The organism is Polynucleobacter necessarius, from assembly GCF_900095195.1.
Lineage (GTDB): Bacteria > Pseudomonadota > Gammaproteobacteria > Burkholderiales > Burkholderiaceae > Polynucleobacter > Polynucleobacter necessarius_G.
The window spans coordinates 1,191,148-1,306,490 of record NZ_LT606950.1; the positions used below are offsets into that span (position 1 = coordinate 1,191,148).

The 115,343-nt window shown below is 46.1% G+C and carries 105 protein-coding genes, 1 tRNA gene and 18 pseudogenes (2 of these 124 only partly in view); 63 read left to right on the top strand and 61 right to left on the bottom strand.

Annotated features, from left to right (window positions below):
• From BQ1619_RS06680 to BQ1619_RS06705, 6 genes and pseudogenes are all read right to left on the bottom strand, one after another.
• Positions 1-406, bottom strand: the 5' portion of a protein-coding gene (locus BQ1619_RS06680; RefSeq protein WP_114662978.1) for an ABC transporter ATP-binding protein. 311 nt of this gene lie to the left of the window's left edge; 406 of the gene's 717 nt are visible here — the first part of the coding sequence; the start codon lies at positions 404-406; the stop codon falls past the left edge of the window.
• Positions 403-1,175, bottom strand: a pseudogene (locus BQ1619_RS06685) (ABC transporter ATP-binding protein). The gene BQ1619_RS06680 and the pseudogene BQ1619_RS06685 overlap by 4 nt, the downstream one beginning before the upstream one ends.
• A gap of 1 nt (position 1,176) precedes the next feature.
• Positions 1,177-1,562: pseudogene (locus BQ1619_RS06690) on the bottom strand (branched-chain amino acid ABC transporter permease); the annotation flags it as partial.
• Between the two features lie 16 nt (positions 1,563-1,578).
• Positions 1,579-2,683: pseudogene (locus BQ1619_RS06695) on the bottom strand (branched-chain amino acid ABC transporter substrate-binding protein).
• A 97-nt stretch (positions 2,684-2,780) separates the two neighbouring features.
• Entirely contained in the window at positions 2,781-3,722 is a 942-nt protein-coding gene (gene ispH, locus BQ1619_RS06700; protein WP_114662981.1) for a 4-hydroxy-3-methylbut-2-enyl diphosphate reductase, read from the bottom strand.
• Between the two features lie 3 nt (positions 3,723-3,725).
• On the bottom strand, positions 3,726-4,172 hold the full coding sequence (locus BQ1619_RS06705) for an FKBP-type peptidyl-prolyl cis-trans isomerase (protein ID WP_197711906.1): 447 nt from the start codon (positions 4,170-4,172) through the stop codon (positions 3,726-3,728).
• Between the two features lie 87 nt (positions 4,173-4,259).
• Between BQ1619_RS06705 and BQ1619_RS10730 the strand changes: the two genes are divergently transcribed.
• From BQ1619_RS10730 to rpmG, 4 genes are all read left to right on the top strand, one after another.
• Positions 4,260-4,478: a hypothetical protein gene (locus BQ1619_RS10730; protein ID WP_415066130.1), complete on the top strand. Its 219-nt coding sequence runs from the start codon at positions 4,260-4,262 to the stop codon at positions 4,476-4,478.
• Positions 4,378-4,887 (top strand): JAB domain-containing protein, encoded by a 510-nt coding sequence (locus BQ1619_RS06710; protein ID WP_415066132.1) that lies wholly within the window; start codon positions 4,378-4,380, stop codon positions 4,885-4,887. Before BQ1619_RS10730 ends, BQ1619_RS06710 begins: the two co-directional genes overlap by 101 nt.
• A 155-nt stretch (positions 4,888-5,042) precedes the next feature.
• Positions 5,043-5,276, top strand: coding sequence for a 50S ribosomal protein L28 (gene rpmB / locus BQ1619_RS06715; protein ID WP_076023792.1), 234 nt, complete (start codon positions 5,043-5,045; stop codon positions 5,274-5,276).
• 11 nt (positions 5,277-5,287) lie between these two features.
• Entirely contained in the window at positions 5,288-5,455 is a 168-nt protein-coding gene (gene rpmG / locus BQ1619_RS06720) for a 50S ribosomal protein L33 (protein ID WP_015421876.1), read from the top strand.
• Positions 5,456-5,517: 62 nt separating this feature from the next.
• Here the strand turns inward: rpmG and BQ1619_RS06725 are convergent, their stop codons facing one another.
• The 3 genes from BQ1619_RS06725 to purN all read right to left on the bottom strand — a co-directional run bounded on the left by BQ1619_RS06725 (position 5,518) and on the right by purN (position 8,931).
• Entirely contained in the window at positions 5,518-6,717 is a 1,200-nt protein-coding gene (locus BQ1619_RS06725; RefSeq protein WP_114662983.1) for a DesA family fatty acid desaturase, read from the bottom strand.
• A gap of 91 nt (positions 6,718-6,808) precedes the next feature.
• On the bottom strand, positions 6,809-8,305 hold the full coding sequence (locus BQ1619_RS06730; RefSeq protein WP_114662985.1) for an RsmB/NOP family class I SAM-dependent RNA methyltransferase: 1,497 nt from the start codon (positions 8,303-8,305) through the stop codon (positions 6,809-6,811).
• A complete protein-coding gene (gene purN, locus BQ1619_RS06735) occupies positions 8,302-8,931 on the bottom strand; it encodes a phosphoribosylglycinamide formyltransferase (protein WP_114662987.1) in 630 nt (209 codons plus the stop codon). The genes BQ1619_RS06730 and purN overlap by 4 nt, the downstream gene beginning before the upstream one ends.
• A gap of 39 nt (positions 8,932-8,970) precedes the next feature.
• On the opposite strand from purN, the gene ileS reads away from it, so the two are divergent.
• The 4 genes and pseudogenes from ileS (at position 8,971) to dut (ending at position 14,976) form a co-directional block, all read left to right on the top strand.
• On the top strand, positions 8,971-12,774 hold the full coding sequence (ileS, locus tag BQ1619_RS06740; protein ID WP_114662989.1) for an isoleucine--tRNA ligase: 3,804 nt from the start codon (positions 8,971-8,973) through the stop codon (positions 12,772-12,774).
• Between the two features lie 23 nt (positions 12,775-12,797).
• Positions 12,798-13,274, top strand: a complete 477-nt coding sequence (gene lspA, locus BQ1619_RS06745) for a signal peptidase II (protein ID WP_114662995.1) — start codon at positions 12,798-12,800, stop codon at positions 13,272-13,274.
• Between the two features lie 9 nt (positions 13,275-13,283).
• Positions 13,284-14,495, top strand: a complete 1,212-nt coding sequence (gene coaBC, locus BQ1619_RS06750; RefSeq protein WP_114662997.1) for a bifunctional phosphopantothenoylcysteine decarboxylase/phosphopantothenate--cysteine ligase CoaBC — start codon at positions 13,284-13,286, stop codon at positions 14,493-14,495.
• A gap of 41 nt (positions 14,496-14,536) precedes the next feature.
• Positions 14,537-14,976, top strand: a pseudogene (gene dut / locus BQ1619_RS06755) (dUTP diphosphatase).
• A 6-nt stretch (positions 14,977-14,982) separates the two neighbouring features.
• Here dut and BQ1619_RS08745 read toward each other — a convergent pair.
• The 6 genes from BQ1619_RS08745 to clpS form a co-directional block, all read right to left on the bottom strand.
• Positions 14,983-15,129, bottom strand: a complete 147-nt coding sequence (locus BQ1619_RS08745) for a hypothetical protein (protein ID WP_162784619.1) — start codon at positions 15,127-15,129, stop codon at positions 14,983-14,985.
• Positions 15,130-15,321: 192 nt separating this feature from the next.
• A complete protein-coding gene (locus BQ1619_RS06765) occupies positions 15,322-15,570 on the bottom strand; it encodes a hypothetical protein (RefSeq protein WP_114663001.1) in 249 nt (82 codons plus the stop codon).
• A 41-nt stretch (positions 15,571-15,611) separates the two neighbouring features.
• Complete coding sequence (locus BQ1619_RS06770) at positions 15,612-16,214, bottom strand: TAXI family TRAP transporter solute-binding subunit (protein WP_162784620.1); 603 nt, start codon at positions 16,212-16,214, stop codon at positions 15,612-15,614.
• A 189-nt stretch (positions 16,215-16,403) separates the two neighbouring features.
• A complete protein-coding gene (locus tag BQ1619_RS06775; protein ID WP_114663005.1) occupies positions 16,404-16,655 on the bottom strand; it encodes a hypothetical protein in 252 nt (83 codons plus the stop codon).
• A 39-nt stretch (positions 16,656-16,694) separates the two neighbouring features.
• Positions 16,695-19,001, bottom strand: coding sequence for an ATP-dependent Clp protease ATP-binding subunit ClpA (gene clpA / locus BQ1619_RS06780; protein ID WP_114663571.1), 2,307 nt, complete (start codon positions 18,999-19,001; stop codon positions 16,695-16,697).
• A complete protein-coding gene (gene clpS / locus BQ1619_RS06785) occupies positions 18,998-19,354 on the bottom strand; it encodes an ATP-dependent Clp protease adapter ClpS (protein WP_114663007.1) in 357 nt (118 codons plus the stop codon). The genes clpA and clpS overlap by 4 nt, the downstream gene beginning before the upstream one ends.
• Positions 19,355-19,628: 274 nt before the next feature.
• Here clpS and BQ1619_RS06790 point away from each other — a divergent pair, with 274 nt between their 5' ends.
• Together BQ1619_RS06790 and BQ1619_RS06795 are read left to right on the top strand one after the other, a co-directional pair.
• On the top strand, positions 19,629-19,832 hold the full coding sequence (locus BQ1619_RS06790) for a cold-shock protein (RefSeq protein ID WP_114663009.1): 204 nt from the start codon (positions 19,629-19,631) through the stop codon (positions 19,830-19,832).
• Between the two features lie 84 nt (positions 19,833-19,916).
• Entirely contained in the window at positions 19,917-20,372 is a 456-nt protein-coding gene (locus tag BQ1619_RS06795) for a DUF192 domain-containing protein (protein ID WP_114663011.1), read from the top strand.
• Between the two features lie 58 nt (positions 20,373-20,430).
• Here the strand turns inward: BQ1619_RS06795 and ppnP are convergent.
• The 3 genes and pseudogenes from ppnP to argF form a co-directional block, all read right to left on the bottom strand.
• Positions 20,431-20,737: pseudogene (gene ppnP, locus BQ1619_RS10735) on the bottom strand (pyrimidine/purine nucleoside phosphorylase).
• Between the two features lie 35 nt (positions 20,738-20,772).
• Positions 20,773-22,005, bottom strand: a complete 1,233-nt coding sequence (locus BQ1619_RS06805; protein WP_114663013.1) for an argininosuccinate synthase — start codon at positions 22,003-22,005, stop codon at positions 20,773-20,775.
• A 44-nt stretch (positions 22,006-22,049) separates the two neighbouring features.
• A complete protein-coding gene (argF, locus tag BQ1619_RS06810; protein WP_174222119.1) occupies positions 22,050-22,997 on the bottom strand; it encodes an ornithine carbamoyltransferase in 948 nt (315 codons plus the stop codon).
• A 151-nt stretch (positions 22,998-23,148) separates the two neighbouring features.
• Here argF and BQ1619_RS06815 point away from each other — a divergent pair.
• Positions 23,149-23,462 (top strand): annotated as a pseudogene (locus tag BQ1619_RS06815) (DUF3579 domain-containing protein).
• Between the two features lie 74 nt (positions 23,463-23,536).
• Here BQ1619_RS06815 and rpsT read toward each other — a convergent pair.
• Entirely contained in the window at positions 23,537-23,803 is a 267-nt protein-coding gene (gene rpsT, locus BQ1619_RS06820) for a 30S ribosomal protein S20 (protein WP_114663015.1), read from the bottom strand.
• 151 nt (positions 23,804-23,954) lie between these two features.
• Between rpsT and murJ the strand changes: the two genes are divergently transcribed.
• Both murJ and BQ1619_RS06830 read left to right on the top strand, forming a co-directional pair.
• A complete protein-coding gene (gene murJ / locus BQ1619_RS06825; RefSeq protein ID WP_114663017.1) occupies positions 23,955-25,508 on the top strand; it encodes a murein biosynthesis integral membrane protein MurJ in 1,554 nt (517 codons plus the stop codon).
• A gap of 5 nt (positions 25,509-25,513) precedes the next feature.
• Positions 25,514-26,317: pseudogene (locus BQ1619_RS06830) on the top strand (SirB1 family protein).
• 32 nt (positions 26,318-26,349) lie between these two features.
• Here the strand turns inward: BQ1619_RS06830 and BQ1619_RS06835 are convergent.
• Positions 26,350-26,997 (bottom strand): DedA family protein, encoded by a 648-nt coding sequence (locus BQ1619_RS06835; protein ID WP_114663574.1) that lies wholly within the window; start codon positions 26,995-26,997, stop codon positions 26,350-26,352.
• A gap of 58 nt (positions 26,998-27,055) precedes the next feature.
• Here BQ1619_RS06835 and miaA point away from each other — a divergent pair, with 58 nt between their 5' ends.
• Positions 27,056-28,063 carry a tRNA (adenosine(37)-N6)-dimethylallyltransferase MiaA gene (gene miaA / locus BQ1619_RS06840; protein WP_114663019.1) on the top strand — a complete coding sequence of 336 codons (1,008 nt, stop codon included), beginning with the start codon at positions 27,056-27,058 and terminating at the stop codon, positions 28,061-28,063.
• Here miaA and purM read toward each other — a convergent pair.
• On the bottom strand, positions 28,060-29,112 hold the full coding sequence (gene purM, locus BQ1619_RS06845; RefSeq protein ID WP_114663021.1) for a phosphoribosylformylglycinamidine cyclo-ligase: 1,053 nt from the start codon (positions 29,110-29,112) through the stop codon (positions 28,060-28,062). The two genes, miaA and purM, sit on opposite strands and share 4 nt — an antisense overlap.
• Positions 29,113-29,184: 72 nt before the next feature.
• Between purM and BQ1619_RS06850 the strand changes: the two genes are divergently transcribed.
• The 6 genes and pseudogenes from BQ1619_RS06850 to BQ1619_RS06875 all read left to right on the top strand — a co-directional run.
• Positions 29,185-30,174 carry an AI-2E family transporter gene (locus tag BQ1619_RS06850; protein ID WP_114663023.1) on the top strand — a complete coding sequence of 330 codons (990 nt, stop codon included), beginning with the start codon at positions 29,185-29,187 and terminating at the stop codon, positions 30,172-30,174.
• 9 nt (positions 30,175-30,183) lie between these two features.
• Positions 30,184-30,939, top strand: a complete 756-nt coding sequence (hda, locus tag BQ1619_RS06855) for a DnaA regulatory inactivator Hda (protein ID WP_114663025.1) — start codon at positions 30,184-30,186, stop codon at positions 30,937-30,939.
• An 18-nt stretch (positions 30,940-30,957) separates the two neighbouring features.
• On the top strand, positions 30,958-31,638 hold the full coding sequence (locus tag BQ1619_RS06860) for a histidinol-phosphatase (protein ID WP_114663027.1): 681 nt from the start codon (positions 30,958-30,960) through the stop codon (positions 31,636-31,638).
• Positions 31,635-33,035, top strand: a pseudogene (pcnB, locus tag BQ1619_RS06865) (polynucleotide adenylyltransferase PcnB). Before BQ1619_RS06860 ends, pcnB begins: the two are co-directional and overlap by 4 nt.
• A 52-nt stretch (positions 33,036-33,087) precedes the next feature.
• A complete protein-coding gene (gene folK / locus BQ1619_RS06870; RefSeq protein WP_114663029.1) occupies positions 33,088-33,615 on the top strand; it encodes a 2-amino-4-hydroxy-6-hydroxymethyldihydropteridine diphosphokinase in 528 nt (175 codons plus the stop codon).
• Between the two features lie 107 nt (positions 33,616-33,722).
• Positions 33,723-33,932, top strand: a pseudogene (locus BQ1619_RS06875) (3-methyl-2-oxobutanoate hydroxymethyltransferase); the annotation flags it as partial.
• Positions 33,933-33,944: 12 nt separating this feature from the next.
• Here BQ1619_RS06875 and dnaJ read toward each other — a convergent pair.
• From dnaJ to hrcA, 5 genes and pseudogenes are all read right to left on the bottom strand, one after another.
• Positions 33,945-35,075: a molecular chaperone DnaJ gene (gene dnaJ, locus BQ1619_RS06880; RefSeq protein ID WP_114663031.1), complete on the bottom strand. Its 1,131-nt coding sequence runs from the start codon at positions 35,073-35,075 to the stop codon at positions 33,945-33,947.
• A gap of 101 nt (positions 35,076-35,176) precedes the next feature.
• Positions 35,177-37,108: a molecular chaperone DnaK gene (gene dnaK, locus BQ1619_RS06885; protein ID WP_114663033.1), complete on the bottom strand. Its 1,932-nt coding sequence runs from the start codon at positions 37,106-37,108 to the stop codon at positions 35,177-35,179.
• A 158-nt stretch (positions 37,109-37,266) separates the two neighbouring features.
• Positions 37,267-37,815, bottom strand: coding sequence for a nucleotide exchange factor GrpE (gene grpE / locus BQ1619_RS06890; protein ID WP_114663035.1), 549 nt, complete (start codon positions 37,813-37,815; stop codon positions 37,267-37,269).
• A 66-nt stretch (positions 37,816-37,881) separates the two neighbouring features.
• Positions 37,882-38,973, bottom strand: a complete 1,092-nt coding sequence (gene hemH / locus BQ1619_RS06895) for a ferrochelatase (RefSeq protein WP_114663037.1) — start codon at positions 38,971-38,973, stop codon at positions 37,882-37,884.
• A 23-nt stretch (positions 38,974-38,996) separates the two neighbouring features.
• Positions 38,997-40,010, bottom strand: a pseudogene (gene hrcA, locus BQ1619_RS06900) (heat-inducible transcriptional repressor HrcA).
• A gap of 37 nt (positions 40,011-40,047) precedes the next feature.
• Between hrcA and BQ1619_RS06905 the strand changes: the two are divergent.
• Together BQ1619_RS06905 and recN are read left to right on the top strand one after the other, a co-directional pair.
• The gene (locus BQ1619_RS06905) at positions 40,048-40,953 is read left to right on the top strand and encodes an NAD kinase (protein WP_114663039.1); all 906 of its coding nucleotides are present in this window, start codon (positions 40,048-40,050) and stop codon (positions 40,951-40,953) included.
• 26 nt (positions 40,954-40,979) lie between these two features.
• Entirely contained in the window at positions 40,980-42,647 is a 1,668-nt protein-coding gene (gene recN, locus BQ1619_RS06910; protein WP_114663041.1) for a DNA repair protein RecN, read from the top strand.
• An 8-nt stretch (positions 42,648-42,655) separates the two neighbouring features.
• On the opposite strand, the gene glnE is transcribed toward recN, so the two are convergent.
• A complete protein-coding gene (glnE, locus tag BQ1619_RS06915; RefSeq protein ID WP_231968580.1) occupies positions 42,656-45,538 on the bottom strand; it encodes a bifunctional [glutamate--ammonia ligase]-adenylyl-L-tyrosine phosphorylase/[glutamate--ammonia-ligase] adenylyltransferase in 2,883 nt (960 codons plus the stop codon).
• Here glnE and BQ1619_RS06920 point away from each other — a divergent pair.
• The 4 genes and pseudogenes from BQ1619_RS06920 to BQ1619_RS06935 all read left to right on the top strand — a co-directional run bounded on the left by BQ1619_RS06920 (position 45,537) and on the right by BQ1619_RS06935 (position 53,119).
• Complete coding sequence (locus BQ1619_RS06920; RefSeq protein ID WP_114663043.1) at positions 45,537-49,649, top strand: YhdP family protein; 4,113 nt, start codon at positions 45,537-45,539, stop codon at positions 49,647-49,649. The genes glnE and BQ1619_RS06920 overlap by 2 nt on opposite strands.
• Positions 49,650-49,655: 6 nt before the next feature.
• Positions 49,656-50,470, top strand: a pseudogene (locus BQ1619_RS06925) (carbon-nitrogen hydrolase family protein).
• Positions 50,471-50,475: 5 nt separating this feature from the next.
• Positions 50,476-51,964: pseudogene (tldD, locus tag BQ1619_RS06930) on the top strand (metalloprotease TldD).
• A gap of 30 nt (positions 51,965-51,994) precedes the next feature.
• On the top strand, positions 51,995-53,119 hold the full coding sequence (locus BQ1619_RS06935) for a 3-deoxy-7-phosphoheptulonate synthase (RefSeq protein ID WP_114663045.1): 1,125 nt from the start codon (positions 51,995-51,997) through the stop codon (positions 53,117-53,119).
• A gap of 36 nt (positions 53,120-53,155) precedes the next feature.
• Here BQ1619_RS06935 and BQ1619_RS06940 read toward each other — a convergent pair.
• Positions 53,156-53,715: pseudogene (locus BQ1619_RS06940) on the bottom strand (cob(I)yrinic acid a,c-diamide adenosyltransferase); the annotation flags it as partial.
• A gap of 42 nt (positions 53,716-53,757) precedes the next feature.
• Between BQ1619_RS06940 and BQ1619_RS06945 the strand changes: the two are divergent.
• From BQ1619_RS06945 to proC, 6 genes are read left to right on the top strand one after another with little or no spacing between them, the layout of a single operon-like run.
• The gene (locus BQ1619_RS06945) at positions 53,758-55,251 is read left to right on the top strand and encodes an FAD-linked oxidase C-terminal domain-containing protein (RefSeq protein ID WP_114663576.1); all 1,494 of its coding nucleotides are present in this window, start codon (positions 53,758-53,760) and stop codon (positions 55,249-55,251) included.
• Complete coding sequence (glcE, locus tag BQ1619_RS06950; RefSeq protein WP_231968581.1) at positions 55,251-56,168, top strand: glycolate oxidase subunit GlcE; 918 nt, start codon at positions 55,251-55,253, stop codon at positions 56,166-56,168. Before BQ1619_RS06945 ends, glcE begins: the two co-directional genes overlap by 1 nt.
• 26 nt (positions 56,169-56,194) lie before the next feature.
• A complete protein-coding gene (locus BQ1619_RS10050; RefSeq protein ID WP_231968582.1) occupies positions 56,195-56,746 on the top strand; it encodes a heterodisulfide reductase-related iron-sulfur binding cluster in 552 nt (183 codons plus the stop codon).
• A complete protein-coding gene (locus BQ1619_RS10055) occupies positions 56,743-56,907 on the top strand; it encodes a hypothetical protein (RefSeq protein ID WP_231968583.1) in 165 nt (54 codons plus the stop codon). Before BQ1619_RS10050 ends, BQ1619_RS10055 begins: the two co-directional genes overlap by 4 nt.
• Complete coding sequence (locus BQ1619_RS06960; RefSeq protein ID WP_114663047.1) at positions 56,907-57,632, top strand: YggS family pyridoxal phosphate-dependent enzyme; 726 nt, start codon at positions 56,907-56,909, stop codon at positions 57,630-57,632. The genes BQ1619_RS10055 and BQ1619_RS06960 overlap by 1 nt, the downstream gene beginning before the upstream one ends.
• Positions 57,629-58,498 carry a pyrroline-5-carboxylate reductase gene (proC, locus tag BQ1619_RS06965; protein WP_114663049.1) on the top strand — a complete coding sequence of 290 codons (870 nt, stop codon included), beginning with the start codon at positions 57,629-57,631 and terminating at the stop codon, positions 58,496-58,498. Before BQ1619_RS06960 ends, proC begins: the two co-directional genes overlap by 4 nt.
• Positions 58,499-58,523: 25 nt before the next feature.
• Here proC and ubiA read toward each other — a convergent pair whose 3' ends face one another.
• Both ubiA and recG read right to left on the bottom strand, forming a co-directional pair.
• Positions 58,524-59,387, bottom strand: coding sequence for a 4-hydroxybenzoate octaprenyltransferase (gene ubiA / locus BQ1619_RS06970; protein ID WP_114663050.1), 864 nt, complete (start codon positions 59,385-59,387; stop codon positions 58,524-58,526).
• Between the two features lie 7 nt (positions 59,388-59,394).
• A complete protein-coding gene (gene recG, locus BQ1619_RS06975; RefSeq protein ID WP_114663051.1) occupies positions 59,395-61,461 on the bottom strand; it encodes an ATP-dependent DNA helicase RecG in 2,067 nt (688 codons plus the stop codon).
• Positions 61,462-61,491: 30 nt separating this feature from the next.
• Here recG and queA point away from each other — a divergent pair, with 30 nt between their 5' ends.
• The 5 genes from queA (at position 61,492) to secF (ending at position 66,974) form a co-directional block, all read left to right on the top strand.
• Complete coding sequence (gene queA / locus BQ1619_RS06980) at positions 61,492-62,529, top strand: tRNA preQ1(34) S-adenosylmethionine ribosyltransferase-isomerase QueA (RefSeq protein ID WP_114663052.1); 1,038 nt, start codon at positions 61,492-61,494, stop codon at positions 62,527-62,529.
• 5 nt (positions 62,530-62,534) lie between these two features.
• Positions 62,535-63,692 (top strand): tRNA guanosine(34) transglycosylase Tgt, encoded by a 1,158-nt coding sequence (tgt, locus tag BQ1619_RS06985; RefSeq protein WP_114663577.1) that lies wholly within the window; start codon positions 62,535-62,537, stop codon positions 63,690-63,692.
• 133 nt (positions 63,693-63,825) lie between these two features.
• A complete protein-coding gene (gene yajC, locus BQ1619_RS06990; protein WP_114663053.1) occupies positions 63,826-64,152 on the top strand; it encodes a preprotein translocase subunit YajC in 327 nt (108 codons plus the stop codon).
• A 38-nt stretch (positions 64,153-64,190) separates the two neighbouring features.
• A complete protein-coding gene (secD, locus tag BQ1619_RS06995) occupies positions 64,191-66,050 on the top strand; it encodes a protein translocase subunit SecD (RefSeq protein WP_114663054.1) in 1,860 nt (619 codons plus the stop codon).
• 3 nt (positions 66,051-66,053) lie between these two features.
• On the top strand, positions 66,054-66,974 hold the full coding sequence (secF, locus tag BQ1619_RS07000) for a protein translocase subunit SecF (protein ID WP_114663055.1): 921 nt from the start codon (positions 66,054-66,056) through the stop codon (positions 66,972-66,974).
• Between the two features lie 54 nt (positions 66,975-67,028).
• Here secF and BQ1619_RS07005 read toward each other — a convergent pair whose 3' ends face one another.
• Together BQ1619_RS07005 and purB are read right to left on the bottom strand one after the other, a co-directional pair.
• Complete coding sequence (locus BQ1619_RS07005) at positions 67,029-68,384, bottom strand: 3-deoxy-D-manno-octulosonic acid transferase (protein ID WP_114663056.1); 1,356 nt, start codon at positions 68,382-68,384, stop codon at positions 67,029-67,031.
• Positions 68,381-69,760 (bottom strand): adenylosuccinate lyase, encoded by a 1,380-nt coding sequence (gene purB, locus BQ1619_RS07010; protein WP_114663058.1) that lies wholly within the window; start codon positions 69,758-69,760, stop codon positions 68,381-68,383. The genes BQ1619_RS07005 and purB overlap by 4 nt, the downstream gene beginning before the upstream one ends.
• Positions 69,761-69,860: 100 nt before the next feature.
• Here purB and BQ1619_RS07015 point away from each other — a divergent pair.
• A pseudogene (locus BQ1619_RS07015) lies at positions 69,861-70,479 on the top strand (glutathione S-transferase N-terminal domain-containing protein).
• Between the two features lie 5 nt (positions 70,480-70,484).
• Here BQ1619_RS07015 and mnmA read toward each other — a convergent pair.
• Positions 70,485-71,597 carry a tRNA 2-thiouridine(34) synthase MnmA gene (gene mnmA / locus BQ1619_RS07020; protein WP_114663060.1) on the bottom strand — a complete coding sequence of 371 codons (1,113 nt, stop codon included), beginning with the start codon at positions 71,595-71,597 and terminating at the stop codon, positions 70,485-70,487.
• 174 nt (positions 71,598-71,771) lie between these two features.
• Here mnmA and BQ1619_RS07025 point away from each other — a divergent pair, with 174 nt between their 5' ends.
• From BQ1619_RS07025 to BQ1619_RS07035, 3 genes are read left to right on the top strand one after another with little or no spacing between them, the layout of a single operon-like run.
• Positions 71,772-72,902, top strand: a complete 1,131-nt coding sequence (locus BQ1619_RS07025; protein ID WP_114663063.1) for a Re/Si-specific NAD(P)(+) transhydrogenase subunit alpha — start codon at positions 71,772-71,774, stop codon at positions 72,900-72,902.
• 33 nt (positions 72,903-72,935) lie between these two features.
• Entirely contained in the window at positions 72,936-73,274 is a 339-nt protein-coding gene (locus tag BQ1619_RS07030; protein ID WP_114663065.1) for a proton-translocating transhydrogenase family protein, read from the top strand.
• 41 nt (positions 73,275-73,315) lie between these two features.
• On the top strand, positions 73,316-74,683 hold the full coding sequence (locus BQ1619_RS07035) for an NAD(P)(+) transhydrogenase (Re/Si-specific) subunit beta (protein WP_114663067.1): 1,368 nt from the start codon (positions 73,316-73,318) through the stop codon (positions 74,681-74,683).
• Between the two features lie 60 nt (positions 74,684-74,743).
• On the opposite strand, the gene BQ1619_RS07040 is transcribed toward BQ1619_RS07035, so the two are convergent.
• Together BQ1619_RS07040 and BQ1619_RS07045 are read right to left on the bottom strand one after the other, a co-directional pair.
• Entirely contained in the window at positions 74,744-75,388 is a 645-nt protein-coding gene (locus tag BQ1619_RS07040) for an O-linked N-acetylglucosamine transferase family protein (protein WP_114663069.1), read from the bottom strand.
• A 51-nt stretch (positions 75,389-75,439) separates the two neighbouring features.
• The gene (locus BQ1619_RS07045; protein WP_114663071.1) at positions 75,440-76,165 is read right to left on the bottom strand and encodes an O-linked N-acetylglucosamine transferase family protein; all 726 of its coding nucleotides are present in this window, start codon (positions 76,163-76,165) and stop codon (positions 75,440-75,442) included.
• Positions 76,166-76,441: 276 nt separating this feature from the next.
• On the opposite strand from BQ1619_RS07045, the gene BQ1619_RS07050 reads away from it, so the two are divergent.
• Positions 76,442-78,691 carry a tetratricopeptide repeat protein gene (locus BQ1619_RS07050; RefSeq protein ID WP_114663073.1) on the top strand — a complete coding sequence of 750 codons (2,250 nt, stop codon included), beginning with the start codon at positions 76,442-76,444 and terminating at the stop codon, positions 78,689-78,691.
• A gap of 163 nt (positions 78,692-78,854) precedes the next feature.
• Positions 78,855-79,547 (top strand): Bug family tripartite tricarboxylate transporter substrate binding protein, encoded by a 693-nt coding sequence (locus tag BQ1619_RS07055; RefSeq protein WP_162784622.1) that lies wholly within the window; start codon positions 78,855-78,857, stop codon positions 79,545-79,547.
• 268 nt (positions 79,548-79,815) lie between these two features.
• On the opposite strand, the gene groL is transcribed toward BQ1619_RS07055, so the two are convergent.
• Together groL and BQ1619_RS07070 are read right to left on the bottom strand one after the other, a co-directional pair.
• Positions 79,816-81,459 carry a chaperonin GroEL gene (gene groL / locus BQ1619_RS07065; RefSeq protein ID WP_114663097.1) on the bottom strand — a complete coding sequence of 548 codons (1,644 nt, stop codon included), beginning with the start codon at positions 81,457-81,459 and terminating at the stop codon, positions 79,816-79,818.
• A 28-nt stretch (positions 81,460-81,487) separates the two neighbouring features.
• Complete coding sequence (locus BQ1619_RS07070; protein ID WP_114663099.1) at positions 81,488-81,778, bottom strand: co-chaperone GroES; 291 nt, start codon at positions 81,776-81,778, stop codon at positions 81,488-81,490.
• A 628-nt stretch (positions 81,779-82,406) separates the two neighbouring features.
• Between BQ1619_RS07070 and BQ1619_RS09320 the strand changes: the two genes are divergently transcribed.
• The 4 genes from BQ1619_RS09320 (at position 82,407) to BQ1619_RS07085 (ending at position 85,365) form a co-directional block, all read left to right on the top strand.
• Positions 82,407-82,940, top strand: coding sequence for a hypothetical protein (locus BQ1619_RS09320; RefSeq protein WP_197711908.1), 534 nt, complete (start codon positions 82,407-82,409; stop codon positions 82,938-82,940).
• On the top strand, positions 82,940-83,563 hold the full coding sequence (locus tag BQ1619_RS07080) for a response regulator transcription factor (RefSeq protein WP_114663101.1): 624 nt from the start codon (positions 82,940-82,942) through the stop codon (positions 83,561-83,563). The genes BQ1619_RS09320 and BQ1619_RS07080 overlap by 1 nt, the downstream gene beginning before the upstream one ends.
• Before the next feature lie 519 nt (positions 83,564-84,082).
• Positions 84,083-84,247 (top strand): hypothetical protein, encoded by a 165-nt coding sequence (locus BQ1619_RS08750; RefSeq protein ID WP_162784624.1) that lies wholly within the window; start codon positions 84,083-84,085, stop codon positions 84,245-84,247.
• Between the two features lie 203 nt (positions 84,248-84,450).
• The gene (locus BQ1619_RS07085) at positions 84,451-85,365 is read left to right on the top strand and encodes a D-alanyl-D-alanine carboxypeptidase/D-alanyl-D-alanine-endopeptidase (RefSeq protein ID WP_231968584.1); all 915 of its coding nucleotides are present in this window, start codon (positions 84,451-84,453) and stop codon (positions 85,363-85,365) included.
• A gap of 30 nt (positions 85,366-85,395) precedes the next feature.
• Here the strand turns inward: BQ1619_RS07085 and BQ1619_RS09325 are convergent, their stop codons facing one another.
• From BQ1619_RS09325 to BQ1619_RS07120, 8 genes are all read right to left on the bottom strand, one after another.
• Entirely contained in the window at positions 85,396-85,890 is a 495-nt protein-coding gene (locus BQ1619_RS09325; RefSeq protein WP_197711909.1) for an L-threonylcarbamoyladenylate synthase, read from the bottom strand.
• A 38-nt stretch (positions 85,891-85,928) separates the two neighbouring features.
• Positions 85,929-86,186 carry an L-threonylcarbamoyladenylate synthase gene (locus BQ1619_RS09330; protein ID WP_197711910.1) on the bottom strand — a complete coding sequence of 86 codons (258 nt, stop codon included), beginning with the start codon at positions 86,184-86,186 and terminating at the stop codon, positions 85,929-85,931.
• The gene (locus tag BQ1619_RS07095; protein WP_462803988.1) at positions 86,187-87,359 is read right to left on the bottom strand and encodes a 5-(carboxyamino)imidazole ribonucleotide synthase; all 1,173 of its coding nucleotides are present in this window, start codon (positions 87,357-87,359) and stop codon (positions 86,187-86,189) included.
• A gap of 16 nt (positions 87,360-87,375) precedes the next feature.
• Positions 87,376-87,840, bottom strand: a complete 465-nt coding sequence (purE, locus tag BQ1619_RS07100) for a 5-(carboxyamino)imidazole ribonucleotide mutase (protein ID WP_174222102.1) — start codon at positions 87,838-87,840, stop codon at positions 87,376-87,378.
• A 90-nt stretch (positions 87,841-87,930) separates the two neighbouring features.
• Positions 87,931-88,830, bottom strand: coding sequence for a phosphoribosylaminoimidazolesuccinocarboxamide synthase (locus BQ1619_RS07105; protein WP_114663107.1), 900 nt, complete (start codon positions 88,828-88,830; stop codon positions 87,931-87,933).
• Between the two features lie 7 nt (positions 88,831-88,837).
• Positions 88,838-89,902 (bottom strand): class II fructose-bisphosphate aldolase, encoded by a 1,065-nt coding sequence (gene fba, locus BQ1619_RS07110; protein ID WP_114663110.1) that lies wholly within the window; start codon positions 89,900-89,902, stop codon positions 88,838-88,840.
• Between the two features lie 40 nt (positions 89,903-89,942).
• Entirely contained in the window at positions 89,943-91,379 is a 1,437-nt protein-coding gene (pyk, locus tag BQ1619_RS07115) for a pyruvate kinase (protein ID WP_114663112.1), read from the bottom strand.
• Between the two features lie 2 nt (positions 91,380-91,381).
• Entirely contained in the window at positions 91,382-92,581 is a 1,200-nt protein-coding gene (locus tag BQ1619_RS07120; RefSeq protein WP_269460088.1) for a phosphoglycerate kinase, read from the bottom strand.
• 221 nt (positions 92,582-92,802) lie between these two features.
• On the opposite strand from BQ1619_RS07120, the gene BQ1619_RS07125 reads away from it, so the two are divergent.
• From BQ1619_RS07125 to BQ1619_RS07145, 6 genes are read left to right on the top strand one after another with little or no spacing between them, the layout of a single operon-like run.
• The gene (locus BQ1619_RS07125) at positions 92,803-93,726 is read left to right on the top strand and encodes a branched-chain amino acid transaminase (RefSeq protein ID WP_114663116.1); all 924 of its coding nucleotides are present in this window, start codon (positions 92,803-92,805) and stop codon (positions 93,724-93,726) included.
• Positions 93,727-93,750: 24 nt separating this feature from the next.
• Positions 93,751-93,939, top strand: a complete 189-nt coding sequence (locus BQ1619_RS07130) for a zinc-finger domain-containing protein (protein WP_114663118.1) — start codon at positions 93,751-93,753, stop codon at positions 93,937-93,939.
• A gap of 48 nt (positions 93,940-93,987) precedes the next feature.
• On the top strand, positions 93,988-95,022 hold the full coding sequence (gene waaF, locus BQ1619_RS07135) for a lipopolysaccharide heptosyltransferase II (protein ID WP_114663120.1): 1,035 nt from the start codon (positions 93,988-93,990) through the stop codon (positions 95,020-95,022).
• A 20-nt stretch (positions 95,023-95,042) separates the two neighbouring features.
• On the top strand, positions 95,043-95,372 hold the full coding sequence (locus BQ1619_RS07140) for a nuclear transport factor 2 family protein (protein WP_231968663.1): 330 nt from the start codon (positions 95,043-95,045) through the stop codon (positions 95,370-95,372).
• A complete protein-coding gene (locus tag BQ1619_RS10060; protein ID WP_231968650.1) occupies positions 95,324-95,476 on the top strand; it encodes a nuclear transport factor 2 family protein in 153 nt (50 codons plus the stop codon). Before BQ1619_RS07140 ends, BQ1619_RS10060 begins: the two co-directional genes overlap by 49 nt.
• Before the next feature lie 5 nt (positions 95,477-95,481).
• Positions 95,482-96,099 (top strand): DUF2946 family protein, encoded by a 618-nt coding sequence (locus BQ1619_RS07145; protein ID WP_114663122.1) that lies wholly within the window; start codon positions 95,482-95,484, stop codon positions 96,097-96,099.
• On the opposite strand, the gene BQ1619_RS07150 is transcribed toward BQ1619_RS07145, so the two are convergent.
• Positions 96,096-97,730, bottom strand: a complete 1,635-nt coding sequence (locus BQ1619_RS07150; protein ID WP_231968585.1) for a M48 family metalloprotease — start codon at positions 97,728-97,730, stop codon at positions 96,096-96,098. The genes BQ1619_RS07145 and BQ1619_RS07150 overlap by 4 nt on opposite strands.
• A gap of 89 nt (positions 97,731-97,819) precedes the next feature.
• Here BQ1619_RS07150 and moaC point away from each other — a divergent pair.
• Positions 97,820-98,297 (top strand): annotated as a pseudogene (gene moaC, locus BQ1619_RS07155) (cyclic pyranopterin monophosphate synthase MoaC).
• A 169-nt stretch (positions 98,298-98,466) separates the two neighbouring features.
• Here the strand turns inward: moaC and BQ1619_RS07160 are convergent.
• The 9 genes from BQ1619_RS07160 to BQ1619_RS07195 form a co-directional block, all read right to left on the bottom strand.
• On the bottom strand, positions 98,467-98,805 hold the full coding sequence (locus BQ1619_RS07160; RefSeq protein ID WP_174222103.1) for a pilin: 339 nt from the start codon (positions 98,803-98,805) through the stop codon (positions 98,467-98,469).
• Between the two features lie 210 nt (positions 98,806-99,015).
• A complete protein-coding gene (locus BQ1619_RS07165; protein ID WP_114663126.1) occupies positions 99,016-99,720 on the bottom strand; it encodes a TerC family protein in 705 nt (234 codons plus the stop codon).
• A 95-nt stretch (positions 99,721-99,815) separates the two neighbouring features.
• Positions 99,816-100,709 carry a succinate--CoA ligase subunit alpha gene (gene sucD / locus BQ1619_RS07170; protein ID WP_114663128.1) on the bottom strand — a complete coding sequence of 298 codons (894 nt, stop codon included), beginning with the start codon at positions 100,707-100,709 and terminating at the stop codon, positions 99,816-99,818.
• 15 nt (positions 100,710-100,724) lie between these two features.
• Entirely contained in the window at positions 100,725-101,894 is a 1,170-nt protein-coding gene (sucC, locus tag BQ1619_RS07175) for an ADP-forming succinate--CoA ligase subunit beta (protein WP_114663130.1), read from the bottom strand.
• Positions 101,895-102,081: 187 nt separating this feature from the next.
• On the bottom strand, positions 102,082-102,462 hold the full coding sequence (locus BQ1619_RS07180; protein WP_231968586.1) for a regulatory protein RecX: 381 nt from the start codon (positions 102,460-102,462) through the stop codon (positions 102,082-102,084).
• Positions 102,463-102,616: 154 nt separating this feature from the next.
• Entirely contained in the window at positions 102,617-103,708 is a 1,092-nt protein-coding gene (recA, locus tag BQ1619_RS07185; RefSeq protein WP_114663132.1) for a recombinase RecA, read from the bottom strand.
• A gap of 220 nt (positions 103,709-103,928) precedes the next feature.
• Entirely contained in the window at positions 103,929-104,156 is a 228-nt protein-coding gene (locus tag BQ1619_RS10740; RefSeq protein ID WP_415066157.1) for a DUF2878 family protein, read from the bottom strand.
• A gap of 14 nt (positions 104,157-104,170) precedes the next feature.
• Entirely contained in the window at positions 104,171-104,308 is a 138-nt protein-coding gene (locus tag BQ1619_RS10745; protein WP_415066159.1) for a hypothetical protein, read from the bottom strand.
• Positions 104,309-104,421: 113 nt separating this feature from the next.
• Positions 104,422-104,498, bottom strand: a tRNA-Met gene (locus BQ1619_RS07195).
• A gap of 67 nt (positions 104,499-104,565) precedes the next feature.
• Between BQ1619_RS07195 and BQ1619_RS07200 the strand changes: the two genes are divergently transcribed.
• On the top strand, positions 104,566-104,886 hold the full coding sequence (locus BQ1619_RS07200; protein WP_114663134.1) for a 7(1) septoil knot domain-containing protein: 321 nt from the start codon (positions 104,566-104,568) through the stop codon (positions 104,884-104,886).
• Positions 104,887-104,900: 14 nt separating this feature from the next.
• Positions 104,901-105,479: an MOSC domain-containing protein gene (locus BQ1619_RS07205; RefSeq protein WP_197711912.1), complete on the top strand. Its 579-nt coding sequence runs from the start codon at positions 104,901-104,903 to the stop codon at positions 105,477-105,479.
• A gap of 84 nt (positions 105,480-105,563) precedes the next feature.
• On the opposite strand, the pseudogene BQ1619_RS07210 reads toward BQ1619_RS07205, so the two are convergent.
• A pseudogene (locus tag BQ1619_RS07210) lies at positions 105,564-107,224 on the bottom strand (MFS transporter).
• Positions 107,225-107,470: 246 nt separating this feature from the next.
• On the opposite strand from BQ1619_RS07210, the gene BQ1619_RS10750 reads away from it, so the two are divergent.
• Genes BQ1619_RS10750 through BQ1619_RS10755 form a run of 3 tightly spaced genes read left to right on the top strand, consistent with a single transcriptional unit; the run spans position 107,471 to position 109,017 of the window.
• A complete protein-coding gene (locus tag BQ1619_RS10750) occupies positions 107,471-107,689 on the top strand; it encodes a gamma-glutamyltransferase (protein ID WP_415066162.1) in 219 nt (72 codons plus the stop codon).
• A gap of 10 nt (positions 107,690-107,699) precedes the next feature.
• Complete coding sequence (locus BQ1619_RS07215) at positions 107,700-108,854, top strand: gamma-glutamyltransferase family protein (protein ID WP_415066164.1); 1,155 nt, start codon at positions 107,700-107,702, stop codon at positions 108,852-108,854.
• Positions 108,838-109,017: a hypothetical protein gene (locus tag BQ1619_RS10755; RefSeq protein ID WP_231968587.1), complete on the top strand. Its 180-nt coding sequence runs from the start codon at positions 108,838-108,840 to the stop codon at positions 109,015-109,017. The genes BQ1619_RS07215 and BQ1619_RS10755 overlap by 17 nt, the downstream gene beginning before the upstream one ends.
• On the opposite strand, the gene BQ1619_RS07220 is transcribed toward BQ1619_RS10755, so the two are convergent.
• Positions 109,004-109,633 (bottom strand): trimeric intracellular cation channel family protein, encoded by a 630-nt coding sequence (locus tag BQ1619_RS07220; RefSeq protein ID WP_114663136.1) that lies wholly within the window; start codon positions 109,631-109,633, stop codon positions 109,004-109,006. The two genes, BQ1619_RS10755 and BQ1619_RS07220, sit on opposite strands and share 14 nt — an antisense overlap.
• A gap of 86 nt (positions 109,634-109,719) precedes the next feature.
• Here BQ1619_RS07220 and maiA point away from each other — a divergent pair, with 86 nt between their 5' ends.
• Positions 109,720-110,397: a maleylacetoacetate isomerase gene (maiA, locus tag BQ1619_RS07225; RefSeq protein WP_114663138.1), complete on the top strand. Its 678-nt coding sequence runs from the start codon at positions 109,720-109,722 to the stop codon at positions 110,395-110,397.
• 44 nt (positions 110,398-110,441) lie between these two features.
• On the opposite strand, the pseudogene BQ1619_RS07230 reads toward maiA, so the two are convergent.
• Positions 110,442-110,964: pseudogene (locus BQ1619_RS07230) on the bottom strand (gamma carbonic anhydrase family protein).
• Positions 110,965-111,000: 36 nt separating this feature from the next.
• Entirely contained in the window at positions 111,001-112,230 is a 1,230-nt protein-coding gene (locus BQ1619_RS07235; protein WP_415066277.1) for an ammonium transporter, read from the bottom strand.
• Positions 112,231-112,438: 208 nt separating this feature from the next.
• Between BQ1619_RS07235 and BQ1619_RS07240 the strand changes: the two genes are divergently transcribed.
• Positions 112,439-112,708 (top strand): Rap1a/Tai family immunity protein, encoded by a 270-nt coding sequence (locus tag BQ1619_RS07240; protein WP_269460089.1) that lies wholly within the window; start codon positions 112,439-112,441, stop codon positions 112,706-112,708.
• A 326-nt stretch (positions 112,709-113,034) separates the two neighbouring features.
• Here the strand turns inward: BQ1619_RS07240 and BQ1619_RS07250 are convergent, their stop codons facing one another.
• Positions 113,035-113,424: an OsmC family protein gene (locus BQ1619_RS07250; protein ID WP_114663143.1), complete on the bottom strand. Its 390-nt coding sequence runs from the start codon at positions 113,422-113,424 to the stop codon at positions 113,035-113,037.
• A gap of 83 nt (positions 113,425-113,507) precedes the next feature.
• Positions 113,508-113,851: pseudogene (locus BQ1619_RS07255) on the bottom strand (rhodanese-like domain-containing protein).
• A gap of 58 nt (positions 113,852-113,909) precedes the next feature.
• Here BQ1619_RS07255 and BQ1619_RS07260 point away from each other — a divergent pair.
• The gene (locus BQ1619_RS07260; RefSeq protein ID WP_114663145.1) at positions 113,910-115,172 is read left to right on the top strand and encodes a putative Na+/H+ antiporter; all 1,263 of its coding nucleotides are present in this window, start codon (positions 113,910-113,912) and stop codon (positions 115,170-115,172) included.
• Positions 115,173-115,238: 66 nt separating this feature from the next.
• Positions 115,239-115,343, top strand: partial view of a tRNA (N6-isopentenyl adenosine(37)-C2)-methylthiotransferase MiaB gene (gene miaB, locus BQ1619_RS07265; protein ID WP_114663147.1) — the 5' end (the start) only. It continues 1,242 nt past the right edge of the window; 105 of the gene's 1,347 nt are visible here — the first part of the coding sequence; the start codon lies at positions 115,239-115,241; its stop codon lies off the right edge, out of view.

Sequence of the window (115,343 nt, forward strand, 5' to 3'; positions counted from 1 at the left end):
CAAGCTGCGAGAGACGCTCTTTTAATCTGGGGAAATACGCAAAAACCTCATCAAGCTTTTGATGAATAGCCTTAGCGTCCGTTTTTAGAAATGCGCCCATCTGCAAATTTTCCAGAATGGTCATCCGCTTAAATACACCGCGACCCTCGGGAACTAGGCCCAGACCCAACTTAACCAACTCATACGCGGGCAACGAATTTGTTTGATGATTTAAGAAATCAATCACACCAGATGCTGGCTTCAATAAACCCGCAATGGCTTTTAAGCTAGAACTTTTGCCAGCACCGTTAGCGCCAATCAAGGCCACCAACTCACCAGAATTCACATGGAGATCAATGCCTTTGACAGCATTAATACCGCCATAAGAGACTTTCAGATCTTGTACCTGCAGGATAGCGCTCATCAAACAGCTCCCTGACCAAGATAAGCCTTAATGACTTCAGGATGTTTGCGAACGTCGGTAGGATTACCTGCCGCAATCACTTTGCCATAGTCGAGCACCGTGAGGTTGTTACAAATTCCCATCACCAAACTGACATCGTGCTCAATCAACAGAATCGTTTTACCGTCGGCGCGGATACGCAATAGCAACTCACGTAATTCCAACTTCTCAGTCGCATTTATACCGGCAGCAGGCTCATCCAACGCCGACAACTTAGGCTCGGTAGCTAATGCTCTAGCAATTTCTAAACGACGTTGATGACCGTAGGACAAATTGCGCGCCCGCATATTGGCAAAGTCACTTAATCCAACATATGCCAACAATCTGAGTGATTTCTCGCGTATCGATTTTTCCTCAAGCTTGGTTGCAGGCAAACGCAAGATGGCGCCTAGCAGCCCAGACTTAGATCGGCAGTGACATCCCACCATGACATTTTCCAAAACAGACATTTCACCAAAGAGGCGAATGTTTTGAAATGTCCTGGCCAGACCAGATTTAGTCACCTCGGATACGGATTCCGGAAAATAGGGCTTTCCATCAAACAAAAAACTCCAGAGTCTGCTAGATATCAGCCAGTGATAACGTTAAAAAACGTCGTTTTACCAGCACAATTCGGGCCAATCAACCCAACAATCGAATCATGGGGAACTTCCAACCCAACAGAATCTAGGGCCTGCACTTCACCAAACCGTTTTGATACATCGGTGACGTCAAGCAAGGGTTTTGAGGGCATCTTAATCACCCCTCCTTTGCCAAATACCCCCAGGGCGATACAGCATATCAGAATTAGGGCTAAGCCATAAATTAATTGGCGAATCACTTCAACATCCACAATCACATGCCCAAAGAGTGCACGCTGAATCGGTTCAGCAACGCTACGTAAAATCTCTGGAAATACTGCTAAAACTACTGCGCCTAAAATCACACTTGGAATATGGCCAATACCGCCAAGTACTACCATTGCCAAAACAACAATGGATTCCCAGAGGGTGAACGATTCTGGTGACACAAATCCTTGAAACGCAGAAAATAGCACCCCAGAAACACCCGCAAAGGATGCGCCAATTGCAAAGGCCAGTAACTTCATATTTCGGGTATTAATTCCCATCGCTTTTGCGGCGCCCCTTTGATGTTATTTACATATTGATAACGTCTAGAACCGTTTTTTCTTGTCCTTGAAGTCGTATAAAGTAATAACGCCCTATTTCATATCACCCTTGCTATCAAAAGCAATATTGCCAATCAAACCATTCATTTTGGTTTCCGGCATTACTACCAAAACCTTTGTTGGATCGGTAGAGTTGGCACGTTTCATAGCATCAACTAAAACGTAAACAGCGTCGTATGTAAATGGCGCATAAATTTGTACATCCGCATTAAAACGCTCTTTGTAACGCTTCTGAAATTCAGCCCCTTAATAAGCCATCTTAGAGAGTGCTTTACCAGCCTCAGAGCAAGTGACATTCACTACAAGCATCATCCGCGAGTTCGGCCAACTTTTCGGTGCACATTCCGTCGCCACCGACAATCTTAGACTTAATACCCAACTCAGCTGCTTGTTTAGTTAGCGGGCCACCAGTAGCATCCATACCGCCATACATGATGACATCCGGCTTGTGCTACCTTTGATCTTCGTCAGAATAGCTTTGAAATCCGTTGCTTTGTTGTTACTTGCTTCGCGTGTCACCACTTTAACGCCAGCAGCCTTGACGGTCTTTTCAAATTCATCCGCTAAACCTTTACCGTACTGAGTCGAGTCATCAATAACGGCCACCGTTTTGGCTTTCAATGTCTTGGCAACATAATCGCCCAATGCTGGGCCTTGTTGCGCATCGGTTGCCACTAAACGATAGGTCGTTTTAAAACCTTGCTTGGTGTAATCTGGATTAGTAGCAGATGGAGAAATCTGGGTAATGCCTGCGTCACTATAAATTTTTGAGGCAGGGATACCGGTACCAGAGTTCAAGTGGCCAACAACGCCTACCACCTTTGCATCCACTAATTTTTGAGCGACTTGTGTTGTCGTTTTAGGATCTTCGGCATCATCTTCTGGAACCAAGGTAAGAACCACTTTTTTACCATCAATCGTTAAACCTGCTTTATTAATCTCTTCGAGTGCTAATTTTCATTAGCCTTACCTAAGTGAGCGATTGGACCTGTCAATGGGGCGACGTGCCCAATTTTGACTTCGACGCCATCTGCCGAAGCGGCATTATCGCCACCTTTACCGCAACCAGTCATGATTAACGCCACTGCGGACATAGCGATAGCACTCTTCACAACCTTCATTTTTGACGCCCTTGCATGAATCGTCTGCAGCTCCTTTGTTATGAATATTTCAGTCAACTAAATTTTTAGGTAGCGAGAAAGTAACATCCTCCACTACACCCGATAAGGTGCGCACACTGCGCGGCCCAAACTCTTGAATCTTCTTCACAATCGATTGCGCCAAACTCTCAGGGGCAGAAGCGCCAGCCGTTAAACCTCCCCGTTTTTTACCAACGAACCATTCTGGCTTGAGCTGCTCGGGCGCATCCACCATGTAAGACGGAACGCCCAACTTTTCCGATAATTCACGCAAACGATTCGAGTTCGAGCTAGTCGCACTTCCCACCACAATAACGACTTCTACTTGTGGCGCCATGAATTTCACCGCATCTTGACGATTTTGAGTGGCGTAACAAATATCTTGTTTGCGCGGTTGAACAATTTTGGGAAATTTTTTAGTGAGCGCCTCTACGATTTCTTTTGTTTCATCAACGGATAACGTAGTTTGCGTCACAAAAGCAATTTTTTCATCGGCAGAAAAAGGAAGGTCTGCAATATCGTTGACATTTTCGATTAAGAAAATGCCTTCTTTAACCTGGCCCATGGTTCCCTCGACTTCGGGATGCCCAGCATGCCCGATCATCAGTACTGTAAAACCCTCTTTACACATCTTGACAACCTCAAGATGTACCTTGGTTACCAACGGACAAGTTGCGTCATACACCTGTAAGCCACGTTGTTCGGCATCTTTGCGCACCTCTTGAGAAACGCCATGAGCACTAAATACAACAATTCCACCTTTGGGAACCTCATCAAGCTCCTCTACAAATATGGCGCCTTTATTACGCAATTCATTAACAACATAAGCGTTATGCACAATTTCATGACGCACATAAATTGGTGCTCCGAAGCGCGACAAAGCTTCATTCACAATATTGATCGCTCGATCAACCCCCGCACAAAAGCCGCGGGGCTGCGCCATCAAAATTTCAGGGGTATCTGTAATACTCATGCTTTAGAGAATGGCAACAATTTGCGCTTCAAACGTCACTTCACGACCGGCCAGCGGATGATTGAAATCGAACCATGCGCCCTCTTCATTAATCGATTGCAACACTCCAGCATATTGCGCGCCACCAGGCGCATTAAATTCAATCACATTGCCGGGATTAAATTCCACGTCATCATCGCGACGTTCTTTGAGCACCTTCAGTGAAACCCACTGAACAAAATCTTCCTTGCGCTCACCAAAACTTTCTTCGGGTTTTAAGAGGGCAGTTTTTTTATCACCTACACCCAGACCTAACAATACTTTTTCAAAGCAAGGTGCAAATTGTCCAGACCCCATCAAAACCGTCGCAGGCCGATCAACAAACGTATTGATGTAATCATCCCCGTTCGGGAGGGTGAGTCGATAGTTCAGGGTCAAATAAGAGTTTGGCAAAACAGTAAGCTTAGTCACAAAGTAATTGTATCTAACCCTGCGCCTCAAGAGGATTCGCCGATACCCTTTTGGCCAAAAAGTGATCGGCCTAGAGAAAAACTTCGCTTGCATGGCGCAAGATGCCCGACCGATGCCGAACTGGTCGCAATTTTTTTACGGGTTGGCAAGTGCAGTAGCGCTAGCGAAGGATTTACTCCACCACTACGGGAGCCTTCCTCGTCTTATGGCAAGCAGCCCTGCGGAATTTACCCGAATTCACGGCATGGGCCTCTCAAAATGGTCACAAATTCAGACGGCATATGGGCTCGTCAAACGCAGTCTTGAGGACACTCTGTCGCAAAACTCGATTTTTTCGTCCTCCGGACACGTAAAAGAGTTTTTGCAAGCCAAAATTGGTGGCTTACCCCATGAGGTATTTGTATGCCTACACCTGGATTCCAACTTACATCTCATTGAGTGCCAGGAGCTGTTTAGGGGGTCCATTACGCAGACAGCAGTCTATCCACGGGAGGTGCTTAAGGAAGCGCTCTCCCGAAATGCGAGTGCGATCATCGTTGCTCACAATCACCCCAGCGGCAACCCTCTACCCAGCAAGACCGACCAAACATTGAATAAAACTCTGGCAAAAGCCCTGCAATTAGTGGACATCCCCCTTTTGGACCACTGCATCGTCAGTAGCAGAGGATTCTTCTCGTTTTCTGAGTCGGGGATTATGAATGTTGAAGAAAATTGATAGTAGTTACTAACTTATAGAGAAAATTGGGTCAGGATTGCCTAAATATTAGGCATTTTATTGGGCTCCTCACTGACCAAAAATCCAATAAGGACTAGCCCAAAATAAGCTTTGACTGATACAATTTTCTTTTTTCACAATTAATGGAGTTAGTCATGGCGAAAGTTTGCCAAGTCACTGGGAAGAAGCCGATGGTTGGCAACAACGTTTCCCATGCAAACAATAAAACCAAGCGTCGCTTTTTGCCGAATCTGCAAAATCGTCGTTTTTGGGTTGAATCTGAAAACCGTTGGGTTAGCCTGCGCTTAACCAACGCTGGTTTGCGCGTTATCGACAAAAATGGCATCGATGCTGTTTTGTCTGATCTCCGTGCTCGTGGCGAAATTTAAGGAGCGCACGAATGGCTAAAGGCGGCAGAGAAAAAATTAAATTAGAGTCATCAGCTGGTACTGGTCACTTCTACACAACTTCAAAAAATAAGCGCACTAAACCTGAAAAAATGGAGATCATGAAATTTGATCCAACCATTCGTAAGCACGTTGCTTATAAAGAAACTAAGCTGAAGTAAATACTTCTAGCAAATAAAAAACCCGCTAATTAGCGGGTTTTTTATTTGCCCATATTTTCGAATCAAGCGTATCGACGCAATCTCAATGAGAATTCACGCAAGCTAGCTAAGCCACTATCTTCTGCGCGTTGACACCAAGCATGCAGTTGAGAAACCAACTGCTCTCTTGTAGCGCTGGAGCGTCCCCAGATTGCCTGCAGATCACGGCGCATCTCAATCATCTTATGCAACTGCGCATTACTGGCCATTAGCTCTTCCAGCTTTGCTCTCTCGCCTTCTGTCAAACGCGACTCATCTTTGGATAACCAAGTACGGGCGTCGCTTAAATGGGCCGCCAGTACTTGCATATGCTGTACTTCGTTGTTGAAGAAATTGCGCAATGTTTTGCTATAGCGCGCCATGATTTCATAACGATTCGCAATGATGGCCTCCAATGTATTTTGATCTGCAGGGCGCAGATCATTCAATACAGGTTTTGGCGAAGTCTTTTTCACGGTTGCTAAACCTACAGCACTCATCATCTGAATGTAGAGCCAACCAATATCAAACTCGTACCATTTATTGGAGAGTTTCGCGCTGGTTGCAAAGGTGTGGTGATTGTTGTGCAACTCTTCACCGCCAATCAAAATACCCCAAGGCAGAATATTGGTGGAAGCATCCTCGCAATCAAAATTGCGATAGCCCCAAAAGTGTCCAATCCCATTGATGACGCCAGCAGCGGTAATCGGAATCCACAACATTTGCACAGCCCAAACCGTCAAACCAATCGCACCAAATAAAAATACATCGATGATGAGCATGATGGCCACACCCTGCCAAGAAAACTTAGAGTAAATATTGCGCTCAAGCCAATCATCCGGCGTGCCGTGACCATACTTCTCTAACGTTTCTTGATTCTTCGCTTCCTTTTTGTAAAGCTCGGCGCCTCGGGACAGAACAGTGCTAATCCCTAGAATCTGTGGGCTATGTGGATCCTCAACAGTTTCGCACTTAGCGTGATGCTTGCGGTGAATCGACGCCCATTCTTTAGTAACCATGCCAGTGGTTAGCCAGAGCCATAAACGGAAGAAATGGGAGGCAATAGGATGGAGATCGAGAGCGCGATGGGCTTGGCAACGATGTAGAAAAATTGTCACGGAAGCGATGGTGATGTGTGTCGCACCGAGGGTGAATAAGGTGATCTGCCACCATGACCAATCTAAATAACCATTAGCCAACCAATTGAGGAATAAATCGAAACCAGAGCTTGAAACCGTATTCAAAATAGCGTCCTATTGAAGTATTAGTTTCTATTTTAGAGCTTTTTAGGTCTTTTGGGGATTATCTTTCGTTATCTCTGTGGTTTTAGGTTTTTCAGAGGGCTCTAATTTGCTGCTTTTTTTTCTGAAAAATTGCCCCAAAAAACCCATCTGTTCGATGTATGTGTGGCCATAACTGCCACCATGGAGTATCCGCAGAGCAACCTAAAGGTAATTTATCCTTTGGAAACAATGGCTTAAGAACATCTGCCGCAGGAATAGCCTCAAATTCTGGGTGCGTTTCTAGAAATTTCTCAGCAATGGCTTGATTTTCTTCAGGCAAAAGACTGCAGGTGGCATAAACCAAGCGGCCTCCCGGCTTTAGCAAGCGGACTGCCGAACTCAAAATACTCATCTGCTTCTGGTTAAGCTCTGACACTCCTTCTGGTGTCTGGCGCCACTTTAAGTCAGGGTTACGACGCAATGTACCCATTCCACTACAAGGGGCATCAACGAGGACGCGATCTATCTTACCGGCCAACCGTTTGATCTTGGCATCATTTTCACTATCAATCCAAACAGGATGAACGTTAGATAAGCCACTGCGGGCTTGTCGCGGCTTTAAATTGGCTAGGCGACGCTCCGAGGTATCAAAGGCATACAGTCGGCCTGTCGATCGCATTAAAGCCCCGATGGCTAATGTTTTACCGCCGGCGCCTGCGCAAAAATCAACCACCATCTCGCCATGCTTAGGCGCAAGTAGATACGCCAAAAGTTGACTACCCTCATCTTGCACTTCAAACAGACCGGATTTAAACGCAGCGGTATTTTGCAACGCTGGCTTGCCCATGATGCGCACGCCATCTGGTGCATAGGGAGTCGGAACAGCCTGATAGCGACCTCCAAGCGCATTCATTTGCGCAAGCAACTCGTCACGATTAGTTTTCATAGTGTTTGCACGCAAATCCAAGAGTGCTGGATGCATTAATGATTTTGCGAGATCTTCGCGCGCTTCTTCGCCGGGATATTTTCCAAATGCGTCCCATAACCATTCCGGCAAATTGTTGCGAACCAAAGCATTTAATGCAGCTGGATCCACTGTTGATACACGTTGCAACCACTCATATTCACCCGGCTTAAGAACGTGCGCCAAATCGGCAATCGCACTCTCCGCGCGATTGCCCGAACCCAGTCCGCCCTCCGATAAAGCAGACAGCAAACCCAATAGGGGTAAGCGTCTAGCTTGGGATCCCACACCACTAGCCGCAAATTGCGAGAACTCATTTTTACGACGCAAGATGGCAAAAGCACTCTCGGCTATTAAGGCGCGATCGCGATTACCAAGTTGTGGCTCGGATCGAAAATATCGGCTCACTACTCGATCAGCTGGCTGATCAAAGCGCAGCAACTCTGGAAGCAAACGCTCCAAATGAATCGCGTGTTGCGGCAATGCCTTTGCATTCGAGAAACCTTTTTGACCATCCGGCGCAATGAGATTACCGCTAGCATTACGACGCTCTGGTCGACGCAGAGGATCCTTGGATTTAGCTGCGTAACTCTTTTGAGAACCCAATCGCTTGTTGGGTTTTTTACTTGGACGATCTGCACTCATAGCTTGAAAAATTGCGATTCTGGGGGTTGTAACTTCACGTGATTACCTTCTATTCGCAATCGTCCATCGAGAAACCATTTTATGGCGAAAGGATAGATCTGATGCTCCGCCTTTAAAACACGTGCCGCCAAGGAATCAGGATCGTCCCCCGCGAGAACTGATACGGAGGCCTGGCAAATAATCGGACCCTCATCCACCCCCTCCGTAACAAAGTGAACGGTTGCCCCATGCTCTTTGACGCCAGCCTCCAAAGCACGCTCATGGGTATGCAAACCCGGAAAAGCCGGAAGCAGAGCAGGATGAATATTGATCAAGCGACCCTCAAAGTGACGAATGAAGCCCGGCGTCAGAATGCGCATAAACCCCGCCAGCACTACCAAATCAGCGCCTAGGGCATCAATTTTCTGTATCAGAGCGCCATCAAAAGATTCGCGATTGGGATACCCTTTATGCTCGATAGCGTAGGCCGGAATGCCCTGTGAGCAAGCAAATTCAAGGCCCTTGGCCGCAGAATGATTTGCAATCACCCCAGCAAATTTGACTGGCCACTGCTCTTTTTGAGCAATTTTTACGATGGTCTCGAAATTAGATCCGCGGCCTGAGATTAAGGTAACGATAGAAAGCATGCCCACAATATAATTGATGGCTACCCTGAAAGCGATTTTGTGAACGTATTCCGTGGCCCGACCCAGTTTTCTGCAGGACCCGCTTGTGCCCTAACCATCGGCAATTTCGATGGCGTGCACAGGGGGCATCGCGCCCTACTGAAGCAATTGGTCGATGGCGCGAAGGGGTGGGGGCTGGTGAGCTGCGTCATGACTTTTGAGCCCCACCCAAAAGAATTTTTCTCGCCGGAACAAGCGCCGATCCGCATATTGAACTTGCGGGATAAGTTGGTGGCTCTAGCAGATCTTGGAATTGATCGCGCAGTGGTTGAGCATTTCAATACCGCCTTCGCAAAACTCTCGCCCGAAGAATTCGTGTCCGAGATTATTGTCAAGCGCTTAAATGCTAAATGGATTTTGATTGGTGACGATTTTTGCTATGGCGCAAAACGTGCTGGAAATTTTGCAACCCTCAAAACTGCCGGTGAAAAATATGGCTTCGAGGTATCCAGCATTCAAACAATCCTAGAAGATGGTGAACGCATCTCCAGTTCTGCACTTCGATCCGCACTAGCAAATGGCGATATGCAACAGGCTGAAAAATTATTAGGGCGCCCCTATGCGATTTCCGGTCACATGATTCATGGACAGCAACTTGGACGCAAACTCGGATTCCCCACACTCAACCTAGCCATTGCAAATCACTTACACCATCGCAAACCCGCAACTACTGGAATCTTTACAGCGCAAGTGCTTGGTCTAGGCGACAAACCCTTACCAGCCGTGGCCAGCCTTGGAGTTCGACCCACAGTAGAGGATGAAGGTCGCGTACTCTTAGAGACTCATATTTTTGATTTTCAGCAAGATGTTTACGGAAAAATTATTACCGTCGAACTCTTAGAAAAAATTCGTGATGAAGCCAAATACAACGACCTTGATACTTTAACCAAAGCTATTGCAGCCTATGCATTGCACGCCAGAAATTTTTTCCAGAAAAAGCGTATGTCTGAAAAAGAAAATTTTTATCCCGTTAATCTACTCGATACCGCATTTCCAATGCGGGGTGATCTTGCCAAACGTGAACCGCAATGGGTAGCGCAATGGCAAAAAAATAAACTTTACGAAAAGATTCGTGCGGCACACGCAAACCAACCCAAGTTTATTTTGCATGATGGCCCTCCTTATGCAAACGGCGATATTCATATCGGCCATGCCGTTAACAAAATTTTGAAGGACATGATTGTCAAATCCCGCTGGTTGCTAGGATATGACCCTGCATATGTTCCAGGCTGGGACTGTCATGGCATGCCGATTGAAATCCAAATTGAGAAGCAATTTGGTAAAAACCTCCCGACAGCAGAAGTGCAAGCCAAAGCCCGCGCCTACGCCAAGGTACAAGTAGATAAGCAAAAGAAGGACTTCGAGCGTCTGGGCGTTTTGGGCGACTGGAACAATCCCTACCTGACGATGAACTACCGCAACGAGGCGGATGAAATTCGTGCTCTAGGCAAGATTTGGGAAAAAGGGTATGTCTTTCGCGGCCTAAAACCCGTCAACTGGTGTTTTGATTGCGGATCTGCGCTTGCTGAAGCCGAAGTTGAGTATCGGGACAAAACTGATCCTACGGTCGATATCGGTTTTGCATTTGATGATGCGCAGCGCCCGCAACTCGCTCAAGCATTTGGAATCACAGAACTTCCAAACAAACCAGGTCAAATCGTCATTTGGACCACTACTCCTTGGACTATTCCGGCGAACCAAGCGCTCAATGTTCATCCGGAGCTCAGCTATGCACTTGTCGATACCGGCGACAAATTACTCATCCTCGCCAAAGATCGCGTAGAAACGTGTTTTCAAGATTACGGTCTCGAGGGCAAAGTGATTGCAACCTGTCCTGGCGAAAAACTCGCAAAGATTTCTTTTTGGCATCCGCTTGCTCCACTTCATGATGGCTACAAGCGTTTATCGCCAATTTACCCAGCTGAATACGTCACGCTTGATACGGGTACAGGCATCGTTCACTCGGCCCCAGCGTATGGCGAAGAAGACTTTAAATCTTGCAAAGCAAATGGGCTCATTGATAAAGATATCCTGAATCCTGTGATGGGTAATGGTGTTTACGCATCTTGGCTACCGCTCTTCGCTAACGAGTACATCTGGAAAGCCAACCCAAAAGTCGTCGAAGCCATGCGGGAAGCGGGCAGCTTATTGCGCGATAAAACGTATACCCACTCTTACATGCATTGTTGGCGTCATAAATCACCCATCATTTATCGCGCTACCTCACAGTGGTTCGCCAGCATGGATAAGAAGCCATCGGACAGTAAAGCCAGTTTGCGCGAAACCGCTCTAGCGGGAATTGATAAGACGGATTTTTTCCCAGCTTGGGGCAAGCAACGCTTGCACAGCATGATTGCCAATCGCCCTGATTGGACGCTATCGCGCCAACGCCAATGGGGTGTGCCAATGGCATTTTTTGTTCATAAAGAAGCTGGCGACCCTCACCCACGCACCGTCGAACTGTTGGAAGAGGTTGCCAAACTCGTTGAAAAAGGCGGCATTGAAGCATGGCAACAACTAGAGGTTGCTGAATTGCTGGGTGAAGAGGCGTCTCAATACGAAAAGAATCGCGACACATTAGACGTATGGTTTGACTCTGGTACCACGCACTGGCATGTCATTCGCGGCTCTCATCGAGATGAATTACTAACTACTGATACACAGACGCCAAACGGACGTTTGGCCGATTTATACCTAGAGGGCTCTGATCAGCATCGTGGATGGTTCCACTCGTCATTGCTAACTGGGGCGATGCTAGACGGCAAGCCACCCTATAAGGCGCTCCTCACCCACGGCTTTACTGTAGACGGTCAAGGTCGCAAGATGAGTAAATCCGTGGGCAATGTGATTGCACCACAACAAATTGCCGATAAGCTCGGTGCAGAAATTATTCGCCTATGGGTAGCCTCTACTGACTACTCAGGCGAGATGACGATCTCCGATGAAATTCTCAAACGCGTCACTGAAAGCTATCGTCGTATTCGGAATACGCTGCGCTTCTTGCTGGTTAATCTTTCGGATTTTGATCTGATGAAACACGCCATGCCTACAGACCAATGGCTGGAAATTGATCGTTATGCTGTGGCGCTAGCTAACCAACTACAAAATGACATCGAGGATCACTACAAGGCCTATGAATTCCATCCAGCAGTAGCCCGTATGCAGACCTTCTGCTCTGAAGACTTGGGCGGCTTTTACTTGGATATTCTGAAAGATCGCCTCTATACGAGCGGGCCAGACTCCGCCGATCGGAGGGCGGCACAAAATGCGCTGTTCCACGTTACTCGCAACCTATTGAAATGGCTCGCACCATTCCTCTCCTTCACTGCCGAAGAAGCATGGCAGTCATTCCCGCATGGTTCAGGCACAAAGCCTTCTGAATCGATCTTTATGGAAGGATTTGATGCATTGCCTGTTATCGCCAATGCCGACGATCTGCTGGCGAAATGGACACGTATTCGTGAAATTCGCTCTGAAATTACTAAGGCAATTGAGATTGAACGTGAAGCTGGCAATGTAGGCTCATCGTTACAAGCAGAACTCACCATTAAAGTGGGCGACGTTGATTTTGCAATTCTGCATTCACTTGAAAAAGATTTGCGTTTTGTCACCATTACCTCAAGTGCTAATATTGCATTAAGCAACGATGGTCTCGAAGTTTTGGTTCGTAGCAGTCAATATAAGAAGTGTGGTCGCTGCTGGCATCACACAAGTGATGTAGGCTCCAATGCCGAGCATCCAGATCTTTGTGGACGCTGCATCAGCAATCTCTTTGGCTCTGGCGATCATCGCTTATTTGCCTAGTATAGGTTGATGTGAGCCCACTAATGCTGCGTTACCTTGCCATTGCAACAATGACTTTATTACTTGATCAGCTGAGTAAATGGTCAGCTTTAAGCTATCTGCAATTGGGTATGCCAGAGCCCGTATTGCCTTTCATGAATTGGCTTCTGCTTTTCAATCCTGGTGCGGCATTTTCTTTCTTGGCACAAGGATCGGGTTGGCAACGCTGGTTTTTTACTATTCTCGGCCTGGTAGCAAGCATTTATATCCTGATTCTGCTGCGCAAAAATCTTTCTGAAAAATTGCTATGCATCGCACTTAGTCTCATTCTGGGAGGCGCCCTTGGCAATGGTTTAGATCGCATCATGTATGGCGCAGTAGTGGACTTTATCGATCTTCATTACGGCAATTGGCATTGGCCAGCATTTAATATTGCCGATAGCGCGATCTGCATCGGAGCGGCACTCATTATTTTGGGCGAACTTCGCAAAGCATTTGGCAAATCCACTCATTCCCATTAAGCTGGCGCCATGCAATCACTTTTAAATAAGAAAATCGTTCTCGGGATCTCTGGTGGCATCGCCGCCTATAAAACCCCTGAACTCGCCCGCTTATTAATGCAAGAAGGCGCCTCTGTTCAAGTGGTGATGACGGAGGCTGCTCAGCAATTTGTGACGCCTGTAACCATGCAAGCACTTACAGGAAATCCGGTGTTTACAAGTCAATGGGATAGCTCTGTTGCAAATAATATGGCCCACATTGAACTATCCCGCTCAGCCGATGCTATTTTTATTGCGCCAACGAGCGCAGATCTCATGGCAAAACTCTCGCTCGGCTTAGCCGACGATTTATTGAGCACATTGTGCCTAGCAAGAGGTTGCTCTTTACTCCTTGCTCCCGCTATGAATAAGCAAATGTGGGAACATGCTGCAACCCAGCGAAGTGTGGAACGGCTTGAAAAAGATGGTATTGCGCTACTTGGTCCGGCAAGCGGTTTTCAAGCTTGTGGTGAAGTCGGCATGGGCCGAATGCTCGAGCCCGCAGAAATTGCAGAACAAGTTGTGGCTTTCTTTCAGAAAAAAACGCTACGTGGTAAAAAAGTGATGATTACCGCTGGCCCCACCTTTGAAACAATTGACCCAGTTCGTGGCATCACCAATCACAGCTCAGGAAAGATGGGTTTTGCGATTGCTAAAGCTGCCCTGGAAGCAGGCGCAGACGTACATTTAATTGCTGGTCCATGCAATTTACCAACGCCACTGGAGACTACCGGGAAAATTATTCGTACAAACGTTGTAAGTGCCAAGGAAATGCATGCCGCCGCTCTGAGCGCTGCAGATTGTGACGTATTTCTTGCGGTAGCAGCAGTTGCTGACTGGGGTATTGCCAAGCCCTCTAAAAACAAGATTAAGCGCCAAGGCAATACGGCACCCAACATTGAATTTATCGCGAACCCAGACATTCTCTTGGGTGTTGCCAAGACGGTTAAGGCCAAGGCAGGCAAACCCTATCCATATTGCGTGGGCTTTGCCGCTGAATCTACAGATCTTGAAAAACATGCCGATGAAAAACGCAAGCGTAAAGGCGTTCCGATGATTGTCGGCAATATCGGCCCAGATACATTTGGTAGCGACCTGAATCAGCTTCTGGTAATTGATGACCGCGGCAGCAAAAAATTGGCCAAAGCGGAAAAATTACATCTTGCACGTCAATTGATTCAGCTGATTGCCAAAAACATTTAAGCATCACCCTTCTATTGATATTCTCCGTTTTAGGAAATTCTATGCAATCTTTACAAGTCAAAATTCTCGATGAGCGCATGCGCAATCAATTGCCAACGTATGGCACTCCAGGTAGTGTAGGGCTTGATTTACGCGCTTGCATTGATGAGGCGATTGAGATTGCGCCGGGCCAAACTGTATTGGTTCCTACGGGCTTAGCGATCTATATTGAAGATCCACGCTATGCGGCGTTTATTCTTCCGCGCTCAATAAGCATGGGATCGTCTTTGGCAACTTAGTCGGCTTAATTGACTCGGACTATCAGGGGCAACTGATGGTGAGCACCTGGAACCGAGGTGCCACACCATTCAAACTCGAACCCATGGAATGCCTTGCACAATTAGTTGTGATGCCTACTCAACAAGTAGGACTCAAAGTAGTGGAAGAGTTTACTGAAAGCGGTCGCGGTGCTGGTGGCTTTGGAAGTACTGGTAGGGCTTAGGGTTTCTTACTCTTTGAGCTTGATTGGGATATTTAAGATTTTTATCTTCAACAGCAATACTGCATTTAAAAATCGGAAATATGCCGCTTCTTCAGAAATTGGTACGCCAGCATCAATTGCGCGAGTGTTGATCTCATCTAATCGGCGTAGCATATCATGCCTGTCTTGCTCAGAGATGCCTTGGTGTTGTAGCTTTTGCTCCATCTCCAAAAGCTCTCTGTAATGTGGAATCTCCCGCAAATTAAAGCGAAATTTCCTGAAATGGACATTGAGCTTGGATAATGGATAAAGCAAGGCAAATATCGTTAGCAGCAATAGCCAAGAACGATCGATAAATCCAGCAAGCTAATAAGGTAGATACTTCATGGCATGTGGCGGCCCATAGTTATAGAAATGCTCAGCTACTGGACTGATCGGAATAGATGGATCAAGGTATGCTGGAAACTCATCCCGCTTCGCAAAAAATAGATTTGGAGAACTGCGATTTGCATCTCTAGCAGCTATCAAAATTGCCAACTGCAAATCTGGGTGCGTTGATTTTTTTACTACCAAACTAGTAGTGGTGGCTAGCAAAGTGACCTCTTTTTGAGGCATCTGTTTTGCGATATTAATGGAGTCTGCCGGCAAAACCAGGGTTACAAGAGAATTGATCTGCTTCGAGTAAGCTGTCGCATTTTTAAAATCAAACACAGCGCTACTCTAAAATTCCAATAAATCTTTATCACTGGATCTAGATTAGTAGGTACGAGAATAACGCCATCTAACTCACCACTCTTAAACCTTTTTTGATTTTGTTCGGCGCTATCTGATAAGAAATTTTGGTTACCCTCCAACCGAATACCGGTAATCTCAAAGATTTTTTTTGCTACTTGGTATGAGCTGCTATTCGCAGGCCAAAGCCCTATTTTGAATAGGGCTAGCCCACGCAATGTCTTAATTTCGCCAATTTTATTTTTGTTATAAATAATCCAAACAGGCTCATAACCTACGCTACCTAGGGAATATATACCTTCAAGCTGTGCCTTATCCAGAGCCATACCATAGGTAAAGCCAGCGCTAGCCTCATCATTCGCATCATTCAAGCGCTTGGCGTTTTCTACGGCACCTTCGGTGTAAATCACTGATAGCTCTATTCCATCGTCTTTTAATATCTTTGCCGCGGAGTCCGCCAAAGAAACCCAATAAGAGCCTTGGTAGCCAGTTAAAAAGTAAATATTTCTATCAGGAAATGGTCTCAAGTAGATCAACTATCCTGCGATAGCAATAGCTAATAGGATTGCAAGGGCTTTTGACTCCCGAATTTCCTCCTTGAAGGCTCGAACCTCATCGCGTAAGACTTGCTTTATGTAGCCGATAGTATTTTTCTTATTCTATCTTGCCAATCTGGCGATAGTTAAAAACGAAAAAAGCCACGCAAAGGTGGCCTTTTAACCCCAATAAACTGTATTACTTTCGAATGTGCGCTTTACGTGAGCATCTTGCGACATGCCTACACCAGCACCTTCACGGGATTCTTTTTCTGCACTAATTTCTTTACGGCGCTCTTTACAAGATCCTGCGATTTCTTGCAACGCTTTACGAGCCCTAGCAGCAGATGCCTTAATTCCTTTACCAAGAAGCTTTTCATTTTCTGCTTTGTACGTTTCAAAAGATTCCAGCAATTTATCGTGATGGGACATAGTTTTCCTTTTAAATCAATCAGAGTCGTAAATGCTTTTTTAAATTTCCTCTACTGGTGCTACATCGACCTTTGCTGTCTTTCCAGGCAACTTAGGTACATCAAAACTCAGCTGCACTTTGCCGTCTTCGTCGATGTCAACATCTACATGACCACCCTGAGCTAACTTGCCAAAAAGTAGCTCGTCCGCAAGAGCTTTGCGTACCGTATCTTGGATGATCCGTTGCATTGGACGCGCTCCCATGAGCGGATCAAAGCCGTGTTTCGCCAGGTGGGCGCGAAGTGCAGGACTGAAAGTGGCATCAACTTTTTTCTCATGCAACTGCTCTTCTAGCTGCATTAAGAATTTATCAACCACGCGCATGATGATGGTTTCATCCAACGCCTTGAAGGAGACGATGGCATCTAAGCGATTGCGGAATTCTGGTGTAAAGAATTTCTTGATGTCAGCCATCTCATCACCTGACTCACGAGCGTTGGTAAAGCCAATTGTTGACTTTTGCATAGCCTCAGCACCAGCGTTGGTAGTCATGATGATGATGACATTACGGAAATCAGTCTTACGCCCGTTGTTATCAGTCAACGTGCCATGATCCATAACCTGCAGAAGAATGTTGAAAATATCTGGATGTGCTTTTTCAATCTCATCGAGCAGCAGCACGCAATGTGGCTTCTTATTCACCGCCTCTGTTAACAGGCCACCTTGATCAAATCCAACATAACCCGGAGGCGCGCCAATCAAGCGACTTACAGCATGACGCTCCATGTACTCCGACATGTCAAAGCGCAACAGCTCGATGCCCATAATGTATGCGAGCTGTTTGGCTACCTCGGTCTTGCCAACACCCGTTGGACCAGAGAATAAGAAGGATCCGATTGGACGACCCACTTTACCAAGGCCAGCGCGAGTCATCTTAATGGCACTCGCCAAAGCCTCAATAGCAGGATCCTGACCAAACACCACACTCTTAATGTCGCGATCAAGTGTTTGTAACTTACTACGGTCATCCACTGTGACAGACTGTGGCGGAATGCGCGCAATCTTAGCCACAATCTCTTCGATCTCTGGGCGGCCTATGGTTTTCTTCTGCTTTGATTTTGGCAAGATGCGTTGCGCGGCACCAGCTTCATCGATGACGTCAATTGCTTTATCCGGTAGGTGACGGTCATTGATGTAACGGGCCGATAACTCAGCGGCTGCAACCAGCGCACCAGCCGCATACTTAACGCTATGGTGTTCCTCAAAACGCGATTTCAGGCCGCGCAAAATCTGCACAGTCTGGTCAACAGTCGGCTCAACCACATCCACCTTCTGGAAACGACGCGATAGCGCAGCATCTTTTTCAAAGATACCGCGGTATTCAGTAAAGGTTGTGGCGCCGATACATTTCAGCTGTCCATTTGATAGGGCAGGTTTCAATAAATTGCTGGCATCCAATGTTCCACCAGATGCGGCACCTGCTCCAATCAGCGCATGAATCTCATCGATAAATAAAATGCCATGCGCATGATCTTTTAAGGATTTAAGAACGCTTTTCAAGCGCTGCTCAAAATCACCGCGGTATTTAGTACCCGCAAGTAATGCGCCCATATCCAATGAATAGACGGTAGCATTAGCCAAAATCTCAGGCACATCGCCTTTCACAATTCTCCAGGCCAAACCTTCAGCAATGGCGGTCTTGCCCACACCTGCCTCGCCAACTAGCAAAGGGTTGTTTTTACGGCGACGGCAAAGCACTTGAATCACGCGTTCCACCTCGCTCTCGCGACCAATCAATGGATCAATTTTTCCTTGACGCGCCATGGCATTGAGATTTTGCGTGTACTGATCTAACGGACTTTCTTTTTCGGTAGATGCAGCCTCTTCAGTTTCTTGAGTAGCGTCGACTGGCTTTACGTGCTCGGCTTGATCTTTGCGAACGCCGTGACTAATAAAGTTCACGACATCTAAACGCGTCACACCTTGTTGTTGCAAGAAATACACTGCGTGGGAATCTTTTTCACCAAAGATAGCCACTAGCACGTTAGCACCAGTGACTTCTTTTTTACCATTTGAAGTAGATTGGACGTGCATGATCGCACGCTGAATTACTCTTTGGAATCCCAGAGTGGGCTGCGTATCTACTTCATCATTACCAGGCACTACTGGAGTGTTGTTATTAATAAAGTTCTTGAGCTGAGCCCACAACTCTGCGATGTTGACAGCACAAGCCTTAAGTACCTCTACGGCTGTAGCATTGTCGAGCAATGCGGCTAGTAAGTGCTCTACGGTAATGAATTCATGTCGAGATGCCCGCGCGTCAACAAACGCCATATGCAAACTAACCTCAAGTTCTTGGGCAATCATGCTTCCTCCATAGTGCACTGTAGTGGGTGACCCGCTTCACGAGATAATTCAATAACCTGATGCACCTTGGTGGCAGCAACGTCGCGAGTGAAGATTCCGCAAACGCCTTTTCCAACGAGATGAACTTGCAACATGATGCGTGTAGCTGTTTCGTGATCTTTATTGAAATACTCCTGAATAACCATCACCACAAACTCCATCGGCGTGTAATCGTCATTCAGTAGTAAAACTTTGTACATTGATGGAGCCTTAACTTGCTCGACCTGTTTTTCGAGCAGAAGGGTGTCCTCAATATAAGGATTGGCGGGGATGCCAGTAGTGGGATTTTTAGGTGTGCGACTCATGAGAAACATTCTAAACACAGATATCTAAATTTGATTTGAGCGGGGTCTTGTTGCGAAAAACCCTCAAAAACCCTGGTTTCTCCCATATTGGGGCGTTTTTCACCAAAAAAGGGGTATTTCCTAAGGGTATGCATGCATAACTCCTTGACACCCCTACAAAAAGGGCAAACAATTAGGGGGTAGGTTTCAAATGATGTTCTATTTAGGCGTGTTGTGGATTGAGGCTGATTAAAAAGTATTTACCCTCATCACGGTTGTTTTAAGTTTATGTAATGGAGTTCGCATGGCGACCGGAATTGTTAAGTGGTTCAATGATGCAAAAGGTTTTGGTTTTATCAAACCCGATGATGGTGAAGAAGAATTGTTTGCGCATTTCAGCGCAATTACAATGCCTGGGTTCAAGACCCTCAAGGAAAACCAAAAGGTAACATTTGATGTTACTCAAGGCCCTAAAGGCAAACAAGCTACCAATATCCAAGCGGCTTAATAGTCCTTAGATCATTATGGAAAACCCGGGATTTGTTCCTGGGTTTTTTTTCGCCCGTAATTTGCTTCACTTAAAATCATACCCATGCCTACCTACAAAATTTTGCTACTCAAAGTCTTTGCCTTCATTCTGGCTTTATGTCCGATAGTCATTTGGGCTCAGGTCAACACCGGACTTCCAACCATTGAACTTAAAACAGGTATTTACCGCATTCAAGCGGAACTGGCGGACACCCCAAAGACAAGGGAAATAGGTTTAATGAATCGCACAAGCATGCCCGTTAATTCAGGAATGCTGTTTATCTCTGAGCAAAAGGCGGGGCATTGTTTTTGGATGAACAATACGAAGATTCCGCTATCGATTGCATTCATCACCGATGATGGCAAGATTGTGAATATCGAAGAAATGCAAGCGGAGACCACCAATAATCACTGCCCCAAAGCAGCGGTGCGCTATACCCTAGAGATGAACAAACAGTGGTTCTCTGAAAGAGTGATCGTACCTGGTAGCGTAATTACAGGCCTACCAAAGCGACAATGATCAGATAGGCAAATAAAAAGCAGACCTCGGTCTGCTTTTTATTTGGGAGTAATTTAACTTACTCAGAGTGGCATACGTAGTGCACTGGTTGTTCGGCACGAATAACAAAGTAACCGCCCTTCTCCACTTCCCAGCTTTGACCGGCTTTAAACTCTTGCTCTGGGGCACCGTTGATGCTTACAAACGCTGTGCCATCAACTACTTCCATCACCTCTTTAGGGCTTAAGGTCAAAGCGCAAAGTGCTGGGCAATACCACGCTAACCGATTTACGCACGCCATTTGGCAAGGTTACGGTATGGGAGACACACTTACCGTCAAAAAATACATTAGCCTTTTTGCCGACAGATACTTGATCAAATTGCATTAAATTTCTCTCTATTTAGATTCGATTTCTGAGGTTTATTTAGTTGAGCGCTTACGTTTAGCAGTTTCAGCAATTCGCATCCGCAATGCGTTGAGCTTAATAAAGCCACCCGCATCCGCTTGGTTGTACGCTCCCCCATCATCATCAAACGTGGCAATTGTTTGATCGAATAACGTATTCGCGGAGTCGCGTGATATGACCGATACAGAACCCTTGTAGAGTTTAAGGCGCACAACACCGTTCACCATCTTCTGAGTGTGATCGATCAATGTTTGAAGCGCAATGCGCTCTGGAGACCACCACAAGCCGTTATAAATCAAGCTTGCGTAACGTGGCATGAGATCATCTTTTAGATGGGCTACTTCGCGATCTAACGTTATGCTCTCAATTCCACGGTGTGCTTTCAGGAGAATGGTGCCGCCAGGGGTTTCATAACAGCCACGACTCTTCATCCCCACAAAGCGGTTCTCCACGAGGTCAAGACGGCCAATACTGTGTTTACCACCTAACCGATTGAGCTCGGCCAATAATTCATGTGGCTTGTAAGCCTTACCATTGATTGCAATTGGATCGCCCGACTTGAATTCAATCTCAATGATTTCAGGGGCATCTGGGGCCTTCTCTGGAGAAACGGTCCAACGCCACATAGACTCTTCAGCCTCTGCATTGGGATCCTCTAAGTGACGGCCCTCATAACTAATGTGCAGCAAGTTGGCATCCATAGAGCAAGGGGAACCGCCTTGCTTATGTTTCATCTCAACAGGGATGCCATGCTTTTCAGCATAGGCCATCAATTTCTCACGCGAGAGCAAATCCCATTCACGCCATGGTGCGATGACTTTAATGCCTGGCTCCAGCGCGTAATAACCCAATTCGAAACGAACTTGATCGTTACCTTTGCCGGTAGCACCGTGCGATACGGAATCTGCGCCTGTTAGGCGAGCAATTTCAATTTGACGCTTCGCAATCAATGGGCGCGCAATAGAGGTTCCCAACAGATACTCACCCTCGTAAATCGCGTTAGCACGGAACATCGGAAATACGAAATCACGAACAAACTCTTCGCGCAAATCATCGATAAAAATATTTTCTGGCTTGATGCCAAATTGCAAAGCCTTAGCTCGTGCAGGCTCGAGCTCTTCACTCTGACCCAAGTCAGCAGTAAAAGTGACGATCTCACAACCATAGGTATCTTGAAGCCACTTCAAGATCACACTGGTATCGAGACCACCAGAATAGGCTAATACGGCTTTTTTAATATCGGACATGTTTCTTATTCAATCAAAAATTAATGAACACAAATTACAACAAATTAATCTAAGCGGCCACAGAGTAAATACTCCATTAGAGCTTTTTGGACATGCAAGCGGTTTTCGGCCTCTTCCCAAACGATGCTTTGCGGGCCGTCAATGACCCCAGCCGAAACTTCTTCGCCACGATGTGCTGGCAAGCAGTGCATAAAGAGTGCGTCTGGTTTAGCTGCCGCCATCAATTCTTCGTCAACCATCCAGTCTTTAAAGGCGCTCATGCGTGAATTGTTTTCTGCCTCATATCCCATGCTCGTCCAGACATCGGTGGTCACCAGGTCAGCGCCCTTGCAGGCATCCCTAGGATCTGCACAAATAGTGAGATGCTTATTGGCTTTTTTGCTCAAACGCGCTGGTTCTAGTTGATATCCCTCGGGCGCAGAGAAACGCAACTGGAAGTCCAAGCATTCTGCCGCCTGAATCCAGGTATAGGCCATATTGTTGGCATCACCAACCCACGCTACCGTCTTTCCTTGGATTGGGCCGCGCGCTTCCACAAAGGTAAAAATATCTGCCAGCACTTGGCACGGATGATATTCATTCGTTAAGCCATTAATAACCGGTACACGAGAGTTCGCAGCAAAACGCTCAATAATCTCCTGACCAAAAGTGCGAATCATGATGATGTCCGTCATTCCAGAAATGACTTGTGCGGCATCTTCCACTGGCTCACCACGACCTAATTGTGTGTCACGCGTATTGAGGTAGACCGCATGGCCTCCCAGCTGATGAATACCCGCCTCGAATGAGAGACGAGTACGGGTGGAGCGCTTCTCAAAAATCATCGCTAAAGTGCGATCATGTAAAGGATGCCAAGTTTCATAACTTTTGAACTTGGCTTTTAACCACGCCGATCTCTTCAGCAAATAGTCGCACTCCTCACGAGTGAGGTCAGCAAACTGCAGGTAGTGCTTTACCTGACCAGGCACTTGAGGCTTTGCCAGCGATGTCATAGTTGAGCTTTCTACTAAAGTTTTGGCTTGCATTTTTTTCTTAAAACTTTCAACTGCACGACAATAGAACATAAAGTCATCTTACGGCCACCTCAGGCTGTTAAGCTAGAGGGTTTAGTAATACCCATCCTACGAAACTTCTTTACGTCACTTGAACCACAAAAAGCTTTTCATTCAAGGCATTACCGCTTCTGGCAAACCATTTCGGCCCAGCGATTGGGCAGAGCGTCTTTGCGGAGTGATGGCTACTTTTCCCCTCCAGGTGATTCCGGAGACCCCCGCTTCACATATTCGCCCTATGTCAGACCAGTGCTGATTGCAAAAGTGAAATGCGTTGTTATTGATACCAGGCTAGGTGACCTCGACCCAAGAGCGCTCGACTTTGTCATGAACTTTGCCAAAGACAATAGCCTACCGATTGAAGAAGCCTGTGAGTTTGATCCTAAACCCCAAACCCAGCCCTAAAAACAAAAACCCGCTCTGATCAGGAGCGGGCCTAGGTCGGATTACGATCCGACCAGCCTAAAACATTTACTAAATTACGCTACCATCGCCTTAATAGCCGCAGACAAACGTGATTTTTGACGTGCCGCAGTATTTTTGTGCGCGATCTTTTTGTCGGCAATCTTATCAATTGTTGACTGAGTTGCAGCAAATACTTTTGCAGCAGCCGCTTTATCACCAGCGTCAATTGCTCTGCGAACCGCCTTAATGGAAGTGCGTAGCTTTGAACGCAAGCTGGAATTGTGTTCGTTCTGTTTTACTGCCTGGCGTGCGCGCTTACGCGCTTGTGCTGTATTGGCCATCTTTAAACCTTGCCTCCATAAATTGCAAAATGCGATTAGTTAAAAATCTTGCGGATCTGCCAGATTTATAAGCAAGCTCGCTAAAACTCGAGATTCTACCTGAAAGGGGCAAAAAAGCCCAGTCTGACCATAAATAGGTGAAAATCGGCACATGAACCTGCTTTCAGCCGCCGCCAAGGTTAGCTCCCTGACCATGCTCTCCCGTATTACGGGGCTACTCAGGGAAACCTTAATCGCCCGAAGTTTCGGGGCCTCAGAGTGGACTGACGCCTTTAATGTCGCTTTTAGGCTACCCAACCTGCTGCGCCGCCTATTTGCCGAAGGGGCGTTTTCTCAAGCCTTTGTGCCCATTTTGGGTGAAATTTCCACGAATGAGGATCAAAGTCAGGCCAAAATCCTCATCAACGCAGTTGCAACCCTCCTATTCTGGGCTTTACTGCTCACAGTGGCAGTTGGGGTGATCGGCGCCCCTGCGCTGATTTTGGTCATTGCAACGGGCTTTCAAGGAGGTCCAGCCTATGAGGCGAGTGTGGTGATGACCAGAATCATGTTCCCCTACATAGGACTTATTTCACTAGTTTCCCTGTCGGCTGGAATTCTGAACGTCTACCAACGCTTTGCCATTCCCGCTTTTACGCCCATCCTTTTAAATCTTGCTCTCATTGCCAGTGCCATTTTTTTAGCACCACATCTCGAGCAACCCATTTACGCACTGAGTCTCGGGGTGTTGCTAGGTGGGATACTGCAATTGGCCATTCAAATTCCACCGCTAGCGCGACTTGGGCTGCCGCCGCGCATTGGCTTATTGCCGGGCGCAATCAAAACCGCATTCACCAATCCCGATGCAAGACGCATTTTAAAACTGATGGGGCCAGCAGTATTTGCAGTGTCAGTTGCACAAATTTCACTGATCATCAATACCAACATCGCTTCCCGCTTACAAGCAGGAAGCGTCTCCTGGCTCTCGTACGCCGATCGATTGATGGAGTTCCCAACAGCACTATTGGGGGTTGCCTTGGGCACCGTGCTTTTGCCAAGCCTTAGCAAGGCAAATGCCAAAAATGATTTTGTCCATGCAGGTGAACTGTTAATTTGGGGGTTACAATTAACTTTCTTGCTGGCGATACCGGCTGCGATTGCTCTATTTATTTTTGGCGAACCCTTGGCAGCCGTGCTATATCACTATGGAAAATTTAATGCCCTTGATGTCTTAATGACACAGCGCGCACTTGCTGCTTATGGCGTTGGTCTCACTGGGTTAATTCTTGTCAAAATTTTGGCGCCAGGGTTTTATTCACGCCAAGACATTCGCACACCCATCAAAATTGGTTTGCTAGTTTTGGTGGCAACGCAATTAGCCAACCTCGTATTTGTTCCTTGGTTTGGTCATGCCGGCTTAGCCCTCTCAGTTGGAGTGGGGGCCTGCTTAAATGCCGCATTGTTATGGATTGGACTCCATAGACGGGGCGCCCTACCAAATGCAGCATGGGCAAAGTATTTAGGTCAACTCTTTTTGGCATTAATCCCTTTTTCAGCGCTTCTTTTTTATGCGGCAGGCGCCCATGATTGGATCGCTCTACAAGCAGAACCTTGGATTCGTATTGGTCTATTGGCGATGTGGCTAGTTTTAGCAGCCTTGATTTACTTTGGCGCCTTGGCACTCGTTGGAATTCGCTGGCAAAAATTCTTGCGTCATGCAAAATAGGCTATATGCCAACACAACAACTCGACTATTTCACCTCATTAGTTACTGAAGACGAGCACTTCCCACTAACGGAAGCGGCGATTGCAGTTGCGCAGCACGCCTATCCTGATTTGGATGTTCAGGGAGTGCTTGATCATCTCGATGAGTTGGGTAATAAGCTTAAGATGCGGATTACTCCTGATACATCCCCAATTCAGCGGCTTCAAATTCTCAAGCATTTTTTTATACCGAGTTAGCCTTTGGGCCTAACCCCAATGATTTCTATGCGCCTGAGAACTCATACCCGCACTACGTACTTGAAAATCGGCTAAGCATTCCCATATCACTCGCCATCATCATGATGGAATTGGGGCAACAGATTGGCTTAAAGATTCGAGGAGTTTCTTTTCCGAATCATTTCATGATGCGCATTTCACTACAGCAAGGTGAAGTGATCATGGACCCTCTTACAGGAGACTCTCTCCAAAAATCAATTGCAAGAAATGCTTGATCCTTACCTCGATGCTAAATTCCTTAGGGCTTCTAGCTCCAGAGAGATCTTGTCTCGCCTCTTGCGCAATCTCAAGATGATTTATTCAGAACATGAACGATGGGAGCGACTACTCGGAATTCAAGAACGTTTGGTGATCTTATTGCCAGATTCTATTGAGGAGGTCCGAGATCGTGGCCTAATATTTGCGCAACTCGAATATCTTCGTCCTGCTTTAGCGGATATGCATCGCTATCTCAGCGAAGTGCCAGAGGCAGAAGATGCAGGCGATATTCGCGAGCACATTGCAACACTCGAGAGTCAAACCAAACTACATTAAAACCTGGTAGTTTGGTTTGTTGTGAATTTGCTTTAGCTGCTTTTCTTGCGCTGAAAAATTTTATAGATTGCCGCTAACAGTACCGGCACAGCGGCTGCACAAATACCAACAAGCACAATCACATTTAAGTTTTGGCGAATCACGGGAATGTTGCCAAAGAAGTAGCCTGCAATTACCAGACCAAATACCCACAACATCGCGCCCGTGATATTAAATAACTGAAAACGCGAAAAGTTCATTTCGGAAACCCCTGCCACAAAAGGAGCAAAGGTTCGAATGATGGGCAAGAAGCGGGCAACAATAATCGTTTTGCCGCCATGCTTTTCATAAAAGGCATGCGTCTTTAATAAAGCGCTTTGGTCTATCCAGCGTGACCGACTACTAAATACTTTTTTACCAATCCAGCGTCCAATGAAGTAATTGACAGTATTACCCGTCACTGCAGCAATCAACAATCCAATACACAAAGTCCAGATATTGAAATGCTCAGTGGCGCAATAAGCGCCCGCAATGAATAAGAGGGAATCGCCTGGTAGGAATGGTGCAACCACCAATCCGGTTTCTGCAAACACAATTGCAAATAGCAAACCATACGCCCAGGGGCCATATTGTGAAATCACGACATCTAAATGACGGTCAATATGGAGCAATAAATCACTTAACTGCAAAAGGGTATCAATCAACGCGTACTCCAAAGATAGGCTTGATGCGGATATTAACAGGCTCTTATAATGAAACATGCAAACTGAACCTAACATTCAGCCAATGCAGTCACCAGTAGTAAATCCCATATTGTGCATAGTGGGACCCACTGGTGCAGGCAAAACCCATCTCGCCATGGCATTGGCTGAGCATGCTAAATCGGTTGGCCTCACGATTGAACTCATTAGTATGGACTCTGCGCTGGTATATCGCGGCCTCGATATCGGGAGTGCGAAACCCACCAAAGCAGAACAAGCGTCCGTTGTACACCACCTCATCGATATTCTTGAACCCACTGAGGTCTATTCGGCAGCCCGTTTCGCTAACGACGCCAAACAGTTATGTGAAGACATTCGGGGTCGTGGACATATCCCAGTTACCGTTGGTGGAACGATGTTGTATTGGAGAGCGTGGGCATACGGCCTATCCTCGCTACCAACCGCTAATCCTCAGATCCGAGCGCGTTTAGATGAAGAAGGCAAAGCATTAGGCTGGCCAGCAATGCACGCTAAGCTAGCCAAAATAGATCCCGAAACTGCAGCACGCCTCAAACCCAATGACTCACAACGTGTACAGCGTGCGTTGGAAGTGTTTGAGATTACTGGCAAGTCAATGTCTCGCTTGCTGGCCAACTCCCCAAGCGGGGATGGCAGAGAAGGTTCATCAATTCCAGATTGGATTAATTTGGTATCGCTTGAGCCGAGTGATCGCAAACGCTTGCATCAAAATCTGGAAAAACGTTTCGATGAAATGTTGCTTGCTAGATTTTTGGATGAAGTTCGCGTGTTACGTACCAATACCGCTTTACATGCGGACTTGCCCGCTATTCGTTCTGTTGGATATCGACAAGCGTGGGAATTTCTGAGCGGAAATATAGATGCTGAGCAAATGCGCTACAAAGCATTAGCTGCAACCCGTCAACTGGGAAAACGTCAACTTACGTGGCTAAGAGCCATCTCGGGAAGAAAAGTCTTTGACCCATTTAATCCAGCAGAGTTACAAGCGGCGCTGGACTACTGTAAAGCCAGCTTGCCTACAACTTAGACAACGATGGTTTGAGGGGCGCCTTGAGGGCGCTCCACAACCTCGCCAACTGTCCAAGCTTTTAGGCCGTGATCACTTAATGATTTGATTGCGGCATCTACTTGATTGGGAGCAACGATAACCACCATACCAATACCGCAGTTAAATACACGCACCATCTCAGCATCCGCAACACCACCCTTCATTTGCAACCAACGGAAGAGTTCTGGCATTTGCCAGCTATCACGGTGTAAAACTGCTTGAGTATTTTCTGGAAGAACGCGTGGCACGTTATCTACTAAGCCACCACCGGTAATATGCGCCATGCCTTTTACGTCAATCTCAGAGATCAATTTCAGCAAAGGCTTTACATAAATCTCCGTTGGAGCCATCACGACATCACCCAATGGGCGGCCACCAAGATCATCACTCGGCTTAGCGCCCGCGCGCTCAATAATTTTGCGCACTAAAGAGTAGCCATTGGAATGCGTGCCACTTGAACCAATTGCAAGAACGACATCTCCGGGAACAATAGAGTCACCGGTAATGATCTTCGATTTCTCAACGGCACCGACAGCAAAGCCCGCTAAATCATATTCACCCGGAGGATACATGCCTGGCATCTCTGCAGTCTCACCACCGATCAGCGCACAACCCGATAGTTCACAACCTTTTGCAATACCAGCAACAACCATAGCCGCGGTATCTACAGTCAACTTTCCACAAGCAAAATAGTCCAAGAAAAATAATGGTTCGGCACCCTGCACCAAAATATCATTCACGCTCATAGCAACTAAATCCTGGCCAATCGTATCGTGACGATTCCATTCGAACGCTAAGCGTAGTTTTGTGCCAACACCATCTGTACCGGAGACCAAAATGGGCTCCTTATACCGTTTAGGAACCTCAAAGAGCGCCCCAAAACCCCCAATTCCGGCCAAGACCCCCTCGCGCATCGTCTTTTTGGCCAAAGGCTTAATGCGATCCACCAAATCATCTCCAGCGTCGATATCGACACCAGCATCACGATAGGAAAGGCCTTTTGAGGAAGAATTCGTCGGTGCAGTCATGTTTATGCGGGAAGAATAGTAAAAAATGCTTCGAGATCAGTAGAATCATTGAATTCTAGAGGATTACTCGTAATGGCTGAAATTTTTACCCCTTTTCTAGCAACTTTCATCCTGGCGTATGCCTTGCGGCCAGTTTGTCTATGGCTGGAGGGGCGACGCATACACCGGGGTGCGGCAGCCACCTTAGCAGTACTTTTTGGCTTAGGCCTCATTTTTTGCATTCTCAGCCTATTAATTGGACTCCTCAAATACGAAATTCCACTCATTCGAGCACAAATTCCTACCTGGGTTGCCAATACTCAATCTTGGCTAGGACCAAAACTCAATGAGCTTCACATTCAGTTTGACTGGAGCACACTCAAGGTTGATGCGATCCAAAAAATTACCGAGCACATTAATCAAAATGCCGACACGTTAATGAGCTCCGTTTGGGGCACTGTATTGTCATCTGGCAGCTCGGTGATCACGGGGTTTGTCAATGCCGTCCTCATTATTTTTGTTTTGTTTTATCTGCTAATCGACTGGAATCATTTCTTTAGCCTTCTCAAATCAGCTGTTCCCGTACGCGCTCAAGAAACTGCCCATCATCTTGTGATGCATACCGACGGATTGCTATCGCAATACCTGCGCGGAATGCTGATTGTGATTTCAATTATGTCTGCCTATTACAGCCTTGGATTAACCTTAATTGGTGTCAAAGGAGCTGTCGCATTGGGCGTCTTTACCGCGATCATGATCGTGATTCCTTATATTGGAATAGCACTTGGGTTAAGTTTGGCCTTGATATCAGCACTCTTGCAGTTTGGACCAAGCTCGGAGGTCATTGGCGTGCTGGTTGTCTTTGGAATTGGTCAGTTTCTGGAGGGCTTTTTCTTGACGCCTCGCCTCGTGGGAGAGCGGATTGGCCTGCATCCAGTGGTGGTGTTGTTTGCACTGTTGCTATTTGGAAAGCTCTTTGGTTTTTTTGGCGTACTACTGGCGCTGCCCATCAGCGCAGTCAGCTTAGTCTTAGTGAAGTATCTTTGGTCTGTGTATACCCAGAGTAATTGGTATCAAAAATAATTCGTTTGAATGAGTACACCTTCTTTACCTAGACAATTTGCTCTCGATATCAGCCATACGCCCCAAGCAAGTCTAGAGAATTATTTACCTGGGAATGATCTAGCACTGGTATCGACGCTACACTCGCTGATCAAGAGTTGGAAAAGTAACGCTAACGCATTCGAGAGTAATCCACTGAATCGGCGCTGGTTCTATTGGTGGGGCTCGGAAGGATCAGGCAAATCACATCTACTCGATGCGATGAAAAACGCTGCTAAAAGTTCCAACATTAAGCATTTCTCGCTGCATCCCAACGAACCTACTACTTGGGTGCGACTTGAGGAACGCTTACCAACTCTAGTTCGAGACACCTCGCCGTCTGTGATCACGGTAGATGATGTTGAGCGCCTCGATGAGCAGATGGTTGGTGCATTATTTCGCATCTTGAATGAAGTTCAGGCCAGCAACAATATTCATATTTTTATGGCAGGTAACGCGGCTCCGGCACAGCTCACCCTACGCGAGGACCTCAGAACCCGTTTGGGCTGGGGTCTGATTTTCCAAACGCCATTACTTGATGATGATGAGAAAATACAGGCTTTAGAACAAGCGGCCAAAGCCAGGGGTTTGGTATTGTCCCCAGAAGTACTACCCTGGCTGATCAACCGCTTTTATCGTGATATGCCAAATTTAATGGCTTTAATTGATGCTTTAGATGCTTATTCATTAGAAACAAAACGTGCTGTAACCCTACCTCTCGTTCGCGAGCTCCTACAGCCAAAATAACTGATTGATAGTTTATTTGTGACCCAGCTAGCCCTTTTTGATTTAGACCATACCCTATTGCCCTGTGACAACGATTATGAATGGGGTCAATTTTTAGCACGCATTGGTGTTGTGGATAGCGAGTACTACGCGCGTCAAAATGAACGCTTCTATCAGGACTATAAAGACGGCAAACTGGATATACATGAATTTTTGCGGTTTGCCTTAAAGCCGCTGTCCGAACATTCGCGTGCGCAACTAAAAGAATGGCATGGTCAATTTATGGAAGAAGTGATTAATAGTCATCTTCGCCAAAAAGCATTAGATTTACTAAAACAACATCAAGATGCCGGGGATCTTTGTTGTGTGGTGACGGCAACTAACAGCTTTGTGACCCGCCCCATTGTTGAGCGTTTTGGCATCAAGCACCTAATTGCCACCGAACCCGCCACTCATGGGGATGATCCATCAGCCTCCTACACAGGCGAAGTTTTGGGAATTCCGAACTTTCGCGAAGGCAAAATTCAAAATTTGCACAGCTGGCTTAGCAAACAACATCTGAGTTTGCCGAACTTGCCGCGCAGTTATTTTTATTCAGACTCCATGAATGATCTGCCATTACTTGAGCAAGTAAGTCATCCGATTGCCACCAATCCAGATGACCGTCTGCGTAACGAAGCTCAAAAACGCAACTGGCCAATCCTTGAATTATTTGCATAATTACCAAACTGATCAAACGTATCTTGCGGCGCGATCCAATGGATCGACATACTCATGCGACCCATTCTGGCGCCCCGAAACGAATTCCCAAAAAATCCCATCGTATTGACCCGCACCTACTGTCAAAAAACGCCGTCAAAATTACCCAAACGTTGCAGCAAGCTGGCTTTGAGGCGTTCATCGTGGGTGGTGCAGTACGCGATCTCGTCTTAGGCATCGCGCCAAAAGATTTTGATGTAGCCACCAATGCTACCCGATCAAGTACAGCGACTATTTCGGAAGGCGCGTCTGATTGGTCGCCGCTTCCAGATTGTGCATGTGACGTTTTTTGGCAAGGGACACCCAGAAATTATTGAAGTCTCAACCTTCCGAGCTTTACTCAGTAACGCTGGAGACCATGTTGCCAAGAGCGGTCGTATTTTGCGTGACAACGTATGGGGCTCACAAGGTGAAGATGCTACGCGACGCGACTTCACCATCAATGCCATGTATTACGCCCATCAACCGAGACTGTACTCGACTACCACGGTGGTATGGTCGATATGCAAAAGAAAACCTTACGCATGATTGGTGATCCTACAAAGCGCTATCGCGAGGATCCAGTACGGATGTTAAAAGCAATTCGGTTTGCTGCTAAAACTGGCTTTACTTTAGATGCCGATACTCGTGCGCCGATCGCCAAGTTTGGCAAACTATTACACGATGTTCCGCCGGCCAGACTCTTTGATGAAACTCTTAAGCTTTTGATGTCTGGTTATTCATGGTCAGCAATTCAAGGCTTAAAGGATGCCGGACTTCACCATGGATTGCCTCCATTGCTCGATCATATCCTCGATGACAACGAAGCTTCAAAGGGAGCTAATGATTTTGTGAAATTGGCGCTGGCCAACACCGATCAGCGAATTCAGTCGGGCAAGAGTGTCTCGGCAGGATTTTTATTCGCAACGCTTCTGTGGCCCGATCTACTAAAAAATTGGCAAGCCAATATCGCCAAAGGCATGGCCAATATTCCAGCTCTTCAAGGTGCGATGGATGAGACGATTGCCACCCAAAGTAGTGGCATAACCATCCAACGTCGCTTTGAGAGCGATATGCGAGAAATTTGGTCTATGCAATCGCGCTTTGAAAAGCGGGTTGGTCGCTATCCCTATCGACTGATTGAATCGCCCCGTTTAAGGGCAAGCTATGACTTTATGCTGCTCCGTTGCGCCACAGGAGAACAAAATCCATCTTTAGGCGAGTGGTGGACCAGCTTCATCGCCGCCGATCCCGCTGGCCAGGAAGCACTTTTGGCGAGCGCCAAAAGTGAACCGGGAAATACTGCCGGCACTCCCACAAGAAGGCGTCGCCGCAGAGAACCCAAATCCCCTGCCGCACCAGAGTCTACTCCGGGCTAAGCAAGTTTCGAAAAATTTCGGTAAAGTAATTCCATAACGATTTTGGAAGCATATGGCACGAGCATTTATCGGATTTGGCGGAAATATTGGCGATACGCGTCAGCTCATTACTGACGCTATTGTTTGCCTAGCGCAACGTTCCGAATTGCATATTGTTGCAAAAAGTTGCTTCTATCAAAGCGCTCCTGTTGAAGCACTCGGCGGTGACTATATTAATGCCGTGATTGAAATCGAAACACAATTGACCCATTACGGTCTTTTGCATGTTTGCCAAGCCATCGAACAAGAATTCAGCAGGGAACGTCCTTACGCTAATGCCTCTCGCACTCTTGACCTTGACATTTTGTCTTATGAAGGCGTTACTCAAAATGAAACTGAGCTAATGCTTCCGCATCCAAAAATCATTGAACGCTCTTTTGTATTGCTTCCACTACTCGAAATCGCCCCCGACTTCTTTCTGCCCAATTTTGGCGAACTCAAGGCCTATCTCCCGAAAGTAGCTCATCAGCGCATTGAAAAACTCCCTTGTCGCAACTGTGATTGCGGGGGAAATGCTGTTTATAGCCAAACAGCACATTAATTCATTAAACTCTCGCCATGGGTTACTTACAGGGCGACAAGCCAATCACAATTACTAAGCTCCCGCTATGCATGCTGAGGGTGAAAAAATTTCAATGCTAACGGCACATTCCAACTATCGGGATTGGTGCGGGCCCAGATTGCTCAGGCCAAGTATTGGTTCTGCAAGATATGCTGGGCATAAGCCCAGGCAGACCCCACAAGTTCGTGAAGAACTTTATGGAAAGTCACCAATCGATCGAGGCTGCAGTCAAAGCCTATGTGCGTGAGGTGAAATCCGGTAAGTTCCCCGGGCCTGAGCACGGCTTTGCAGGCTAAGACTTCCTAGCTCTAACTAAAGAAGCTTTTTACACCCTCAAACCAGCCTTTTTGTTGGGGACTGTGTTTATCACCTGCGGATTTGAGGCTGTCATCAAATTTCTGCAGTAATTGCTTCTGTTCATCCGTAAGCTTTACTGGGGTCTCGACCAGAACATGAACAAAGAGATCGCCCACTAAGGTTGAGCGCAACCCTTTAATTCCTTTGCTACGTAATCGGAAAGTTTTTCCGGTTTGCATTCCCTCTGGAATGGCGAGCTCTACTCGACCCGAGAGTGTAGGCACCTCGATTTCACCACCAATGGCAGCGGTTGCAAATGAGATGGGTAATTGCACATGCAGGTCACTGCCATCCCGCTCAAATACTTTGTGAGGCTTTATGCGAACCTCAACATAAAGGTCGCCAGATGGTCCGCCATTAATGCCTGGTTCACCATTACCCACTGAGCGCACACGCATTCCATCATCAATGCCCGCCGGGATTTTAATCTCTAGAGTTTTTTGCTCTTTGTGCTTACTGGTCCCATGACAAGTCTTGCAAGGCTTAGGAATGTATTCACCAGTTCCACGGCATTTTGGACAGGTCTGCTGCATGGAGAAAAAACCTTGCTGTACACGGACTTGACCATGACCATCGCAGGTTGAGCACCTTTCTGCTTTAGTACCCGGTTTTGCACCGGTTCCATGACAGGGCTTGCAATCGCTCCAGCTGGGCACCCGAATTTGCGTTGTGTAGCCCTCGGCTGCCTGTTCAAGCGTGATGTCCATGCTGTAGCGAAGATCTGCGCCCTTATAGACTTGTGGGCCAGAATGACGACCCCCTTGACCAAAGATATCGCCAAAGATATCGCCAAAGGCGTCTGCAAATCCACCGCCACCAAAGCCACCGCCGAAGCCACCACCCACTGAGGGATCCACACCAGCGTGACCGTATTGATCATAGGCAGCGCGCTTATTGGGATCGCTTAGCGTTTCGTAAGCTTCTTTTGCTTCTTTAAATTGAGCTTCGGCCGTTTTGCTATCAGGGTTGCGATCAGGGTGATACTTCATCGCCAGCTTACGATAGGCTTTTTTAAGCTCCAGATCGCTAGCACCTTTTGCTACCCCAAGTACTTCATAAAAATCGCGTTTACTTTTAGGCACGGCCTATTCCTCTCAACAACTTCAATGGCACAAGTCGGCACGAGGCCGACTTGTTATTTAAGGATTTCTGAAAATACGTTAACGAATAGTTGAATTCAGAATTACCTCTTGTCATCAATCTCTTTAAAGTCTGCATCAACGACGTCAGCATCTGGAGCGGCTTTTTGCTCGCCACCAGGAGCTGCCCCAGCAGCCGCACCAGCCTTGGCCTGTTCAGCAGCCATAACTTTTTCGCCCAGCCTCTGACTTGCTTTACCCAAAGCTTCGGTCTTTGCCTCAATGACAGCCTTATCGCTGCCTTTGATGGCTTCATCCAACTCTTTGAGCGCTGCTTCAATCGCTTCTTTCTCAGCTGCTTCCAAGCTTGCGCCATGCTCTTCCAAAGCCTTCTTGGTCGAGTGAGCTAAGGCATCTGCTGTATTGCGAGCAGTTACCAACTCCAATACTTTCTTGTCTTCAGCAGCATTCGCCTCAGCATCTTTCACCATGCGTCGAATTTCTTCTTCAGTCAAACCAGAGTTTGCCTTGATGGTGATCTTGTTCTCTTTGCCAGTATTTTTGTCTTTTGCGGTGACATGCAAAATACCATTGGCATCGATATCAAAGGTCACTTCAATTTGCGGCAATCCACGTGGCACAGGAGCAATACCTTCGAGGTTAAATTCGCCGAGCAATTTGTTGGCTGCAGCCATCTCGCGCTCGCCTTGGTAGCACTTGATCGTTACTGCTGGCTGGTTATCTTCTGCTGTTGAGTAAACCTGTGAATGCTTCGTTGGAATGGTGGTGTTCTTCGGAATCATCTTGGTCATTACGCCGCCAAGGGTCTCGATACCCAATGACAATGGAGTAACGTCCAAAAGCAACACGTCCTTACGATCGCCAGACAATACCGATCCCTGAATTGCGGCACCTACAGCTACTGCCTCATCTGGATTGACGTCTTTGCGTGGCTCTTTACCAAAGATCTCTTTGACCTTCTCCTGAACCGCAGGCATACGGGTTTGACCACCAACCAAAATCACGTCATCGATATCGGAAACATTAACACCAGCGTCTTTAATCGCAGTTAGGCAAGGGCCAGCAGTGCGGCTGATCAATTCTTCAACCAAAGACTCTAACTTGGCACGAGTGAGCTTGAGGTTCAAATGCTTAGGACCGCTAGCATCAGCAGTAACGTATGGCAAATTGATTTCCGTTTGCTGTGCCGAAGACAATTCGATCTTGGCTTTTTCGGCAGCATCTTTTAAACGCTGAAGCGCTAACACATCTTTGCTCAAATCAACGCCTTGCTCTTTCTTAAACTCAACAATGATCCAGTCGATAATGCGCTGGTCAAAGTCTTCACCACCCAAGAAAGTATCGCCGTTGGTAGAGAGCACTTCAAACTGCTTCTCACCATCTACGTTAGCAATTTCGATGATGGAAACGTCGAATGTACCGCCACCTAAGTCATAGACAGCAATCTTACGATCGGCTTTGTCTTGCTTATCTAGACCGAATGCCAATGCGGCTGCGGTAGGCTCGTTAATGATGCGCTTCACATCCAAACCGGCAATACGACCAGCATCCTTTGTAGCTTGGCGTTGGCTATCGTTAAAGTAAGCAGGAACGGTAATAACCGCCTCAGTAACTTCTTCGCCAAGGTAATCTTCCGCAGTCTTTTTCATTTTGCGCAAAATTTCAGCAGACACTTGCTGTGGCGCCATTTTCTTGTCGCGCGCCTCAACCCAAGCATCACCATTGTCTGCTTGAACAATTGCGTAAGGCATCAAACCAATATCTTTCTGCACTTCAGGATCGGTAAATTTACGACCCATCAAACGCTTCACAGCGTAGATCGTGTTTTTAGGATTGGTAACTGACTGACGTTTTGCAGGAGCACCAACCAATACCTCACCATCTTCAACGTATGCAACGATGGATGGGGTTGTACGAGTACCTTCTGCATTCTCAATGACTTTCGGTGCATTGCTTTCTACGACTGAAACACATGAATTGGTTGTTCCTAAGTCGATTCCAATAATCTTTCCCATAATGACTCCAAAAAATGAAATTACTTTGTTGTACTTCTAATGAAGTATTCCGATAGACCCTAGATGGGGTCTAAACAGGGAAATTCAAGGGGAGAAATGCAAAAAAGGCAGAAAACTGCCTTTTTTAGTCTTTTTTAGAACTTTTCAGCTAATTTGATCTATTTTGGGGCGCTGACGGTGACAAGGGCGGGTCTGAGTACGCGATCCGCAACGGTATACCCCCGCTGCAAGACAGACACTACCGTATTTGGCTCCCGCTCAGACGACACGGACGCAATTGCCTGGTGGTGATGGGGATCAAACTTATCGCCCACGGCAGGATTAATTTCAGTCATACGGCCTTTTTCAAAAGCAGACAACAATTGCTTCAAGGTAATCTCTAAGCCCTCTTTGAAAGCCTTGGCATCACCCGCATCCGTATTCAACGCAGCATAAAGACTATCCGTTACAGGGACGAGATGCTCGGCAAAACTTTCAATAGCAAATTTATGCGCTTTAGCAATATCTTCAACAGCGCGACGACGAATATTTTCGCCCTCTGCCTTGGCGCGCAAAAAGTTATCCTGCAAGTCAGACGCCTTCTGATTCAGTTCGGCAATTTCCTGTTCAGGAGTCTTGGTAGTTGGAGTTTCTGTTGCCGCATCCGCTGCTGGTTCAACTGCTGAACTCTCCTGCTCAGGAGATGAATGTTGATTTTCTTGTGTCATAGACAGTGATTCACTTTTCAATAATTAAGGCAATTGCTTTGTTAAGTGGGGTCAGTTTAGTCAATTTCAAGACTGACTCTTTGCGAATTCGGCTCGCTCATTGGGTTTTGCAAGCTCTTCTGGCGATTCCGTACCTAGAGACCAACCCAACAAATGCTGATGAGCAATATCACTTAAAGCCTCACTCCATTTGTGGTTGCTATTCAGACAAGGGATGTAGCGATAGTCCTTACCGCCTTTTTCTAAAAAGGATTTTCTTGCTTCCATGGCAATTTCTTCCAAGGTCTCCAAGCAATCTGCTGGAAAGCCTGGGCAAAAAATATCGATCCGCTGACAACCGTCTTTTGCTAATTTTTCGATGGTTGGGGCGGTATAAGGCTTTAACCACTCCGCCTTACCAAAGCGAGATTGAAAGGTCACTATGTATTGACCTGGCTCCAAACTCAGCGCCTCGCCCAGCAAGCGACCTGTCTTTAAACACTCGCAGTGGTATGGGTCACCCTTTAGCAAATTGCGTTTTGGCAAACCATGAAAGGACATCACAAAACGATCGCCCCTCGCAAAATCTGGATAGCCATCTTTTTCCCAATTGCTCAATACTTGATCGCGTAAGGCTGTGATGTACGCTGGATTGTCGTGGTAATGTTTTACCAAACGCAACTCAGGTTGATCACGCCAATTACTTAATACCCGAAATGCCTCATCAAAGCTAGAGGCAGTCGTTGTTGCCGAATATTGTGGGTATAAGGGCAGCAACAGTAGACGCTCCATACCCTGCGCTTTTAAGCCCTCCAATACTTCTTGAGTTGAAGGCTTGCCGTAACGCATTGCCAAATCGACCAAAACAACATGCCCCTCATTGGTAAATTTTTCACCCAACTCTTTTGCTTGCAAACGCGAGTAATGCATCAAAGGTGAACCGAGTTGCGGCAACCAAATGGAGGCGTATTTTTTAGCGGATGCACTACTGCGAATCGGCAAAATAATGCCATTCAGAATAAACCACCAAACAAAGCGCGGAATTTCTACAACCCGAGGGTCAGACAAAAATTCTTTTAGATACGACCGAACTGCTTTTGCAGTAGGCGCAGAAGGTGTGCCTAAATTTAATAACAACACAGCTGTTTTAGGAGCGCGTAGATGTGGATTTTGATTCAATGTCTTGCCTCTAATAAATAAATTTATGAACTTAACGCGCCTGATAACAACTTCGAGGTAATGTCGTCAATCGGAATGACACGATCATAGGCCATACGTGTTGGGCCAATACACCTAAGGCCCGACGACTTGGCCATCAACGCTATAGGGGGCGCTGATAACAGCCAAATCCTCATAAGGCAGAAGATCACTCTTTCCACCAATAAAAATTTGAATACCATCTGCATGACTAGATACATCGAGTAATTGCATCAACACAGACTTTTGCTCTAAAAGGTCAAACATCTTACGAAGTTTGTCGAGATTTGAACTAAGATCGCCAACATTCAATGGGCGACGCTCACCTGATAGAACCATATCGCCACCACTCAAATCGTAGTTTGCAACGCCACTTTGCAAAGCGAGAGCCATGAGCCCAGAAATATTGGCTCGCAAACTATCCAAATCTGACTTGAGATGCATGCGCACCTGCTCAAAACTTTTTCCAGCAAACTGCGTATTGATGTAATTACCAGCCTCGATGAGTTGACTTGGTGTGTAGTCTTGATCGGTAGGCAAAATGCGGTTTTGCACATCGCCCTCTGGCGTCACCATGATGAGCAAAATCTTGCCCTCGCCAAGACGAAGAAACTCAATATGTTTAAAAACCTGGGCTCGTTTGGACGTCATCACGACGCCAGCAAAATGCGTAAGATTGGACAAAATTTGTGCAGCGGAATTTAAAACCCGTTGCGGGGAATCCGGCAATAAGCCCTTTTCCACCTCCCGAGCAGCAATTTCCTCCAGCGGACGTACTGTCACCATGGTGTCCACAAAGAGACGATAGGGTAGGAATTCGGCCTGCAGAGGTATGGGGGCTAGTCACCAAACCCATCTCCTCTAGGTCAGTCATCACATTTCGGATGGTGGCTGCAGACAGATCTAAACCCGAAAAGCGCGATAAAGTACGCGAGCCAATGGGCTGCCACTCCTCGATATAGCGCTCGATGATAGCGCTCGATGTGGGTTTTGAGTAAGGCGCGGGAACGTTCATCCATGGTGGAAGGGATTTTATGCCTATGGTTTAATCGTTATATGTTAAGCTTATCCCCAAATTCTTCCAAGAAGCCCTTTAAGCGGGTTGCGCTTGTCGGTAAATTTCATGCCGATGGGATCGAAGAGCATTTAAAAGACCTAGCCAAGCTAGTGGCTGGCCTAGGATGTGAGATCTTCATTGAATCTGAAACAGCTACCCACCTGGGATTAAGTGGCTACCCAATAAAAACCCCTCAAGATTTTGCTGGGGCAATTGATTTAGTCGTCGTGTTGGGCGGAGACGGCACTATGCTCGGGATCGCGCGCCAATTAGCAGGCAGCAATGTTCCCCTAGTCGGAATCAATATGGGTCGTCTCGGGTACATGACCGATATTCCCTTTCAGTCGGTAAAAGATACATTACCCAAAATTATTGCTGGCGAATATGAAGCAGACACCAGGACGTTGCTTGAAGGTGTTGTGCTACGCGACAAGCAAGAAATTAATCGTGCACTAGCCCTAAATGATGTGGTGGTTAATCGCTCTGGCATTTCTGGAATGGTGGAATTAGCTGTTCATGTGAATGGCTCCTTTATGTATATCCAACGATCAGATGGCCTGATCATCTCAACGCCAACCGGCTCTACCGCTTATGCATTGTCTGCCGGCGGACCAATTCTGCATCCGCATGTAGCGGGAATCTTGCTTGCGCCAATTGCCCCGCACTCTTTATCCAATCGTCCGATTGTCCTGCCTCAAGACAGCCTTACCGAGATTGAAATGGTCAATGGGCTTGATGTGATTGTTAATTTTGATATGCAATCCCAAACCAATTTGCAAAGCGGTGACCGAATTCAAGTGCGCCAATCTGATAAAACGATTGCTCTCTTGCATCCAAGCAACCACAGTGACTACAAAACTTTGCGTGAGAAATTACACTGGAACGAATACCCATCGACATTTTGATGTCGAGTTTCTTGCTACGCTAATACATGCTTCAAACCCTTTCCCTTCGTGACTTTGTCATTGTCGATCAACTTGAGCTCGACTTTGCTGGTGGCTTTACGGTACTGACTGGGGAGACTGGAGCTGGTAAATCGATCCTGCTGGATGCTTTAAGTCTCGTTCTTGGGAAGCGCGCAGACAGCAGTCAAATTCGCGAGGGCAGTAATCGCGCTGAAATTTCTGCTCTTTTTCAGATTGAATCCAATTTAATCCCTTTATTTAATCAATGGCTCGAAGAACAAGGCTTTCAAGCGGAAGAGGATGGCCAAAGTCTCTTACTCAAAAGAACTATTGACAGTAACGGACGCAGTAGGGCATTTATCAATGGGGGCCTTGCCACACTAACTCAACTTCGTGAAGCGGGCGATCAGTTAGTAGATATCCATGGTCAGCATGCCCACCAGCTTTTGTTGAAAAGCGGCGCACAACGAGAACTCTTAGGTCGTCATGCAAGCTTACTACCGTTGGCAGGTGAAGTAGCCCAAGCTTTTAAGGCATTTAGTGATTCGCGACGTCGCTTAGAACAAGCAGAAAATGCTGGTCAGGATATCGAGTGCGAGCGCGAACGTTTAGAGTGGCAAGTTGAGGAGCTTACTGAGCTTGCTCCGCAAGAGGATGAATGGGCAACCATACAAAATGAACATGCCAGATTAGCAAATGGCGCCAAACTGATTGGCGGGTGTCAGGAAGCCATTGACGTTTTGAGTGATGCTGACAACTCGCTGGAGTCCTCGCTGACTAAAGTCAGCAACAATATCAGCGCCCTTACCCAACATGATCCTGCACTTAGCAGCATTAGTGAGGCGCTCGAAAGCGCACAGATTCAACTAGATGAGGCAGTTCATGGTCTTAACCGCTATTTACAGAAGCTGGATTTAGACCCCGCTCGACTGGAGCAGGTAGAAGAGCGTATGCAGGCCTTGCATGGTGCCGCTAGAAAATATCGTACTGAAGCAGATGCTCTTCCGAAGTTGCTAATCGAAACCAATGAGCGACTTGAGGCACTAACGGCATCCCAAAATATTGATGCGCTTCGCAAACAGGTAGAGCAAGAGCAGGCGGCTTATCTTCAGCTTGCAAAGCAACTTTCCCAAAAGCGCAGCCAAGCCGCAACTGTCCTTGGACATCAAGTCACGCAGGCCATGCAAAACTTATCCATGGCAGGTGGCCGTCTTGAGATTGCACTCGCACCCTTACAAGAGGGCGGCTCTCACGGCTTAGAGCAAATTGAATTTTTAGTAGCAGGTCATGCAAGCAGCGCGCCGCGCTCACTAGCAAAAGTGGCATCTGGGGGTGAGCTTGCGCGCATTGGCTTAGCGATCAGCGTCATTACAAGCAAAGCATCCTTTACGCCAACCCTAATATTTGATGAAGTGGATGCAGGAATTGGTGGTGCTGTTGCTGAGACTGTGGGCAAACTACTGCATCAACTAGGCCAATCCCACCAAATCCTTTGTGTCACCCATCTTCCGCAAGTGGCAGCCCAAGGAAATCATCACCTCAAAGTGAGCAAGTCCCAGAACGCCGATAAGACAGTCTCCCAGGTTCAGCCCCTGGGAAGGTCAGAAAGGGTTGAAGAAATCGCCCGGATGTTGGGTGGAGCGACCATTACCGACACGACCCGCCGTCATGCTCGCGAGCTTCTAGAGCAGTAATAAAGAACTTAAACGCTGGAAGGCGCTTTAAAGATTTCTTGCCAAAAATGGAGAACACACTTTCTTGCGGCAATAAGCTCCGGCTCAACCGTCATACCAATACGCGTTTTTTCTGCCCCATCTAGACGTAAGCGGTGCTGACGCGCTCGGAGTAAACGATAGGCATCCCCCACTTCTATGGCAGCACTTTGTTGAATCAAACCAACCTCCCCTGCAATGCGCAAAAGAGCTATGTTTCCGAGGTTGCCAATCAATTGCGGACATCGATGCGAATATGCCAGGACCAAAAATTGAACAATGAACTCAATGTCCACCATGCCACCCGCGTCGTGTTTTAAATCAAAATCCCCGCTGGTATTCGGATGACCTTCATGCACCTTGCGGCGCATATTAAGAATCTCTGCGCGCAAATGCTCGATATCGCGTTTTTGGCTAAGAACCTCTGATCGGACCGCATCAAATTCACTGCCCACAGATAAACTACCCGCAGAAAATCGTGCGCGCGTTAAAGCCTGGTGCTCCCATACCCAAGCGGCATTGTCACCCTTGCGCATTTGATATTTTTTAAATGCATCAGTATTGGTAACCAAGAAGCCTGCAGAGCCATTCGGGCGTAAGCGCGTATCGATTTCAAACAAGCTGCCCGTTGATGTAAACGCTGTCAGCCAATTAATCATTCTTTTAGCCAACAAGCCATAAATTTCCTGAGCATCGAAATCATTTTCTCTGGCTTGATATAAAAATACCAAATCCAAATCTGAGGCATAGCCAAGCTCTTTACCGCCTAACTTGCCGTAAGCAATGACTGCAAATTTAGGGGCAATTTTGGGTGGTAGGTCAAATTTTTTTACAACCGCTGGCCAGACACGCTCAATGGTTGTTTCCAAAATAAAATCCGCTAGTGCGGATAAATGATCGCTCACCTTTTCGACCGATAAAGCCTGATCTACTCCAATCCCTAGATCGGTCAGCAAAGTAATAAATGTTTCCGTGTGATGCGTAACACGCAAAATGTCCATAGCTTGCTCAGAACCACCCCCATCAGCCATGACATCATCTAACCGCAGATTTACATTTGCTTTTACTTCCCGCCAATACTCTTCAGGCCTTTCAATTAGCACCTTTTCTGTATGCGAATTAAGTAAATAATCGAGCAAATGAGGATGCGCCGTCAGATATTGTGCGCCCCATTGAGACGCTTTTAACAGGGCTAAAACATTAATCAGAGCTTGAGGATATTCCGCCAATATCGAAAGATACGCACTACGTCTCGCGATAGCCTCGAGCAAATTAAAAAAACGTAATAACGTCTGATCTGAACCTGGGTTATCCCCCCGTTTTGCTGCTAATCTTTCTGCTGCACTTCGCATCAGGCTATTGAATATGGAGCGACTCTTTTCTGGAAGAAGTCTTTCTTTGGGGCTAGCAAGCCAAGCTTGCCAACGCAGCAAAGATTGCGGGAATACCGCACCATCTGGCTCCCAACTCTGATCTGGTGGACTAAGATCAAGCCTAGTTTCATCATTTAGTAAAAATGCTTTTTCAAACAAGCGTGCAACACTATTTTGATGATGTTCGAGCTCAGCTAGAAAGCTATTTTCGTCAGAAAAGCCCATCGTCGTCGCTAGACGCGAACGTGCAAGGTCGTCGTCGAACAAGTAATGCGTTTGCTGATCATCCCAGACTTGGATACGATGTTCTAGACGCCGCAAAAATACATACGCCGCCTCCAACGCAACCACATCTTCTTTGGGCAATATGCCGCGTTGCTGAACAAGGGTAAGAACTTCGAGAGTTGGACGAACCCGAAAGCGAGGATCCGTTCCGCCGCGCATTAATTGAAACATTTGCGCCAAGAACTCAATCTCACGAATGCCGCCGCGCCCCAATTTGATATCCCGCGAACGACCTTGATACGCAGCAGAACGCTTTTCTGCCTCTCGCTGAATTTGTGCGTGTAAATCACGAATTGAGGCAATAACACCATAGTCCAAATGTCTACGATAAACAAAGGGACGAATGAGCTGATCGAGCGCTTTCTCACAATGTTCATAATCTGCAGACCCTGGTGACGAGGCAATCAATCTTCCCTTAATCCACGCATAACGCTCCCACTCTCTGCCTTGCACCAACAAATATTCTTCGAGCATGTCTAGGCTACAGACCAGGGGACCCGAGTCTCCATTTGGTCTTAAACGCATATCTACACGAAATACAAAACCGTTTTCATCATGCTCAGATAAAAGCTTAATAAGGCGCTTACCCATGCGGGTAAACCACTCATGATTCGAAAGGCTCTTGGGACCGCCTTGCGTATCCCCCTCGTGCTCATACAAAAAAATCAGATCGATATCAGACGATAAATTAAGCTCATAACCACCAAGCTTGCCCATACCCACAACCATCAGCGGCATTTCAGAATTCGTGGTCTGACTCCAAGGGAGCCCAAAGCGCTCCTGCAAATCCTTGCGAATAAATGCGATGCAATCATTGACGGCAAACTGAGCAAAGTGGCTAAGGCCTTGAGTGACCTCATTTAGGCTCGCCAGGCCATTGAGATCCCGGAAGGCCAACCACAGCATTAAACGCTGACGCGTAAGACGTAACCGCGCCATAAACTCCGCTTCATCGGCGCCACTTAGACCATCTAACGCAACTGTTTTTAAAAGTCGCTCGATTCCATTTGCGTCAATTTTTTCGCATCCATACGTCCTCAACCACTCACGCCATTGCGGCTGAGCTTGAAGCCAACGTCTGGCATATTCAGAGTGCTGCTCTAAAAAAGCAATTTGCCTTGACAAATCATCCATCCCCCCCATCTTAATACCGACTAAATCCTTGGATCCAGATGCTTGGCGCCTGCATTGAGGCTGACGGATAATAGAGGCCATGCTGCAAAAAATCATCCCGCCTCGCCTAAAAAGCGTTTTTTCCAAACGCCCTACAGGGTTTGGCACTGACTGGTACAAGCGTATTCTGATACTAGTTAGCATCACAGCTATTCTCTTGCTGCTCATTGGGCACCTCAGCGTCCGGTTTATTGTTTGGCCGCAAATTGAAAAATCAAAGGCTTCTGTTGAAAAACTCATTGGTGCTCGGGTTGGCGTCCACGTATCCATCGACGATCTCAAAGTTTCATGGACGGGCATCAGACCCTCCTTTGAAATGGATGGCCTACGATTCAACAGTCCAGACAAAAGCAAATCATTACTGTCAATCTCCAAAATTTATGGCGAGCTCAGTTGGAAATCCTCTTATTACCTTGCGCCTTATTTTCATGAGATTCATTTTGAAAATGCTGAAATCTATGCGCAACGAAATTCAAAGGGTGATATTGCCATCGCCGGCATTTCGACTGACAGCGATAGCAATAGTTACTCCGCTGAAAACTGGCTTTTCTCACAGGATGCTATTGATGTTAGCAATGTCAACATCATTTGGGATGACCAGTTCAATAAGAAAACGCCTCAAAATATTGGCGTACAACGTTTAACCTTAAAAGATGGTATTCGTAGACACCAAGGATCAATTACTGTAAGCACCCCCTGGAATAAGGGGCTAGCGGAAGTCAATGTTAACTTTGTACATCACCTGGGAGGTCAAGCAGGCAATTGGCATGACTGGATTGGTAACCTCTCTTGGGAAATCAATGATCTCGATTTAAATCAAATTGCTAAGGACTTCAAAGTTAATCTCAGTAGCCTAGAGGGCAAGTTAAGCTCCAACGGCACCATAAAAATTGATAATGCCAAACCGGATGGCGGTGAGTTTTTTATCGCAGTCGATGATCTCGTCGTGCAATTATCGAAAAACGAAGATGCGATTGCTCTTGGAAGACTAGAAGCCAATCTCTTACAAGAGACAAACGATGGCTTGATTGCGGTCTCTACGAAATCTTTTGCGTGGCGTGAGATGGGTAGCCCTAAATCAGCACCACTCGATAGGCTCAGTCCGGTGACCTTCCGTTGGCGCCCACCAGGTGAGGATGGTGAAATTAAAGAATTTGGCTTTTCCTCACCCAAAATTTCTGTTGAGGACGTAGCACTATTTGCTCTAAATTTGCCACTTTCCAAAAAGGTTCATCAGTGGATCAAGGCATCGGCAGCAGAAGGCGAACTCGAAGACCTGGACATCCACTGGTCCGAAAGCAAATCGCCATTATCTGCGCTCAATATCCCCGGGGGTTGGTTTAAGTCTAACAAATTGGATTTCAGCGTTAGCGCAAAACTCAACAACCTTAGCTTCAAGGGTATTAATAAATCAATGCCATCGGTTACCAATCTTTCTGGCTTTGTTACTTCTACCCAAAAAGAAGGAAGTTTCTCCTTAAATTCCAAAGATCTTGGGCTCGAGGTTTACGAGTTATTAGAGGATCCAAATATTCAGCTTGACCGTGCTAATGGTCAAATTACTTGGTCCAAACAACGTGGTCACTGGAACATTAATACTAAAAAGTTGGCGCTGAGCAATCCACAAATTTCAACCACACTGAGTCTGAATTACATTTCAGGAAACCCAAAAGAAGCAGACTTTATGGCCCTAGATATGGAATTTGATAAGGCCAACCTAAAAACAGCGTATCGCTATTTACCAGTAGGAATGGGGAAAGATGTCCGGCTCTATTTAAGCAAGGCATTTGATACGGGAGTGATTCGCGATGGGCGTCTTCACATTAAGGGTAACCCCAACCAGGTACCGTTTTCCAATAAACAACAGGGTGAATTCAGTTTGACACTTCCCATCATTGGAGCAACATTTAGTCCCGTTCCAAACTTGTCGGTCAATCAAGGAACATGGTCAACCTTCAGTAATGTCAATGGCAATATTGAGATGACTAATGCAAACTTTGCTGTAGATATCAGCAAGGCAAACTATAAACAAATTGCTCTGGCCGACTTTCATGCTGCAATTGAAGATGTCAGCGCAAGACAGCTAATGCTGTCAGTCACTGGTAAAGCAAACGGTGAGGTGGCGCAAATGCTGGACTATTTTTATGCCTCTCCTCCTGGTAAAAGACATAGCAAGATTGAACAAAGCTTAAGAGTCAGCGGTCCAGTCAATTTAAATCTTGGGTTAAAAATTCCATTATCTGGTTCGGCCGATACCAATGTGGATTTGAAACTAACCCTTCCCGGCAATCGTGCGGAATGGAGTGGCATCCCGCCTTTTGAGAACCTAAAAGGCAATATTCGCATTACCGAAACGAATCCTGAGTTTGATACTGTTTCTGCAAATTTTCTAGGGGGCACGATCAAGATTTCCAGTGCTGATCAACAAAACAGAGAAATATTCAACGTTACAGGAGAGGTGCAGACTCACTTTGTAAAAGACTACTTCGCAAATTCTACTCGCCCTGATTTAACCCCAATCCTAAATGCGATGAGCGGCGCCATTCAATACGATGGCAAGATCAGCTTCAATAAGCTGGGCAGCGACTCTAGCATTCGCTTTGATTTACGAAACTGTGGGTTAAATGCTCCTGCTCCCGTAAAAAAAATGGTAGGCACACCGTTATCTGGCGAGCTGAATATCAAAACTTTTGCGAGCGATAAAAGCAATCCCAATCGCGCTAGCTGGTCTGGAAAATTTGGTGATCTGTACTCTTTGCAAGGAGCGCTCGGCCGAGATGATGAAATTCGGCAAAGTATTGGTATTGGGGCTCAACCAAGCCTGCCTTCACAAGGCTTTAATCTAAATTTAGCGACTAATGAATTCAATTTAGATGCATGGCAAGATTTTTTAGAAGTCAAAAAATCGGCTCAGCCTCAATCCTTTGAAACGAATTCAAACAATGCTCAAATAACAGTTCAAGCCAAAAAAATGATCTTCCTCGATCGCTCATGGCAAGATGTGAATGTTGTTGCAAATCGCAAAAAAAATGTATGGGATGTACGCCTAGGCGCACCATTAATATCTGATCAGCTTCAATATCAACCTGCTAGCAAAGTAAACCCTAGCGGGCTTTTTAGCGGGCGACTTGCAAAACTTGTCTTGCCCGACCCCATTCCAAACCCTAGCACGCAAGCAAATACCCCAAAGAAATCACTTACCCCTGAATCTATACCGAGCCTCGATATCACGATTGATAATTTTGCTTGGTCAAAAGCACAATTAGGCCAAATCAAGATTAAAACGAGTACGCTGGATAACGTACTGAAAATTCAGTCTATTCAAACAAGCAATCCGCAGGGCACCAATACTATTAGTGGTCAGTGGCGAGGCAGCACAAAAAATACGCCTGATCATAGCTCTCTGAGTATCAGCATGGATATCAAAGACGCTGGGCAAATCATTGCGCACTGGACTCCACAAAAGTCCGTTGAGGGCGGCCAAGGAAAAGTAACTGCGGACATAGAATGGGATGGAGCGCCTTTTAAACCGCAATTTGAAACTCTTTCTGGAAAAGCAAGTCTTAATTTAGAAAAAGGCTGCTTACTGGAAGTGAACTCTAGTGGTGCAAAACTTTTGGATGTTCTTAGCCTCCAAAGGCTATTCCGCTTTGCGACACTCGATCTACAGGGTAGCCTCGGAAATATCGTGACCAAGGGCACCCCGTTTAGCTCGATTAGTGGCAACTTTGACATTGCTAATGGAGTCGCGCAAACCCAACAATTCAACATGAATCTTGATCAAGCGCGCGTGGCCATGAGTGGTCAAATTAATTTTCCTAAGCAGACTCAAGATTTACGAATTACTATTTTCCCAACGATTGATGCCACAGCAGGTTCACTCGCAGCTTTTGCGATTAATCCCATCGTTGGTTTAGGCGCCCTGGTTGGTCAATACCTTCTGACTAGCCAAATCAATCGTAGCCTGCAATCGGATTACCTAGTCCAAGGATCTTGGGAGAATCCAGAAGTTATCCCGCTGGATCAAAAAGGGCAACCTGTCGATTCATCAACGCTGGATTCCATTCGTAGAAAAGAGTTGCTTAAAGAGCAAACTAAGCCTAGCCTGGATAACCCAGCCAACTCTAGCCGACCTTCAAATCCCGGTAATTAGATTCTTATGAGCAATTCCGCAACGCTAAAGATCGCGTCGATACAAATGGTCTCCTCTTCAGACCTACAGGAAAACTTAACTACAGCAGGTAGGCTTATTGATGCGGCAGCTAAAGATGGCGCAAGAGTTATTGCCCTTCCTGAGTACTTTTGCATAATGGGACTGAAAGACACGGATAAGGTCGATATTCGAGAGCCATTTGGTATTGGCCCCATACAAGACCAATTAGCTAATTTTGCAAAAGATAATTCCATTTACTTGATTGCAGGAACTATTCCGCTGGAAATGCAAGAGCCTGGAAAAGTACTTAATTCCATACTGGCTTTTAATCCTGATGGTCAGCAGATCGGATGCTATGACAAGATTCATTTGTTTGGCTTTCAAACCAAGACCGAACGCTATCAGGAATCGGAAACGATAGAAGCAGGAAATCATCCAAGCGTTCTCAAGATTTTCCATGACAACTGCGGATGGACTTTTGGTCTCAGCCTTTGCTATGACCTCCGGCTCCCTGAACTCTATCGTGCCATGGGTATCGTCGATTGCCACATTATTCCAGCAGCCTTTACCTACACTACCGGCAAGGCGCATTGGGAAATTCTATTGCGCGCCCGCGCCATTGAAAATCAATGCTATGTCCTGTCATCGGCCCAAGGGGGGTCCCAAAAATCAACGCCGTACTTGGGGGCAGAGCCTCCTAGTTGACCCCTGTAGCAGATTTACCTGAAGGAGAGGGTTTTATTTCAGGTGTTTTAAGCAAAGAAAAAATAAACGAGGTACGCTCTCAGTTACCAGCCCTTGCTCACCGAAAGCTCTACTGAATCACATGACTGCACCCGAAGCATTATTTCCAGCGAATTGGGCAAAAGCCAAAAAACAAGCAGACCTCATCAAAGTAGCCAAATCGATTCTCCTAGAGCCGACTGGCTTATCTGAACAAGATCTTCATCGTACTTTTGGAACTCTTTTTACTCACCATCTTGGTGATGCCGATCTTTATTTTCAACACACGCGTAGCGAGAGCTGGAGCCTTGAAGAGGGAATAGTCAAATCTGGCAGCTTCAGCATTAATCAAGGCGTTGGGGTACGAGCAATTTATAGGGATAAACAGCGTTTGCATACTCTGATGAAATCAACCTAGAAGCACTAAGCAAGGCTGCTAAAGCTACACGAGTAATCGGCCCTCAAGGCGGTAAACACGCTGTAGCAAAGAAAATATTTAGCCCGGCTTCCAACAAGCTGTACTCCGACCTTAACCCACTTGACTCCTTACAACCCAAGGAAAAGATTGCCCTCCTTGAGGGTATTGAGCGTCGTGCAAAGGCACGCGATCCGCGCATTATTCAGGTCATGGCAAGTCTAGCTGGTGAGTTTGATGTCGTATTGGTCGCCAGAGCCAATGGCTTACTCGCGGCAGATATTCGTCCGCTAGTACGAGTTTCTGTTCACGTCATCGCCGAACAAAATGGGCGCCGTGAATCGGGCTCATCGGGTAGTGGCGCACGCCATGACTATCTTTACTTCGATGTAGATCTGATTAATCGCTATGTTGATGAAGCCGTGGATGGGTGCACTCATTAATTTAGAGTCGCGCCCTGCGCCCGCTGGTCCGATGACGGTGGTAATGGGGTCCGGCTGGCCAGGCGTTCTTTTGCACGAAGCAGTTGGCCACGGACTTGAAGGCGACTTTAATAGCAAAGGATCTTCTGCATTTGCAGGTCGCATTGGCGAACGCGTTGCTGCCAAAGGAGTCACAGTAGTCGATGATGGCACCTTATCTGGACGCAGAGGCTCCCTCAATATTGATGATGAAGGCACTCCAACGCAATGCACCACGTTGATTGAGGACGGGATCTTAAAAGGCTACATTCAGGATAGCTTGAATGCCAGATTCATGAAAATGCCACTTACTGGGAACGGTCGTCGTGAAAGCTTTGCCTCTCTACCAATGCTACGCATGACCAACACATACATGCTTGCCGGCAAAGACGACCCCCAAGAAATAGTAGCAAGTATTAAGCGGGGTTTATATGCAGTCAACTTTGGTGGCGGTCAGGTCGATATCACCAGCGGTAAATTTGTCTTCTCTGCATCAGAGGCATATTGGGTAGAAAACGAAAAAATCCAATACCCCGTCAAAGGCGCCACTATTATCGGCAGTGGTCCAGAGTCCTTAAAGCAGGTATCGATGATCGGTAACGACCTGAAATTGGATGGCGGCGTTGGTGTTTGCGGTAAGGAAGGTCAAAGTGTGCCAGTCGGGGTTGGGCAGCCAAACACTGAAGATTGATAGCCTTACCGTGGGCGCCGCCTAATATTGGCAAATTACGGCTTAAAATAGCCGTATGAGCCAACAAAATACAAATCCCGCAAATTGGTACTCTGCTGTTGATAAAACATCGGATACCGACGATCAACGCATTGACAATATTTCAGTTCTGCCACCGCCAGAACACTTGATCCGTTTTTTTCCTATTTCTGGAACACCAACAGAAGCCCTCATCAGCAAAACTCGCAAAAAGACTCGCGACATCATTCATGGCAAAGATGATCGTCTGCTCGTCATCATTGGGCCATGCTCAATTCATGATTCAAGAGCTGCACTAAAGTATTGCCAACGGCTTTTGGGTGAGCGTGAGCGTTTTTCCGGTGAATTAGAAATCGTGATGCGCGTTTATTTTGAAAAACCACGCACTACCGTTGGCTGGAAGGGTTTAATTAATGACCCCTACCTTGATGAGTCTTATCGCATCGAAGAAGGTTTGCGACTTGCTCGCCAAGTCTTAATGGAGATCAATCGCCTTGGTATGCCTGCAGGCAGTGAATTCTTAGATGTTATTTCTCCGCAATACATTGCCGATCTCATCTCATGGGGCGCGATTGGTGCTCGCACGACAGAAAGTCAAGTTCATCGTGAATTAGCTTCTGGTCTCTCTGCACCGATCGGATTTAAAAATGGTACCGATGGCAATATTAAGATTGCAACTGACGCCATTTTGGCAGCGGGTCGCCCACACCACTTTTTATCCGTTCATAAAAACGGTCAGGTATCGGTTGTAGAAACCAAAGGCAATAAAGACTGCCACGTTATTTTGCGTGGCGGTAAAGAGCCGAACTATGAAGCAAAATTTGTTCAGGCAGCCTGCTCCAAGCTCGAGGCTGGCAAGCTTCATGGCAGTTTGATGGTTGATTTATCTCACGCCAATTCCAGCAAAAAACATGAGCGTCAAATCGTAGTTGCAGATGATGTTGCTCAACAAATTGAGTCTGGATCAAATCAGATTTTTGGCGTCATGATTGAAAGCCATCTCAATGATGGTGCTCAGAAATTTACGCCAGGCAAAGATGACCCCAGAAAACTGGAGTATGGAAAAAGTATCACCGATGCCTGTATCAATTGGGACGATTCAGTGCAAGTACTCGAGCGTCTTGCGGCCGCAGTTAAAAAACGCAGAAGTAAGAAAAAGTAAGGTAGGGCTCAGCAAAAAAGAGACTAATTTATTTAGTCTCTTTTTTTCGTGCTTCCAAAGGACATCCGTTCCGCCGGCAGCACGATTCAAGATTCGTGCGATCACAAAAAGAAGGTTAGACAAGCGATTTACGTATTGCCTGGGGGAATCATACAAGGGCTCCTCCCAACCTAAACGCACAATTGAGCGCTCTGCCCTTCGACAAACCGTTCTACAAAATATGCTTGAGCAGCAGCACGCGTACCGCCCGGCAGAATAAATTCTGTTAATGGCGGGAGTTGTTGGTTGTGCTTTTCAAGCCAGACATCCAACTGCGCAACGTGTTTTGGATTGAGCAATTTGTAATTTGGAATACAGAGTTCGCCACCTAAATCAAATAAATCGTGCTGAATCTGTAAAAAGAGAACTTTGAGCTCCTCGGCAATCGATTCTGGGATGGCTTCGGTCATCAAAACACCGATTTCTGAATTGAGCTCATCAATATCGCCCATTGCACAAATACGCAAATGATCCTTTTCAACGCGACTTCCGTCTCCAAGGCTAGTCATGCCAGCATCACCTGTTCTGGTGGTGATTTTTGATAGTCGATTACCCATGAGCTTAATTATAGGTAAATGGCTAAAATGAATGTCATGAATATGGTGACCACACCCCCCGATATTGCAGCAATTGGCGCCCTTCAGTCCAAACTGGTATCGGCTTTGCGCCCGATCCTTCCAGGGCATGCCTTACTCTGGGAGCCGGAGGACACGATTCCGTATGAATGTGATGGTCTTGCGGCATATCGTCGGATGCCTCTAGCGGTTGCCCTTCCAGAGACAGAAGAACAAGTCGCCAAGATTTTGAGAGTTTGTTTTGAGATGCAAATACCGGTTGTCCCACGCGGATCCAGAACGGGCTTATCGGGTGGTGCCATGCCAATTTCTCAAGGTCTAGTGCTATCACTCGCCAAACTCAAAAAAATTATCAGTATTGTTCCCTTTACGAGAACAGCCGTTGTGCAACCAGGTGTTCGCAATCTAGCTATTTCTGAAGCAGTCGCTCACCTCGGTTTGTATTACGCCCCAGATCCTTCTTCTCAAATTGCGTGCTCGATTGGCGGAAATGTTAATGAAAACTCTGGTGGCGTGCACTGTTTAAAGTATGGCTTGACCTTGCATAACGTTTTGCGAGTACGTGGCGTACTTATGAACGGCGATGTTGTCGAATTTGGCAGTCTAGCGCCAGACTCACCAGGCTTAGATTTAATGGCCATCATGATGGGCAGTGAAGGCATGTTGGCAGTGGTTACTGAAGTTACTGTGAAATTAGTTGCCAAGCCAAAACTAGCCCGCGTCATTATGGCCAACTTTGACGATATTGAAAAAGGTGGAAATGCTGTTGCCGCCATCATTGCCGCAGGCATTATTCCTGCGGGCCTGGAGATGATGGATAAAGCCGCCACTCGCGCCGTTGAAGAATTCGTACACGCTGGGTATGACCTTGATGCTGCAGCCATGTTGCCTGGTTGTGAATCGGACGGCACACCAGAAGAGGTTGCCGAAGAAATAGAACGCATGACCAAGGTGCTCGAACAATCTGGCGCAAGCGGTATTCAGATTTCTAAAGATGAGACTGAGCGCTTAAAATTTTGGAGCGGCCGCAAAAACGCTTTCCCTGCTGCAGGTCGCTTAGCGCCAGATTACTACTGCATGGATGGAACGATTCCCCGCCGACACATTGCAACTCTGTTAAAGCGTATTCAAGGTATGGAAGAAAAATACGGTTTGGGATGTTTGAATGTATTTCATGCAGGGGATGGCAATATGCATCCGCTCATTTTATTTAATGGCGCCGATCAGGAAGAATGGCATCGCGCGGAAGAATTCGGCACTGAAATTTTGGAAGCCTGTGTTGAACTCGGCGGCGCCATCACTGGCGAACATGGCGTTGGAATCGAAAAAATCAACTCCATATGCGTGCAATTTGGAGGGGGTGAACGGGAATCCTTTTGGGGTGTCAAAGCCGAATTTGATCCGGAGAAATTGCTTAACCCTGACAAGGCCACCCCAACCTTAAACCGTTGCGCAGAATATGGGCGCATGCGGATCAGTGGCGGGAAGTTACCCCATCCTGAATTGGAGCGTTTTTAATGGCCGCAACCAGTTCAACTATTGAAGGATTTCGTGAGCAGATTCTTAATGCCGCTAAGAATAAAGTGCCCCTTTCTATTGAGGGTGGTGGCACTAAATCTTGGTATGGAAATCCCAACTCCTTCACAAAACTAGATACCCGCGCATACCTTGGTATTTTGGAATACCAACCTGAAGAGTTGGTGATCACCGCTTGTGCGGGCACTCCGCTAAAAGAGATCGAAACGGCTCTTGCAGAAAAAAATCAGGTGTTAGCTTTTGAACCGCCTCACTTTGGTGAGCATGCTACGTTTGGCGGCGCCATTGCCTCAGGATTGGCGGGTCCTGGTCGAATTAGTGTTGGCAATTTTCGAGACTTTGTTTTAGGCACTCGTATTCTGGATGGCAAGGGACAGGACCTTTCCTTTGGCGGCAAAGTAATGAAGAACGTTGCCGGCTATGATGTATCGCGTTTGATACCAGGATCGATGGGAACCTTATCCCTTCTCCTAGAAGCATCCGTCAAGGTATTGCCCAAGCCTGCCGCGACTTCAACACTACGTTGTCAAATTTCTCAGGCAAAAGCTTTGGAAATTCTGAACACTTGGGCTGGTCAACCTCTGCCACTATCCGCAAGCTGCTGGATTGGGGATGACCACAAAGATGGTGAGCTCACCTTTCGTCTTTCTGGCGCAGCAGCTGCAGTAAAGGCTGCGATTCCATTGATGAGCTCGCTGGTTAATGCACACGAAATTTCCCTTGAAGGAAGGCTTAACAAATCCAGCATCATTCAATTCAGCGATGGCATTGGGACGTTTTGTGCGCCCTCTGCTGCCAAGCAGCATTCAGCGCAAGATTCCGGTCACAGAGTAAAGCGTTATCGCAATCAACCGATCCATACGCTCGACCTCAAGCGCAACATACTCGCAAGATGCTGATTTTGGAAGGATGCGTTCAACCTGGCATGCTGCCAAATATCAATTCCGTTACTGCGCGTGTGTTGGATGCTCTTAAGATTCAACTCATCAGCGCTCCCAACGCCACCTGTTGCGGTGCATTGCGTTATCACCTCAATGACCAAGATGGGGGTTTAAGCAATGCCAAACAAAATATTGATGCTTGGTGGCCACTAGTTGAACAAGGGGTTGGAGTTATTGTGATGACAGCTTCTAGCTGCGGGGTCATGGTGAAGGACTACGGTCACTTATTAGCAAATGACCCAATTTATGCCCATAAAGCAAAAAAAATTTCTGAATTAACCAAAGATATTGCAGAAATTTTGCCAACGTTGCAAAGCAAACTAGTAGATCTCATTGGTGCAGATCAGAAACCTGGAGTGGTTTGCCACCCGCCTTGCACCCTGCAGCATAGCCAACAAATTCTGGGCAAAGTTGAAGGTCTCTTGATAAGCTTAGGCATTAGCGTACGACTCTGTAACGATAACCATCTTTGCTGTGGCTCAGCTGGCACATACTCCGTTACTCAACCTGAGCTCTCCGAGCGCAGCTTCGTATGAACAAGCTGACCAACTTAAATACAGCCTGCAAAGAATCTGGAGCAGAAGTTATTGTTTCGGGAAATATTGGGTGCATTACCCATCTGCAACAAGACGAGAATCCAGTATTGCACTGGATTGAAATCGTCGATCAACTCATTCAAAAGCCCAACAATACTTAATGAACTCAATTGTCGTCAATCTCATTCAGGTCAGAAATCGCATAGAGCTGGCAGCCCTGGCAGCAAAACGTGAGCCCGAAGAAATTGAACTGCTTGCCGTCAGTAAAACGTTTCCAGCATCCGCTGTAGAGGAGGCAATGCACGCCGGACAGTCGGCTTTTGGTGAAAACTATGTACAGGAAGGCGTCGAGAAGATTATCCAACTCGAAAAACTGCGGCCCTGGTTAGTTTGGCATTTTATTGGGCCACTACAAAGCAATAAGACCCGAGAGGTTGCCGAGCATTTTGACTGGATGCACAGCATTGATCGTCTCAAGATTGCCGAACGTCTCTCAGCACAACGCGCAGAATTTCCAGAGTTAGCGGAGTTACAACTGTGCGTTCAGGTCAATGTCAGCGAAGAAGAAAGCAAAAGCGGTGTGCCACTCAGTGAAGCGCAAGAACTTTGCGATGCCATTAGTAAACTACCCAATGTGGTTTTACGAGGATTAATGGCTATTCCAGCCCCAAGCCCTAATCCCCAAGTTCAACGGGATGCTTTTGCGGCGGTTCGGGACTGTTTTCAGAAGATCCAGTCTAACCGTGCCATGAACCCTGGCTACCTATTTTTTGATACCCTTTCCATGGGTATGTCAGATGATCTAGAGGCTGCGATCACAGAAGGCAGCACAATGGTTAGAGTAGGAACTGCCATTTTTGGGAAGCGCGACAAGATTACCAAATGAGCTCACAACAAAATATGCAGAACAAAAGCAATGCCCACATTACTTTTGTAGGTGGGGGGAATATGGGGCGCGCCTTAATCAGTGGCCTTTTAAATAATGGCTTTGAGCCAAACCAAATTTCGGTAGTGGAAGCGAATGCCACAACTGCTTTAAAGCTTTATAAGGATTTTGGCGTTCAAGGAATTGGCGCACTTGAGCAAATTGCTTTTGATTTCTCAAAAAATAATGTTGTCGTAATGGCAATTAAGCCGCAGGACTTTAATGTTGTTGCCAAAGGATTAGCCTCCAAACTTAAACATGCAACCGCACCTGGGCCACTCATCCTGAGTATTGCTGCAAGCATTCGACTCAAGGACATGAGCCGCTGGCTTGATCACACCCGCTGCGTGCGCGCAATGCCAAATACTCCCGCACTTATTGGAAAAGGGATTACTGGCCTATTTGCCGATGCCGCAGTGGATACATCGGATCGCACTCTTGCTGAAACGATTTGCAATGCCGTCGGTCAAACCGTTTGGGTATCTGATGAAAAATTAATGGATGCTGTTACTGCTGTATCTGGTAGCGGCCCAGCGTATGTGTTTGCCTTTATCAAAGCAATGCAATCCGCTGGTGAAAAGCTTGGTCTTGATGCAAAAACTGCTCGCAAACTTGCCTACGCAACACTCGAAGGAGCCACGCAACTCGCCCATAACTCCGATGAGCATGCCGGCGTCCTGTGTGAACGCGTTACCTCCAAAGGAGGCACAACGGCTGCTGCACTGGACATGATGCAGCAACATGGCTGGCATGAAATTCTGGAAAAGGCGATTGACGCCGCCAGTCAACGGGGTAAAACCATGGGTGACGAGTTGGGCAAAAACTAATATGGTTTTGGCGCCAATCGGAAAATTAATTCAGGCTAAGGCCCAATACAATCCCAAAAAATAAAAATCCGCCCAGCCAATTGTTATGACGAAATGCTAGGAAACACTCTTCCCGCTTTCGAGTAGCAACAAGTTTCATGTGGTAAATAGCGCACCCCAGTGCCATCACCCAGCCTACCAAAAAATAATTACTTAAGTCGGCAAGTTGAGCTACCCACAACTGAGTAATGAACAGAATGGCGTAACTCGTACCAATAGCGATCACATCATATTTTCCAAAAGTAATTGCTGATGTTCGCAAACCCAGACGTAGATCGTCCTCGCGATCGACCATTGCATACGCCGTGTCATAGGCTATCGCCCAAAATAGATTGCCAATAAATAGAATCCAAGCTTCTAAGGGGATAAAGTTCAATATAGCCGCATAAGCCATCGGAATACCGAAGCCAAATGCAATTCCAAGTACCGCTTGAGGCATCGCAAAAAAGCGTTTTGTGAATGGGTAAATAAAGGCTACTATCAGCGCCAACACTGAGAGCTGCTTTGTATAAAGATTCAAGGGTTGAGTGAGCAAAAAAGCCATCAAAGCTAGTATGACTGCGACGCTAATCGCCTCCTTACCAGAGATTTTTCCGCTTGTGACTGAGCGCCCTTGGGTTCTCTGTACATAGCGATCAAAATCACGATCCGCATAATCATTCATGGCGCAGCCCGCGCTACGCATTAAGAATGTGCCCACTACAAAAATTAACAAAATTTGGGGGTCTGGAATACCACTGCTAGCTAGCCACAGAGCCCATAGCGTTGGCCATAGCAAGAGCAGAGTGCCGATAGGCTTATCTAAGCGAATTAAATAAGCATAGGCGCGAAGACGATCACTAAAGGACATTCGTAAATTATGCCTTTAGAAACTCTGCGCGAGAACCCAACCAACGCTCTAAGCGTCGCCCCACAATATCTGCATGTTCTGCCAATAAGCGATCTGCAGCCCGCTGAGCCAATTCAATTAGCCAAGCATCGCGCTGTAAATCCACAAATCGCAACATGGCATCGCCCGATTGTTTTGCCCCCAAGAGCTCACCCGGTCCACGCAAGGATAAATCACGCTCCGCAATCACAAATCCATCCGAGGTCTCGCGCAACGTTTGTAAACGCTCTTTAGCGGCAATGGATAAAGGTTCTGAGTACATCAAAATGCAAACTGAATCTGTCGTTCCACGCCCAACACGCCCTCTCAATTGATGAATCTGTGCGTAACTAAAACGTTCGGCATGCTCAATCACCATTAAAGCAGCATTCGGAACATCAACCCCAACTTCAATCACGGTCGTAGCCACTAAAAGTTGGATCTCATTGGTTTTAAACGCGGCCATCACAGCAGCCTTCTCTTCTGCCTTAAGTCGTCCATGCACGAGGCCAACTTTAAATTCTGGTAAAGCCTGCGTTAGCTGTTCAAAGCTCTCAACGGCAGTTTGTAACTGCAAAGCCTCGGACCCTTCAATTAATGGACAAACCCAATATGCTTGTAACCCTTTGGATAGCCAACTTTGCAATCCTTGAATCACTTCGTCGCGACGACCATCTTTTACAACCTTAGTTGTAATCGGCTTACGGCCTGGAGGCAATTCGTCGATAACCGATACATCCAAGTCAGCGTAATACGTCATAGCCAATGTCCGAGGTATGGGAGTAGCAGACATCATGAGTTGGTGACAATAGAACAGCTCAGAGCCGACGCGCTGCTGGATTTCTAAGCGCTGACGAACACCAAAACGATGCTGTTCATCAATCACCGCCAAGCCTAACATAGCAAAGCGGACAGTTTCCTGAATCAGGGCATGCGTTCCAATAATTAGCTGAGCAACGCCAGTTTCAATTTGCTCTTGCGCTAAGCGTTTTTCTTTTGCTTTCAGGCTCCCGGATAACCAGACCACTTGTATGCCCAAGGGCTCAAACCACTCCATCATCTTTAAATAGTGTTGCTCGGCTAATATTTCTGTGGGGGCCATAATGGCAGCTTGAAATTCGTGCTCCATCACACGAGCCGCTGCCAATGCGGCAATTACCGTCTTCCCGCTCCCCACATCTCCTTGCAATAGACGATTCATCGGAAAAGCCTTTGACAGGTCCGAAGCAATTTCACCCCAGACTTTTGTTTGAGAGTTTGTTAGTTCAAATGGCAATACCTTCAACAAGCGATCTTCTAGGCTATTAAGCCTCTTACCGTCACTAAAGCTTGGAGCGTGTCGCTCTCTCCGAATTGCGTGGGCTCGCTTTAGGGAGATTTGCTGAGCCAGAAGCTCTTCAAACTGTACCCGACGCCATGCGGCGTGCGTTCGATCCAATAGGGCTTGGGTATCTGCGTCAGCTGGAGGTTGGTGAAGATACGTAATTGCTGATTGGAGAGTTGGCCAGTCATTACTTGGCAATAATTCAGCCATCAACTTCTTTGGCAAGAATTCCGCCAAACTATCCTGCAAACTGGATTCGCGTAAGGCTTGCGTCACCGCTTTCCGAATGGCTGCCTGCGACACTCCAGCGCTAGCTGGATAGACCGGTGTCAAACTTTTTGGCAAGGGCGCATCGGGAGCAACTGCTTTGACAGCAGGGTGAACCATCTCGGGACCTTGAAAACCTTCACGCACATCTCCTCGTACGCGAAGATGTGCCCCGATTGCCATCTGCTTTTGTTGACTAGGATAAAAATTCAGAAAGCGTAATTGCAAGATTGCAGTGTCATCCTCAATCGTGACGAGCATCTGCCGTCTTGGTCGAAAGAGCGCCTGATTACGAATCACCACCCCTTGAGTCTGAATGGAATGAAATCGTCCTTGCACTAGGCATTCTTCGATCGTCGCCAACTCGGTCCCATCCTCATAGCGCGACGGTAGGTGCAAAGCAAGAGCCATGGGGCTGTTTAATCCCATCTTTTGGAGAGTATTTGGCGCTTGCTTCGTAGTCATCGTTAAAATCTAATACCTGATGGTAATGCTATGCGACTTTCTGACTTCAATTACGACCTTCCTGCCGAACTCATTGCCCAACATCCATTGGCCAATAGAACCGATAGTCGCCTCCTAGAGGTCAAGCTAAATGGTGTTGATCGTGCCAAGTTAACAGACCTCCAGTTTAAAGAGATTATTAACCTGATTCATCCTGGAGACCTTTTAGTCTTTAATGACACCAAGGTTATTCTAGCCCGGTTGCATGGCAAAAAAGAAACTGGCGGAAACGTTGAAATCTTGATTGAACGTATTATTGGAGATAAACAGGCTTGGGTACAAATTCGGGCATCCAAAGTCCCTAAAACAGATGCTATTGTTCATATCCACAATGCTGCTGGCGAGACCTTTCCAGTTGAAATGATTGGCTGTGACGGTCGTTTTTATGAGGTTCGTTTTCCTGAAAATGTGTTTGCATTGCTTGATCGCTTTGGTGAATTACCACTTCCCCCATACATTGAGCATCAGCCTGACAGCGAGGATGCCAAACGCTATCAAACGGTTGTTGCCCAAAATCCCGGTGCTGTTGCTGCGCCGACTGCAGGGTTGCACTTTGATGAATCCATGCTAAAGCAACTTAGCGACCATGGAGTGAAGCAAGCTACCGTAACCTTGCATGTCGGGGCTGGCACTTTCAGCCCCGTTCGCGAAGAAGACTTATCAAAACATCGGATGCACTCTGAATGGTTTTCCATTCCTGAGAGAACCCTTCAGACGATCTCGGAGACCAAAAATCAAGGCGGGAGAATTATTGCCGTAGGCACCACCAGCTTACGAGCCCTGGAAAGCCAAGCATTAACTGGTCAAAGTAGTGGCGAGACGAATCTCTTTATCACTCCTGGATATTCATTTAAAACGGTGGATTGCCTACTAACGAACTTTCATCTGCCAAAATCCACTTTATTAATGTTGGTCAGCGCATTTGCAGGCATGGAAAATATTCGTGCCGCTTATCAACATGCTATCGAACAGAAATATCGCTTCTTCAGTTACGGGGACGCCATGTTTCTTTGCCGACTTGAGAGTTGATTGCTATGAATAAACCTGTTCACTTTTCCATTTTGGCGCGCGACTCCCAGAGCCCCGCACGCTTGGGTCAATTAGATCTTCCTCACGGTAGTGTGCAAACCCCAATCTTTATGCCTGTAGGCACTTATGGGACCGTAAAGGCGATGACGCCACGCGATCTTCATGAAGCAAAAGCACAAATCATTCTGGGCAACACGTTTCATCTTTGGTTACGACCAGGCTTGGATGTCATCAAAAAACATGGTGGTCTGCACCGCTTTATGGGCTGGGATAAACCCATTCTTACTGACTCTGGCGGCTTTCAGGTATTTAGTTTAGGGGCGTTACGCAAGATCTCGGAAGAAGGCGTGACATTTGCTTCGCCGATCAATGGTGACAAACTATTTATGTCCCCAGAGGTATCCATGGAAATCCAGGCGGTTTTAAACAGCGATATTGCTATGCAATTTGATGAGTGCACCCCCTACGAAACTAAAGGCCAGCCTACCTCCGAAAAAACCGCTCGCGCTTCATTAGAAATGTCTTTGCGTTGGGGTGATCGCTCCCTGAAACGCTTTAGGGAGCTGAATACTGGCAATGGCCTCTTTGGCATTGTGCAAGGTGGCATGTTTGAGAGCCTGCGCGAATTTTCTTTAGAGGCAGTCAGTCAACAAGGCTTTGATGGTATTGCCATTGGGGGGCTATCCGTTGGCGAACCGAAACCGGAGTTTGAACGAATTCTCAATTTCACGGCGCCAAAATTACCAGCGCATATGCCCCACTATCTGATGGGTGTGGGCACTTCAGAAGATTTGATTCTGGGTGTTAGCTTGGGGATTGATATGTTCGATTGCGTCATGCCTACCCGTAATGCGCGCAATGGATGGCTTTTTACCCGCTTTGGCGATCTGAAATTGCGCAATTCTGGCTATAAGGACGATGATCGCCCGCTGGATCCAACCTGCACCTGTTACACCTGCCAAAACTTCACTCGGTCCTATTTAAATCACTTACAAAAAGCAAATGAAATCTTGGGATCACAATTAAATACCATCCACAATCTCTCGTATTACCTCCAACTCATGACCGAGGTGCGGGAGGCGCTCAGCAAGGATCGTCTTAGCGCCTATCGCGAGGAATTTCATGCCAATCGCCAGCGCGGCGTTGAGCCCGGTCAGGATTAATAGCCCCAGAGAGGCAATAACCCCCGGAAATCACCTCTAAAGCCCCATACCGTTTAGAATTGCGGGTTTACGGCTGATTTATTCAAGCCCCCCAAAAAATGTGGTTTCTATTTGTCATTAATGGAGGTTTTCTATGTGGATTAGCAATGCTTTTGCTCAGGCTCCAGCCGCGGGCGCAGATGCGGGTGGCTTAATGAGCTTCCTCCCGTTGATTTTGATGTTTGCAGTGCTGTACTTCATCATAATCCGCCCACAAATGAAGCGCCAAAAAGAAACGAAAGCAATGCTTGCAGCATTAGCAGTTGGTGATGAAGTCCTCACCGTGGGCGGTCTCTTTGGCAAAGTCACTGCCATTAAAGATGATGTGGTTACTGTTGAAATTGCAGCAAATACTCAAGTGCAACTGCAAAAAGGTGCGATTACTACCGTATTGCCTAAGGGCACCTTGAAGTCAGTCTAATAGGTCTTGTTAATACGCTTGTTTAAAAGTATCTCAATATGAATCGCTACCCACTTTGGAAGTACATCGTTATCGCCGTTGCTTTACTCATCGGCGGACTTTACTCATTACCAAATTTCTATGGTGAAGCACCAGCGGTTCAGGTCTCGTCTGCCAAACCAACCATTAAGGTTGATTTGGCAACGCAGTCTCGCGTCGAGAAAATTCTCGCCGATTCGGATATCAACAGTACTGGCGTATTTTTTGAGAGCGCTGGCAATGTTGGCTCAATCAAAGTTCGCTTTAACAACACGGACATTCAATTGTGTGCCCGTGATTTATTGCAACAAAAATTGAATATCAATCAGAATGATCCCAACTACACAGTAGCATTAAATCTGCTATCCAATACTCCAGGATGGCTTAATGCAATCAACGCATTACCAATGCCTTTAGGGCTGGATTTGCGCGGTGGCGTCTACTTCCTATTGCAAGTCGATATGAAGGGTGCAGTACAGAAAAAAGTGACGTCACTAGCAACTGATATTCGCAGCCAATTGCGCGATAAAAATATTCGTCATCAAGGGATTGATCGTAATCCAGACACCATTTCGATCAATTTTGGAAACGCCGATGAAGCGGATGTCGCTCGTACGCTTTTAAATGCCTCCCAACCAGATCTTATTTGGCTAGTGAAAGCAGGAGGAAGCTCTACAAAACTCATCGGGGAATTTAAGCCAAAAGCATTGAAAGACATTCAAGACAATGCAGTTAAACAAAATATCATCACGCTCAATAAGCGCGTCAATGAGTTGGCGGTAAAAGAGCCTGTCATTCAGCAACAAGGTGCGGAGCGTATTGTGGTGCAGTTGCCAGGCGTACAAGATACAGCTCGCGCCAAAGATATTATTGGTCGTACTGCTACTCTTGAATCACGACTTGCTGACCCGCTAGCATCAACCATTGGCATCGGTGAAACACCGCCCCCTGGAATGGATACTTTCCGGTTTGGTGAAAATCGTTTGGGTGTTCTCAAAAAATCCGTCATCTTTAGTGGTGACCGAATCACGGATGCTAGCGCAAGCTTTGATCAAAATCAGCGCCCTGCCGTAAATATCTCCTTGGATGCAACTGGTGGTCGCGTCATGCAAGAAGTGACTCGTGAAAATATCGGCAAACCAATGGGCATGATTTTGTTTGAAAAAGGTAAGGGTGAAGTACTTACTATCGCCACGATTCAAGGAGAATTTGGCTCTAAATTTCAAATCACTGGTCAACCAACTACCGAGAGCGCCAACGACTTGGCCCTCTTGCTGCGCGCAGGATCTTTGGCAGCGCCCATGGAAATTATTGAGGAACGTACCATTGGACCAAGCTTAGGCGCTGAGAATATCGAGAAGGGCTTCAAATCATTATTGATTGGATTTGCAGCAATCTCGATTTTCATGATCGCTTATTACTTGTTGTTTGGCACCTTCTCAGTTGTGGCATTAGCCGTCAACTTACTACTTCTGATTTCAGTGCTGTCAATGTTGCAAGCAACGCTCACATTACCGGGCATTGCTGCGATGGCGTTAGCACTGGGTATGGCAATTGACTCTAACGTGTTAATCAATGAGCGTATCCGCGAAGAGCTGCGTAATGGCTCATCGCCACAAACCGCAATTGCGGTTGGCTTTGATAAAGCTTGGGCAACTATTCTTGACTCTAACGTCACCACCCTGATTGCCGGCCTTGCGCTGCTGGCATTTGGTTCAGGCCCAATCAAAGGCTTTGCCGTGGTTCACTGCTTAGGTATTCTGACTTCCATGTTCTCGGCTGTCTTTTTCTCTCGCGGTCTAGTCAACCTTTGGTATGGCAGACATAAGAAGATACAGAAACTGGCAATCGGCCAAGTTTGGCGCCCACAGGAGAAATAAGTCATGGAATTTTTTAGGATCAAAAAAGATATTCCGTTCATGCGCCATGCATTGGTGCTCAACGCTATCTCATTAATTACCTTCCTAGCTGCAGTTTTCTTTCTTTGGCATAACGGTCTACATCTTTCGATTGAGTTCACGGGCGGAACCGTCATGGAGGTGACCTATCCTCAAACTGCACCATTGGATTCCATCCGCTCAAAAGTCGAAAAATTAGGCTATACCGATACTCAAATTCAAAACTTTGGCAGCTCACGCGATGTGATGATCCGCCTTCCACTCCAAAAAGATGCTGATGGAAAGCTGATTTCCTCTGCCGACCAAAGCAATGCGGTCATGCAAGCTCTTGATCCCGTAAGCACTGGCGTCAAATTGCAACGCGTTGAGTTTGTTGGCCCACAAGTTGGTCAAGAACTCGCCATTGATGGCTTAAAAGCATTGATTTTTGTGATCATCGGTATTGTTCTTTACCTATCCTTCCGATTTGAGTGGAAGTTTGCGGTTGCCGGCATCATCGCCAACTTGCATGACGTAGTGATCATTCTTGGCTTCTTTGCATTTTTCCATTGGGAATTTTCACTCTCTGTTTTAGCAGCAGTTTTGGCTGTCTTAGGCTATTCCGTCAATGAATCGGTGGTGATCTTTGACCGTATTCGTGAGAACTTCCAAAAATATCGCAAGATGAATACCCGCGAAGTCATTGATAATGCGATCATCAGCACTATTAGCCGTACCGTAATCACTCACGGCAGTACCGAGATGATGGTTCTGGCTATGCTGATTTTTGGTGGTCCAACCCTGTTCTACTTTGCCCTAGCGCTTACGATCGGTATTTTGTTTGGTATTTATTCATCCGTTTTCGTTGCCGCTGCTCTGGCAATGTGGCTTGGCGTTACCCGCGAAGATCTAATCAAGGGCAGATGACAATGCGCGTAATGATGACCCAAACTATATGGGGCACGAGTTTAGGCAAAAAGCTTAAACAGTAATTTGCTGATCAAGAGCGGCCAAGATTCGCTTGGTTGCCCCCTGATGTTCAACGGCGTAATTCTCGGCAGCATGATGCATCTTTAATAGCTCTGCACTGTTTAGTAGCAATTCTTTCAGAAATTCCATTAAGGCGGTTGTATCGCCCAACAATAACTCACCCTGGATTCGTTTAGCCGCGCCAACGGCAACAGCATCAAGTGCGGCCTGTTGAAAGTTGTATGTATGCTCACCCAATAGAACTGGGCAGCCTGCCGCACAAGCTTCAATCAGATTCTGGCCACCAAATGGCAATAAACTTCCGCCCATGATTACGAGATCCGATGCACTGTAATACATCGGCATCTCCCCCATCGAATTCCCCAAAATGACATCTAACCCGACATCATCTTTGGGGACATCTTGCCATTCAGAACGGCGACGGTATTTGAATCCCGCCCCATGAATCTGATCCGCCACTTCTGTAAAACGCTCAGGATGTCGGGGGACGATACATAGTAATGGTTGAATCTCAACAGTATTGCTGAGCAATAAGTCTTTCCATGCCTTCAGGATAATTTCTTCTTCACCATCACGCGTACTGGCGGCACAGACCATGAGACGCTTACGGGCATGTAATGCCTGCTGCCAAGTTTTGCCTTGAGCAACTAAACACGAATCCAAGGGAACATCAAACTTAAGATTGCCAGCAATCAAAACATTTTCAACGCCTAAATTACGATACCGTTTAGCATCAAATTCGGTTTGTGCCAAGATTCCAGCAAACGCTTGAAATAAAGCACGGCCGGCATTTCCAAAGCGACTCACACGTCGAGCGCTCCTCTCGGATAAACGAGCATTTACTAAGAAGAGGGGCAGGTCAATCTCAGCACAACGAAAAACGATTGTTGGCCAGGCTTCGGTCTCCATAAAAAGCCCGAATTTTGGTCTAAAGGTTTTTAGAAAATGCTCTACGGACCAGCAAAGGTCATAGGGCAAATAAACTTGCCGTATTTGTCCAAAAGCAATCGCATGATTAAAAAGCTGTTTACCGGTACGACGCCCATTAAGGGTCATATGTGTAAGTAAGATCGATTCACCACGCGCAAGATAAGCGTCGATCAATGGTTGTGCTGCGCTCGTCTCCCCAACCGAAACTGCATGAATCCAAATAGAGCCCTTAGTAAGGGGCTTGCCATATCCAAAGCCAAGACGCTCTGGTATGTGATGCAAGTATGCAAATGAATGGCGGGCACGCCAAACAAGACGCACAAATGCTAATGGCAATAGCAGATGCCACAGCAGTTGGTAAACAGAAAACCAGAACCGAGGGCGCGCCCCGTACTCTGACCCCGAAGTTACGCTCACTTTTTGAGACGTTCGGTCAATTCAACCGCCTTACCTAGGTATGAAGATGGTGTCATTTCCAATAAACGCGCTTTTGCATCTTCCGGAATCTTCAAGCCACGAATAAAGTTTTGTAAATCTGCTTGATTAATACCTTTTCCGCGCGTCAATTCTTTTAACTGCTCATAAGGATTTTCAATGCCATACCGGCGCATAACCGTTTGCACTGGTTCAGCCAAAACTTCCCAGCACTCGTCCAAATCAGCAGCGATAGCAGCATGATTTACTTTCAGCTTACCTAGACCGCGTAAGGCGCTGTCATAAGCTAGCACACTGTGACCAAATGCAGGACCGAGATTACGCAATACCGTAGAGTCGGTCAGATCGCGTTGCCAGCGAGAAATTGGCAGCTTCTCAGCAAGGTGACGCAACAGGGCATTGGCAACACCGAGATTGCCTTCCGAGTTTTCAAAGTCAATTGGATTTACTTTATGCGGCATGGTAGAAGAACCGATTTCACCAGCTTTGGTGCGCTGTTTAAAGTAACCAACTGAAATGTATGCCCAGAAATCACGATTCATATCCAAAAGAATGGTGTTTGCACGCGCGATAGCATCAAATAATTGCGCCATACCATCGTGCGGTTCAATCTGAATTGTATATGGATTAAAGGTTAGGCCTAGGCGCTTTTCGACGACATCTTTCGAGAAATTCTCCCAATCAAAATCCGGATAAGCAAATAGGTGTGCGCTGTAATTACCTACGGCGCCATTCATTTTGCCAAGTAGCGGAACGGAAGCAATCGCCTCGATTGCCCGCTCTAAACGCTTAGCAATATTGGCGATCTCTTTTCCAAGGGTAGAGGGAGATGCAGGTTGGCCATGAGTACGGGACAACAATGGCGCCTTGGCGTGCTCAAGCGCTAAGTCGGTTAATGTAGCAAGCACTTTACGCAGTTGAGGTAGAAGAACTTCATCTCGTGCGCCACGCAACATTAACCCATGAGAAGTATTGTTGATGTCTTCCGAGGTACAAGCAAAGTGGATAAATTCACTTGCCTTTAGTAGATCAGGGCGGCCGGCTACCTTTTCTTTCAAGAAATATTCCACAGCCTTGACATCGTGATTGGTGACTGCCTCAATGTCCTTGATGCGTTGTGCATCTGCATCCGAAAATAGTTCTGGCATGGAGAGTAAAAAAGCTTCATCTGCCGAATTAATTTTTGGCACATCTGGCAATCCAGCCGCTGCCAATGCCAGGAGCCAATGAATCTCAACAAAAACGCGTTGGCGCATGAATGCAGCCTCGGACAACCAGGGGCGAAGCGCATCGAGTTTTCCGGCATAGCGGCCGTCTAATGGGGAAAGGGCATTAAGGGTAGAAAGCGGCTGACTCACGAATATTGCCTTTGCGATGGAGTTTTAAGTATCAGAAAATCTTGATTTTAATGCGTTCTAGCTCTGGCAAACCCCTGTTTTGATAGCTATACTGTGCCCCATGAAACTCATTGGATCCCTCACTAGCCCCTATGTACGCAAAGTACGCATTCTTTTCCTGGAAAAGAAGCTCGATCTGGACCTTGAACTTGACAATGTCTAGGCTGCAGACACAAAAATTGCCAATTCCAACCCCCTAGGGAAGGTGCCGTGCCTGATTGCGGACGATGGCGAGGCCATCTATGACTCTGGAGTCATAGCGGAATATGCCGACGGCTTGAGCCCGGTCAGCAAACTCATTCCCACCGATAACCGGGAACGTGCTTCCGTCAAAACTTGGGAAGCATTAGCCGATGGTGTAATGGACGCAGGCATCTTAGCTCGACTTGAGCGTACCTGGCGCTCTGCGAATGAACAAAGTTCTGCTTGGGTAGATAGGCAAATCGGCAAAATCAATCAATAAAGCACTTGAGCAAATGTCAGAAAATCTTGGTGAAAATGCATGGTGTCATGACAACCAAATGACCCTAGCAGATGTTGCCGCTGGTTGCGCAATTGGTTACTTATTATTTCGTTTTCCAGAAATTCAATGGCAAGCATAATTTCCAAATTTAAATCACTTGTATCAAAAATTATTACAACGCGCGTCGTTTATTGAAATTGAACCACCTGCTGCATAAATAATTTAGGCGGAAATAATTCCACCGCCCAAGCAAACGTCTCCGTCATATAAAACAGCAGATTGACCAGGAGTCACCGCCCACTGTGACTCCGGAAAACTCAAACTAAATTTTGAAATTTCACTGCCTGGATTGAATCCGCATGCTGAATCCGCTTGACGATAACGTATCTTCGCAGAGTAATTTCCGCTTACGGGAGCCGAATCGGCAACCCAACTTGCATCAATCGCATCAAACGTATTCGCCAATAACCATGGGTGCTCATGGCTTTGGACAACATATAGAGTCTTGTTCGCCACATCCTTCCGAGCAACGTACCAAGCGTCTCCAGTGCCATCTTGACTGCCGCCTAGTCCAATGCCTTTACGCTGACCAAGAGTAAAAAATGCTAAGCCCATGTGCCCCCCCACCACTTTGCCCTCGAGCGTTTTAATCGGGCCTGGCTCTCGCGGTAAATAGCGATTTAAGAACTCTCGAAAAGGGCGTTCACCAATAAAACAAATGCCGGTGGAGTCTTTTTTCTTAGCGTTGTGCAACCCAATCTTTTCAGCAATCTTTCGTACCTCTGTTTTCGGGATCTCCCCCAAGGGAAATAAAACATTTGCCAATTGTTGTTGCGTCAAGCGATGCAAGAAATAACTTTGGTCTTTGCTTGCGTCCAACGCCTTTAATAATTGCACACTACCATTTTCATGGCGCGCGCGCGCGTAGTGTCCAGTTGCAATCGCATCTGCACCGAGACTCATCGCATGATCTAAAAATGCCTTAAATTTAATTTCAGTATTGCACAGCACATCAGGATTTGGGGTTCTTCCAGCCGCATACTCCCGAAGAAATTCAGCGAAGACGCGCTCACGGTATTCCGCAGCAAAATTGACTGCCTCAACGTCAATACCAATTAAGTCAGCAACCGACACGACATCCAGCCAATCCTGTCGGGCAGAGCAGTGTTCGTCGTTATCGTCATCCTCCCAATTCTTCATAAACAGGCCCACAACCTCGTAGCCCTGTTCCTTGAGCATCCAAGCGGCAACCGACGAATCCACGCCCCCAGACATGCCAATAACGACTTTCTTGGGGTTGGACGACGGGATTGCCGAAGAATTGAGCTGGATCATCAAAAAATGCGAGAATTCAATATAAGCTGATAAGCCACATTGTAAAAGTGTTAGCCCGATTTAACCGAGATTTAGGCAAAAATCATGATGGGCTTACGGGGGTAAGTAAATAGGGTCTTTTAGGCTCGTTTATCTAAAATACGTTTTTAAAAATTTTGCTTTTGGAGACATGCCATGCGCATAGGAGTGCCACTGGAAACTAAACCTGGAGAAACCCGAGTTGCTGCCACACCAGAAACTGTAAAAAAACTCGTTGGTCAGGGCCATACCGTTGTCGTTCAAAAGGGTGCTGGCGTCAATGCCAGTCAACCCGATTCGGCCTATGAAGCAGTTGGCGCATCGATTGGTAGCGCGGCCGATGCGTTTGGAGCAGAAATCGTTCTCAAAGTGCGCGCTCCAGAAACTTCGGAACTAAAGCAAATCTCAACTGGCAGTGTGCTAATTGGCATGCTCGATCCATTTAACAATGACAACATTGCCGCGATGGCAGCACAAGGCATTACTGGCTTCTCTCTAGAAACGGCACCCCGCACTACACGCGCACAAAGCATGGATGTGCTGTCATCTCAAGCAAACATCGCAGGCTATAAGGCTGTCATGGTTGCCGCCAATGAATATCAACGCTTCATGCCGATGTTGGTGACAGCGGCAGGAACTGTAAAAGCAGCGCGCGTACTGATTCTTGGTGCGGGTGTTGCTGGCTTACAGGCTATTGCAACCGCAAAACGTCTTGGCGCAGTTATAGAAGCATCAGATGTTCGCCCTGCTGCCAAGGAGCAAATCGAATCATTGGGCGCAAAATTTGTTGATGTTCCCTATGAAACCGATGAGGAACGCAAAACCGCCCAAGGTGTTGGCGGCTATGCTAGACCGATGCCAGAGGCTTGGATGAAGCGTCAGGCTGCTCTGATTGCCGAAAGAGCACAACAAGCGGACATTGTGATTACTACCGCATTAATTCCGGGCCGAAAACCGCCAGTACTACTGCATAGCGATACCGTTGCCAATATGAAACCTGGCTCGGTAGTGATTGACTTGGCTGCTGGCAAAGGAGATAACGGCTCTGGCAACTGTCCATTAACTCAAGCAGATAAAGTCGTCGATATAAATGGCGCAAAGATTGTTGGCTACACTAATTTAGCCAGCATGGTTGCGGCAGATGCCTCAGCGCTCTATGCCCGCAACTTAATTGACTTTCTGAAACTCATTATCGACAAAGAAGCAAAGTTAGTCATTCCAAATGATGATGACATTGTTACTGCCTGCTTAATGTGTCGCGATGGTCAAGCTATTCGCAAAAACTAATAGAACATCTATACAGGATAAGAAGGAAACATCATGGATCTCGCTGCTTTTCAAAGCATCCTCACTGTCCAAAACATTACAGTGTTTATATTAGCCATTTTCGTTGGCTACCATGTGGTTTGGAACGTTACACCTGCATTGCACACCCCCCTCATGGCCGTGACAAACGCTATCTCCGGAATCATTATTGTTGGCGCACTCTTGCAGACCGAAGTGATTGGTAGCGATGAAATTACCCTCACTAGCGTCATTGGTGCAATCGCCGTTTTCTTAGCCTCTATCAATATTTTTGGTGGCTTTATGGTGACACGTCGCATGCTGGAGATGTTTAAGAAAAAAGCTCCCAAAGCAAATGCTGACGCAGCTAAATAAATAGAACAAAACCTCGCTAGAGACCACAAGAGACTAAAACTATGTCAAACATAACTGCAATTTCCTATCTCGTTTCATCGGTGCTGTTCATCCTCGCTTTGCGTGGCTTGTCTTCCCCAACTACTTCACGCCAAGGCAACACGTTTGGCATGATTGGTATGTTGCTGGCGGTCATCACCACCTTTTTTATTCCAGACTTCAAGCCTGTCATTTCACTGATTGCCATTGCGGTGATAGGTGGCGCCATCATTGGTACCCTAGCGGCTAAGCGTGTACAAATGACGAAGATGCCTGAGCTCGTGGCATTGATGCACTCTTTTGTTGGTTTATCAGCTGTTTTAATTGCGATCGCTGCCGTCTTTAATACCGCGCATGACCATACTGGCGCTCAAAAAATTGAACTCTTTATTGGAGCGTTTATCGGAGCAATTACCTTTACCGCCTCTGTTATTGCTTTCGGAAAACTCTCTGGAAAAGTGAGTGGGAAGCCAGTAAGTTTTTCTGGTCAACATTTATTAAACCTGATTCTGGCAGTATCCATGGTTGGTGCCGGCATTGCATATTACCTAGTCGATAGTCATGCAGCCTTCTTGGCAATGTGCGCAATTGCATTGGTATTGGGCGTCACTTTAATCATCCCAATCGGTGGCGCTGATATGCCGGTGGTTGTTTCGATGCTCAATAGCTATTCAGGATGGGCAGCAGCTGGCATTGGCTTTACCCTCAATAACCCCGTTTTGATTATTGCTGGTGCTTGCGTAGGTTCCTCTGGCGCGATTCTTTCATACATCATGTGTAAGGCCATGAACCGCTCCATTCTTGCGGTATTGCTTGGCGGCTTTGGCGCTGAAGCTACCGCTGGTGGTGGCGATGATGGCGGCCCTAAGAACTACAAAACAGGCTCCCCTGAAGATGCAGCCTTCTTAATGGAGAATGCTGACACTGTAATCATCGTTCCAGGTTACGGTCTTGCAGTAGCACGCGCTCAGCATGCCCTTAAAGAATTGACCGAAAAACTAACTCATCATGGTGTTACCGTGAAATATGCAATTCACCCAGTAGCAGGTCGCATGCCTGGGCATATGAACGTATTGCTAGCAGAGGCCGAGGTTCCATACGATCAAGTATTTGAAATGGAAGATATCAACAGCGACTTTGGACAAGCTGATGTAGTACTTATTTTGGGCGCAAATGATGTGGTTAATCCGGCCGCCCGTACGCCTGGCAGCCCTATTTTTGGCATGCCTATTTTGGAAGCCTTTAAAGCAAAAACGATCATTGTCAACAAGCGCTCGATGGCAGCTGGCTATGCTGGCTTAGATAACGAACTCTTCTATATGGATAAAACCATGATGGTCTTCGGCGATGCGAAGAAGGTCGTGGAAGATATGGTCAAAGCTGTAGAGTAATAATCCAAGAGCCTCTTCATGTTTTGAAATCCATCCCCAGAGCCAGAAAATAAGAATTACTTATATTTCGATCATCTCTGGGGGTAGCCAATCTTGATATATTGCATACATTTTTTCGTATGCTGCCTCTAAATTTTTAGTAAAAACCAGGGTATCAAAAAGCGGTTGGCTTGGTCTGTTTTGCAATAATTTTTCTTTAACAGCATCTAATTTGTGGGGATCATGCGCCAAAGCAATAGCGTAGGATTCAAACTCGGATTGATTGAGCATCACTAATTCAGACAATCCAACTGCGCTTAGCAAGCTTGCCGAAACTCGGCTAGCAAACGATTTTCCAGCAACAGTCAATACAGGTAAGCCAGCCCAAAGAGCATCGCTAGTAGTCGTGTAGGCATTGTATGGAAGAGTATCAAGAAATAAGTCGTCATATTTATGACGCGCCAAGTGATCAGCCAGCGACATGCGTTCAGCGAAAATTAGTCTGTCTGGATCAATACCAGCAAGTGCATCTTCTCTTCGAAGATTATTTACTGCCGATAAATTATCTTGCAAAAGCCAAAGAGCACTCCCCTCCACCGCTTTTAATATCCTCATACATGATGAAAATGTTGAGGGCAATACCTTAAAGTTATTATTGAAACAATAAAAAATGAAGCCGTTTTCCGGAAAACCTAACTCACGTCCTGTAAATTGCCTCTCTGAAATAACCCTCTTTCGATCATTCGCTTGATAAGAGTTTGTAAAAACACTACTTTTTCAGTAGTAGTGACTCCGAAAATCGAATGGGATCAATGTTTTATCCGCAATAATGTAATCCATATAGCTGGCACCCATTGTTCCAGGATAGCCAAGATAATTCACCTGAATTGGCGCAGCTCCATATGAAAAGATTTCAGCTCTTACACCTCTTGTGAATCCATTCAAATCAATTGCAATATCAATTGCTAGCTCTCTGCTCATTTTTGCCACTTCAAGGTCAGAAAAATCATCAACCTCAATAAATCGATCAAACGCCTCAACTAAACGTTTTCGCGTACCATCACAGCGAGCTGGGCCAAAAGAAAAACCAAATAGTTCAAATCTATTTCTATCATGCAACTCAAAGAGTTCCGCAATCAAATAACCTATAGCATGATTGTGGAAATCTGCAGAGTAATATCCTAAGCGATTTTTTTTATTTCTTTCCCGCCTAGAAATATTCCCCAGATATAGCTCAAGGGCAAGTTTATGACGCCCTAGGGTAGACTGTGCTTCGCCATAATTAAGCCATGGCTGAGGATTATTAGGCATAAGTTCAACCGCCTTCATATGATGGCGAATTGAATCCTCGACCGATCCACAATCCATTAATGCTTTAGCGAAATTGTAGTGAATGGATGGATCTTCTGGGCTCATCTTGGCGGCCATTCCTAATAGGATTGCAGCCTCTTTGTAGTCAGCCCGAGAAGCTTTAATTAATCCGAGAATATGGAGCGCTGGCAAGTTATTAGGATCAACTTGTAAGATCTGCTTAAGAATACTACTAGCCTCAGCATGATTTCCATTCTGAAAATCTTCAATAGCTTTTTAAAGAAGGTCTTGAATATTTAAGTACATACGATAACTTTATATCCAAGATGACAATGATATTGACCATTAATTAAAAGTGCTGATTACTGAGAGACAAGAGCGAGCAAGTCACACGCAATCAACAAAGTGCCATAATTCATCATGCTTATAGAAAATATGCCTTTTTGATAGCACTGATTTACCTAATAAATGACCAATACAGATCACGCCCAAATACAACGCGTAGTTGCCAATTTAATGGAAAGAGGTCTTGGGCTACACCATCAGAATAATTTAGATGGTGCTCGCCTTAATTATGAAAAAGCTCTCCAACTCTCGCCAAATGACCCCAACATCTTAAAACCACTTTCAGTTCTCAAAGCACAAATGGGGCATTTTCAAGAAGCACTAGATTTGGGAAATACTGCTCTTCAATATGCTGAAAATAAAGCTGAAATATTCAATAATCAAGGGCTTATCCTTGAGCAACTTAATCGACCTCATGATGCGATTGAAAGCTTCAATGCTGCTATTCAGGCCTGTAGTAGTTATGCGCAAGCTTGCTTCAATCGAGGTAATGTTCTTCAGCAACTCAATCGATTTGAAGAAGCTATTGCAAGCTATGACGCAGCTATTAATGCTAACAATCAATATTCTGAAGCTTACTTCAATCGAGGTAATGTTCTTCAGCAACTCAATCGCTTTGAGGAGGCTATCGCCAGCTATGATCAGCTGATTAGACTTGGTGTTTATGATGCTGAAACATATAACAATCGTGGCGTGCTACAACAGCGATTGATGCGCACTACTGAGGCAATTACTAGTTATGAGCATGCCATCAAAATTGATCCGAACTTCTCCGTTGCGTATTCAAATCTTGGAAATGCTCTCCGCGAACAGAAAAAATTAGAAAATGCTTTAAATTACTATAATCAGGCAATAAATCTGAACCCCCGTTTTTTGGATGCGTACTTTAATCGAGCAAACACCCTCCTAGAGCTGTCTCAAAATGAGGATGCATATAGAGACTATTGCAATAGTCTTGCAATAAATCCGGATTTCAGCCAAGCGCGTTGGGCGATACCCTTGACGCACATACCCTTTATGTTCAAAAAAAAAGAAAACTTAGAAAACTTAAGATCTCAATTTTCTAATGCCCTCAACGATTTAGAAAATTGGCTGGATGATCATCAAAACGAAGAGACTTTTGAGGCAGTTAAAACAAATCTTCCATTTTTACTCGCATACCAAGAGCTCAACAACAAAGAACTTTTAGAAAAATATGGGGCCGTTGTTAATAAAGTAATGAGGCCTTGGCAGGAGAAGAATGTTCAGACTCGAAATATTGAAATTAGCTCCAAAATTAATATTGGAATATTTGTTAGCAATCAAAAAAATAACTACTCAGTTTGGAATGCTATTACAAGTGGGTGGATCAATAACCTTGATAGCAATTTATTTAATATAAAAATCTTTAATCTAGGTGACCCTAGCGATATCAAAATAGAAGAAAGCAGATATCGATTAACAGCCGTCATAGATAATCAATTTTCTCTAGCTGATTGGACAAAACGTGTGCTGGAAAATAATATCGAGGTACTTATTTATCCAGAGATCGGTATGCACCCAATGACAACTCAATTAGCAGCCTTGAGATTGGCCCCTATTCAGATGGCCAGTTGGGGACATCCCGAGACAACTGGCTTAAAAACAATCGACTACTATCTCTCAGCAGAATTGTTTGAACCTGATAACAGCGAAAATTTTTATACTGAAGAATTAATCAAGCTTCCAAATCTTGGGTGTGCCTATAAAAAATTACCGATCAAACCTACCACCATTGATTTAAATGCCTTAGGTCTAAACGAAGACGAAGCAATATTTTTATGCCCAGGTGCATATTTTAAATATGCACCTGAATTTGACTGGGTATTGGCAAAAATTGCTAAAAGAATGGTGTGCTGCAAATTTGTTTTTTTTGCTCAGCAAAAAACCTGGACCAGCATATTGGTTCAACGTTTAAGTAATGCATTTTCAGAAGAGGGTCTCTCTATTGAAGACTTTATTGTTTTTGCACCCTGGCTAAGTCCAGATCAGTTCTATGGTTTAATGTCAAAGGCTCATGTATTCCTAGACACCATAGGCTTCTCAGGCTTCAATACCGCCATTCAAGCTATTGACTGTAATTTACCCATTGTCACTAGAGAAGGTAAATTTATGAGAGGTAGATTAGCTAGCGGCATACTCAAGCGCATTGGCCTACAAGATCTCATTGTTGACTCAGAAGAATCCTACATTGATCTTGCTATCAAGTTAGCCACTAATGACCAATTTCGGAATAACATACAACAGAAGATTCGCAATAATCAGAAATGCCTCTACGATGACCTAGAGCCCATTTCATATTTGGAGAAATTCTTGCTTAAAAAATGTAGGCCAGATGCATACCCAAACACTTGAATGGGGATAAAAAATACTATTAATTGGAGACAACATTTGTGAAACACATAATAGTTCTTTGTTTTTTGATGTGAAACACATAATAGTTCTTTGTTTTTTGATATTCAACCCAGGAAATCTAGGCGCACAAACAAACTATCCCAATCGTTCCATTCAAACCATTATGCCGCTCCAAGCGGGTAGTGGTGTAGATATTTTGATGCGACCGATTGTGCAGAAGATGGGTGAAAGTCTTGGTCAAGCCATCACGATTGAAAATATTCCCGGTGGAGCGGGACTAATTGGTACAGCGAAGGTTGCTCAAAGTTCTCCCGATGGTTATGTGCTGGGTGCATTTAATGACAGCATTCTTACAATGTTGCCAAATCTCTACAAAAAAATTGACTACGATCCCGTTCAAAGTTTTACGCCAATTTCCGAGGTGGCTGCGATTACATTTGTCATGGTTGCCAACCCATCTTTCCCTAGAAATACCGCTGCAGACCTCGTGCGCATTGCTAAAGAAAAACCCGGCGAGATTGATTACACCTCTGGTGGCAATGGATCACCACAACACATCGGCATGGAAATATTCCGTCAATACACTGGCGCACCAATTGTGCATATCCCCTATCGCGGTGCCGCAGCAGCAGTGACTAATGTGATGGCCGGCCAAGTGCCTGTAATGATTAGCGCATTATCTGTAGTGCTACCGCATATTCGTGCTGGTAAATTGAAAGTACTAGGTGTGGCAAGTAAAACTCGATCTCCTTTGTTGCCCAATACACCGACCATCAATGAAAGCGTCAAAGGTTATGAATTTTCCACATGGGGGCTTTATTGGCGCCCAAAGGAAAACACCCCCAGCTGTGATTGAAAAACTCAACGATTCGCTAAATTTAGCGCTCAAAGACCAAAAGTTACGGGAACAACTCATTCAACAGGGCTTTGAATTTGTACCTCTAGGACCTAGCCATCTTAAGGAGATGATCACACAGGGGTTAGTAAACATGAAAAAAGTTATCAAAGATGGAGGGATTCAACCGGATTAGCGTCTGAATTAGATATCATTTTGACAATAAAAAACGCCCGGCTTTCATAACCGGGCGTTTTTGTTTCTACGGTCAAGAGACCATAGGCAACTATTACATCATGCCGCCCATGCCGCCCATGCCACCCATGTCTGGCATACCACCACCAGCAGATTCTTCTTTTGGTGCCTCGGAGATTGCACAATCAGTGGTTAACAACAAGCCAGCAACAGAAACTGCATTTACCAAAGCGGTCTTCGTTACTTTGGTTGGGTCAATAACGCCTTGTGCTACGAGGTCGCCATACTCACCAGAAGCAGCGTTGTAGCCACTATTGCCTTTGCTTTCTTGAACGGCATTAACCACAACACCAGCATCTTCACCAGCGTTGCTAACGATCGCACGAAGCGGCTCTTGCATAGCGCGCAATACGATGCTGATACCAGCGTCTTGATCAGCGTTATCACCTTTCAAGCCCTTGATACCTTGCATTGCACGAATCAGTGCTACGCCACCGCCAGGAACAATACCTTCTTCAACAGCAGCACGAGTTGCATGCAACGCATCATCGACGCGTGCTTTCTTCTCTTTCATTTCGACTTCAGTAGCAGCACCAACACGAATGACTGCAACACCGCCTGCCAACTTAGCAACGCGCTCTTGTAGTTTTTCTTTATCGTAGTCGCTAGTTACTTCTTCGATCTGAACACGAATGTTCTTCACACGAGCTTCAATTGCCTTAGCGTCACCAGCACCATCAATAATGATGGTATTTTCTTTGCCTACTTCAATGCGCCTAGCTTGACCTAAGTGCTCAAGAGTGGTTTTCTCTAAAGTCAGGCCAATTTCTTCAGCGATCACGGTGCCGCCGGCCAAAATCGCGATATCCTCTAACATGGCTTTACGACGATCGCCAAAGCCTGGAGCCTTCACTGCACAGGTTTTGATAATGCCGCGAATGTTATTAACCACCAATGTTGCCAATGCTTCGCCTTCAACATCCTCAGCAATAATCAATAATGGGCGACCAGATTTTGCAACCTGCTCAAGTACTGGCAGCAAATCACGAATATTGGCAATCTTCTTATCAAACAAGAGTACGAATGGGTTATCCAGTACAGCAACTTGTTTTTCAGGTTGATTAATGAAATAAGGAGAGAGGTAGCCACGATCAAACTGCATACCCTCAACGACTTCAAGCTCATCTTCCAATGATTTACCGTCTTCAACAGTAATCACGCCCTCTTTACCCACTTTTTCCATTGCTTCCGCGATACGCTGACCAATGCTGTGGTCACTATTAGCGGAGATGGAACCGACCTGAGCAATTTCTTTAGTAGTGGTGCAAGGCTTGCTGATCTTTTTCAGCTCTTCAATAGCAGCAGTTACCGCTTTATCGATACCGCGCTTCAAATCCATTGGGTTGTGGCCTGACACAACATACTTCATACCCTCACGCACAATCGATTGCGCCAATACGGTTGCAGTAGTCGTACCGTCACCAGCGATGTCAGCAGTTTTGGAAGCAACTTCCTTAACCATCTGAGCGCCCATGTTTTGAAGCTTGTCTTTGAGTTCAATTTCTTTTGCAACTGACACGCCGTCTTTTGTAACGGTTGGACCGCCAAACGAACGCTCAATTACAACATTGCGACCTTTGGGGCCCAGAGTGGTTCTTACTGCGTTTGCAAGAATATTGACACCTTCAACCATCTTGGTGCGGGCGTTATCTCCAAATACAACGTCTTTTGCTGCCATGATTTAATTCCTCTCTTAAATTCCAAAATTACTTCTGAACAACAGCCATGATGTCGTCTTCACGCATCACGATGAGTTCTTCGTTATCCACTTTGACTGTTTGGCCAGCATATTTGCCAAACAACACACGATCGCCTACTTTGACATCGAGTGCATTTAACTTGCCGGCCTCATCACGCTTGCCTGGTCCAACTGCCAGAATTTCACCTTGATCAGGCTTCTCCGCGGCAGCGTCAGGAATGATGATTCCGGATGCAGTTTTTGATTCTTGATCCAAACGCTTGATGATTACGCGATCATGTAAAGGACGCAAATTCATCTCTCTTCTCCTATGTTAGTAAGTGTTAACTAATTAAAAAACTATATAAATCAATGCTTTGTGATCTCTCATGCGCAAAACTATCAGGGATTTGTATCAAAAGGCCTATTTTAGCACTCGCGCATTGGGAGTTCTGATTATATAGGTCTGGTTCCAAGTATTTCAAGGGTCGATCTCCATAAATTATTTAAGGATTTGGCCCCTATCTATATTTTGGAGGAGCTAGTAGGTCATTTCCTACAGATAAATCAGTCTTAAGCCCTTACCGCTCCAATCCGACCTGCCTAGACTGGACAGTCACCGATTGGAGAATGCTGATGAGCCAGAAATCCCGGCTGTACACGCTTGTAAAGGCATGGAAGAACAAACCCTTCCAAGAAGTACATGATGCCTGTGGCGCCCCCTTGGCTTGGCCTAAGTAGCCAGGCTCTTGAAGAACACCAAACCTGGTCAAAACGACAGGCTATTTGTCATGAACCCATTTTTAATTGCAAAGGAACAAAACTGACTGGATCACTATTCAGACCCCTTCTCAATGCATCGGATTGGCAATTACTACGCCTATTCATGGAGGGGCTCGATACTATTTTCCTGCTGGTACCGCAGCGGTCGTTATATTCCTGGCATTTTGCCTATGCCAACGCATGCAATCGCCTCGAGTGACTATATCGACGCCCTGAGTGATCTCATCCTCAATTCACGTTTACCTGTGGGATTAGTGGCACTTGGCATGCAGACACTTCCTGAATCGAATCTTGCTGACTCTTGTAAGGAAGGTTTGTTACGCATGCGCCGCCTCGGCGTATTGCTACATTTCATGAACTACACAGGAGATCCAGAGCAGCTACATTGGATTCAAGAGTTGGAGATGGAAGGCATTCATTTCAATATGCCTCAACTTCGTAATCAAACTCTCTCGCATGAACTATTCAAAAATATTCGACGCTCGTTGTACACCCAAACACAGCTTTACGCGAGTAAAGCAGGACTTGTTAAGGATTTAGAGAATCTATCTGTATGGCAAATAGATCATTGCTATGGCAGCGCCATGATGGCGCCTATTAGCCGCCATCAAATGCTTCACATTAACGACAGTCGAATCGCAAAAGCAATTTTTTCGCTGCACCACCATCAAAACCTAAACCAAAATGGAGACAAGTAATGAGAAAACGTGTGATGTTGGTAGATGATCATCCGGCCATGCTGATGGCACTCAAAAGTATGTTGCAAGAGCAACTCATGTTTGAAGTCGTTGGTCAAGCCCAAAATGGCGAGGAATGCTTGCGATCCATTAAAGAGGTGAATCAAAATACGGTTATCTTGGACCTCGATATGCCAAAGACAGATGGCTTTGATGTCATTCGAAGAATTGGACACCTGTATCCGGAAATTCGAATGTTAATTTTGTCCAACATGGATGAAGCGGTTTATGGCGGAAGGGTTCGCTCACTAGGAGGTCACGGTTTTGTTAATAAAACTGCGGGGGCTGATGTCATATCAGCCGCCTGCGTTGCCATCTCTCAAGGCTATAACTTTTTCACTCACGGTAAGAACGGCAATAGTTCATTAACAGACAATGACAAGCTTGCATTAATCTCTGACCGCGAATTACAGGTCATGAAATATCTCGGCAAGGGCAACACTAATCAGCAGATCTCAGACATGCTACATATCAGCAATAAAACCGTTGCCACATATAAGACGCGGGTATTTGATAAGCTGGGCATTAATAATATTGCAGATTTAATTTTGTTCTGCCGCATGAACAACATTATCGAGAGCTAAAAAGCATGCGTCGGTTCATTGCCCACATGATTACTATCTAAGGCTTTTTATTTAGCGGGGTATTGCATGTCTCGCCCTTAAGTCCTGCAGAGCAAAGATGGATCGACGCCCACCCAGTAGTGCATTTTAGTATTCATGAAAATATGCTCCGTATCTTGACAACAAACCTTATGAAGCATCTCCTGGAGTCTTTTATTTACTATTACAGAAATTAGGGGATTTCACCCAACAAGAGTTTCGACCCAAGTGGCGAAAAACTGAACAGGAGGGTCTAGATCACCTATCAAGTGGTCAGGTCGATTTCATCATCGACCCACCCACCATAAATGATGAATATCTCCGATTTGGTTCTTTATCGGAGGCGATTTTCTGGGGACATGATGCTATTGTTACCAAACAAAATAGCTCAAATAAAGAACTCTTACCCAATACCGTGGCTTATTTTGATCGGGGACACGAAAATCCCCCCTAGCATCTAAGCAACAAGAACACCAATCGAGCAACCCTAACCAATTACTAATGAAGGAGGTGAATGATCCTGGACTTTATAACCGAGAGCCATTTGCCTACCGCTGGCTTATTTCACATGAAGATGCGCCTCTTCATCGAGTGCTTGATCATTTCTTCAATAATCTTGACCCCATTGAATCACGCCAGATCTTTGCCATCGATATTGACAACTAAATGGATGGTAGCGTTAGCTCCAGCAGACTCGCTTGGCTTATAACTCTGTCCATACTGATGGGAGACGCCACGCTGATATGGCATATACATAAACGTCAGCAACTCCTCCAGAGTCAGGGGCCAATGCCAACCAACCACTAACTGCCCAGTTCTCGGGCGAATTTCCTAGTGGATGCAAAGGGGTCAATTACAACGTAGTCGCATTGGACGCCAACACATTTTTAACCCAAGGCTTTGCGGCAGCTTGGGAGTTGGCTGGTGGATCTTGGGTTAACCCACCTACTGGCAAAGACGGCACCACTCCACTGGCAGCCAAACTCCTTCTGCAATTTGAGGGCATCAGCCTTGCAGATGATGTGCTAGATATTAATAAGTATTCCAATAATGTCATGGCGCGTCAGCTCTTATTAACGCTCGCACTTGAGAAAATCGGTAAACCCGCTACAACCGTCAATGGCGAACTGGTCATCCAAAGTTGGCTCAAGCAAAATGGCTTATTGTTCCCTGGGCTTACTATTGAAAACGGCTCAGGACTATCTCGAAATGAAGCAATCTCTACTGGACAGATGAATCAATTGCTACTGACTGCAAGAAACCCCTCAGTCGGCGAAATTTTTTACAACAGCCTTCCTATTGCGAGATCAGATGGAACCATGCGCAATCGCTTAATGACGCAACTTCGCAAATTTTTACATCTTAAGAAAAAGCCTGAAGCCAGAATTAAGACGGGTTCGCTTGCTGATGTGAGGGCTATCTCTGGATATGTAGTCAGCAAATCCGGAAAGCTGTATTCGGTGAGCTCATTTATTAACCATCCGAATGCCTGGAAGGGTCTTGAAGCGCACGATCAACTGCTGACGTGGTTGCTCGAGGATGGTCCTGAACCGAAACATGCGCGCTGCAGTCGATCTCTTACCCCATCCCACTCTTCTCCAGCGGGCGGTTCTGGAAACAAAACAAATCCCAAGCCTGCCCGTCTAAGTCTCTCAGGGTACGGTACAGTCGGCCAGCAAAAACAGTGGGATCACTGGAAACGGTTACTTCCTCAACATCAATCGATGGATAATCTTGCAATACTAGAGATGCATCAGAGCCCCATACTGCGACCACTACCCTAGACTTGATATCGGGGAACTCAGTAAGTGCATCTAAACGCGACCCGACGAATACAAGCGTAATGGTGTTGTGGGCGCATAGTGCGTCTTCAGACTCCCAGAAACCTTAGGCAAGTCTTGATTCTTGATTTGCTCTCCAGGACCATAGACCTTGATGCCAGTCTTTTTAAAAATCGTTTTTGGAGTGATCACTCCCGGACGAAGTAAAACAGCATGGTCTCCTGAAGATAAATCAATGATGGTCGATTCAATCCCCACCAGAGAATCACCACCATCAAGCACTAATAGGTTAATTTCGCCCTCAAACTCACTGCGGACATCGGCTGCGCAGGTCGGAGAGACTTTGCCAAAACGATTGGCTGATGGCGCTACTAAAGCACCTTGAAATTTTCTCAATAGCTCTTGTGCAATGGGGTGGGCTGGGGCGCGGATTGCGACTGTATCTTGACCGCCCGTTAGTTCACCTAAAACACTTTTATCTTTTCTAAAAACAAGTGTTAGCGGACCAGGCCAAAATGTATTAATCAACTTCAGCGTATCTTCTGATACGTCTCTAGCCCAAGTTGCTAATACTGCAGACCAATCAATTTCCTGTTGGTCATTTGTCTCAGGGATGCTAAGTGCACAATCAAAGGATGATTAGAAGGTCTGCCTTTGGTTGTAAATATTTTCCTAATGGCCTCGGCATTTCTAGCATCAGCACCCAAGCCATAAACAGTTTCGGTAGGGAATGCAACCAATCCTCCATTACGAAGAACTCTCACCGCTTCATCAATCGCAGCTGACGACTGCAGTAATGAATCATCCAATTTTTCAGCGGACATTTACGGCTCGATACCCAACTCAAGAGCAACAGCAGCACAGTTCTGGCGAGCTTCATTTAATGCCTCGCCCAAACAATTGATATGCCCCATCTTTCTACCGATACGTGGGGCAGCCTTACCATAAAGATGCAACTTCGCGTCGGGGTGCGCAAGGACTTTATCCCAGGCAGGCTCTCTTGCTTGATCCGAATTTCCTTCAAACCACAAATCACCCAATAAATTGAGCATGGATACTGGCGCCAATTGACGTGTATCACCCAATGGTAGTCGCGCCATCGCTCTAACCTGCTGCTCAAATTGACTACTCACACATGCATCCATAGTGTAGTGGCCTGAGTTATGGGGGCGTGGAGCGATTTCATTTGCAACAATGTCACCATTTTTTAAAACAAAGAATTCTACGCACAGCACCCCTACGTAATCAATCTTGCGAATTAGCGCTTTAGCAGCCTCAATAATTTTCTTTTCTTGTGCTGGTTTTAAGGACGGAGCCGGAACTGTCGAGGTATGCAAAATACCATCGCGATGGATATTTTGAGAAACAGGGTAAGCCACCACGGCATCGTCATAACCACGAACCACTAATGCAGAAACCTCAAAATCTAATTCCATGCGCTTCTCTAAAACACAGGGAACCTTGCCCAGCTCAGCCCAAGCGGCAGGGAGATCGGTCGCTGCCTGCACAGTAATTTGGCCTTTACCGTCATAGCCCAAACGGGCGGTTTTCAAAATCCCCGGAAAAAGATCCACGAGCACATGACTGATATCGGCGTCATGCGCAATTACAAAATTTGGAGCAGGGCTAATATTGGTTTCCGATTTCCAAGTTGCCAGAAAGTTTTTTTCAGCAATCCGATCTTGCGCCAAAGAAACACAGCCACTTCGTGGCGCAATAAAAACACCCAGAGACTTTAACTCGTCTAAAGCTTGTGCTGGAACATTTTCAAATTCGGTACTTACAGAAGCACATAGTGCGGCCATTTCTTTTAAGGCAACGAAGTCTGTGTAATCCGCCTGAATACATTTCTCCGCTATTGAACCTGCCGGACTATCCGGACTCGGATCCAAGACGCATACCTTATAGCCCATCGCTTGAGCAGCTTGGGTAAACATTCGACCCAACTGACCACCACCCAATATTCCTAAATACGAACCCGGCAAGATGGGTCCCATGCGCTCTGCCATGTAATTAGTATCCCGGCAAATTCATTGATCTGGCAGCATCGGATTGCTTCACGCGAAACGCTTCCAAACGTTTTGCCAAATCAGCATCGTGCAAAGCGAGACCGGCAATAACATGTAGAGCAGCATTTGCAGCGCCAGCCTCACCAATTGCGAATGTTGCAACTGGGGTTCCTTTTGGCATTTGGACAATGGAGTACAAAGAATCTTCGCCGCGCAAATATTTACTGGCCACAGGCACACCGTACACTGGCACAATTGTTTTAGAAGCCAACATACCTGGTAAATGTGCTGCACCACCTGCGCCGGCAATGATTGCTTGTAAGCCGTTTTTTTGAGCATTTTCTGCATACTGGAACATATCATCCGGCATGCGATGTGCAGAGAGAACTTTAGCTTCATGAGCAACCCCAAATTGCTCTAGCATTTGAGCAGCATGTTGCATGGTGTCCCAATCTGAATTGGAGCCCATCACTATTCCGACTATTGGTTTTTTGCTCACTTGCTTCCCCGAATGTCCTAAATTGCTGCCACCACTATTAAGGCCTCTATTGTCCCCGACTTACCCCTGTTTGGTCAGGCGGGCGAGGGCTTCGCGGTACTTTTGAGCAGTCTTTTCAACTACCTCGGCTGGCAATTGCGGTGCGGGGGCAGTCTTTGGCCACAATTTGCCATTTACCTCTGCAGTTTCCAACCAGTCCCGTACACACTGCTTGTCATAAGACGGTGGGTTGGAGCCAACATAATACGTTTCTGGTGGCCAAAAGCGCGAGGAGTCGGCGGTCAAAATTTCATCCATCAACACTAATTGACCGGCATTATCTAAACCGAATTCAAACTTCGTATCGGCAATAATGATCCCTCGGGTGGCCGCATACTCAGATGCCTCTTTGTACAAACGAATACTTACTTCACGAATTTGATTTGCTAACTTCTCGCCAATAAGCTCAACAACTTTTTCAAAGGAAATATTTTCATCGTGCTCACCCACTGCTGCCTTAGCAGCAGGAGTAAAAATAGGCTCCGGTAGTTTTTGCGCATTTTCTAAGCCAGCAGGCAAGGCTATACCGCAAACTTTGCCGGTCTCTTTGTAATCTTTCCAGCCACTACCTGCCAAGTAACCGCGAACGACTGCTTCCACCAAAATAGGCTTCAAGCGTTTTGCAACCACCGCGCGTCCTTTGACTTGATCCACTTCATTAGGCGCAACAACCGAGGCTGGATCAATGCCAGTCAAGTGATTCGGAATCACTTCGCCCAACTTATCAAACCAAAAATTGGCCATCTGGTTGAGAACAACCCCTTTTTCAGGAATCGACTCCCCCACGACGACATCAAAGGCGGACAGACGATCGGTAGTGATCATTAATAATTTGTCATCACCTAACGCATAAACATCGCGCACTTTACCTTTTGAAAGTAACGGCAAAGACTGAATAGAAGTTGCGTATAAAGCAGGCATATTCAAATCACTTCACAATCTGAGCTAACTTACCGCTCTTGTATAGCTCTGCCATTTTTTCTAATGGAATGGGGGTAATTTTGGATGCTTGACCTGCCGATCCAAAAGCCTGGAACCGGGCAATACAGACTTTCTTGGCTGCCTCACGTGCTCGCTTTAGATAGTCACGTGGATCAAACTTACTAGGATTCTCAAAGAGGTAACGACGGATAGCGCCCGTCATCGCAAAACGAATATCCGTATCAATGTTGATCTTACGCACACCATTCTTAATGCCCTCTTGAATTTCTTCTACGGGGACACCATAGGTTTCTTTCATATCACCACCGAATTCACGAATCTCAGCAAGCAACTCTTGTGGGACGCTGGAGGAACCGTGCATGACTAAATGAGTGTTTGGTATACGTGCATGAATTTCTCGAATACGATCGATCGCCAAAATATCGCCAGTTGGCTTCTTGGTGAACTTGTATGCACCATGACTGGTGCCAATTGCAATTGCTAAAGCATCACACTGGGTAGCTTTTACAAAATCAGCAGCTTGCTCTACATCGGTTAATAACTGTTCACGCGTCATGGTGCCATCTGCTCCATGGCCATCCTCTTTATCGCCTTTCATGGTTTCAAGAGAACCTAATACGCCAAGCTCCGCTTCTACCGTAACGCCGATTGAGTGAGAGAATTTAACAACCTCTCTAGACACATCGACGTTGTATTCATAGCTAGCTACCGACTTACCATCTGCCTCCAATGAGGCGTCCATCATCACGCTAGTAAAGCCACTCTTGATCGCAGCCATACATACTGCAGGGCTTTGTCCATGGTCCTGATGCATCACTACAGAAATATGTGGATATGCTTCAACGGCAGCAGAAATTAAATGACGCAAGAATGCTTCTCCTGCATATTTCCGTGCCCCAGCAGACGCTTGCATGATGACTGGAGAATCCGCTTCATTGGCAGCCTCCATAACAGCCGTCACTTGCTCTAAGTTATTGACATTAAATGCTGGCAAGCCATAGCCATTTTCAGCAGCGTGATCTAAGAGTTGTCGTAAAGATACCAAAGCCATAATGTTCTCTTTTTTGGGGTTAATGGTTAAATAGAAATCGTTATTTGACGTGAATAATCTTGAGGGTATTGGTGCCGCCGGGCTCACCCATCGGCTCACCAGATGTCAGGACGACTGTGTCGCCATTTTGAACTGCGCCTAATTTCTTTAAGCAAGCCTCAACTTCTTGTAATGCAGTGTCTCGATCTTTTGTGTAATTCAAACCAATTGGGGTCACATTTCGATAGGTACTTAAAGCACGCTGCGTTGCAATCTTGGAGGTCAACGCAAAAATCGGCACATGAATGTTATGGCGACTCATCCAAATAGCCGTTGACCCCGAATCTGTCAACGCTGTGATTGCATTAGCATTTAAATGGTGTGCAGTAAATAGGGCGCCCAATGCAATGGTTTGATCAATGCGGGTAAATGTTTGATCCAAAAAGTCTGTATCCAACTCTACGCGACCTGATTTTTCAGCTTCGACACAAATCTCCGCCATCGCTTTAATTGTTTGCACCGGATACATACCAGCAGCAGATTCTGCGGAGAGCATGACAGCATCTGTACCATCTAATACTGCATTGGCTACATCACTAACCTCGGCACGTGTTGGCACAGGCGCATTTATCATCGACTCCATCATTTGCGTTGCAGTGATAGTAAATTTGTCGGCCTCACGCGCCCACGCAATCATGCGCTTTTGTAATGCAGGTACAGCCGCGTTACCCACTTCAATTGCTAAGTCACCGCGAGCAACCATAATGCCGTCACTTTCTGCAATGATACTTTTGAGTGCTTCTGGCTCAATTGCTTCAGCACGCTCAACTTTTGCAATTGTTCGCACTCGACCAACGCCATGTTTTGCACTGGCTGCATCGGCCAATTTACGAGCATAGGCCATATCCGCGCCATCTTTTGGAAAGCTAATGGCCAAGAAATCTACCCCCATCGCAATCGCCGCATCTAAATCTGCAATGTCCTTTTCAGTTAATGCAGGCGCGGTCAATCCACCACCAGCGCGGTTAATCCCTTTATTGTTCGAAAGTGGGCCACCCTGCTCAACGATGGTAAAAATTTCGCCACCTTTAACGCTTTCGACTCGCAACACTACCAAGCCGTCATTTAGTAAAAGACGATCGCCAGATTTCACATCATTTGGCAACTCTTTATAGTCAAGGCCAACACGCTCCTGATTGCCCAACTCACAAGCAACGTCCAGGATAAATTTCTCGCCCTCCTTAAGAAGAATTTTGTTATCAATAAATTTTCCAACCCGAATTTTTGGGCCCTGCAAATCCGCCATGATGCCGACTTCTTTTCCGGCTTCCGCAGAAATGCTGCGTACTAAATCATGGCGAGCCTTATGGTCAGCAACCGTGCCATGTGAAAAATTCATTCTCACCACATCAACACCCGCGCGAATCATCTCACGTAAGACTTCTGGCTTCTCGGATGCGGGCCCTAAAGTTGCAATAATTTTGGTTGCTCTAAGCATAATTAGTCTTTCGCGCGCTCAGCGAGAACCGCAAAGGCTGGCAAGGTTTTTCCTTCCAAAAATTCTAAGAAGGCACCGCCGCCAGTAGAGATGTAGTCAACTTGGTTTTCGATGCCATATTTTGCAATTGCGGCTAAGGTATCGCCACCGCCAGCAATCGAGAATGCGGGCGAATGCGCAATGGCCGCTGCTAACATTTTGGTGCCACCGCCAAATTGATCGATTTCAAATACACCCAGCGGGCCATTCCAAACAATCGTGCCGGCATGCGCGAGCATGATCGACAAACGTGCGGCAGTCTTCGGACCAATGTCCAAAATCATGTCGTCTTCGGCTACTTGATCTGCTGGTACCCGGTTTGCACGTGCAAGAGGAGAAAGTTCATTCGCCACAACCACGTCTTCTGGAATCGGTACATGCGCGCCACGCTTTTCCATCAACTCCATAATCTCGCGCGCCTCGTTTACCAAATCAGGCTCTGCAAGTGACTTGCCAATTGGCAAACCTTTAGCCAACATAAACGTATTAGCAATTCCGCCACCAACAATTAATTCATCGACTTTCTCAGAAAGCGCTTTCAAAATAGTCAATTTAGAAGACACCTTTGAGCCAGCAACAATCGCAACCAACGGACGTTTCGGACTTGCGAGTGCACGACTTAACGCATCCAACTCAGCCGCCATTAATGGACCAGCACAAGCTATCGGCGCAAATTTTGCAACACCATTTGTCGTTGCTTCAGCGCGGTGAGCTGTCCCGAACGCATCATTGACATAAACATCACAAAGAGCAGCAATCTTTTTTGCTAGCTCATCATTGTTTTTTTTCTCGCCGACATTCAAGCGGCAATTTTCTAAAAGAACAACTTCGCCAGGCTGAACCTCAAATCCACCATTCACCCAATCACTAATCAGCGGAACTTTTCGATTTAGCAGGGCAGCAATACGATCTGCTACTGGAGCTAACGAATCTTCTAGCTTAAATTCATTCTCGGTAGGGCGGCCCAAATGCGAAGTCACCATTACAGCTGCGCCGGCATCCAAACACATTTGAACGGCAGGCATGGATGCCCGAATTCGAGCGTCCTCAGTAATATTCCCAGCCTCATCCTGGGGGACATTAAGGTCGGCACGGATGAAAACCCGCTTTCCCTTCAATTGACCTGATTGGGCGAGTTCACTTAAACGCTTAACTTTAAACAAGGATTCCGGCATGACAGTGGCTAAATTTAGTGGTTTGTAAAGAATACTCTATTCTAAATCGTCCAGCCCTACCACCCCACAGGTCTGAGGCCTTAAACCGCTCCGCCTGCTCTACAATAGAAATTTGGACGCTCAGTGACTCGAAACGCCTGTATCCGATGACCTGGCAACCTGATTAATCCGCTATTACAGATAGCTTATAGACACAAAAGGTAGAAAAAATGTCGATGTCCGACCGCGATGGCTTTATTTGGTCCGATGGAAAGCTCATTCCTTGGCGTGAGGCCAATGTTCACGTGCTTACCCATAGCCTTCACTACGGCATGGGTGTATTCGAAGGCATTCGGGCATACAAGACCCCCCAAGGCACTGCCATCTTCCGCCTACCGGAGCATGTAACACGCCTGTTCAACGGTACCAAGATCTTTCAGATGAAGATGACCTTTAGCCCAGACAAAATCAGCAAGGGCATCATCGAGGTGGTTAACAGCAACAGGCTTGAATCTTGCTATATCCGCCCCATCATTTTTGTCGGCTCACAAAAACTAGGGATTTCACCCAAAGGCAACAGTATCCACACAGCAATAGCTGCATGGAAATGGGGTGCTTATCTAGGCGAAGATGGCCTCAATAAAGGCATTCGGGTGAAGACATCTTTTTTTACTCGCCACTTTGTGAACTCTTCACTTGTGCGTGCGAAAGCCTCTGGCTATTACATCAATTCAATCCTGGCAAACCAAGAAGTCACTGCTAACGGATATGACGAGGCTCTATTGCTTGATACCGAAGGTTACGTCTCTGAAGGTTCTGGCGAAAACCTCTTTATGGTGCGTAACGGCATTATCTACACGCCAGACTTAGCATCATGCCTAGATGGCATTACTCGTGATTCTGTCATGCAGATTGCTAAGGATCTAGGCTATGAAGTTCGCGAAAAACGTCTAACGCGTGATGAGGTCTACTCTGCAGATGAGGCATTCTTTACTGGCACAGCCGCTGAAGTAACGCCGATTCGTGAATTAGATGATCGCATGATCGGCGATGGCAAACGTGGAGCAATTACTGGGAAGATTCAGAAAACGTATTTTGATGCCGTTTATGGACGTAGCGATAAATACAAATCTTGGCTCACTTACGTTAAATAATCTTTAGCAATCAGGAAACACGGTATGGCTCAAGCTCAAATAACAATGGTCGATGGCAAAGATCTGCCATTGCATTGCCCAACTAATAAAACACCCGCGTGGAACTTACATCCACGCGTATTTTTGGACATCACTAAATCCGATGAAGCGAAGTGCCCGTACTGCGGCGCTAAGTACAAACTGATTCCCGGCACCGAGCCCCACGGCCATTAACCATATCAGCGCTCCAGAGAAGTGGAGCGCTGAGTCAGGATACATGACATGCAAGGTATTCTGATCATTGCCCCAAATTGGATTGGGGACGCGGTGATGACCCAGCCGCTACTGGCAAAACTTAAATCGCAATACCCAAACTCAACGATTGATGTACTTGCTAGTACTTGGGTTGCGCCCATATATCGCGCTTGCTCTGAAGTGTCTGAAGTTATCGAAGCGGAATTCGAGCATAAGCAGTTGCAATGGGGCTTGCGAAAAAGAATTGCAAGCACTATTCAAGCAAGAAATTATCAACTCTGTTTTGTATTGCCAAATAGCTTTAAGTCCGCATTAATTCCTTGGTTAGCTAATATTCCATTGCGCGTTGGCTATCGTGGAGAGTTTCGCTATGGACTTATTAACGTATCGCTAAGCAATCCAAGCAAAGTGAATCGCCCTCCAATGGTGAACCACTACCTGGCACTAAGCCAACTTCTTATAGATGATGAACAAGCGTCTTTTAGCGAAATAACCCCAACATTAAATGTTTCGAATCAGGCGAAGAAATCCGTTGAACATAAACTCGCTAATAGCAATATCAATCCAAATACTCTTTATGTATTTTGTCCTGGAGCTGAGTATGGTCCAGCGAAACGCTGGCCGGCCAGTCATTTTGCAAAGCTAACAGAAGATCTCATTCAAGAAAATTCTGAAGCGCGAGTAGTTCTCTTGGGCAGTAAGGGCGATCATGAGATAGCCGAAGACATTCGACAACAGACTAGTAATCAAACAAAAATACAAAATTGGTGCGGAAATACCTCCCTTGATGAAGCAATTGCTCTTATTGAGCTAGCTAAAGCAGTCGTCAGCAATGATTCTGGATTGATGCACATTGCAGCTGCACTGAAAACACCACAAGTGGCTATTTACGGCTCAAGCGAGCCGGCGCATACTCCTCCACTATCTGATAAAGCCAAAGTTATTTGGCTTAGCCTTCCCTGCAGCCCTTGTCACAAAAGAGAATGCCCGCTTGGTCACCTAAAATGCTTAATTGACATACAGCCTCAACAAGTTTTAGCTACACTAAACACCTTGCAATAAATACTCAGGGATAATTAGTCATGACTAAGCTAGCTAGACTCTTTTACAATGCCGATGATGTGGTTGATGCATGGCGCGATGCTCTGCGTCACCGCGATGTCAAAGGGGCTCTGGATATTTTGCTAGATGATGATTCTATTACTTGCGTTCTACCAGAGGGACACCGCTTAAGTGGTCACGTAGAAATTCGAGAGGGCCTAGAAAGGTTGTTATCAAAACAGCCATTATTTCTAGAACCAATTCTTGTATCAGTCACTCTATATTGGGAGCAGCAGTCTATGACACGACTGAAGCGGTTCATTTGCGAGCAGATCAAGTTGAAGCAGAATTCTTTCTCAACATTACTTTAGTTTTACTGCAAGATAGTCAAGGCTGGCGTATTGCTCATTTACACGCCAGCAGATCTACTGACGACAGCTTTGATGCACCAAACTCTCCACACGGTTTCCACTAATTGATATGGATGAGCAAGTATTACGCTCACTCATCAAATGGCCGAATGTGCCCGATTGTTTTGGCTGGCTAGCCCTGGATCGCCGTGGTCAATGGTGCATGGTTGATGAATTTGCACAGCAGAATCAATTACCAGGTCAAATCATCCAACATGCTGCCCTCAATGAATGCATTCGCCGCAATTATGCAAGCGACTCATTTGGGCGATTCTTTTTTCAGAACGGTCCTCAGCGAGTCTTCATCACGCTAGCAGTCACCCCTTGGGTTGCTCGCATCATTCCTAGCGAAAGTGGATCGCAGATAGTTACACAATGTCATAAAACCATGGAACCTAGTGCTGCGCTCAGCGATGAACAGGGAAATATTTACATACTAGGATCGACTATAGAAACAATTTGTACCGATTTCGATCACCAGCAGTTTGAAACCGCAGAGCGATCAATAGTTGCCCTGTTACATGATCATGATTTAGATCTTTTCTCTGAGTTGGCCAAACCTCGCGAAGAAGTCTGCAGTTTCGGCGGCTCTTGGAACTGGCATGGAGAACGGTTACCGCTTGATCCTATACATTCGGATGAATTAAGTAAAAAATTTGGCTTTATTCAACACCCACAGCCTATTTAGCTCGGCAACTGCTTCTTCTCTTTTAGCTCTTCGTTGTACTGCCTCTGCATTTCTCGCAAACGCGCATCGATACTAGAGCTTTGATAAAAATCAGCGCCACCGACGCTACGAGCAATCTTTAGCTGCTCAATTGCAGACGGCCAAGCACCCTCAAGAGCATATTTCTCTCCAAGGGCGTAATGCCGCATCGGCACGTTCTTGGCCTGATCGTAAGCATTCGAAAGCAAGCTCCACCAGAGAATTTCGTTAGGCTGAGAACGGGTTCGAGCCTTTAGCCATGCAATCGCATCATTTGTACGCCCCATTTTTAACTCTGCATTAATCATAGCTGCGCCAGCAGCATAGGATTGTGGGTAGGTACGTAACGCATTTTGTGCAATTTGCAATGCTTCTTCATTTCGACCTTTTGCTAAGGCGAGTTCTGAAACCGTAATCTCCAAAGATAAACTTTGACGCTGTATCGGAGAGCCCGGTACGCTCGCTTTCTGCGCCAAGTTTCGAGCCTGTTGCAAATCTGTCTCTGCCTGATCCCATTTGCCTTGACGCTGCGCAATCAGAGCAAGGCCATAAAATCCCTCCATTTGCTTGCCGATTTGAGATTGTTTACTCAAACCATCAAAAGTATTTTTTAAGTCGTACAGCCCACTAGAACTTCCTGCTTGCTCCATACGAGCTCGAGCCTTAATAAAGTAAAACTCAATAGCCGTCGATACATTCCGCGATGGAACGGTACGCGCGCGATCTTGTATATCCGCAATACGATTGGTAGTTAATGGGTGGGTGCGCACATAAGTTGGCACTCCATTATCCATAATGCCGGTAATTTTTTGCAAACGCTGAAAAAAACCCGGTGCGCCATTCACATCATATCCGCTAGCATCCAGTATCTGAAAACCAATTCGATCTGCTTCCCGCTCGGCATCCCTTGAATAAGAGAGTTGATTGTTTATCGCAGCCGCTTGACCGCCCTGCATCAAGCCTGCTGCAGCCTGAGGATTACGCGACATTGCTAATGCACCCAGAACCATGCCAGCTATTGCAATCATAGTGTTGGTGGTTTGTCTATCCATTTGCCGAGCAAGATGGCGTTGTAAAACATGTCCTGTTTCATGCCCCATGACTGAAGCCACTTCCGAATCTGATTCGGCACTAACGATCAAGCCCGTGTGAAAACCTATAAAGCCACCAAGTAAAGCAAATGCATTAATACTGCTATCCCTGACTGCAAATACCTCGAAGTTATAGGCACCGCTACCTTGCTCATTTGCACCGCCAAGCTGTAATTTTTTGGCTGCTTGCAATAAACGTCGTTCCATTTGATTGAGGTAATCATAAATAGGCAAATCGTTTGAGTAATCTGCATCTGGTCTAATTTGCCGCATGATCAGCTCGCCATACTTGCGCTCATCAATACGACTTAATGCATCTCCACCTGGATCACCCATATCGGGTAAAACAATCATTGGCTGACTTTGCATAGTGTTACAGGTTAGCGCATTTGCCGGCCTGGCATCAGGTGACTGCATGGCACGACCTATATTCTGGATCGCAGCAGAATTACCCTCTACCGAAACATCCCCAAGAGGTTGAGCTGCATATGCCGGCAGGCATCCCGTGCAAGCTACCCCCATAGCAAGCTGAATTGCTAATATACGATGCCAAATTGAGATTTTATGAGTCAACTTTATGTTCTGCATGCCTATATGGTAAAACTTATCCCATGAACAAACTAACGCATTTTGATGATAGTGGCCAAGCCCATATGGTCAACGTAGCTGATAAACCCAGCACCCATCGCATTGCCATTGCTACCGGCAAGATTACGATGCAACCCGAAACCTTCAAAATGGTTGAAGCCGGAAGCCATAAAAAAGGGGGATGTCTTAGGTATCGCCCGTATCGCAGGTATTCAGGCATCTAAAAGAACCGCCGATTTGATTCCACTTTGCCATCCACTTGCTCTGACGCATGTCAGCTTGGAGTTTCAACATAATTCAGAAACGAAAAGCATTGCTTGCCAGGTGAGAGCAGAAACAACGGGGCCAACCGGGGTTGAAATGGAAGCCCTCACTGCTGTCCAAGTCGCGCTGCTCACAATATACGATATGTGCAAAGCAGTAGACTGAGGAATGGTGATTGGTGATGTGAAACTACTCGAGAAGAGTGGTGGTAAAAGCGGAGAGTGGAAAGCGGTCTAGTAAACACAAAAAATAAGTCGCCCTAAGACGACTTAATATGCAAACATTACGAGGTGCTTTTTATTTGCTGATCCTGCACTCTGAAGGCAGTAACTGAGGGATCAGATTCGTTTCGGATGATCTGCAAGACCAACCCCCTGACCATGTAGACCCCTCTGGCTTTGACAAATCAATTGGTCTTGGCGATATTAGCATCAGGCTCATTTGTGGGAACGAGGTGCAAGGTATTTCTACCATCAGGAGCCACGCTGACTTGATAATCAATCGCTATTGCCCCAGAAGGTGTAATTTCAATCAGCTTCACGCTTCGTGTTGGCGTATAGGTAAAGGCTCCATTCGTTGCCTCATCCATTCGTACCGTTCCGCGACTGGCAAATGCTTCTGTAACAGCTAATTTAGCGCTTGAGGAAAGATTCATACCTTCTACAACACGACTGCGAGCAATGTAGTCTTGATACTGTGGAACGGCCACTGCTACCAAAATGCCAATGATGGCAACAACGACCATAACCTCAATAATGTGAAACCTGCATCATGTTTGATGTCTTGTTGCATTTCTGGATTCTCTTTTGGACTCTGCATGTCTTTTTGCTCCTGAGGGTTAGTTACCTCATGATCCAGTCTAAACCTCTTTTCAATCAGGTAAAGTGCATAAGAAAAAGTCGACTGTGTGAGCCGGCTTTTCTGAATCTTTAGCAAGAAATGGATGCCACTAACGTTACCCCTCTTTGTGGGCATTCTTTCTCTTGAAATAAGTGCCTACCAAGATCACTATCGCTACGCCAATGATTTCAAAAGCAAGCTTTGCATCGCCTAGAGCCTTTTGGATGTTTACTTTGATAGCAGGATCATCCACTAACATACCGCCCGCGAGCAAGCCTAACAGGCCCGCACCAAGGGTGATGATGATTGGAAAGCGCTCCATCACCTTTAAAAGCATGGCGCTACCAAAAATAATCAATGGAATAGACATAGCAAGACCGATGATTAAAAGAAGTAAGCGCGTTTCTTCTGGACCTTTTTGAGCGGCAGCAGCAACTGCCAAAACGTTATCTAAACTCATCACCAAGTCGGCAACCAAAATTGTTCGGATCGCCGCCCAAATACTAGACTTAGCCTCCATGTGTTCCTCACCATCGCTATCTGCTAGCAACTGAATACCAATGTAGAGCAACAGGATACCGCCAATAATTTTGAGGTACGGGAGCGTTAATAAAGCAACCGCGGTGATAGTCAAAACAACTCGCAAAATAATTGCCGCTGCACTACCCCAAAAGATTGCCTTTTTTTGTTGCGCTGGAGGCAAATTACGGGATGCCAATGCGATCACCACTGCGTTGTCGCCCGACAACAAAATATTTGCAACAATGATTGATAGAAGCGCCGCCCAAAAGGTGGCATCAGAGAATGCTGAAAAATCCATATTGTCTCCCTACTTTTTTATGTTTTTACTATTTTTTAATTACTATTTACTACTGAAAAGGATGCTGAATATCAGCATCCTTTTCTGATTGCTTATTACAGCATAGCTTTCAACAAAGCCGCCATTTCAGATGGGTTCTTTGTGACTTTGAAGCCACACTCTTTCATCACCGCAAGTTTTGCATCAGCCGTATCGGCACCACCAGAAATCAATGCGCCTGCATGACCCATACGCTTACCTGGAGGAGCAGTAACGCCCGCAATAAAGCCGACTACTGGCTTTTTCATGTTTTCTTTGCACCAGCGAGCTGCTTCGGCTTCATCCGGACCACCAATTTCACCAATCATGATCACAGCATCAGTGTCTTGATCTTCGTTGAACATGCGCATCACATCAATGTGCTTTAAGCCGTTGATAGGGTCGCCACCAATACCAACCGCTGTAGATTGGCCCAAACCAATCGAGGTCAACTGACCAACAGCCTCGTACGTCAATGTACCAGAGCGGCTAACTACACCGATACGGCCCTTTTTATGAATATGGCCAGGCATGATGCCAATCTTAATTTCATCAGGGGTGATGATTCCAGGGCAGTTAGGTCCGAGCAGCAATGTTTGCTTACCACCTTTGGCTTCTTTTGCCTTCATCTTGTTACGCACTTCCAACATGTCGCGCACAGGAATACCTTCCGTAATACAGATCACAAAATCGAGATCCGCCTCTACCGCTTCCCAAATAGCTGCGGCAGCACCAGGGGGAGGAACATAAATAACAGAAGTGGTTGCACCAGTTTGCTGGGTAGCCTCTTTGACAGTTGCATAAATTGGAATGTCAAAAATTGACTCGCCAGCTTTTTTTGGATTGACGCCAGCAACAAAACAATTTTTACCATTTGCGTATTCCTGACACTTTTCAGTGTGGAATTGACCGGTCTTACCAGTAATACCTTGTGTAATGACTTTGGTGTTTTTATTGATCAAAATAGACATATTGAAATTCCTGGATTATTTGTTGTTAGCAACAGCAGCAACTACCTTAGTAGCGGCATCAGCCATTGAATCAGCGCTGATGATTGGCAAACCAGAGTCAGCAAGAATCTTCTTGCCGAGCTCTTCATTTGTACCCTTCATACGCACAACTAAAGGTACGGTGAGATTAACGGCTTTACATGCAGTCACAACGCCGTCTGCAATCACATCGCAACGCATAATGCCACCAAAAATGTTCACTAGAATTGCCTTAACATTTTTATTCTTCAACATGATCTTGAAGGCTTCAGTTACTTTTTCTGCTGTAGCACCACCACCTACATCCAAGAAGTTAGCGGGTTCACCACCGAACAATTTAATCGTATCCATAGTCGCCATCGCTAAACCGGCGCCATTTACCAAGCAGCCAATGTTGCCATCTAAAGAGATGTAAGCAAGATCAAATTTTGATGCTTCGATTTCAGCGGCATCTTCCTCATCAATATCGCGGTAAGCAACGATTTCTGGTTGACGGAACAACGCATTAGGATCAAAGTTGAATTTTGCGTCCAACGCCTTAATCTTGCCATTGCCTTCCAGAATCAATGGATTGATTTCTACTAGGGATGCATCAGTATCCCAGTAGGTTTTGTAGAGGTTTTTAAATACTTCACGAGCTTGTGGGATAGATCCTTCAGGCACGCCAATGCCTTTGGCAACAATGTCACAATCAGCATCTGTTAACCCGACCAATGGATCAATAAATACCTTGATAATTTTTTCTGGGTGCGAAGCGGCCACTTCTTCAATATCCATGCCGCCTTCACTGGAGGCCATGATCACATTCTTTTGTGTCGCACGGTCCGTAACAATACTGAAGTAGTACTCTTTTTTAATATCTGCGCCATCTTCAATTAAGAGACGATTCACTTTTTGACCCTCGGGTCCTGTTTGATGAGTCTTGAGTTGCATGCCTAAGATTTCAGAAACATATTTCTTAACTTCATCCATGCTCTTTGCCAATTTCACGCCACCACCTTTACCGCGACCGCCAGCATGAATTTGAGCCTTCACAACCCAAACTGGGCCACCCAGTTTTTCAGCAGCTTTGACTGCCTCATCAACATTAAATGCGGGGATGCCGTTAGGAACGGGCACATTAAATTGGCGAAGAAGTTCTTTGCCTTGGTACTCGTGAATTTTCATAATTACTCCGAAACGGTATCTTTTTTAGCAAGCGATGAGGATTTTTAAACCGACGTTGCCTAAATCTCATACTTACTCTGGAAATGACTGAAACAGCCAAATTTGAATAAATGCGAACGGCTTGACCGACTCTATGAGTCTATCATGTTGCAATGCCGCAATTAGCGTTTTTTGATCCGTAATTGCCCTAATCGGGGGTTTGACCGCCAATCACCTTGGGGACCACATCTGGACTAAAATCCTTGGACACCAGGAACCGATAGTGCCTCGCACGCTTTTTTTGATCTTGAGGTTTTTGCCCATACTTTCTTAGCCAAAGGTCGTATGCGCGCTGAAATTCGGCCACTTTGAGCTCGTTCAACAACTTAATTGACTGCCTTGAGTCAATATCTGCTCTTGCCAGCTCATCGGCAATTTTTCGCAAACCAAAACGCTCGCTTCTCCTGCGTACCAAGGCTTCGGCAAACCGCTCATCCGACAACCAACCTCGGGCCTCAAAATCATCCAGGACAGCCTCAATGCTGGAGACTGTCGCTTGCTGATCTGAAGTTAAAGGTTCGTCACCCAACTTAGCCTACCGCGCCTCGAACTCAACTAATTTAGCACCCAAGGTCTTACGACTATATTCTCGAAGCGATAAAAGACGCAAAGCCCGAGCTTTGAGGCTCGGGCTTTGCTTTGCTTTTTTACTACTAGGTCTGACATGCAATTACTCAATGCCCTTATCCTACTTCCTCTTCCTCGCTCAAGACGTCGGTCACTACTGCAGAACCAACTTTGACACCCAACTTCTCACGAATCCTTGCCTCAATATCTTTAGCAATATCTGGGTTCTCTTTCAAGAAGTCGCGCACATTATCTTTGCCTTGACCAATACGATCGCCGTTATAACTGTACCAAGATCCTGACTTCTCAACGATGCCCGCCTCGACACCCATGTCAATAATCTCGCCCTCTCTCGAGATGCCGGCCCCATACATGATGCCAAAAATCGCTTCGCGGAACGGTGGAGAAACCTTGTTTTTCACAACCTTAACGCGCGTTTCATTACCAACTACTTCATCGCCCTTTTTGATACTACCTATACGGCGAATATCCAAACGCATTGAGGCATAGAACTTCAGCGCATTACCACCGGTAGTGGTTTCTGGTGAACCAAACATCACACCAATCTTCATGCGAATTTGGTTGATAAAGATCACTGTTGTATTGGTACGCTTAATAGCGCCAGTTAATTTACGCAAAGCTTGGCTCATTAAACGCGCTTGCAAACCCGGCAGGGAATCACCCATGTCACCTTCAATTTCAGCCTTTGGAACTAAGGCAGCTACAGAGTCAATGACGATCAGGTCAATTGAACCAGAACGCACTAATGCATCTGCAATCTCTAAAGCTTGCTCACCAGTGTCTGGTTGAGAAATCAATAGATTATTGACGTCCACGCCAAGCTTGCCTGCGTACTGAACATCTAAAGCATGTTCAGCATCAATAAATGCACAAGTACCGCCAAGCTTTTGCATCTCAGCAACTGCATGCAAGGTTAATGTCGTTTTACCCGATGACTCTGGGCCATAAATTTCAATGACGCGACCACGAGCCAAGCCACCAACCCCCAGGGCGATATCCAAGCCCAACGAACCACTCGATACCACTTGTATGTCTTGGCTAATTTCAGCATCACCCAATCGCATGATTGAGCCCTTGCCAAATTGCTTTTCAATCTGCGCCAAGGCTGCTGTTAACGCTTTTTGCTTGTCTCCGCTCATTCCATCAAACTCTGATGAAACTGATTTTCTTTTTTCATCCAAGGCCATTTTTATTCCCTTTTCGCCTTGTATTGGGCTTTTTCCCGAAGTTTTTTTCTACTGTCTAACAACTTATGGGTTACTGTATATAAAAACAGCATTATTTGCAAGCGACTTTTTAACGGAATTTACGGATTTTTTACTAGGCTTTGCTCCAAAGGGGTGCGATCCCAGTAGAAAAACAGTGGGATCGCGACTGCCCAAACCACGCCAATCAGGACAAGCCAGATTATTTGGCCTCCAGGACCCCAACTGCCAGCGCCCATTGAATACCTGCCTCATAAGACATTGGACCGCAAATACTCCCTAAAAAGGCCCCCAAAATCGGCCTGCCACGAAGCCAAGAAAGGGAGCCATTAATTGTTGTAGCCACCAATAGCCAAAGCGCCCACATCCAGACTGGAGAAAGATTGCTCGATGGCCAAGCATCCTGAAAATCCAGGCATCCCAAATGCACAATTAGGGTGTCAGTCAGAATCCCTTAAAAATTAAGGCCCTGATGAGCAAGTGAAATGATTCTTTGGGCTCATCAAGTTGCCAGATATGAAAAGCGATGTAAATCAAGGTCCCGAGCACGGCCCAAAGCACTTGCTGATTGGCCGCCCCCAATACACAAGCAAACCAACCCAGCTGGAAAAAGACGAAGTTCCAAAATTAGACATAGGAGAGATTCTACGGGCCGAAGAAAAAGACCACTGCTGTTAAGCAATGGCCTTGGTATTTGGAGGCGAATCAGGGATTTGAACCCCGGACCTGCGGATTATGATTCCGTCGCTCTAACCAGCTGAGCTAATTCGCCGAATGTGTGATTGTAGCAAATCCGCCTTATTCTGTAATACATAGAGCCAGAAACGTAATATAGAAAGATGAGCAAATTCCTTCAAAAACAGCTGATTTTGGTATTTTTAGGGTGTTTTATAGCCATGAACACCCACGCAGCCCAAATCTTCATCACCAACTATCCCTCTGAAGCAAATGCCAAAGTCTTTGCAACGAAGTATCAGTCCGAAGCAAATTGCATTGTTTATGAAACGCAATATTCCAGCGATAACGAGCCGGGCGTGTGGTTTTATACAAAATATAAAAGCGATGCGAGAGCAACGATCTATTGCACCCAATACAAATTGGAAGCAGATCTCATTGTCTATTACACCAAGTACAAAAGTGATGCCCGCTGTCGTTATTAATGAATAACTCGCATATGAGGCTTACCTCCATCTCCTCGGGAAAAGTATCCCCACTTTTTGGCAATCATCACCCCGACTACAAATCTGTCGCCTCAGCGATCCGCAAGAAAAGTATTAGCAACTTGCAAAACCCTGCAACGGTAGAAATCAACAATCTCGGCGCCAAAGGTGATGAACAGGCCGACCTGAGCGTTCATGGAGGTCTCGAGAAAGCTATTTATGTATACCCCGTTGAGCATTACGCATTTTGGAACGAACTACTCACTCGTGAAACCAAAAAAGAGACACAGCTCGAATATGGGGCAATTGGTGAAAACTTCACGGTTGAATGTCTACTGGAAACAGGGGTATTCGTTGGCGACAAATTGCGAATTGGCGAGCTGGAGTTCGTCGTTGTTAAATTGCGAGAGCCTTGCTTTAAGTTCAATGCTGCAATAGGTTACAAAGGCGCCAGCAAAGCGATGCCGCAATCAGATTATAGCGGCTGGTATTTCGTGTACTCAAAACCGGCATGGCTTCGGCAGGCGCACAAATCCCCGTCGATCCCGGCTCAAGAAACACCTCAATCGCCCAGCAAAATCAACAGCTCTTAAAGAGTCGCAATCAACGAGATTTGTGGGAATAAAAAACCCGATCATTTGAGATCGGGTTTTTAATTTGCTTCAGACTAAAAATGCTTAGTCACGGGCATAGATATCTACGTCTTTGGTTTCACGGACAAACAGTGTACCGATTACCAATGTCATCGCAGCGATGATAATTGGGTACCAGAGACCGTAGTAAATGTTACCGTTTTGCGCAACCAAGGCGAAGGAGATAGTTGGCAACAAGCCGCCGAACCAACCGTTACCAATATGGTATGGCAAGGACATAGAGGTGTAACGAATGCGGGTTGGGAACATCTCAACCAACATTGCAGCGATTGGGCCATAAACCATGGTTACCAAGATCACCAAGTACACCAACAATAGCAATACAGCTACGTAGTTAATTTGTGAGGAATCCGCTTTAGCTGGATAACCAGCAGCATTCAACGCTTCACGAATTTGTTTCTTGAACTCAGCATCCTTTGCTTTTGCTTCAGCCGGATCAATACCCTTCGATGTATAGCCAGTGATTTCTGTATCACCAATCTTTATACTACCCGTTGGTCCAGGAATCGTTGTGTAGCTAGCAGAGTTAGACGCCATCACCTATTTAGCGATATCGCAAGAACTAGTGAACTTCGCTGTGCCTGTTGGGCTGAACTGGAATGTACATTCGTTCACATCAGCAGTAATAGTTGCTGGTGAAGTTGCCATTGCCTTTTCCAACGCAGGGTTCGCAAAGTGGGTCAAAGCATTAAATACTGACACTGGTGTATTAGGAATATAAGTAATGATTGCTAGGAGCAAGCCACCCATAATGATTACTTTGCGGCCAATCTTGTCAGACCAAGAACCAAATACTACGAAGAATGGTGTGCCGATTACCAAGGATGCGGCAATCAACAAGTTTGCAGTCTTAGGATCTACCTTCAATACTTGGGTGAGGTAGAACAAAGCGTAGAACTGACCGGTGTACCAAACCACCGCTTGACCTGCAACCAGACCAAACAATGCCAAGATAACAATCTTCAAGCTCTTCTATTGGCCAAATGACTCGGACAAAGGTGCTTTAGATAATTTACCCTCTTCTTTCATCTTCTTGAAAGCTGGAGACTCATTCATAGACAAACGAATCCATACAGAGATCGCCAACAATGCAATAGAAGCGATGAAAGGAACGGCCAACCCCAAACATCAAAGTCTGGGCCTGTGAATTCACGTGTGAACAAAATCACGAGCAAGGACAAGAACAAGCCAAGAGTAGCTGTTGTCTGAATCCATGCTGTGTATGCGCCACGCTTTCCGTTAGGAGCATGTTCTGCAACGTAAGTAGCTGCACCGCCGTACTCACCACCCAATGCTAAACCTTGAAGCATGCGTAATGCGATCAAGATCACTGGAGCGGCAACACGGATGGTTGCATAGTTCGGCAGAATACCAACGATGAACGTTGCGCAACCCATCAACAGGATGGTGACCAAGAACGTATATTTACGTCCGATCGAATCGCCTAAGCGACCGAACACCAACGCGCCAAATGGACGCACAATGAAACCAGCAGCAAACGCTAACAAGGCGAAAATGAAGGCAGAGCCTGCATCTAGGCCTGAAAAGAACTGCTTGGCAATAACGGCAGCCAAAGAACCGTAAAGATAAAAGTCGTACTACTCAAAAACCGTACCTAATGAGGAAACAAAAATAACTTTGCGCTCTTCAGCGGTCATTGGGGCTGCTTTAGTTGATGTTGACATCAGTAGCTCCTAACTATTTTTATTAAATAAAAAACAACGAACCGATTATGCTTTGAAAAAAATCAAAGAAATCCACTAGTTAGGGTAATTCCTCATCAATTAGGATCGGGGTTTTCCCGAAAAGTTCACCAATATATGGCGTCAGCGCAACAATACGGCGTGTGTTGTCTAATTAGCCATTCAAACTAAATTCATCAATACCAAATAACCATGCAACAAAAATGGGTAATAAGGGGGATGGCAGTTGTGCCGCACTCCCTCGCTTCTGAATCGGCTTTGGCTATTCTTCGCGAAGGTGGTAATGCACTCGAGGCAATTGTGGCCGCAGCAGCAACAATTGCCGTTGTGTACCCACATATGAATTCTATTGGCGGCGATTCCTTTTGGGTGATTCATTCCCAAGGTAAAGCGATGGGTGGCATCGATGCTTGTGGCGCTGATGCGGGCTTAGCAACGAAACGTTGATATGCGGATCATGGCATCCAGCGTCCATTCCATTTCGCGGAGCGGTTGCTGCAATACCGTTGCTGGAACCATCTCTGGTTGGGGCGCAGCACACAAACTCTCAAAGGAAGGTCTAGGCGGAAAAATTCCGCTCTCACGCTTATTAGCCGATGCAATTCATTATGCAGAAGCGGGAGTACCTGTTACATATAGCCAATCAAGCTTAACTGCCAAAAAGCGGGAAGAACTGAGCTCGATTCCCGGCTTTTCAAAAACATTTCTGGTTAATGGCAAGGCCCCAGCTGTAGGCAGCATCTTCAAACAAGGGCGACTAGCTAAAACTTTACGTCAAATTGCCGCCAAAGGAACCGAAGAGTTTTATCGGGGTGATCTTGCAGATTTATTGGCAAAAGAGTTGACCGATATTGGTAGCCCATTAAGACTGAGCGATTTGCATCGACATCAAGCAAAACTCATTGATCCACTCGAACTAAGACACAGCCTAGGAAATGTCTACAACATGGTGCCACCTACTCAAGGTGTCGTGTCACTCATGATTATTGGCATCCTGGATCAACTCAATCTCAAGCGCTTCAAGGTAGATAGTGCGGAATACGTTCATCACTGCGTAGAGGCCACTAAACAAGCATTTAAGATTCGCGATCAATTCATTACCGATCCTGCGTATATGACAAAAAATGCGCAATCCTTTTTGTCGCCAATATTTCTAAAAAAACTAGCTAAGAATATTGACCCAAATAAGGCATTGCCTTGGGGTCAAGGTAAAGGACCAGCAGACACCATCTGGATGGGTATGATCGACGGCGCGGGAAACTGCGTTTCGTTTATTCAAAGCATCTATCACGAGTTTTGGTCCGGAATCGTGTTGCCTAAATCTGGAGCTAATTGGCAAAACCGTGGTTGCAGTTTCTCTTTAGACTCTAAGTCTCTGAATCATCTTGAACCCTATTGCAAGCCATTCCACACCTTAAACCCAGCAATGGCCTTATTTAAAGATGGTCGCCCAATGGTTTACGGCACGATGGGTGGCGATGGGCAACCCCAAACCCAATGTGCGGTATTTACCCGCACAGCAACCTATGGTCTCGATCCACAAGACGCGATAAGTCGTCCACGCTGGTTGCTGGGTCGGACCTGGGGGCAGACCAGTGGAAACACGCTTTAGCCATTGGGTTGCGAAAGAATTGCACGCCATGGGTCATGAAATTGAAATGCTCGATGCATTTGATGAGACCGTTGGTCACACAGGCTGCATCATTCGCGATCCCTCGGGGATACTTCGTGGTGGATGGGATCCCCGTAGCGACGGCGCTGTCAGCGCGTTTTAGTAATAAACATTTTAGGAACGCGCAGATCCCAATGAATGGCGACTGCGCGTAATCCAAAAATTCCCAACATACAGAGTACCGATCCCTCAAGCGCATATTGCGGAATAAGGTTCAACACCAATATATACGCACAACATCCTAAAGTAACGGGAATGGCATACAACTCATGCGACATGATGAGTGTTTTTCGCCCTGCCAGAATGTCTCGTATTAATCCACCGCCTATCGCAGTAATAACCCCCAAAATCACTGGTCCCACGGGAAGTCCATATCCCATCGTCCAAGCCTTGTCTGTACCTTGAATCGCAAAAAGCGCAGCACCAAAACCATCGATGTACAACATCCGGCGGTAAATTTGTGGCTGAGTAAAAAACGATTCTGCTACAAAGGCCATGACGCTGGCACCAAGTGCTAACCACACATATATTTGGCTCTCCGACCAAAATACTGGGGCCTCCAAAATAATGTCCCGAATGGTTCCGCCGCCAATGGCAGTTATCAGGCCTAAAACCAGCACACCAAATAGGTCAACGCCTCGATCAGCAATTGCCAGTACGCCTGTAACCGCAAACGCCATCGTTGCAACCACCCCAATCCAAAATTGAATGTGTTCCATGCAAGCAGTCTAAAGCACTTTAAATAGCCAAACCAAAATTTAGGGGATGCATATACTGTTAGTCATCATGTCCCAAAAGCCTCAATATGAAACCTAAGCTCTATAGTTTTTGGCGCAGCTCAGCTGCATTTCGGGTGCGCATTGCCCTAAATCTAAAGGGCATCAACTATGACATTTTTCCAGTCCATTTAAGTAAAGATGGTGGCGACCAACTTTCAGAAACGTATGCCAATAAAAATCCAAACCGTTTGGTACCACTTCTAGAGGATGGTCATAATAGCCTTCATCAATCGGTTGCCATTATTGAATACCTTGAAGAAATTCACGCGCAACCCGCCCTACTTCCGAAATTAGCAATCGATCGTGCGTGGGTGCGTGCTTTAGCGCTGGATATTGCGAGCGATATCCACCCAATTGATAACTTGAGAGTCTTACGTTACTTGGTAAAAAAACTGGGCATCAGCACTCAAGCCAAAGAAGATTGGTATCAACACTGGATATCCGTTGGCTTAGATAGTCTTGAAAAGCGGTTGATAAATGATCAACGCGTTGGACGATTTGTTTATGGTGATCAACCTGGACTCATTGATATCTGTCTTGTACCTCAGATCTTTAATGCCTTAAGCGCCAAGATGGATATGAGCCCTTATCCAACAATCATGAGAATCTTTAATGAATGTATGAAGCTACCAGCTTTTATAGATGCATCCTGGGAAAAACAAATTGATGCAGAGGGCCCAAATCCAACTAGCGCATACCAATAATCACCAGGGAAATCTGTCGCAGTGATTTAGCTCGAAGGCAAAAACTAAGAAATCTTTTTCAGAGTGTTGATGTAGCGTTGAGCATTCTTGATATAGCGCCCAGTAATTTCACCAATCCCTGCTTTCTGCTCAGAAGTGAGTGCTTTTACGGCTTTTGCAGGAGAGCCAATAATCATTGGCCCATCTGGAAACTCTTTACCTTCCGTGACTAGGGCGCCAGCACCAACCAAACAGTGTTTACCAATCTTGGCACCATTCAAAATAATTGCGCCAATTCCGATAAGACTGCCATCACCGATGCTGCATCCGTGCAGCATCACCTGATGACCAACAGTCACATTCTTACCAATCAAAAGGGGAACCCAGGGTCAGCATGAAGCACCGATGCATCCTGGACATTACTGCCCTCGCCAATCTGAATAAGATCGTTATCACCGCGAATGACAACTTTTGGCCAAATATTGGCCCAGCATGAAGCTCAACTTTACCGATCACTTCAGCGCTTTGCGCAATATAAACGCCCTCAGATAACTGAGGAGCGTTTCCATCTAACTCATAAATAGCCATAACTCATTATAGGTATGAATCTGGCTGTGCAAAAAATTACCAGTTCGTTTCGCAATCGGGCGTTGAAGAAATTCGATGCACACTTAAATCAGCGCCCTCGAATTCTTCCTCTTGCGACATCCTTATACCAAGCACTGCTTTCAAGGTTCCGTAAACCACAATCCCACCCATCAAAGCAATGCTAACCCCAAGGGCACTTCCAATAAGCTGCCCCGTAAAGGTAATACCCCCGATTCCGCCAAATGCTTTTGCGCCAAAAATACCAGCGGCTAATCCGCCCCATAGTCCACACAAACCATGCAATGGCCAAACACCAAGTACGTCATCAATCTTCCAACGGTTTTGCACTAAGGTAAACATATACACAAACAATCCGCCAGCAACAAAGCCAACAACTAGCGCGCCAACAGGATGCATTAAGTCAGAACCAGCGCAGACCGCAACCAGACATGCAAGTGGGCCGTTATAGGTAAAGCCTGGGTCATTTCGCCCTACGATCCATGCAGCGAGCGTGCCACCAACCATTGCCATTAATGAGTTCAGCGCAACTAGGCCGCTGATCTTATCGATCGTTTGCGCACTCATCACATTAAAACCAAACCAACCTACCGCCAATATCCAAGCACCTAACGCTAAGAAAGGAATGCTGGATGGTGGGTGTGCTGATATTTGGCCTTCATTGGTATAACGCCCACGACGTGCGCCCAACAGAATTACCGCTGGCAGCGCAATCCAACCGCCTACTGCGTTCACTACTACATAGCCTGCGAAATCATGGAATTCCTCACCAGTAAATTCTTTGATCCACGCCTGAATGCCATAGTGTTGATTCCAAGCGATTCCCTCGAAGAACGGATAAATAAATCCAACCAGCACAAAGGTTGCAATGAGTTGAGGATTAAATTTTGCTCGCTCAGCAATACCGCCAGAGATATTCGCCGGAATAGCGGCCGCAAAGGTTAGTAAGAAGAAAAACTTCACAAGTTCGTAGCCGTTTTTCTCTGCAAGCAATTCGGCGCCAGAGAAAAAATTGACGCCATAGGCAATGCTGTAGCCAATAAAGAAGTAGGCGATTGTAGAGACAGCAAAATCCACCAAAATTTTGACAAGCGCATTTACTTGGTTTTTCTTGCGAACAGTACCAAGCTCCAAGAATGCAAAGCCCGCATGCATAGCAAGAACCATAATGGCGCCTAGCAAAATGAATAAAGCATCACTGCCTGATTTCAAGATTTCCACGTCTTTTCCACCGCCTATTTTTTGCATCATTATGGGGAACTAAAAATCCTAATTAGGTGCAGATTGCACCTAATTAGTGCGTTAATAGCATATATTTATGGCTTATGATGTTTTTACACACGTATAGGGGAGAATCCATGAAAAAATTACCGCATTTTTAGCGGCTTTTGCAGCATTTTCTGGCCTAGCGCAAGCGCAAGCAAACGCTCTAGTAAAAGTACTCAGCACACAAGAATTGGTCAATGTTTGTAAATTGCCAGCAAGCCCAGATTCACGCAGCTTTTGTATCGGCTATTCCACAGCAATTTATGACACCTATTTAGCAACACGTCATCCACAACGCGCAAAGCCATTTATTTGCATCGAACAACCAGCTACATCACGCGATGAAGTGATTGCGGATTTTGTGAAGTTCGGTCAAGAAAATCCACAAACTGCTGATAAACCAGCATCCGGCGTTTTCCTCGGTTTCTTGGCAGCAAAATTTCCATGCGCTAGAAAATAATCGGATCATTCGGCTCAATTCAATTTAATTAAAAGGATCTGTTGATATGAAAAAAATTATCGCGATTACTGCAACTATTCTTGCTATTGCAGGCTGCTCCAATATGAGCAACACTGAACAACGCACTCTCTGGTGCTGGTATCGGCGCCGTTGCCGGCGGCGTAGGCGCAGCCATTTTCCACGGCAACCCCATTTGGGGGAGTAGGCGGCGCGGCAGTTGGCGCGGCGTCTAGATATGTATACGATGCTTACAAAAAAGAGCAGGCATCAGAGTACAACGCGGGATATAACGCAGGCAAAAACAATAAGCCTGCAAATGCTCCGAATTAATTTACAAGCTGGGTTTTTATTTGGATGGCGCCTGTCAGTGCCTTGTGGATTGGGCACCTATTCGCAATCTCAATTAAACGCTCTTTTTCTTCCGCACTCAGATCGCCCTCTAACTGGATCTCCCGCGTAAATGTTTCAACAGCATTTATGCGCTCAATGTCAACCGTCACGATTGCATTTCTCAAGTCCATCAATTTCCGGCCAGCATACATCTTTAAAGTCATGCTAGTGCATGCTGCTAGAGCCGCACCCAAGTACTCGTGCGGAGTGGAACCAATACCATTTCCGCCATTAGCTGGATAAACATCGGATAAAAAATGCAAATCACCAGACGTTAATTTTTGCTGCAATGGACCTTCACCAAACTGTGAAATTACTTTTCTCATTTGTGCTCCTCATTATTTTTTATTGGATTTTCATTCTTGTGAGGCTTGCCCACTTGTTCTGCGGTTGGCAGACCTGCCTTCTTCTAAGCGCTGAATCCACCCTCTAGGTGGGAAACGTTCGGCAATCCCATTTTTTGCAAAGCCTCAGTTGCTAATGCAGATCGCCAAGCAGACGCGCAGTAAAGTACTAAGCGCTTACCCTCACCAAATATCGGCTTGTAGTAGGGGCTCTCTGGGTCTACCCAGCTCTCGGCGCATGGAATGCATTGGGAATCATGCCCTCTCGCTCTAACTCACGCACATCGCGAATATCCACAAAGACCGAATTGCTCTCCAATAATAATTTCTCAGCCTGATCCAATGGAATTGTCTCAATTTGAGCCATGGCGCTTTCTATTAAGGCACGATAACCAATCTTCAATTTCACCAAAACCTCCTAAAGTGACAACATCCAGCATTTCTAGCTCACCTGCTACCATTCTGCTATGAACTTTACCGCTACAGAATTCGGCGCAAGCATTATTTTTACAATTGCTGTATTGCATACCTTTTGTACAGGTTATTTTGAATCATTTGCCAAAAAATCGCCACGTCATGCTGGACTATGGCATCTTTTGGGTGAAGTTGAAATCGTCTTTGGCTTTTGGGCAGCAGTACTCATTATTTATATTGCTTGTATTGATCATATTGGTTCAGCAAAAGCCTATCTAAATCACCGTAATTTCACTGAGCCGCTTTTTGTGTTTGCCATCATGATTGTTGCTGGCAGCAAACCCATCCTATATTTTTCATCACAAATACTGTATGGCTTAAGTAAAGGATTGCAAAAATTATTGCGCACTTGCAGCGCGCCGATTCTTTATTTCCTCACTCTGGCAATCACGCCCCTCTTAGGCTCGCTCATCACCGAGCCTGCAGCGATGACGCTGGCAGCCTTCTTATTGCGCGACCTGGTCTACTGCCATCAATGCTCTAAGGCTTTGCTTTTTGGAACACTAGGCGTGTTATTAGTAAACATATCCATTGGTGGAACGTTAACCAACTTTGCCGCACCGCCTGTCTTAATGGTTGCATCAACGTGGGGCTGGAGCACCGCATTCATGTTTGCCAATTTTGGCTTGGAATCGTGCATTGCTATTTTTATTAACGCGCTTATAGCAACATGTTTATTTCAACGTCAGTTAATTGAACCAAGCGAATTTAATCAATCCAGCAAAATTCCCTTGGCCGTTATTGCAATGCACCTTCTTTTTCTATTTGGCGTGGTGATGTTTGCACATGACTTAATTATTTTTATGTGGCTCTTGTTATTTTTTATTGGTTATACGACCGCATATCCAAAACATCAAAGCCCACTCATCCTAAAAGAAGCTCTTTTAGTCGGCTTCTTTTTGGCAGGCTTAGTTGTCCTTGGTGCATTACAGGGCTGGTGGCTTCAACCCCTCCTCGAAATGATGAGCCCTACTGCAGTGTTTTACGGAAGCTTAGCGCTCACAGCCATTACCGATAATGCTGCACTGACGTACTTAGGATCATTAGTGACAGGTACATCACCAGAATTTAAATTGGCCTTAGTGGGTGGTGCCGTTGCTGGTGGAGGGCTAACTGTTATTGCTAATGCTCCAAACCCTGCTGGAATTGCCATCTTGCGCAGTCACTTTCCTGGTGGCGCAGTTTCAGCCGTTTACTTATTTGTCGGGGCATTGCCACCCACTCTAGTAGCCATTGCTGCGTACCGCCTCCTTTAAGTTAATTAAAGTACTTCCGCAGTAAAATCTAAATATCGCCCCCAGTTATAAACCTGAGAACGGCACATGAAAAAACTCTATATCAAAACCTTTGGCTGTCAAATGAACAAGTATGACTCGGGCAAAATGGCGGACCTACTTCATGCTGATGAAGGCATGGTCATAACGAAT

Coding starts and splice junctions, on each gene's coding strand:
- ispH (WP_114662981.1), bottom strand. CDS start 3,722: ATGAGTATTACAGATACCCCTGAAATTTTGATGGCGCAGCCCCGCGGC.
- BQ1619_RS06710 (WP_415066132.1), top strand. CDS start 4,378: ATGGCAAGCAGCCCTGCGGAATTTACCCGAATTCACGGCATGGGCCTC.
- rpmB (WP_076023792.1), top strand. CDS start 5,043: ATGGCGAAAGTTTGCCAAGTCACTGGGAAGAAGCCGATGGTTGGCAAC.
- rpmG (WP_015421876.1), top strand. CDS start 5,288: ATGGCTAAAGGCGGCAGAGAAAAAATTAAATTAGAGTCATCAGCTGGT.
- BQ1619_RS06730 (WP_114662985.1), bottom strand. CDS start 8,305: ATGAGTGCAGATCGTCCAAGTAAAAAACCCAACAAGCGATTGGGTTCT.
- purN (WP_114662987.1), bottom strand. CDS start 8,931: ATGCTTTCTATCGTTACCTTAATCTCAGGCCGCGGATCTAATTTCGAG.
- lspA (WP_114662995.1), top strand. CDS start 12,798: ATGCTGCGTTACCTTGCCATTGCAACAATGACTTTATTACTTGATCAG.
- coaBC (WP_114662997.1), top strand. CDS start 13,284: ATGCAATCACTTTTAAATAAGAAAATCGTTCTCGGGATCTCTGGTGGC.
- BQ1619_RS08745 (WP_162784619.1), bottom strand. CDS start 15,129: ATGCTACGCCGATTAGATGAGATCAACACTCGCGCAATTGATGCTGGC.
- BQ1619_RS06765 (WP_114663001.1), bottom strand. CDS start 15,570: ATGCCTCAAAAAGAGGTCACTTTGCTAGCCACCACTACTAGTTTGGTA.
- BQ1619_RS06775 (WP_114663005.1), bottom strand. CDS start 16,655: ATGTCCCATCACGATAAATTGCTGGAATCTTTTGAAACGTACAAAGCA.
- clpA (WP_114663571.1), bottom strand. CDS start 19,001: ATGATTGCCCAAGAACTTGAGGTTAGTTTGCATATGGCGTTTGTTGAC.
- clpS (WP_114663007.1), bottom strand. CDS start 19,354: ATGTTTCTCATGAGTCGCACACCTAAAAATCCCACTACTGGCATCCCC.
- BQ1619_RS06790 (WP_114663009.1), top strand. CDS start 19,629: ATGGCGACCGGAATTGTTAAGTGGTTCAATGATGCAAAAGGTTTTGGT.
- BQ1619_RS06795 (WP_114663011.1), top strand. CDS start 19,917: ATGCCTACCTACAAAATTTTGCTACTCAAAGTCTTTGCCTTCATTCTG.
- BQ1619_RS06805 (WP_114663013.1), bottom strand. CDS start 22,005: ATGTCCGATATTAAAAAAGCCGTATTAGCCTATTCTGGTGGTCTCGAT.
- argF (WP_174222119.1), bottom strand. CDS start 22,997: ATGACATCGCTGGCAAAGCCTCAAGTGCCTGGTCAGGTAAAGCACTAC.
- rpsT (WP_114663015.1), bottom strand. CDS start 23,803: ATGGCCAATACAGCACAAGCGCGTAAGCGCGCACGCCAGGCAGTAAAA.
- murJ (WP_114663017.1), top strand. CDS start 23,955: ATGAACCTGCTTTCAGCCGCCGCCAAGGTTAGCTCCCTGACCATGCTC.
- miaA (WP_114663019.1), top strand. CDS start 27,056: ATGCAAACTGAACCTAACATTCAGCCAATGCAGTCACCAGTAGTAAAT.
- purM (WP_114663021.1), bottom strand. CDS start 29,112: ATGACTGCACCGACGAATTCTTCCTCAAAAGGCCTTTCCTATCGTGAT.
- BQ1619_RS06850 (WP_114663023.1), top strand. CDS start 29,185: ATGGCTGAAATTTTTACCCCTTTTCTAGCAACTTTCATCCTGGCGTAT.
- hda (WP_114663025.1), top strand. CDS start 30,184: ATGAGTACACCTTCTTTACCTAGACAATTTGCTCTCGATATCAGCCAT.
- folK (WP_114663029.1), top strand. CDS start 33,088: ATGGCACGAGCATTTATCGGATTTGGCGGAAATATTGGCGATACGCGT.
- dnaK (WP_114663033.1), bottom strand. CDS start 37,108: ATGGGAAAGATTATTGGAATCGACTTAGGAACAACCAATTCATGTGTT.
- grpE (WP_114663035.1), bottom strand. CDS start 37,815: ATGACACAAGAAAATCAACATTCATCTCCTGAGCAGGAGAGTTCAGCA.
- BQ1619_RS06905 (WP_114663039.1), top strand. CDS start 40,048: ATGTTAAGCTTATCCCCAAATTCTTCCAAGAAGCCCTTTAAGCGGGTT.
- recN (WP_114663041.1), top strand. CDS start 40,980: ATGCTTCAAACCCTTTCCCTTCGTGACTTTGTCATTGTCGATCAACTT.
- BQ1619_RS06920 (WP_114663043.1), top strand. CDS start 45,537: ATGCTGCAAAAAATCATCCCGCCTCGCCTAAAAAGCGTTTTTTCCAAA.
- glnE (WP_231968580.1), bottom strand. CDS start 45,538: ATGGCCTCTATTATCCGTCAGCCTCAATGCAGGCGCCAAGCATCTGGA.
- BQ1619_RS06935 (WP_114663045.1), top strand. CDS start 51,995: ATGAGCCAACAAAATACAAATCCCGCAAATTGGTACTCTGCTGTTGAT.
- BQ1619_RS06945 (WP_114663576.1), top strand. CDS start 53,758: ATGGTGACCACACCCCCCGATATTGCAGCAATTGGCGCCCTTCAGTCC.
- glcE (WP_231968581.1), top strand. CDS start 55,251: ATGGCCGCAACCAGTTCAACTATTGAAGGATTTCGTGAGCAGATTCTT.
- BQ1619_RS10050 (WP_231968582.1), top strand. CDS start 56,195: ATGCTGCCAAATATCAATTCCGTTACTGCGCGTGTGTTGGATGCTCTT.
- BQ1619_RS10055 (WP_231968583.1), top strand. CDS start 56,743: ATGAACAAGCTGACCAACTTAAATACAGCCTGCAAAGAATCTGGAGCA.
- BQ1619_RS06960 (WP_114663047.1), top strand. CDS start 56,907: ATGAACTCAATTGTCGTCAATCTCATTCAGGTCAGAAATCGCATAGAG.
- proC (WP_114663049.1), top strand. CDS start 57,629: ATGAGCTCACAACAAAATATGCAGAACAAAAGCAATGCCCACATTACT.
- ubiA (WP_114663050.1), bottom strand. CDS start 59,387: ATGTCCTTTAGTGATCGTCTTCGCGCCTATGCTTATTTAATTCGCTTA.
- recG (WP_114663051.1), bottom strand. CDS start 61,461: ATGACTACGAAGCAAGCGCCAAATACTCTCCAAAAGATGGGATTAAAC.
- queA (WP_114663052.1), top strand. CDS start 61,492: ATGCGACTTTCTGACTTCAATTACGACCTTCCTGCCGAACTCATTGCC.
- tgt (WP_114663577.1), top strand. CDS start 62,535: ATGAATAAACCTGTTCACTTTTCCATTTTGGCGCGCGACTCCCAGAGC.
- yajC (WP_114663053.1), top strand. CDS start 63,826: ATGTGGATTAGCAATGCTTTTGCTCAGGCTCCAGCCGCGGGCGCAGAT.
- secD (WP_114663054.1), top strand. CDS start 64,191: ATGAATCGCTACCCACTTTGGAAGTACATCGTTATCGCCGTTGCTTTA.
- secF (WP_114663055.1), top strand. CDS start 66,054: ATGGAATTTTTTAGGATCAAAAAAGATATTCCGTTCATGCGCCATGCA.
- mnmA (WP_114663060.1), bottom strand. CDS start 71,597: ATGATCCAGCTCAATTCTTCGGCAATCCCGTCGTCCAACCCCAAGAAA.
- BQ1619_RS07025 (WP_114663063.1), top strand. CDS start 71,772: ATGCGCATAGGAGTGCCACTGGAAACTAAACCTGGAGAAACCCGAGTT.
- BQ1619_RS07030 (WP_114663065.1), top strand. CDS start 72,936: ATGGATCTCGCTGCTTTTCAAAGCATCCTCACTGTCCAAAACATTACA.
- BQ1619_RS07035 (WP_114663067.1), top strand. CDS start 73,316: ATGTCAAACATAACTGCAATTTCCTATCTCGTTTCATCGGTGCTGTTC.
- BQ1619_RS07050 (WP_114663073.1), top strand. CDS start 76,442: ATGACCAATACAGATCACGCCCAAATACAACGCGTAGTTGCCAATTTA.
- BQ1619_RS07055 (WP_162784622.1), top strand. CDS start 78,855: ATGCCGCTCCAAGCGGGTAGTGGTGTAGATATTTTGATGCGACCGATT.
- groL (WP_114663097.1), bottom strand. CDS start 81,459: ATGGCAGCAAAAGACGTTGTATTTGGAGATAACGCCCGCACCAAGATG.
- BQ1619_RS07070 (WP_114663099.1), bottom strand. CDS start 81,778: ATGAATTTGCGTCCTTTACATGATCGCGTAATCATCAAGCGTTTGGAT.
- BQ1619_RS07080 (WP_114663101.1), top strand. CDS start 82,940: ATGAGAAAACGTGTGATGTTGGTAGATGATCATCCGGCCATGCTGATG.
- BQ1619_RS08750 (WP_162784624.1), top strand. CDS start 84,083: ATGAAGGAGGTGAATGATCCTGGACTTTATAACCGAGAGCCATTTGCC.
- BQ1619_RS09330 (WP_197711910.1), bottom strand. CDS start 86,186: ATGTCCGCTGAAAAATTGGATGATTCATTACTGCAGTCGTCAGCTGCG.
- BQ1619_RS07095 (WP_462803988.1), bottom strand. CDS start 87,359: ATGGGACCCATCTTGCCGGGTTCGTATTTAGGAATATTGGGTGGTGGT.
- purE (WP_174222102.1), bottom strand. CDS start 87,840: ATGGGCTCCAATTCAGATTGGGACACCATGCAACATGCTGCTCAAATG.
- BQ1619_RS07105 (WP_114663107.1), bottom strand. CDS start 88,830: ATGCCTGCTTTATACGCAACTTCTATTCAGTCTTTGCCGTTACTTTCA.
- fba (WP_114663110.1), bottom strand. CDS start 89,902: ATGGCTTTGGTATCTTTACGACAACTCTTAGATCACGCTGCTGAAAAT.
- pyk (WP_114663112.1), bottom strand. CDS start 91,379: ATGCTTAGAGCAACCAAAATTATTGCAACTTTAGGGCCCGCATCCGAG.
- BQ1619_RS07125 (WP_114663116.1), top strand. CDS start 92,803: ATGTCGATGTCCGACCGCGATGGCTTTATTTGGTCCGATGGAAAGCTC.
- BQ1619_RS07130 (WP_114663118.1), top strand. CDS start 93,751: ATGGCTCAAGCTCAAATAACAATGGTCGATGGCAAAGATCTGCCATTG.
- waaF (WP_114663120.1), top strand. CDS start 93,988: ATGCAAGGTATTCTGATCATTGCCCCAAATTGGATTGGGGACGCGGTG.
- BQ1619_RS07140 (WP_231968663.1), top strand. CDS start 95,043: ATGACTAAGCTAGCTAGACTCTTTTACAATGCCGATGATGTGGTTGAT.
- BQ1619_RS07145 (WP_114663122.1), top strand. CDS start 95,482: ATGGATGAGCAAGTATTACGCTCACTCATCAAATGGCCGAATGTGCCC.
- BQ1619_RS07150 (WP_231968585.1), bottom strand. CDS start 97,730: ATGGGGGTAGCTTGCACGGGATGCCTGCCGGCATATGCAGCTCAACCT.
- BQ1619_RS07160 (WP_174222103.1), bottom strand. CDS start 98,805: ATGGTCGTTGTTGCCATCATTGGCATTTTGGTAGCAGTGGCCGTTCCA.
- BQ1619_RS07165 (WP_114663126.1), bottom strand. CDS start 99,720: ATGGATTTTTCAGCATTCTCTGATGCCACCTTTTGGGCGGCGCTTCTA.
- sucD (WP_114663128.1), bottom strand. CDS start 100,709: ATGTCTATTTTGATCAATAAAAACACCAAAGTCATTACACAAGGTATT.
- sucC (WP_114663130.1), bottom strand. CDS start 101,894: ATGAAAATTCACGAGTACCAAGGCAAAGAACTTCTTCGCCAATTTAAT.
- recA (WP_114663132.1), bottom strand. CDS start 103,708: ATGGCCTTGGATGAAAAAAGAAAATCAGTTTCATCAGAGTTTGATGGA.
- BQ1619_RS07200 (WP_114663134.1), top strand. CDS start 104,566: ATGAGCAAATTCCTTCAAAAACAGCTGATTTTGGTATTTTTAGGGTGT.
- BQ1619_RS07205 (WP_197711912.1), top strand. CDS start 104,901: ATGAGGCTTACCTCCATCTCCTCGGGAAAAGTATCCCCACTTTTTGGC.
- BQ1619_RS07215 (WP_415066164.1), top strand. CDS start 107,700: ATGGCATCCAGCGTCCATTCCATTTCGCGGAGCGGTTGCTGCAATACC.
- BQ1619_RS07220 (WP_114663136.1), bottom strand. CDS start 109,633: ATGGAACACATTCAATTTTGGATTGGGGTGGTTGCAACGATGGCGTTT.
- maiA (WP_114663138.1), top strand. CDS start 109,720: ATGAAACCTAAGCTCTATAGTTTTTGGCGCAGCTCAGCTGCATTTCGG.
- BQ1619_RS07235 (WP_415066277.1), bottom strand. CDS start 112,230: ATGCAAAAAATAGGCGGTGGAAAAGACGTGGAAATCTTGAAATCAGGC.
- BQ1619_RS07250 (WP_114663143.1), bottom strand. CDS start 113,424: ATGAGAAAAGTAATTTCACAGTTTGGTGAAGGTCCATTGCAGCAAAAA.
- BQ1619_RS07260 (WP_114663145.1), top strand. CDS start 113,910: ATGAACTTTACCGCTACAGAATTCGGCGCAAGCATTATTTTTACAATT.